At 47.5% G+C, this 115,343-nt stretch carries 106 protein-coding genes and 2 tRNA genes (1 of these 108 running past the window's edge); 44 read left to right on the forward strand and 64 right to left on the reverse strand.

Annotation, left to right across the window (positions count from 1 at the left end; translation table 11 throughout):
- Window positions 1–113 precede the first annotated feature (113 nt).
- The 3 genes from L4D06_RS14005 (at window position 114) to L4D06_RS14015 (ending at window position 2,020) form a co-directional block, all read left to right on the forward strand.
- Window positions 114–198: transfer RNA gene (locus L4D06_RS14005), tRNA-Leu, on the forward strand.
- Window positions 199–234: 36 nt separating this feature from the next.
- Window positions 235–309, forward strand: a tRNA-Gln gene (locus tag L4D06_RS14010).
- Between the two features lie 193 nt (window positions 310–502).
- Window positions 503–2,020, forward strand: coding sequence for a protein adenylyltransferase SelO (locus L4D06_RS14015; RefSeq protein ID WP_429740056.1), 1,518 nt, complete (start codon window positions 503–505; stop codon window positions 2,018–2,020).
- A gap of 85 nt (window positions 2,021–2,105) precedes the next feature.
- Here the strand turns inward: L4D06_RS14015 and L4D06_RS14020 are convergent, their stop codons facing one another.
- Window positions 2,106–3,266, reverse strand: a complete 1,161-nt coding sequence (locus L4D06_RS14020) for a 2-octaprenyl-3-methyl-6-methoxy-1,4-benzoquinol hydroxylase (RefSeq protein ID WP_429740057.1) — start codon at window positions 3,264–3,266, stop codon at window positions 2,106–2,108.
- Between the two features lie 293 nt (window positions 3,267–3,559).
- Here L4D06_RS14020 and miaB point away from each other — a divergent pair, with 293 nt between their 5' ends.
- The 6 genes from miaB (at window position 3,560) to L4D06_RS14050 (ending at window position 9,851) form a co-directional block, all read left to right on the forward strand.
- Window positions 3,560–4,984 (forward strand): tRNA (N6-isopentenyl adenosine(37)-C2)-methylthiotransferase MiaB, encoded by a 1,425-nt coding sequence (gene miaB / locus L4D06_RS14025; protein WP_274163532.1) that lies wholly within the window; start codon window positions 3,560–3,562, stop codon window positions 4,982–4,984.
- Between the two features lie 117 nt (window positions 4,985–5,101).
- The gene (locus L4D06_RS14030) at window positions 5,102–6,178 is read left to right on the forward strand and encodes a PhoH family protein (RefSeq protein WP_274163533.1); all 1,077 of its coding nucleotides are present in this window, start codon (window positions 5,102–5,104) and stop codon (window positions 6,176–6,178) included.
- A gap of 1 nt (window position 6,179) precedes the next feature.
- Complete coding sequence (gene ybeY, locus L4D06_RS14035) at window positions 6,180–6,644, forward strand: rRNA maturation RNase YbeY (RefSeq protein WP_274163534.1); 465 nt, start codon at window positions 6,180–6,182, stop codon at window positions 6,642–6,644.
- 24 nt (window positions 6,645–6,668) lie between these two features.
- Entirely contained in the window at window positions 6,669–7,535 is an 867-nt protein-coding gene (gene corC / locus L4D06_RS14040; protein WP_274163535.1) for a CNNM family magnesium/cobalt transport protein CorC, read from the forward strand.
- 7 nt (window positions 7,536–7,542) lie between these two features.
- Window positions 7,543–9,099, forward strand: coding sequence for an apolipoprotein N-acyltransferase (gene lnt / locus L4D06_RS14045; RefSeq protein ID WP_429740060.1), 1,557 nt, complete (start codon window positions 7,543–7,545; stop codon window positions 9,097–9,099).
- A gap of 164 nt (window positions 9,100–9,263) precedes the next feature.
- Complete coding sequence (locus L4D06_RS14050) at window positions 9,264–9,851, forward strand: lipid-binding SYLF domain-containing protein (protein ID WP_429740061.1); 588 nt, start codon at window positions 9,264–9,266, stop codon at window positions 9,849–9,851.
- Between the two features lie 18 nt (window positions 9,852–9,869).
- Here the strand turns inward: L4D06_RS14050 and L4D06_RS14055 are convergent, their stop codons facing one another.
- A complete protein-coding gene (locus L4D06_RS14055) occupies window positions 9,870–10,355 on the reverse strand; it encodes a zinc ribbon-containing protein (protein WP_274163538.1) in 486 nt (161 codons plus the stop codon).
- A gap of 125 nt (window positions 10,356–10,480) precedes the next feature.
- Between L4D06_RS14055 and leuS the strand changes: the two genes are divergently transcribed.
- The 14 genes from leuS to L4D06_RS14125 all read left to right on the forward strand — a co-directional run bounded on the left by leuS (window position 10,481) and on the right by L4D06_RS14125 (window position 25,708).
- Complete coding sequence (gene leuS / locus L4D06_RS14060) at window positions 10,481–13,054, forward strand: leucine--tRNA ligase (RefSeq protein ID WP_429740228.1); 2,574 nt, start codon at window positions 10,481–10,483, stop codon at window positions 13,052–13,054.
- 43 nt (window positions 13,055–13,097) lie between these two features.
- Window positions 13,098–13,769 (forward strand): LPS-assembly lipoprotein LptE, encoded by a 672-nt coding sequence (locus L4D06_RS14065; protein WP_274163539.1) that lies wholly within the window; start codon window positions 13,098–13,100, stop codon window positions 13,767–13,769.
- Entirely contained in the window at window positions 13,766–14,794 is a 1,029-nt protein-coding gene (gene holA / locus L4D06_RS14070) for a DNA polymerase III subunit delta (protein WP_429740063.1), read from the forward strand. Before L4D06_RS14065 ends, holA begins: the two co-directional genes overlap by 4 nt.
- A gap of 89 nt (window positions 14,795–14,883) precedes the next feature.
- Complete coding sequence (gene rsfS, locus L4D06_RS14075; protein ID WP_274163541.1) at window positions 14,884–15,201, forward strand: ribosome silencing factor; 318 nt, start codon at window positions 14,884–14,886, stop codon at window positions 15,199–15,201.
- Window positions 15,202–15,205: 4 nt separating this feature from the next.
- Complete coding sequence (gene rlmH, locus L4D06_RS14080; protein WP_028023645.1) at window positions 15,206–15,676, forward strand: 23S rRNA (pseudouridine(1915)-N(3))-methyltransferase RlmH; 471 nt, start codon at window positions 15,206–15,208, stop codon at window positions 15,674–15,676.
- Window positions 15,677–15,679: 3 nt separating this feature from the next.
- A complete protein-coding gene (gene mrdA, locus L4D06_RS14085; protein ID WP_429740066.1) occupies window positions 15,680–17,563 on the forward strand; it encodes a penicillin-binding protein 2 in 1,884 nt (627 codons plus the stop codon).
- The gene (gene rodA / locus L4D06_RS14090) at window positions 17,560–18,681 is read left to right on the forward strand and encodes a rod shape-determining protein RodA (protein ID WP_274163543.1); all 1,122 of its coding nucleotides are present in this window, start codon (window positions 17,560–17,562) and stop codon (window positions 18,679–18,681) included. Before mrdA ends, rodA begins: the two co-directional genes overlap by 4 nt.
- Complete coding sequence (locus L4D06_RS14095) at window positions 18,681–19,484, forward strand: septal ring lytic transglycosylase RlpA family protein (RefSeq protein WP_274163544.1); 804 nt, start codon at window positions 18,681–18,683, stop codon at window positions 19,482–19,484. Before rodA ends, L4D06_RS14095 begins: the two co-directional genes overlap by 1 nt.
- A 111-nt stretch (window positions 19,485–19,595) precedes the next feature.
- Window positions 19,596–20,768 (forward strand): serine hydrolase, encoded by a 1,173-nt coding sequence (locus tag L4D06_RS14100; RefSeq protein WP_429740068.1) that lies wholly within the window; start codon window positions 19,596–19,598, stop codon window positions 20,766–20,768.
- A 218-nt stretch (window positions 20,769–20,986) separates the two neighbouring features.
- A complete protein-coding gene (ybeD, locus tag L4D06_RS14105) occupies window positions 20,987–21,256 on the forward strand; it encodes a DUF493 family protein YbeD (protein ID WP_028023650.1) in 270 nt (89 codons plus the stop codon).
- Between the two features lie 131 nt (window positions 21,257–21,387).
- Window positions 21,388–22,041: a lipoyl(octanoyl) transferase LipB gene (gene lipB / locus L4D06_RS14110; RefSeq protein ID WP_274163546.1), complete on the forward strand. Its 654-nt coding sequence runs from the start codon at window positions 21,388–21,390 to the stop codon at window positions 22,039–22,041.
- A complete protein-coding gene (lipA, locus tag L4D06_RS14115; protein ID WP_274163547.1) occupies window positions 22,038–23,003 on the forward strand; it encodes a lipoyl synthase in 966 nt (321 codons plus the stop codon). The genes lipB and lipA overlap by 4 nt, the downstream gene beginning before the upstream one ends.
- A gap of 239 nt (window positions 23,004–23,242) precedes the next feature.
- Window positions 23,243–24,784 carry a YjjI family glycine radical enzyme gene (locus L4D06_RS14120; RefSeq protein ID WP_429740069.1) on the forward strand — a complete coding sequence of 514 codons (1,542 nt, stop codon included), beginning with the start codon at window positions 23,243–23,245 and terminating at the stop codon, window positions 24,782–24,784.
- 30 nt (window positions 24,785–24,814) lie between these two features.
- Window positions 24,815–25,708: a YjjW family glycine radical enzyme activase gene (locus L4D06_RS14125; RefSeq protein WP_429740070.1), complete on the forward strand. Its 894-nt coding sequence runs from the start codon at window positions 24,815–24,817 to the stop codon at window positions 25,706–25,708.
- On the opposite strand, the gene L4D06_RS14130 is transcribed toward L4D06_RS14125, so the two are convergent.
- The 7 genes from L4D06_RS14130 to L4D06_RS14160 form a co-directional block, all read right to left on the reverse strand.
- Window positions 25,705–26,628: a LysR family transcriptional regulator gene (locus L4D06_RS14130; protein WP_429740072.1), complete on the reverse strand. Its 924-nt coding sequence runs from the start codon at window positions 26,626–26,628 to the stop codon at window positions 25,705–25,707. The two genes, L4D06_RS14125 and L4D06_RS14130, sit on opposite strands and share 4 nt — an antisense overlap.
- 154 nt (window positions 26,629–26,782) lie before the next feature.
- Window positions 26,783–28,051 (reverse strand): glutamate-5-semialdehyde dehydrogenase, encoded by a 1,269-nt coding sequence (locus L4D06_RS14135; protein WP_429740074.1) that lies wholly within the window; start codon window positions 28,049–28,051, stop codon window positions 26,783–26,785.
- A 51-nt stretch (window positions 28,052–28,102) separates the two neighbouring features.
- Window positions 28,103–29,260 (reverse strand): glutamate 5-kinase, encoded by a 1,158-nt coding sequence (gene proB, locus L4D06_RS14140; protein ID WP_429740077.1) that lies wholly within the window; start codon window positions 29,258–29,260, stop codon window positions 28,103–28,105.
- A 150-nt stretch (window positions 29,261–29,410) separates the two neighbouring features.
- Window positions 29,411–29,815 carry a sigma factor-binding protein Crl gene (crl, locus tag L4D06_RS14145; protein ID WP_274163553.1) on the reverse strand — a complete coding sequence of 135 codons (405 nt, stop codon included), beginning with the start codon at window positions 29,813–29,815 and terminating at the stop codon, window positions 29,411–29,413.
- 232 nt (window positions 29,816–30,047) lie between these two features.
- A complete protein-coding gene (gene frsA, locus L4D06_RS14150; protein ID WP_429740079.1) occupies window positions 30,048–31,301 on the reverse strand; it encodes an esterase FrsA in 1,254 nt (417 codons plus the stop codon).
- Window positions 31,302–31,457: 156 nt separating this feature from the next.
- Complete coding sequence (gene gpt, locus L4D06_RS14155; protein ID WP_274163555.1) at window positions 31,458–31,916, reverse strand: xanthine phosphoribosyltransferase; 459 nt, start codon at window positions 31,914–31,916, stop codon at window positions 31,458–31,460.
- A 65-nt stretch (window positions 31,917–31,981) separates the two neighbouring features.
- Window positions 31,982–33,268, reverse strand: a complete 1,287-nt coding sequence (locus tag L4D06_RS14160) for an NCS2 family permease (protein ID WP_274163556.1) — start codon at window positions 33,266–33,268, stop codon at window positions 31,982–31,984.
- Between the two features lie 1,032 nt (window positions 33,269–34,300).
- Between L4D06_RS14160 and L4D06_RS14165 the strand changes: the two genes are divergently transcribed.
- Window positions 34,301–35,761, forward strand: coding sequence for an aminoacyl-histidine dipeptidase (locus L4D06_RS14165; protein WP_429740082.1), 1,461 nt, complete (start codon window positions 34,301–34,303; stop codon window positions 35,759–35,761).
- Window positions 35,762–35,834: 73 nt separating this feature from the next.
- Here L4D06_RS14165 and dinB read toward each other — a convergent pair whose 3' ends face one another.
- A complete protein-coding gene (dinB, locus tag L4D06_RS14170; RefSeq protein ID WP_274163696.1) occupies window positions 35,835–36,893 on the reverse strand; it encodes a DNA polymerase IV in 1,059 nt (352 codons plus the stop codon).
- Window positions 36,894–37,050: 157 nt separating this feature from the next.
- Here dinB and L4D06_RS14175 point away from each other — a divergent pair, with 157 nt between their 5' ends.
- On the forward strand, window positions 37,051–38,271 hold the full coding sequence (locus tag L4D06_RS14175; protein WP_429740085.1) for a GGDEF domain-containing response regulator: 1,221 nt from the start codon (window positions 37,051–37,053) through the stop codon (window positions 38,269–38,271).
- A 24-nt stretch (window positions 38,272–38,295) separates the two neighbouring features.
- Here L4D06_RS14175 and nqrM read toward each other — a convergent pair whose 3' ends face one another.
- The 9 genes from nqrM to bolA all read right to left on the reverse strand — a co-directional run bounded on the left by nqrM (window position 38,296) and on the right by bolA (window position 46,424).
- Window positions 38,296–38,517, reverse strand: a complete 222-nt coding sequence (nqrM, locus tag L4D06_RS14180) for a (Na+)-NQR maturation NqrM (protein ID WP_028023664.1) — start codon at window positions 38,515–38,517, stop codon at window positions 38,296–38,298.
- 11 nt (window positions 38,518–38,528) lie between these two features.
- On the reverse strand, window positions 38,529–39,545 hold the full coding sequence (locus tag L4D06_RS14185; protein ID WP_429740087.1) for an FAD:protein FMN transferase: 1,017 nt from the start codon (window positions 39,543–39,545) through the stop codon (window positions 38,529–38,531).
- A gap of 216 nt (window positions 39,546–39,761) precedes the next feature.
- Window positions 39,762–40,985, reverse strand: a complete 1,224-nt coding sequence (nqrF, locus tag L4D06_RS14190) for an NADH:ubiquinone reductase (Na(+)-transporting) subunit F (RefSeq protein WP_429740089.1) — start codon at window positions 40,983–40,985, stop codon at window positions 39,762–39,764.
- A gap of 31 nt (window positions 40,986–41,016) precedes the next feature.
- Window positions 41,017–41,613 carry an NADH:ubiquinone reductase (Na(+)-transporting) subunit E gene (gene nqrE / locus L4D06_RS14195; RefSeq protein WP_016959698.1) on the reverse strand — a complete coding sequence of 199 codons (597 nt, stop codon included), beginning with the start codon at window positions 41,611–41,613 and terminating at the stop codon, window positions 41,017–41,019.
- 7 nt (window positions 41,614–41,620) lie between these two features.
- Window positions 41,621–42,253, reverse strand: a complete 633-nt coding sequence (locus L4D06_RS14200) for an NADH:ubiquinone reductase (Na(+)-transporting) subunit D (RefSeq protein ID WP_274163561.1) — start codon at window positions 42,251–42,253, stop codon at window positions 41,621–41,623.
- A complete protein-coding gene (locus L4D06_RS14205) occupies window positions 42,246–43,028 on the reverse strand; it encodes a Na(+)-translocating NADH-quinone reductase subunit C (RefSeq protein ID WP_274163562.1) in 783 nt (260 codons plus the stop codon). Before L4D06_RS14205 ends, L4D06_RS14200 begins: the two co-directional genes overlap by 8 nt.
- Entirely contained in the window at window positions 43,015–44,259 is a 1,245-nt protein-coding gene (locus tag L4D06_RS14210; RefSeq protein WP_274163563.1) for an NADH:ubiquinone reductase (Na(+)-transporting) subunit B, read from the reverse strand. The genes L4D06_RS14205 and L4D06_RS14210 overlap by 14 nt, the downstream gene beginning before the upstream one ends.
- Before the next feature lie 2 nt (window positions 44,260–44,261).
- A complete protein-coding gene (locus L4D06_RS14215) occupies window positions 44,262–45,602 on the reverse strand; it encodes a Na(+)-translocating NADH-quinone reductase subunit A (RefSeq protein ID WP_274163564.1) in 1,341 nt (446 codons plus the stop codon).
- A 498-nt stretch (window positions 45,603–46,100) separates the two neighbouring features.
- Window positions 46,101–46,424 carry a transcriptional regulator BolA gene (gene bolA / locus L4D06_RS14220; RefSeq protein ID WP_274163565.1) on the reverse strand — a complete coding sequence of 108 codons (324 nt, stop codon included), beginning with the start codon at window positions 46,422–46,424 and terminating at the stop codon, window positions 46,101–46,103.
- Window positions 46,425–46,549: 125 nt separating this feature from the next.
- Between bolA and L4D06_RS14225 the strand changes: the two genes are divergently transcribed.
- The 8 genes from L4D06_RS14225 (at window position 46,550) to L4D06_RS14260 (ending at window position 53,343) form a co-directional block, all read left to right on the forward strand.
- Window positions 46,550–47,677: a methyltransferase gene (locus tag L4D06_RS14225; RefSeq protein WP_429740093.1), complete on the forward strand. Its 1,128-nt coding sequence runs from the start codon at window positions 46,550–46,552 to the stop codon at window positions 47,675–47,677.
- 27 nt (window positions 47,678–47,704) lie between these two features.
- Window positions 47,705–48,277, forward strand: coding sequence for a YajG family lipoprotein (locus L4D06_RS14230; RefSeq protein WP_274163567.1), 573 nt, complete (start codon window positions 47,705–47,707; stop codon window positions 48,275–48,277).
- Window positions 48,277–48,846 carry a peptidylprolyl isomerase gene (locus L4D06_RS14235; protein WP_429740094.1) on the forward strand — a complete coding sequence of 190 codons (570 nt, stop codon included), beginning with the start codon at window positions 48,277–48,279 and terminating at the stop codon, window positions 48,844–48,846. The genes L4D06_RS14230 and L4D06_RS14235 overlap by 1 nt, the downstream gene beginning before the upstream one ends.
- A gap of 11 nt (window positions 48,847–48,857) precedes the next feature.
- The gene (locus L4D06_RS14240; protein WP_274163569.1) at window positions 48,858–49,226 is read left to right on the forward strand and encodes a hypothetical protein; all 369 of its coding nucleotides are present in this window, start codon (window positions 48,858–48,860) and stop codon (window positions 49,224–49,226) included.
- A 48-nt stretch (window positions 49,227–49,274) separates the two neighbouring features.
- A complete protein-coding gene (locus L4D06_RS14245; RefSeq protein WP_429740096.1) occupies window positions 49,275–50,660 on the forward strand; it encodes an AmpG family muropeptide MFS transporter in 1,386 nt (461 codons plus the stop codon).
- A 263-nt stretch (window positions 50,661–50,923) separates the two neighbouring features.
- A complete protein-coding gene (locus tag L4D06_RS14250; protein WP_429740098.1) occupies window positions 50,924–51,706 on the forward strand; it encodes a nucleoside-specific channel-forming Tsx family protein in 783 nt (260 codons plus the stop codon).
- Window positions 51,707–51,866: 160 nt separating this feature from the next.
- Complete coding sequence (gene panE, locus L4D06_RS14255) at window positions 51,867–52,757, forward strand: 2-dehydropantoate 2-reductase (RefSeq protein ID WP_429740099.1); 891 nt, start codon at window positions 51,867–51,869, stop codon at window positions 52,755–52,757.
- Window positions 52,744–53,343: a DJ-1 family glyoxalase III gene (locus L4D06_RS14260; RefSeq protein WP_274163573.1), complete on the forward strand. Its 600-nt coding sequence runs from the start codon at window positions 52,744–52,746 to the stop codon at window positions 53,341–53,343. The genes panE and L4D06_RS14260 overlap by 14 nt, the downstream gene beginning before the upstream one ends.
- Window positions 53,344–53,459: 116 nt before the next feature.
- On the opposite strand, the gene thiI is transcribed toward L4D06_RS14260, so the two are convergent.
- The 3 genes from thiI to pomA all read right to left on the reverse strand — a co-directional run bounded on the left by thiI (window position 53,460) and on the right by pomA (window position 56,741).
- Window positions 53,460–54,908: a tRNA uracil 4-sulfurtransferase ThiI gene (thiI, locus tag L4D06_RS14265; RefSeq protein ID WP_274163574.1), complete on the reverse strand. Its 1,449-nt coding sequence runs from the start codon at window positions 54,906–54,908 to the stop codon at window positions 53,460–53,462.
- A gap of 131 nt (window positions 54,909–55,039) precedes the next feature.
- Window positions 55,040–55,969 carry a flagellar motor protein MotB gene (locus L4D06_RS14270; RefSeq protein ID WP_274163575.1) on the reverse strand — a complete coding sequence of 310 codons (930 nt, stop codon included), beginning with the start codon at window positions 55,967–55,969 and terminating at the stop codon, window positions 55,040–55,042.
- A 10-nt stretch (window positions 55,970–55,979) separates the two neighbouring features.
- On the reverse strand, window positions 55,980–56,741 hold the full coding sequence (gene pomA / locus L4D06_RS14275) for a flagellar motor protein PomA (RefSeq protein ID WP_274163576.1): 762 nt from the start codon (window positions 56,739–56,741) through the stop codon (window positions 55,980–55,982).
- 355 nt (window positions 56,742–57,096) lie between these two features.
- On the opposite strand from pomA, the gene xseB reads away from it, so the two are divergent.
- The 4 genes from xseB to L4D06_RS14295 all read left to right on the forward strand — a co-directional run bounded on the left by xseB (window position 57,097) and on the right by L4D06_RS14295 (window position 63,550).
- Window positions 57,097–57,342: an exodeoxyribonuclease VII small subunit gene (gene xseB, locus L4D06_RS14280; protein ID WP_274163577.1), complete on the forward strand. Its 246-nt coding sequence runs from the start codon at window positions 57,097–57,099 to the stop codon at window positions 57,340–57,342.
- Entirely contained in the window at window positions 57,335–58,234 is a 900-nt protein-coding gene (gene ispA / locus L4D06_RS14285) for a (2E,6E)-farnesyl diphosphate synthase (RefSeq protein WP_429740102.1), read from the forward strand. Before xseB ends, ispA begins: the two co-directional genes overlap by 8 nt.
- A gap of 29 nt (window positions 58,235–58,263) precedes the next feature.
- On the forward strand, window positions 58,264–60,126 hold the full coding sequence (gene dxs / locus L4D06_RS14290; protein ID WP_429740104.1) for a 1-deoxy-D-xylulose-5-phosphate synthase: 1,863 nt from the start codon (window positions 58,264–58,266) through the stop codon (window positions 60,124–60,126).
- Between the two features lie 475 nt (window positions 60,127–60,601).
- Window positions 60,602–63,550, forward strand: a complete 2,949-nt coding sequence (locus tag L4D06_RS14295) for an EAL domain-containing protein (RefSeq protein WP_429740106.1) — start codon at window positions 60,602–60,604, stop codon at window positions 63,548–63,550.
- A gap of 61 nt (window positions 63,551–63,611) precedes the next feature.
- Here L4D06_RS14295 and pgpA read toward each other — a convergent pair whose 3' ends face one another.
- The 9 genes from pgpA to glyA form a co-directional block, all read right to left on the reverse strand.
- A complete protein-coding gene (gene pgpA / locus L4D06_RS14300; RefSeq protein ID WP_429740108.1) occupies window positions 63,612–64,100 on the reverse strand; it encodes a phosphatidylglycerophosphatase A in 489 nt (162 codons plus the stop codon).
- A gap of 14 nt (window positions 64,101–64,114) precedes the next feature.
- On the reverse strand, window positions 64,115–65,086 hold the full coding sequence (gene thiL / locus L4D06_RS14305) for a thiamine-phosphate kinase (RefSeq protein ID WP_429740111.1): 972 nt from the start codon (window positions 65,084–65,086) through the stop codon (window positions 64,115–64,117).
- A gap of 68 nt (window positions 65,087–65,154) precedes the next feature.
- Complete coding sequence (gene nusB / locus L4D06_RS14310; protein ID WP_420791200.1) at window positions 65,155–65,628, reverse strand: transcription antitermination factor NusB; 474 nt, start codon at window positions 65,626–65,628, stop codon at window positions 65,155–65,157.
- Window positions 65,622–66,092 carry a 6,7-dimethyl-8-ribityllumazine synthase gene (ribH, locus tag L4D06_RS14315; RefSeq protein ID WP_016959723.1) on the reverse strand — a complete coding sequence of 157 codons (471 nt, stop codon included), beginning with the start codon at window positions 66,090–66,092 and terminating at the stop codon, window positions 65,622–65,624. The genes nusB and ribH overlap by 7 nt, the downstream gene beginning before the upstream one ends.
- A gap of 187 nt (window positions 66,093–66,279) precedes the next feature.
- The gene (gene ribBA, locus L4D06_RS14320) at window positions 66,280–67,389 is read right to left on the reverse strand and encodes a bifunctional 3,4-dihydroxy-2-butanone-4-phosphate synthase/GTP cyclohydrolase II (protein WP_429740113.1); all 1,110 of its coding nucleotides are present in this window, start codon (window positions 67,387–67,389) and stop codon (window positions 66,280–66,282) included.
- An 82-nt stretch (window positions 67,390–67,471) separates the two neighbouring features.
- Complete coding sequence (locus L4D06_RS14325) at window positions 67,472–68,134, reverse strand: riboflavin synthase (protein WP_274163585.1); 663 nt, start codon at window positions 68,132–68,134, stop codon at window positions 67,472–67,474.
- An 8-nt stretch (window positions 68,135–68,142) separates the two neighbouring features.
- Window positions 68,143–69,255, reverse strand: a complete 1,113-nt coding sequence (gene ribD / locus L4D06_RS14330; RefSeq protein WP_429740115.1) for a bifunctional diaminohydroxyphosphoribosylaminopyrimidine deaminase/5-amino-6-(5-phosphoribosylamino)uracil reductase RibD — start codon at window positions 69,253–69,255, stop codon at window positions 68,143–68,145.
- 8 nt (window positions 69,256–69,263) lie between these two features.
- The gene (nrdR, locus tag L4D06_RS14335) at window positions 69,264–69,713 is read right to left on the reverse strand and encodes a transcriptional regulator NrdR (RefSeq protein ID WP_028023693.1); all 450 of its coding nucleotides are present in this window, start codon (window positions 69,711–69,713) and stop codon (window positions 69,264–69,266) included.
- A 140-nt stretch (window positions 69,714–69,853) separates the two neighbouring features.
- Complete coding sequence (glyA, locus tag L4D06_RS14340) at window positions 69,854–71,104, reverse strand: serine hydroxymethyltransferase (RefSeq protein ID WP_274163587.1); 1,251 nt, start codon at window positions 71,102–71,104, stop codon at window positions 69,854–69,856.
- A 451-nt stretch (window positions 71,105–71,555) separates the two neighbouring features.
- Between glyA and L4D06_RS14345 the strand changes: the two genes are divergently transcribed.
- A complete protein-coding gene (locus L4D06_RS14345) occupies window positions 71,556–72,194 on the forward strand; it encodes a YitT family protein (RefSeq protein WP_274163588.1) in 639 nt (212 codons plus the stop codon).
- An 88-nt stretch (window positions 72,195–72,282) separates the two neighbouring features.
- Here L4D06_RS14345 and glnB read toward each other — a convergent pair whose 3' ends face one another.
- The 3 genes from glnB to purL all read right to left on the reverse strand — a co-directional run bounded on the left by glnB (window position 72,283) and on the right by purL (window position 77,264).
- Window positions 72,283–72,621, reverse strand: a complete 339-nt coding sequence (gene glnB / locus L4D06_RS14350; protein ID WP_028023696.1) for a nitrogen regulatory protein P-II — start codon at window positions 72,619–72,621, stop codon at window positions 72,283–72,285.
- Between the two features lie 124 nt (window positions 72,622–72,745).
- Window positions 72,746–73,183 (reverse strand): GNAT family N-acetyltransferase, encoded by a 438-nt coding sequence (locus tag L4D06_RS14355; protein WP_274163589.1) that lies wholly within the window; start codon window positions 73,181–73,183, stop codon window positions 72,746–72,748.
- Between the two features lie 172 nt (window positions 73,184–73,355).
- Window positions 73,356–77,264 (reverse strand): phosphoribosylformylglycinamidine synthase, encoded by a 3,909-nt coding sequence (gene purL, locus L4D06_RS14360; protein ID WP_429740230.1) that lies wholly within the window; start codon window positions 77,262–77,264, stop codon window positions 73,356–73,358.
- A 311-nt stretch (window positions 77,265–77,575) separates the two neighbouring features.
- Between purL and mltF the strand changes: the two genes are divergently transcribed.
- Both mltF and L4D06_RS14370 read left to right on the forward strand, forming a co-directional pair.
- Window positions 77,576–79,117 carry a membrane-bound lytic murein transglycosylase MltF gene (gene mltF, locus L4D06_RS14365; protein WP_429740119.1) on the forward strand — a complete coding sequence of 514 codons (1,542 nt, stop codon included), beginning with the start codon at window positions 77,576–77,578 and terminating at the stop codon, window positions 79,115–79,117.
- A 258-nt stretch (window positions 79,118–79,375) separates the two neighbouring features.
- Window positions 79,376–79,537, forward strand: coding sequence for a hypothetical protein (locus L4D06_RS14370; RefSeq protein ID WP_274163591.1), 162 nt, complete (start codon window positions 79,376–79,378; stop codon window positions 79,535–79,537).
- On the opposite strand, the gene tadA is transcribed toward L4D06_RS14370, so the two are convergent.
- Both tadA and L4D06_RS14380 read right to left on the reverse strand, forming a co-directional pair.
- Window positions 79,534–80,103, reverse strand: a complete 570-nt coding sequence (tadA, locus tag L4D06_RS14375) for a tRNA adenosine(34) deaminase TadA (RefSeq protein ID WP_429740121.1) — start codon at window positions 80,101–80,103, stop codon at window positions 79,534–79,536. The genes L4D06_RS14370 and tadA overlap by 4 nt on opposite strands.
- Window positions 80,078–81,010 carry a LysR family transcriptional regulator gene (locus L4D06_RS14380; RefSeq protein WP_429740123.1) on the reverse strand — a complete coding sequence of 311 codons (933 nt, stop codon included), beginning with the start codon at window positions 81,008–81,010 and terminating at the stop codon, window positions 80,078–80,080. Before L4D06_RS14380 ends, tadA begins: the two co-directional genes overlap by 26 nt.
- A 171-nt stretch (window positions 81,011–81,181) precedes the next feature.
- Between L4D06_RS14380 and L4D06_RS14385 the strand changes: the two genes are divergently transcribed.
- Together L4D06_RS14385 and fghA are read left to right on the forward strand one after the other, a co-directional pair.
- On the forward strand, window positions 81,182–82,312 hold the full coding sequence (locus L4D06_RS14385) for an S-(hydroxymethyl)glutathione dehydrogenase/class III alcohol dehydrogenase (protein WP_274163595.1): 1,131 nt from the start codon (window positions 81,182–81,184) through the stop codon (window positions 82,310–82,312).
- 58 nt (window positions 82,313–82,370) lie between these two features.
- Window positions 82,371–83,213, forward strand: coding sequence for an S-formylglutathione hydrolase (fghA, locus tag L4D06_RS14390; RefSeq protein WP_429740125.1), 843 nt, complete (start codon window positions 82,371–82,373; stop codon window positions 83,211–83,213).
- A gap of 213 nt (window positions 83,214–83,426) precedes the next feature.
- Here the strand turns inward: fghA and L4D06_RS14395 are convergent, their stop codons facing one another.
- The 3 genes from L4D06_RS14395 to guaB form a co-directional block, all read right to left on the reverse strand.
- Window positions 83,427–84,986 carry an AbgT family transporter gene (locus L4D06_RS14395; protein WP_274163597.1) on the reverse strand — a complete coding sequence of 520 codons (1,560 nt, stop codon included), beginning with the start codon at window positions 84,984–84,986 and terminating at the stop codon, window positions 83,427–83,429.
- A 369-nt stretch (window positions 84,987–85,355) separates the two neighbouring features.
- The gene (gene guaA, locus L4D06_RS14400) at window positions 85,356–86,909 is read right to left on the reverse strand and encodes a glutamine-hydrolyzing GMP synthase (RefSeq protein WP_429740128.1); all 1,554 of its coding nucleotides are present in this window, start codon (window positions 86,907–86,909) and stop codon (window positions 85,356–85,358) included.
- Window positions 86,910–87,088: 179 nt separating this feature from the next.
- Complete coding sequence (guaB, locus tag L4D06_RS14405; protein WP_274163599.1) at window positions 87,089–88,552, reverse strand: IMP dehydrogenase; 1,464 nt, start codon at window positions 88,550–88,552, stop codon at window positions 87,089–87,091.
- Window positions 88,553–88,716: 164 nt separating this feature from the next.
- Here guaB and xseA point away from each other — a divergent pair, with 164 nt between their 5' ends.
- Window positions 88,717–90,045 carry an exodeoxyribonuclease VII large subunit gene (gene xseA / locus L4D06_RS14410; protein ID WP_429740130.1) on the forward strand — a complete coding sequence of 443 codons (1,329 nt, stop codon included), beginning with the start codon at window positions 88,717–88,719 and terminating at the stop codon, window positions 90,043–90,045.
- A 28-nt stretch (window positions 90,046–90,073) separates the two neighbouring features.
- Here the strand turns inward: xseA and L4D06_RS14415 are convergent, their stop codons facing one another.
- From L4D06_RS14415 to trmJ, 20 genes are all read right to left on the reverse strand, one after another.
- Window positions 90,074–90,310: a zinc ribbon domain-containing protein gene (locus tag L4D06_RS14415; protein ID WP_429740132.1), complete on the reverse strand. Its 237-nt coding sequence runs from the start codon at window positions 90,308–90,310 to the stop codon at window positions 90,074–90,076.
- A 609-nt stretch (window positions 90,311–90,919) separates the two neighbouring features.
- Entirely contained in the window at window positions 90,920–92,413 is a 1,494-nt protein-coding gene (gene der, locus L4D06_RS14420; protein WP_274163602.1) for a ribosome biogenesis GTPase Der, read from the reverse strand.
- Window positions 92,414–92,501: 88 nt separating this feature from the next.
- Window positions 92,502–93,662, reverse strand: a complete 1,161-nt coding sequence (gene bamB, locus L4D06_RS14425) for an outer membrane protein assembly factor BamB (protein WP_274163603.1) — start codon at window positions 93,660–93,662, stop codon at window positions 92,502–92,504.
- A gap of 9 nt (window positions 93,663–93,671) precedes the next feature.
- Window positions 93,672–94,277, reverse strand: a complete 606-nt coding sequence (locus tag L4D06_RS14430; protein WP_274163604.1) for a YfgM family protein — start codon at window positions 94,275–94,277, stop codon at window positions 93,672–93,674.
- Window positions 94,278–94,290: 13 nt separating this feature from the next.
- Window positions 94,291–95,559 (reverse strand): histidine--tRNA ligase, encoded by a 1,269-nt coding sequence (gene hisS / locus L4D06_RS14435; protein ID WP_274163605.1) that lies wholly within the window; start codon window positions 95,557–95,559, stop codon window positions 94,291–94,293.
- Between the two features lie 53 nt (window positions 95,560–95,612).
- Window positions 95,613–96,731 carry a flavodoxin-dependent (E)-4-hydroxy-3-methylbut-2-enyl-diphosphate synthase gene (ispG, locus tag L4D06_RS14440; protein ID WP_274163606.1) on the reverse strand — a complete coding sequence of 373 codons (1,119 nt, stop codon included), beginning with the start codon at window positions 96,729–96,731 and terminating at the stop codon, window positions 95,613–95,615.
- A gap of 15 nt (window positions 96,732–96,746) precedes the next feature.
- On the reverse strand, window positions 96,747–97,769 hold the full coding sequence (rodZ, locus tag L4D06_RS14445) for a cytoskeleton protein RodZ (RefSeq protein ID WP_429740135.1): 1,023 nt from the start codon (window positions 97,767–97,769) through the stop codon (window positions 96,747–96,749).
- Complete coding sequence (gene pilW, locus L4D06_RS14450; protein WP_274163608.1) at window positions 97,759–98,514, reverse strand: type IV pilus biogenesis/stability protein PilW; 756 nt, start codon at window positions 98,512–98,514, stop codon at window positions 97,759–97,761. Before pilW ends, rodZ begins: the two co-directional genes overlap by 11 nt.
- Before the next feature lie 25 nt (window positions 98,515–98,539).
- The gene (gene rlmN, locus L4D06_RS14455; RefSeq protein WP_274163609.1) at window positions 98,540–99,661 is read right to left on the reverse strand and encodes a dual-specificity RNA methyltransferase RlmN; all 1,122 of its coding nucleotides are present in this window, start codon (window positions 99,659–99,661) and stop codon (window positions 98,540–98,542) included.
- Window positions 99,662–99,848: 187 nt separating this feature from the next.
- The gene (ndk, locus tag L4D06_RS14460) at window positions 99,849–100,280 is read right to left on the reverse strand and encodes a nucleoside-diphosphate kinase (RefSeq protein WP_429740137.1); all 432 of its coding nucleotides are present in this window, start codon (window positions 100,278–100,280) and stop codon (window positions 99,849–99,851) included.
- Between the two features lie 154 nt (window positions 100,281–100,434).
- Complete coding sequence (gene pepB / locus L4D06_RS14465; RefSeq protein ID WP_429740139.1) at window positions 100,435–101,736, reverse strand: aminopeptidase PepB; 1,302 nt, start codon at window positions 101,734–101,736, stop codon at window positions 100,435–100,437.
- A gap of 398 nt (window positions 101,737–102,134) precedes the next feature.
- A complete protein-coding gene (gene iscX, locus L4D06_RS14470; RefSeq protein ID WP_274163612.1) occupies window positions 102,135–102,335 on the reverse strand; it encodes a Fe-S cluster assembly protein IscX in 201 nt (66 codons plus the stop codon).
- 22 nt (window positions 102,336–102,357) lie between these two features.
- Window positions 102,358–102,696 carry an ISC system 2Fe-2S type ferredoxin gene (gene fdx, locus L4D06_RS14475; protein ID WP_028023721.1) on the reverse strand — a complete coding sequence of 113 codons (339 nt, stop codon included), beginning with the start codon at window positions 102,694–102,696 and terminating at the stop codon, window positions 102,358–102,360.
- Between the two features lie 2 nt (window positions 102,697–102,698).
- The gene (gene hscA, locus L4D06_RS14480) at window positions 102,699–104,546 is read right to left on the reverse strand and encodes a Fe-S protein assembly chaperone HscA (protein ID WP_274163613.1); all 1,848 of its coding nucleotides are present in this window, start codon (window positions 104,544–104,546) and stop codon (window positions 102,699–102,701) included.
- 38 nt (window positions 104,547–104,584) lie between these two features.
- The gene (gene hscB, locus L4D06_RS14485; protein ID WP_274163614.1) at window positions 104,585–105,100 is read right to left on the reverse strand and encodes a co-chaperone HscB; all 516 of its coding nucleotides are present in this window, start codon (window positions 105,098–105,100) and stop codon (window positions 104,585–104,587) included.
- A 16-nt stretch (window positions 105,101–105,116) separates the two neighbouring features.
- Entirely contained in the window at window positions 105,117–105,440 is a 324-nt protein-coding gene (gene iscA, locus L4D06_RS14490; RefSeq protein ID WP_274163615.1) for an iron-sulfur cluster assembly protein IscA, read from the reverse strand.
- 24 nt (window positions 105,441–105,464) lie between these two features.
- Window positions 105,465–105,848, reverse strand: coding sequence for a Fe-S cluster assembly scaffold IscU (gene iscU, locus L4D06_RS14495; RefSeq protein WP_028023725.1), 384 nt, complete (start codon window positions 105,846–105,848; stop codon window positions 105,465–105,467).
- Window positions 105,849–105,876: 28 nt separating this feature from the next.
- Window positions 105,877–107,091 (reverse strand): IscS subfamily cysteine desulfurase, encoded by a 1,215-nt coding sequence (locus L4D06_RS14500; RefSeq protein ID WP_274163616.1) that lies wholly within the window; start codon window positions 107,089–107,091, stop codon window positions 105,877–105,879.
- 30 nt (window positions 107,092–107,121) lie between these two features.
- Window positions 107,122–107,643, reverse strand: coding sequence for a Fe-S cluster assembly transcriptional regulator IscR (gene iscR, locus L4D06_RS14505; protein WP_274163617.1), 522 nt, complete (start codon window positions 107,641–107,643; stop codon window positions 107,122–107,124).
- 110 nt (window positions 107,644–107,753) lie between these two features.
- Window positions 107,754–108,485 carry a tRNA (cytosine(32)/uridine(32)-2'-O)-methyltransferase TrmJ gene (trmJ, locus tag L4D06_RS14510; RefSeq protein ID WP_274163618.1) on the reverse strand — a complete coding sequence of 244 codons (732 nt, stop codon included), beginning with the start codon at window positions 108,483–108,485 and terminating at the stop codon, window positions 107,754–107,756.
- 217 nt (window positions 108,486–108,702) lie between these two features.
- Between trmJ and suhB the strand changes: the two genes are divergently transcribed.
- The gene (gene suhB / locus L4D06_RS14515; RefSeq protein ID WP_028023729.1) at window positions 108,703–109,506 is read left to right on the forward strand and encodes an inositol-1-monophosphatase; all 804 of its coding nucleotides are present in this window, start codon (window positions 108,703–108,705) and stop codon (window positions 109,504–109,506) included.
- A 267-nt stretch (window positions 109,507–109,773) separates the two neighbouring features.
- Here suhB and secF read toward each other — a convergent pair whose 3' ends face one another.
- From secF to queA, 5 genes are all read right to left on the reverse strand, one after another.
- Complete coding sequence (gene secF / locus L4D06_RS14520; protein ID WP_274163619.1) at window positions 109,774–110,724, reverse strand: protein translocase subunit SecF; 951 nt, start codon at window positions 110,722–110,724, stop codon at window positions 109,774–109,776.
- A 12-nt stretch (window positions 110,725–110,736) separates the two neighbouring features.
- Window positions 110,737–112,590, reverse strand: coding sequence for a protein translocase subunit SecD (gene secD, locus L4D06_RS14525; RefSeq protein WP_274163620.1), 1,854 nt, complete (start codon window positions 112,588–112,590; stop codon window positions 110,737–110,739).
- A 26-nt stretch (window positions 112,591–112,616) separates the two neighbouring features.
- A complete protein-coding gene (gene yajC, locus L4D06_RS14530) occupies window positions 112,617–112,946 on the reverse strand; it encodes a preprotein translocase subunit YajC (RefSeq protein WP_028023732.1) in 330 nt (109 codons plus the stop codon).
- An 81-nt stretch (window positions 112,947–113,027) separates the two neighbouring features.
- Window positions 113,028–114,155 carry a tRNA guanosine(34) transglycosylase Tgt gene (gene tgt / locus L4D06_RS14535; RefSeq protein ID WP_028023733.1) on the reverse strand — a complete coding sequence of 376 codons (1,128 nt, stop codon included), beginning with the start codon at window positions 114,153–114,155 and terminating at the stop codon, window positions 113,028–113,030.
- 383 nt (window positions 114,156–114,538) lie between these two features.
- Window positions 114,539–115,343: the 3' portion of a tRNA preQ1(34) S-adenosylmethionine ribosyltransferase-isomerase QueA gene (queA, locus tag L4D06_RS14540; RefSeq protein WP_274163621.1), read on the reverse strand. 251 nt of this gene lie beyond the right edge of the window; only the last 805 of its 1,056 coding nucleotides appear in the window; its start codon lies beyond the right edge, outside the window — the gene reads right to left on this strand; its stop codon occupies window positions 114,539–114,541.

Here is a 115,343-nt window from a genome sequence, read left to right on the forward strand (position 1 = left end):
GGGTCACAGGTTCGAATCCCGTCGTAGCCACCATTTATTCGAAGGCCTTTGGCTTTCAAAACAGACTGACACTGTCACGTGTTCCAAAGCATTAGCTTTAGTCTGAAAAATTTGCGGAAGTGGCGAAATTGGTAGACGCACCAGATTTAGGTTCTGGCGCCGCAAGGTGTGAGAGTTCAAGTCTCTCCTTCCGCACCATATTTAAAGAATCATGCTTCATTGCGTGACTTCTGTTGGGATATCGCCAAGCGGTAAGGCAGCGGCTTTTGATGCCGCCATTCCCTGGTTCGAATCCAGGTATCCCAGCCACAACATTTAAAAGCTCACCTTCGGGTGGGCTTTTTTTGTATCTACGCTCTCCTTTCCTCTTATGTTCATGTTTTCCCTTTACGTCTGTGTGGTTGAATTGGCTTTTAATCCCTGTAGGCTTACTCTGAAATAAGTTGATCGAATTCTATTCGATATCACGTCCAGCCATTTGTACGACAGGGACGCAGTGAAAATGAACACATCTGACAATAACAGTCTCGATAACCCAATCCAGCATCAAACATATCTCGCCTTACCTGACGGTTTGTATAGTGAAGTGCCTCCTGTGCGCGTCGAACAGCCTAGCCTGCTTGTACTCAATCATGACTTGCTCACACGTTACGGCTTATCCACTGACTGGTTTGAAAGCGCAGATGGCATTAACTTCCTTGCTGGTAATCATGACTATGCCGAGCAGCATCCTATGGCTATGGGCTATGCTGGTCATCAGTTCGGACATTACTCTCCGCAGTTAGGTGACGGGCGCGCTCATATGCTAGGCCAACTAAAAACTAACAATGACCAGTTTATTGACGTGCAATTGAAGGGCTCTGGTCGCACACCCTATTCGCGAGGCGGAGACGGACGAGCAACACTTGGCGCAGTAATTAGAGAGTATTTAATCAGCGAAGCGATGGCTGGATTGAAGATCCCCACAACGCGTACCCTCGCCATGATGGCCACGGGCGATAAGGTGATGCGTGACTACCAAATGGTGCCAGGCGCCATTCAAGTACGCACCGCAACCAGCCACATTCGTGTCGGGTCTTTTCAATATGCTTATGCCAAATTAGGTGCGAGCGGCGTTAAAGCGTTAGCAGACTTTCTTATCACTCACCACTACCCCGATGTTAGTGAACACGAAGTGAGTGATAACAAAAACAAATACGTCGCCCTTTTTGAGGCTATTTGTGTTCGTCAGGCCAACTTGATTGCCCAGTGGATGTTGGTGGGCTTCATTCATGGTGTGATGAACACAGACAACATGTCGCTCGTTGGAGAGAGTATCGATTTTGGCCCTTGTGCCTTTATGGATGAATTCAAAGCCAATAAAGTATTCAGTTCGATTGACCGAGAAAGCCGTTACGCGTGGGATCAACAAGCCAATATTGGCTATTGGAATTTACAGCGCCTCGCTGAGACTTTCTTGCCCTTATTTGATGATAAGTTTAATGAAGACTCAGACAAAGCCATAGAAATGGCTCAGGCGCCGCTCTCAGTCTATGTGACGGTGTTCCAACAAGCCTTTCAAGATGGGTTAAAACAAAAACTCGGTGTAACAGCATCAACGCAAGATGCGGATGATTTCATAAACGAAGCGCTGCCAACGGTCGCTGGCGAAAGCATGGACTTCACGCAATTCTTTGATGCACTAACGCGAGTTGCCCAAGGCGATGAATCAGAAACACAGCTGCTCTCGCTGTTTTCAAACCAAGAGAAAGGCGAACAATGGATAGCGCGCTGGCACTCAGTGAGAGATTTATCTTCAGAGAGCGTTAAGGCCATGCGAGCAGCAAACCCCGCATTGATTGCAAGAAACCATCAGGTAGAACAAGCCATTGAAGATGCAATGGAACGTGATGACTTTGCACTGTTCCATCGTTTGAGCCAAGCCTTGAAAAACCCTTATAGCGTCAGCGATGATAACCGCGATTTACAAGCGGCTCCCATGCCTGAACAAAGAGTATTGCGAACCTTCTGCGGGACCTAAGAGTAAATCGGGTCAAACACTGAATACAAAAATGGGGCTTTCAAACCCCATTTTTCATTCGATTTTGGTCGTTTCATCACGACAGCTACAGCCCCATGGCGTACTTCAACACTTGGGTTTTAATCGGCCCACTATTTTCAGCCAACTTTAAACCAACATTGCGAAGGAACTTCAACGGCGCAATCTCATTGCTAAACCCGCCATAAAACACGTCCATACCCGCCTGCATGATCAGGTTGTCAGGTTTACGCTTTCGCTCGTACGCCACTAAAACATCATCACTGATCCATTCAACACCAGCATCCGCGACAACGTCCAGCAAAGCATCAACGTCTTTAAAGCCAAGGTTCACACCTTGCCCTGCCAATGGGTTAATCGTGTGTGCGGCATCACCAAGAATGACTACACCATGGCTTGAATAAGATTGTGCATGGCGGCGAGTCAACGGAAAGGCGCCCGCCTGAATCACGTCAATATCACCCAGCTCTTTCGGGAAGTGTGTCAACACTTCTTGTTTCAGTGCCTCAGGCGACATGGCACACAGCTGCTTGATTCGCGCTGGATTGTCATACCACACAAGCGAGCCTTGGTGCCCAAGTAACGGCAAAAAGGAGCGCGGCCCTTCCGGCGTAAACCACTGCCAAGTAATATCTTGCTGCGGTAATGCTGTCTTCACGTTGATAAGCATGCAGTGCTGGCGATAATCCCACGCCGTCACACCAATCTTGGCGTAATCACGCACACGAGAATTGGCACCGTCAGCGCCAACCAACCAGCGACCATGAAGCACCTCACCACTATCTAGCGTAACCGTATGTCCATTGTCATCCGCTTGCATTGAGACGATATTGGCGGGACAAAGTACATCGAGATTAGCTTGCGCTTCACACGCTTGCCAAAGCGCCAGCTGAAGCACTCGGTTTTCAACAATAAAACCAAGTTCGGATAAGTCCATATCTTGCGCATTGAAACGAATACGGCATTCAGGGTGTTCCCATGTTTCAAGACGACGATATGGCGTCAGACGCATACCAAGCACTGAGTCCCACACTCTGAGCGCTTTCAACAAAGAAACCGATGCTGGCGAAATCGCCGATACACGCAAGTCCATGGGCTGCTCAGGCGAATAAGTCTGCGGCGCAATACGCTCAACCATTGCGACACGTTTTCCTTGTTTCGCAAGGCCAAGTGCGGTCGCTGCGCCTACCATACCGCCACCCACGACGATAATATCGAATTGTTTCATAACAGATTCTCTTTAAGTCCTTGCGACATTTTACCTGTCATGCCACCAATTGCGACAACCTCTTGGCGATAGCGTCATTAAATCCTACAAAAAAATTGGGGAGAACGTGATCTGGTCACAGTTTAGCTAAAGCAGTACAATACGCCCCCAATGCCTAAACCACGTTGAGTCACTCACGGGTTGGCGACAAACTGGACAATGCTTTTCGGCTGAGGTTGCAGTTATAACATAGCGTTACCACGCATCACCTTTCAGCCGAAACACGTAAAACATTACTATGAGCAATAAGTTACATGGCTAAAAAACTTTTGATCAAAACCTGGGGCTGCCAGATGAATGAATACGATTCGTCTAAGATGGCGGATCTGCTCAATGCAGCTGGTGGCTACGAGCTAACCGAAGAGCCTGAAGAAGCAGACGTATTGCTTCTCAACACCTGTTCTATCCGCGAAAAAGCTCAGGAGAAGGTGTTCCACCAACTGGGACGCTGGAAAAACTTGAAAGATCAGAAGCCAGACCTTGTGATTGGCGTTGGCGGCTGTGTTGCAACACAAGAAGGCGACCACATCCGTGAGCGCGCACCTTACGTGGATGTTATTTTCGGCCCACAAACGTTGCACCGTCTGCCTCAGATGATTAATCAATCACGTGAAGACCACGGCCCAGTGATGGACATCTCTTTCCCAGAAATCGAGAAGTTCGACAACTTGCCTGAGCCTCGCGCTGAAGGCCCAACGGCATTTGTCTCCATCATGGAAGGCTGCTCAAAATACTGCACCTTCTGTGTAGTGCCATACACGCGTGGCGAAGAAGTTAGCCGCCCGTTGGATGATGTGCTTTACGAAATCGCACAACTGGCAGAGCAAGGCGTTCGTGAAGTGAACCTACTCGGCCAAAACGTGAATGCATACCGCGGCGAAATGCATGATGGTGACATTTGTACGTTTGCAGAGTTATTGCGTTACGTGGCTGCGATTGACGGTATCGACCGTATTCGTTACACCACCAGCCACCCGATTGAGTTCACTGACGACATCATCGAAGTCTACAGCGATACACCAGAGCTTGTTAGCCACTTGCATTTGCCAGTTCAAAGCGGCTCAGATCGCATTCTGACCATGATGAAACGCCCGCACACGGCGATTGAATACAAGTCAAAAATACGCAAACTGCGTCAGGTGCGTCCTGACATCGCCATGAGTTCTGACTTTATTGTTGGCTTCCCTGGTGAAACCGATGCGGATTTCCAAGCGACAATGAAACTGATCCGTGACATCAATTTCGACATGAGCTTCAGCTTTGTGTATTCACCACGTCCAGGCACGCCAGCGGCAGACATGCCGGATGACACCCCTGAGCAAGTGAAGAAAGATCGTTTGGCAGAACTTCAGCAGCAGATCAACGCGCAAACCATGATCTTTGCGCGTCAAATGCTAGAGACTGAGCAACGTATCCTTGTTGAAGGACCATCACGTAAGAGCTTGATGGAATTACGCGGTCGCACAGAGAACAACCGTGTGGTTAACTTTGCAGGCTCAATGGATTTGATTGGTCAGTTTGTTGACGTCAAAATCACTGACGTTCATGCAAACTCGCTGCGTGGCGAACTGGTTCGTACCGAGAAAGAAATGAATCTTCGCATCGCCGTGTCGCCTGCTGAAATGATCGCAAAAACACGCAAAGAAGATGATCTTGGCGTAGGCGTGTATACTCCGTAATAGCACGGAGGCCATATTGCCTTACCAAGCCCGTTAGCGAACGGGAGCATTCATCAGTTACCGGTGCATAAAATACGCACCGGTAATATTTCCGAGGACAGGTTTGCGAGGACAGTATTGAACAAGATTATTACCTTAGAAGTATCACTGGAACCAGCTGATAACTCACGCCTAGCCAGCCTATGCGGCCCTTTCGATGACAATATCAAACAACTCGAACGCCGTTTGGGAGTGGAAATCAACCACCGCAGCCATCTCTTCTCCGTCGTGGGTAAGCCACACACTGCCACTGCGGCAATAGAGATTCTCAAAACACTCTACGTTGAAACTGCGCCAGTCAAAAATCAGTATCCAGATATTGATCCAGAAGACATTCACTTAGCCATTAAAGAAAGTGGCGTGCTCGAACAAACCGTCGAGTCGTCAATCCCCTATGGCAAAGAGATACACATCAAAACCAAAAAAGGTGTTATCAAACCGCGTACACCAAACCAAGCGCAATATATTGCGAACATGGTGACGCATGACATTACCTTTGGTATTGGCCCTGCGGGTACGGGTAAGACCTACCTTGCGGTTGCAGCTGCCGTAGATGCGTTAGAACGTCAGGAAATTCGTCGAATTCTGCTAACACGCCCCGCTGTTGAAGCGGGCGAAAAGCTGGGTTTCTTGCCGGGCGATTTGAGCCAAAAAGTCGACCCGTATTTGCGCCCCCTATACGATGCCCTGTTTGAAATGCTGGGCTTCGAGCGCGTTGAGAAACTGATCGAGCGTAACGTGATTGAAGTAGCGCCACTTGCGTACATGCGCGGTCGCACACTCAATGATGCTTTCATTATTTTGGATGAAAGCCAAAACACCACAGTCGAACAAATGAAGATGTTCCTGACCCGTATCGGATTTAACAGCCGAGCGGTGATAACCGGTGATGTGACGCAAATCGATTTACCGCGAAATGCAAAATCTGGCCTTCGTCATGCCATTGAAGTGTTAGCGGATGTAAATGAAATTAGCTTCAACTTCTTCCAAGCAGACGATGTTGTTCGCCACCCTGTGGTTGCACGTATTGTCCTTGCTTATGAAGCGTGGGAAGCGGAAGACGCCAAAGCACGGAAACATGCTGAAGAGCGTCGTCGCCTCGAGCGTGAAGCAGCCCTTGCTGCGGTGCAGCCATCAGAAGAGAACCATCAGTAAAATGCAGTATTTCGTCGATCTTCAAGTCGCGACACAAAACACCGACAATCTGCCAAGTGAAGAGCAATTTAGTCACTGGTTTGAGCAAGCGGTTAAATCGTTTTGCGAGCAAGCGGAAGTGACCATTCGCGTCGTAGATGAGTTTGAAAGCCAAAGCCTAAACCGCGATTATCGCGGCAAGGATAAGCCGACAAACGTATTGTCGTTTCCGTTTGAGGCGCCTCCTGGTGTAGAGTTAGATCTGCTAGGTGATTTGATTATTTGTCGACAAGTCGTCGAAAAAGAAGCCGAAGAACAGAATAAAGAACTATTCGCCCACTGGGCACACATGGTTGTACATGGCAGTCTCCATCTGCTAGGTTATGACCATATTGATGATGAAGAAGCAGAAGAAATGGAATCTCTCGAGATTTCAATCATGAATGCATTGGGGTATGACAACCCTTATGCGGCAGACTTCATCTAAATTAACGTTGTAAATATTGAGACAATGAACGAAGACAACTCACAAAGCTCTGAAGGTCCGAGTAGAAAGACCTTCTTCGAACGTTTAGGACAGATCTTTCAGGGTGAACCTAAAGACCGTCAGGAACTGGTAGATGTATTCCGTGATTCGGAACAGAACGATCTGATCGATCACGATACACGGGATATGCTCGAAGGCGTCATGCAGATTTCTGAAATGCGCATTAGAGACATCATGATTCCGCGTTCGCAGATGGTAACCATCGAACGCTCACAACCTCTCGAACAAATCATCACGGTTATCAATGACGCCCAGCACTCGCGCTATCCGGTGATCAGCGATGACAAAGACCATGTTGAAGGTATTCTGTTAGCAAAAGACTTGCTACGTTACCTGATGCCTGACAGCGAACCATTCGACATCGATAAAGTGATCCGCCCTGCTGTAGTAGTGCCGGAAAGCAAGCGTGTTGACCGATTGCTGAAAGAGTTTCAGGAAGAACGCTATCACATGGCGATCGTTGTCGATGAATTCGGCGGCGTATCAGGCGTGGTGACAATCGAAGATATTCTTGAAGAAATCGTCGGCGATATTGAAGATGAATACGACGATGAAGAAGAGCAAGAAATCCGCCAGTTGAGTAAGCACACCTTTGCGGTGAAAGCGCTAACAACACTGGAAGATTTTAACGAGAAATTTGGTTCTCAGTTCAACGATGATGATATCGACACCATCGGTGGATTGGTGATGACCAGCTTTGGTCACCTGCCAACCCGCGGCGAAGAAGTAGACATTGAAAACTTCCATTTCAAAGTCACCGCAGCCGACAGTCGACGTGTTATCCAATTGCAGGTTACTATTCCAGATACTACTGCAGAGGAAACGGCATAATCGTCAAATGCTAAATATTGAAACTTTAAAGCGGCCCCAAGTATTCATGCGGATCTTCGGGGCCGCTTTTTCTGGTGCGCTCGCCACATTGGCTTTTGCCCCTTACTCTTTCTGGCCAGCTATGCTGGTTTCTTTGTCTACCCTTCTTTTACTCATCCATCAGCAATCCCCCAAGCGCGCCGCATTAATCGGCTTTAGCTGGGGTCTGGGCCAATTTGGTACCGGTGTCGGTTGGGTATATGTGGTGATAGAGAAATTCGGTGGCTTACCCACCGCCATTGGCTTGAGCCTGATTGGTCTGCTTGTGATGTACTTGGCGCTCTACCCAGCGCTATTTGCATTCATTCTAAGACGCGTGCAACTTCCCATTGCATTGTCTTACTTGCTGTTTGCCCCCTCGCTTTGGCTGGTCATCGATTGGTTCCGTGGTTGGTTCCTCACGGGGTTTCCTTGGCTCTGGCCGGGTTACAGCCAAATCGAAGGCCCTCTCTCAGGCTTTGCCCCATTAATTGGCGTACAAGGCATTACGCTCGCGCTGCTGATCATTTCCGGTTCCATCGCGTTTGCAGCCATTGCTCGTAAGCTCTCTGCGCTCATCCCTGCGATTGTTGTTTTCATTGTCGCCACGGTATCGGGCTATATTCCTTGGGTCCAAGAAACAGGAGAAAGTGTGGATGTCGCCATGGTGCAAGGCAATGTCCCTCAGGAGCTAAAATGGCTACCTAGCCAACGCTGGCCAACGTTACTGACTTATCAAGACCTGACGCGACAAAACTGGGATGCGGACATTGTGATATGGCCAGAAGCCGCTATTCCAGCCCTAGAACGTGATGTGCCAGATTTCCTTGCTCGTCTCGATGCCGCCGCCATTAACAATAACACCGCCATCATTACCGGTGTTCTGGATCAAAACGATGACGGCCAGTTCTATAACAACGTGATCACCCTCGGTGACAATGGCATGCAGGGATACCACTACCCCGCACAAGAAAGCTACAGCAAGCACCACTTGCTGGTGTTTGGTGAGTTTGTGCCTTTTGCGGACATTCTGCGCCCATTAGCACCATTGTTTAACTTACCGATGTCATCGTTCAGTCGCGGCGATTACACGCAGCCTAACATTGGCGCAAAGGGCCACCAGCTTGCCCCTGCTATTTGTTACGAAATCGCCTTTAGCGATCAAGTACGCCAGAGCTTAACGCCAGACTCAGACTTTATCCTCACCCTGTCTAACGACACGTGGTTTGGTACGTCTATCGGACCACATCAACATCTGGAAATTGCGCGAATGCGAGCACTGGAAAATGGCAAGCCTTTGCTTCGCTCAACCAATACAGGCCTAACGGCGGCGATTGGCTACCAAGGCGACCTGATTGCACAAGTCCCGCAATTTGAAACCGTGGTGCTGCGTGCAGACGTGCCTACAACGCGAGGACAAACGCCGTATACGCAATTTGGGGATTGGCCGCTGTATATCTGGATTCTTTTGTCTGGTGCGGCGCTGCTTGCGCTAACACGTGGTAAAACTAATATGCCTCCTAAAAAACCTGAGTCGCACTTGTAATACAGAACATTCGCACTCTCTCTATGTCATAAATAAGGCTAAGGATTTTCCTTAGCCTTATTTTTTCGATACCTTTTTCGATATATCGATGTATCGATGTATCGATGTATCGATGTATCGATGTATCGATGTATCGATGTATCGATGACCTTAGGGAGATATTCATGCACGCCTTCTTTCGACGACTCTCACTGATCCCATTGCTGCTCTCAGCAGTATTTGTCGCCCCAGCGTCAGCGGAACCCGATGCCGAACTGTTTGCCGACACTCGCGCAGCACTGGCTAACTTCCACCGTTTTGATGAAGTAAAACCGTTTTTCGACAAAGCCTATGGGTACGCGGTCTTCCCCTCCGTGGGTAAAGGCGGATTTTGGATTGGAGGCGCTTACGGAAATGGGTTGGTTTATCAAGGCAACCAAACGCTTGCTCAAGCAGAGCTGATTCAAGTCTCGATAGGTTTTACGTTTGGCGGACAGGCATTTAGTGAGATTCTGTTTTTTGAAGATAAAGCCACTTTCGATAGCTTTATGTCAGGAAGCTTTGAGCTTGGTGCTCAGGCATCAGCCACGGCGTTGACAGAAGGGGCTGCGGCACATGTCGGGACAACAGGCACCTCTGCCAGCGCTGGGAATAGCCAGTCAAAAGCGTATTACATTAACGGCACAGCCATTTTCACACAGGCCAAAGGTGGCTTGATGGTGGAAGCGGCGCTCGCTGGGCAAAAGTTCAATATTACGCCGCTAGGGAATTAGAGACCCTACACCCAAACATCACGCAGGATAAGGCTTGCGGCTATACTCCGTGTTGCCGCACTTAATGCACGGGATCAGCACACCGACATGGCTATGTTCGGTCTGATTGCCACACTTCTCGCAAACCAAAATACCTAGCCCAACGACTTCACCAGCAGAGTAGACACCGTGGTGTTGAATATCTTTCAGCACCTCATGCCACTCCAACTGTGTTTTGTCCGTAATTTCAGCCAGTTGCTCCCACAGCGTATTGGCAATGAGGCTTTTGAACAACTCGCCATCATCAGCACGGTCTTCCGACTCATTATATTGCTCGCTGAACTCCTGAACATCGCGTTTGAAGTACGCCTCAATTAAGGCCAGTTCATCCTTGGTCATGTCAGATGCGGCATCGAAATACCGTTCAGACAAATCCAGCCAACGTTTTAGCTCATCAGGACTGTGCTTTAACGCGTCAGTAATCCGCTGAGTGAGTAATTTATACTCCGTTTTTTGCTCTGTCATAGGTCACCTCTGCATTCAACTGTTGTTGCGCCATCTACCTTTGGTTATTCTATGTCGATTATTTTGGTTCATTTCGTACCTATCTCACAAATTCCCGGATGTCATCGATGCAAGAACAAAACCCGATGCAAGAGCAATACCGTCCTCAGGACATAGAGCCTAAAGTTCAGGCTGATTGGGACAACAACAAAACCTTCGTAGTTCAAGAAGACCCGAACAAGGAAAAGTTCTACTGCCTATCCATGTTCCCGTACCCAAGCGGCAGACTGCACATGGGTCACGTGCGTAACTACACCATCGGTGATGTAATTTCTCGCTACCAACGTCTTCAAGGCAAAAATGTCATGCAGCCAATCGGCTGGGATGCATTTGGCCTGCCAGCAGAAAATGCGGCTGTTAAAAACAAAACAGCGCCTGCACCTTGGACGTACGAGAATATTGAGTATATGAAGAACCAGCTAAAATTGCTGGGCTTCGGTTACGATTGGGATCGCGAATTCGCGACCTGTACCCCTGAATACTACCGCTGGGAACAAGAGTTTTTCACCAAGCTTTACGAAAAAGGCCTGGTATATAAGAAGACCTCTTCTGTTAACTGGTGTCCAAACGACCAAACTGTTCTTGCGAACGAACAGGTTGAAGACGGCTGCTGCTGGCGTTGTGACACGCCTGTAGAGCAAAAAGAAATCCCACAGTGGTTCATTAAAATCACGGCTTACGCACAAGAACTGCTTGACGATCTAGACACCCTAGAAGGTTGGCCTGACATGGTAAAAACCATGCAGCGCAACTGGATCGGTCGCTCAGAAGGTGTTGAGTTGTCATTCCAAGTGGCGGGCAACCCAGACCTAGAAGTGTACACCACGCGCCCTGACACCCTGATGGGTGTAACCTACGTAGGTATTGCTGCGGGCCACCCTCTTGCGGCGCAAGCTGCAGAGACTAACCCAGCGCTTGCTGCGTTTATCGATGAATGCCGTAACACCAAGGTGGCAGAAGCTGAGCTTGCGACCATGGAGAAAAAAGGCATGGATACCGGCCTGAAGGCTATCCATCCGCTGAACGGTCGTGAAGTGCCTATCTTCGTCGCAAACTTCGTACTGATGGATTACGGCACAGGTGCCGTGATGGCGGTTCCTGGTCACGACCAGCGCGACTTTGAATTTGCTACCAAGTACGGTCTAGACATCACGCCTGTGATCTTGGCAGAAGACGGTAACGCACCCGATATTTCTGAAGCAGCGCACACTGAAAAAGGCGTTCTGTTCAACTCTGGCGAATTCGACGGCTTGACGTTCGAAGAAGCGTTTGACGCAATTGCGGCAAAACTAGAGTCAGAAAGCAAAGGCCACAAGACGGTTAACTTCCGTCTGCGTGACTGGGGTGTTTCTCGTCAACGTTACTGGGGTTCTCCAATCCCTATGGTGACCACTGAAGATGGCCAAGTACACCCAGTACCTGCAGACCAACTGCCAGTGATCTTGCCTGAAGACGTTGTCATGGACGGCGTGACCAGCCCAATCAAAGCGGACAAAACGTGGGCAGAAACGACGTTCAACGGTCAACCCGCGCTGCGTGAAACCGATACCTTTGACACCTTCATGGAGTCTTCTTGGTACTACGCGCGTTACTGTTCACCAAAAGCTGACCAAATGCTGGATTCAGATGCAGCGAACTACTGGTTGCCTGTTGACCAATACGTGGGTGGTATCGAGCACGCAGTTATGCACCTGTTGTACTCTCGTTTCTTCCACAAACTACTGCGTGACGCAGGCATGGTTGAAAGTGACGAGCCGTTCAAACAACTGCTGTGCCAAGGCATGGTGTTGGCAGACGCGTATTACTACAACAACGAGAAAGGCGCGAAAGTTTGGGTTTCTCCAACTGAAGTGACCATTGAGCGTGATGAAAAAGGTCGCATCACCAGCGCTGTTGATACCGAAGGTAATAGCCTTGTTCACTCAGGCATGACTAAAATGTCTAAGTCAAAAAACAACGGTATCGACCCACAAGAGATGGTAGACAAGTACGGTGCTGACACCGTTCGCTTGTTCATGATGTTTGCTTCTCCTGCTGACATGACACTTGAATGGCAAGAATCAGGCGTTGAAGGTGCTAACCGCTTCCTGAAACGTATCTGGAAATTGGTGTTCGACCACACGTCAAAAGGCGCTGTTGCTACACTGGACGCTTCTTCACTGAACGCCGATCAGAAAACGCTGCGTCGTGAAGTACACAAGACCATTGCAAAAGTGAGCGATGACATTGGTCGTCGTCAAACCTTCAACACGGCGATTGCCGCTGTGATGGAGCTGATGAACCGTCTGTCAAAAGCACCACAAGAGACCGACACTGACCGCGCTATTCTTGATGAAGCGTTGAAAGCCGTTGTCGTGATGCTTTACCCAATCACGCCGCACATCAGTATCGAATTGTGGACTGCACTGGGTGAAACTGACGCAGACCATGCAGCATGGCCGCAAGCTGACAAAGACGCCATGGTGGAAGATGAGAAGCTGATCATCGTTCAAGTGAATGGCAAGCTTCGCGCCAAAATCACTGTGTCTGCCGATGCCGCGAAAGAAGACGTAGAAGCAATGGCTCAAAACGATGAGCACGTTGTGAAGTTCACTGAAGGGAAAACCGTTCGTAAAGTGATCTACGTGCCGGGCAAACTGGTTAACATCGTTGCGAACTGATCGCATTGTTAACCCCCTTGATAAATAAAACAGGGAGAATTCGGTGACATCGATTTTTCGCTCTCTCCGAACCCTGCTTGTCGTGGTGGCCGCTCTGGCCACCGCGTCTTGCGGATTCCAGCTCCGCGGCAGTTACAATCTGCCCGAGGAGATCCAACAGCTTTCTATCACGAGTTTTGACCAATATGGCAAACTGACCCGTGAAATGAAGTCACAAGTCCGTCTTTACGACATAGACATCGTCCAGCCTGCTGAAAACATTTCAAACCTTCGTTTGAATGGCGAAAGCTACGGTGAAAGCACACTGTCTCTCTACCAAAACAGCCGTGTGGCAGAGAAACAATTCGCTTATACCGTCAGCTATTCGGTCACAGTACCGGGTAAAGGCAACTATGGTTTTTCTACGTCGCTCAGTCGCACATATCTCGATAACCCACTTACCGCATTGGCGAAATCTGTGGAAGAAGAGATGCTGGCACAAGAGATGCGAGTGGAAGCAACCAAGCAAATCATGCGACAGCTTGCTCGATTGAATGCCCACATTGAAGCCTTTGAACGCAAAGAAGCCGAAGAAAAAGCACTGCGTGAGCTTTATCAAGGTGTCGACGACACAACACCGACATTGACCATTGAAACGCGCTTTGACGGCAAAGAAGAAGACCAACGCGGCAAACCGCTTTCCAGTTATAACCTTGATGGCGAAGACGGCGAATGAGGGTCTACCCAGAACAACTGACACAGCGCCTTTCCCAAGGCTTGTGTCAGACTTACTTGCTGTTTGGCAACGAGCCACTTCTTAAACAAGAAGCGCAGCAGAGCATCATTACTGAAGCTGCGAAACAAGGCTTTGATGAAAAGCATCGCTTTACCGTTGATAACCAGCTTAACTGGCAAGACATTTACGACACCTGCCAAGCACTGAGCCTATTCGCAAGTCGTCAGGTCATCGTACTCACGCTACCTGAGAGTGCTCTAACGACAGCACAAGCGAATGCGCTCAAAGAGCTGGCGCCCATGCTGCATCAAGATCTTGTTCTTATTCTCGAAGGCCCCCGCCTTAACAAAAAACAAGAATCCGCAAAATGGTTCACGCTATTTCAAGGCAATGGCCTTTATGTGCCGAGCAACACACCTGATGCGAGGCAGCTTCCTCGTTTTGTTGAAAACCGTTGTCACGCACTCGGCCTAAAGCCCGACCATGAGTCCGTGTTGCTGCTTGCACAATGGCATGAAGGTAACCTTCTCGCGCTGTCACAAAGCTTGATGAAGTTGCAATTGCTCTATCCCGATGGCGAACTCACCTTGCCACGGTTGCAGGATGCGCTCTCTAGAAGCAATCACTACACGCCTTTTCAACTCACCGATGCCTTGATTGAAGGCAAAGCAAAACGTGCTGTGCGCATTGTGCGCCAACTCGAAGCAGAAGGCGTAGAAATCACGATATTACTGCGCGTGATTCAAAAAGAACTGATACAACTTTGCAAGATGCAGGAATATGGCGCGTCAGGTATGACGCTAAACAAGATCTTTGATCACTACCGTGTATGGCAAGCCCGTCGCGCACCGCTAACCTCTGCGTTGCACCGTTTGACGCTGCCTAAATTGATGGGTCTTGTACAAAGCCTTGCTGAGATTGAAATCATGGTCAAAACCGATTTTGACAGCCAGCCATGGCCTGCCTTATCTGCTTTTTGTCTCGATATGTGTGGTCACCCAGTTGAACTTCAGCCCCTGAGCTGACTATCTCACCATGCCACCGTATTCTAATCCCAACAGCCAGTGTTATAATTTTATGTCACTGACAACTTGTCACCAATAAGGGGAAAACATTGCTTCCTGAACAACTCCAGCATTTCGTTGTAGATAAAGCCGATGATATGAAAGCTGCAGACATCGTGACTCTCGATGTTCGAGACAAAAGCAGCATCACCGATTTCATGGTGCTGTGTACCGGTAACTCCAAACGTCATGTTTCATCCATTGCCGAACATGTCGCAGACGAAGCACTTGCTGCCAACGTGCGTTCATTAGGTATGGAAGGACAAATTGAAGGTGAATGGGTCGTTCTCGATCTTGGCGATGTCATGCTGCATATCATGCAAGATGAGCAACGTGAGTTATACCAGCTAGAAAAGCTGTGGAACTGATTCGATGAAACTACAGCTGATCGCAGTTGGCACAAAGATGCCGAAATGGGTCGAAGAAGGCTACAAAGAATATAGTCGTCGCTTCCCAAAAGATATGCCACTGGAACTGGTTGAAATCACCGCAGGTAAACGCGGAAAAAATGCAGATATTGCACGCATCCTTCAAAAAGAAGGTGAAGCAATGCTGGCTGCCGTTCCGAAAGGAAACCGCATCGTTACTTTGGACATTCCGGGTAAACGCTGGGATACAGAGCAACTGGCAGAACAACTAGAAAGTTGGAAGCTAGACGCACGCGATGTGTCCATCTTAATTGGTGGTCCTGAAGGTCTTTCACCTGCATGTAAAGCCGCGGCGGATCAAAGTTGGTCACTCTCTCCTTTGACGCTTCCTCACCCGCTGGTTAGGGTTGTAATGGCAGAAAGTTTATATCGCGCCTGGAGCATTACGGCGAACCACCCTTACCACCGAGAATAATTCATGAGATACAAGCGTAGCCCCATACGCGATCATCAGGCCGAGTCATCTTTATTCTTCAGCCGAGCCGTCGTGGCTTTCGGCGGTATTGTCGTTTTAGTCGGCCTTCTTCTGGTTAACCTGTATACCATTCAGGTGAAAGACCATGATGATTACATTACTCGCTCTAACGACAATCGCATCAAAGTGGTGCCAGTTGCGCCCAATCGCGGCCTAATTTACGACAGAACAGGAAAAATCCTAGCGGAAAACCGTCCGGTTTACGCACTGGAAATCACGCCAGAGCAAGTTAAAGACATTCCCGGTACCATTGCGAGCTTACAATCGCTGATTGAAATTTCTGACAGAAACATCGCCAACTTTGAGCGCGATAAAAAACGCTCGCGACGTTTCAACTCTGTGGCGCTGAAAAACCAGCTTACCGAAGAAGAAGTCGCGGTATTCTCTGCTAATCAGCACAAATTCCCCGGCGTTGAAATCAAAGGCTACCTCAAACGTTACTATCCTTATGGTGATGCACTGACTCACGTCATGGGCTATGTCGCCAAAATCAATGACAAAGATCTCGCGCGTCTTGAACGTGAAGAGCGTAGCTCCAATTACAAAGCGACACGCGATATCGGCAAGCTGGGTATTGAACGTTACTACGAAGAAACACTTCATGGCACCGCTGGCTATCAAGAAGTCGAAGTAAACAGCCGTGGTCGTATCATTCGAACGCTAAAATACGTGCCACCAGAGCCGGGGAAAGATCTCGTGCTGAATCTGGATGTCGACTTGCAGCTATATATTCGCGGGATAATGGGCGAACGCCGCGGTGCAGTGGTTGTGCTAGATCCGAAAGATTCTTCCGTGTTAGCCATGGTGTCATCACCGAGCTACGACCCGAACTTATTCGTACACGGTATTTCAGGCCCAGCCTATCGTGGGCTACTGAATGATAAAAACCGCCCCTTGGTGAACCGAGCAACCCTCGGCATTTATCCTCCTGCATCCACGATCAAACCGTTTATCGCTGTCGCTGCACTCGAAGAGAAAGTCGTAACAACGAAAACCACGCGTAACGACCCGGGTTACTGGCACTTACCTAACTCAACCTCTCGCCCTTTTCGTGATTGGTTAGCATGGGGACACGGTAGAGTGAATATCGTGCAATCAATCGAGGAGTCTGTTGATACTTTCTTCTACCAAGTTGCCTACGATTTGGGGATAGACAAGCTATCCACATGGATGAGTAAGTTTGGTTTCGGTGACTATACCGGCATTGATATTCACGAAGAAAGCAAAGCCAATATGCCAACACGTGAGTGGAAAATGTCCCGCTACCGCCAACCTTGGTACAAGGGTGACACAATTCCTGTCGGTATCGGTCAAGGCTACTGGACTGCCACACCAATGCAGATTGCAAAGGCCACGACGGTATTGGTCAACCGAGGTGAGGTACATCCTCCTCACCTACTGATGCGAACAGAATCAGAAGGCGTTGAAGAGCTAGCACAGATTGAACCCTACCCACCTATCGAAAATGTTGACGATAAGTACTGGGATGCAGCGCTTGAAGGCATGCGCTTGGTTAACCATGGTAAAAAAGGTACCGCGCGACGTGCATTCGCTAAAGCACCTTATATGACAGGCGGAAAGTCAGGTACCGCACAGGTATTTGGACTAGCAGAAGACGAAGAGTACAACGCAGATGAGCTTGCTGAGCACCTTCGCGATCACGCCTTATATACCGGGTTTGCACCGTTTGATGATCCCAAAGTCGTGGTATCCATGGTGTTAGAAAATGCTGGCGGTGGCTCGACCAATGGTGCGCCAATTGCCCGTCGTATATTTGATCATATGTTGCTCGAAAAAGAGAAAGACGGCGAGGAACGCGTTCAATGAGTATGTTTGCATCTACCGGTCAAAAGAAGACCATTTTTGAACGATTTCACCTCGACGCGCCTTTGCTATTTGGCATCATCGCTTTAATGGGGTTTGGCCTTCTGGTCATTTGGAGTGCCAGCGGCCAAAGCGTTGCCATGATGGAGCGCCAAGTTTTCCGTATGTTGCTGGCCCTCGGTGTGATGTTTGTACTGGCGCAGTTCTCGCCGCGCCACTATGAGTTCTGGGCTCCTTACATGTATATCACTGGCATCATTATGTTGATTGCGGTGTTATTGGTGGGGGAAACCGCTAAAGGGGCGCAACGTTGGTTGGATTTAGGGTTCGTGACCTTCCAACCGTCGGAATTGATCAAACTCGCCGTACCGCTGATGGTCGCGCGATTTATTGGTAAAGAGCCCTTACCACCACGTTTCATCAACCTGGTCATTGGTTTAGTAATGGTGTTCGTTCCGACCATTCTCATTGCAAAACAGCCTGATTTGGGGACATCAATACTGATCGCAGCATCCGGGATTTTCGTGCTCTTCTTGTCCGGTATTCGTTGGCGTATTATTTTCGCCGCAGCCGGACTCGTGGCCGCTTTCATTCCTATCCTCTGGTTCTTCTTGATGCGTGAATACCAGCGTATTCGCGTTCGTACGCTATTTGACCCAGAATCTGACCCGCTCGGCGCGGGCTATCACATCATTCAATCCAAAATAGCCATTGGTTCCGGTGGGATGACAGGAAAAGGTTGGTTGCTCGGCACGCAATCTCAACTCGAATTCTTACCGGAAAGACACACCGACTTTATCTTTGCTGTGATTGCTGAAGAATGGGGATTGATTGGCGTGGCATGTTTGCTCTCGCTCTACCTCTTCATCATCGGTCGAGGCCTGATGTTGGCGAGCCGCGCACAAACAGCATTCGGACGCATGATGGCAGGCAGTATTGTGCTAAGTTTCTTTGTCTATGTGTTCGTTAACATTGGCATGGTGAGCGGCATATTGCCGGTTGTTGGTGTACCTCTGCCTTTAGTCAGTTATGGCGGAACATCCATGGTGACTCTCATGGCAGGTTTCGGGATCCTGATGTCTATTCACACTCACAGAAAAATGCTTTCAAAGGCTTTGTAATGAAAAAACTTTTCGTACTTCTTGCGATCATGCTGTCAGGTTGTGCCACAAAAAATGATGAACGCTACAGCATCGCGCAAGACAAGGCACCAGATGCGACACCAACGCTGGAGCATATCGAAGACGCGCAGCCACGCTACGAGCCTTATAGCCGTGCGGGGAACAAAGACTACACCGTTTTGGGACAGAGCTACGAAGTCATCCAAGACCCAGAGACTTTTGGCACCCAAGAAGGCATTGCCTCTTGGTATGGCAAAAAGTTTCATGGCCACAAGACGTCAAATGGCGAAATCTATGACATGTACTCTATGTCTGCGGCACACAAAACCCTGCCACTGCCAAGTTACGTAGAAGTGGAAAACACCGCCAACGGTAAAAAAGCGATTGTTCGCGTCAATGACCGTGGTCCCTTTCACGAAGGCCGAATCATTGATTTGAGTTACGCTGCCGCATCAAAGCTTGATGTATTGGCGACGGGAACAGCCCCAGTCAAAGTCACTCTGCTTAAGGTCGATAAACCCAAAGATGGCGACGAATGGCAAGGTGCGCGACTAAACCACTATTTTGTTCAGCTGGTCGCTACCTCTGATCAAGCGAAAGCGCAGCAAGCGGCGGCAAGTTTCAGTAAACAGTTCGAACTTCCAGCTGACATACTTCAGGCTGGAGAGGTGTATCGTGTCCGACTGGGGCCGTTTTATGACTACGACCAAACACAAAATGCTGCAATGCTTGCAAGAGAACATCAAATTAATGAGGCGTTTATCGTTGTTGAACCAATTTCTACTGAACCGACTTTGAAATAGAGTGTCATTAATTAGTAAGTTGTTGTAACCCCATCTGACACTTATCAGGGCTATCTGATATAGTGTCGGCTGCTTTTGACTAGAGAAATATTCAAGTAAGTACTTATATCTATGAAAAAATCACCTTCTTTGTTGCGCTCTTTAGTCTTGTTGACTGCCGTATCCACCTCTGCTGCAACCGTTGCAGCTCCATCTGTCGTTCCTGATGCGCCTCAAATCGCAGCTAAAGGCTATGTATTGATCGACTATAACTCGGGCAAAATTTTGGCCGAGAACAATGCCTACGAACGCCTAAATCCAGCCAGCCTAACCAAAATGATGACCAGCTACGTCATTGGTCAGGAAGTCGAACGCGGCAACATCAGCCTTGAAGATGAAGTCGTGATCAGCAAAAACGCTTGGGCGAAGAACTTCCCAGGCAGCTCGAAAATGTTTATCGAAGTAGGCACAACCGTTTCTGTCGCTGATTTGAACCGCGGTATTATTATTCAATCAGGTAACGATGCGTGTGTGGCAATGGCTGAACACGTGGCGGGTTCCGAGGATTCGTTCGTAGACCTAATGAACGGTTGGGCGAAATCTCTAGGTATGAAAGATACCCATTACGCCAACTCACACGGTCTAGACCATGATGAGTTGTACTCAACACCTTACGACCTAGCGCTTCTGAGCCAAGCACTGATCCGCGATGTGCCAGAAGAGTACCGTATCTACGAAGAAAAATCGTTCACCTACAATGGCATCACCCAATACAACCGTAATGGTTTGCTTTGGGACAAGAGCATGAACGTTGATGGTATTAAAACGGGTCATACCGACAAAGCGGGCTATAACCTAGTCAGCTCTGCCACCGAAGGTAAAATGCGCCTAATCGCGGTTGTGATGGGTACAAACAGTGCCAACGCACGTAAGGCTGAAAGTAAAAAACTGCTTAACTACGGCTTCCGTTTCTTTGAAACCGTTGCTCCACACAAGGCTGACGAAACCTTCGTGACTGAAAAAGTCTGGATGGGTGACACAGACCAAGTGGCGCTAGGCGTAAGTGAAGACACTTATGTAACTTTGCCTCGCGGTAAAGCGAAATCGCTAGAAGCTAGCTTTGTACTTGAGAAAACATTGGAAGCGCCAATCGCCAAAGGTGATGTTGTCGGCAAACTGTTCTATCAAGTTGATGGTGAAGACATCGCTGAATACCCGCTGGTTGCGTTGAACGACGTACAAGAAGGTGGTTTGTTCAGTCGCTTGGTTGACTACATTATCATGTTCTTCAAGAGCTTGTTCTAAGCGCATTCAGCAAGAACGCTAACAATTTTAGAAGGCAGCCATTGGCTGCCTTTTTATTTTGGTTATTCGTCCCCATATAAAAAGAAATCATGGGGTTTTGCATCATCTTGTTTTCTGTTAACAGGACGATTACTATGCTCCACATTCACAAATCGTGATCATAAGCACAAAAGATAGACGCACAGACAGAGCATTTGGCGTCAAGCCTGGAGTAAATAATGCAAGAGCAACCAAAACTAAAAGACCTGCTGGAGTTCCCGTGTAAGTTCACTTACAAAGTCATGGGCTACGCCAAACCAGAACTTACAGATCTGGTTTTGGAAGTTATCCAGCGCCACGCGCCGGGTGATTACACCCCTAGCGTAAAACCAAGTGGCAAAGGCACATACAACGCGGTATCTGTCTCAATCACTGCCACTTCTATTGAACAAGTTGAAATCCTGTACAAAGAACTGGGTGATATCGATATCGTTCGTATGGTTCTGTAATCAAAGCAGCTTCACACAGAATACCCTTACTTTCAGACGGCTGTTAATTCAGCCGTCTGTCATTATAATGGCGTAACTGATACGTTGGTTGTGACATTATCTCAGCCTATTTCTAGCCAAGCAGGTGTACTTTGCAGCAAAACCGCCTCATTATCAGACAACTTGGGTTGCAGCCATACGAACCTATCTTGCATGCTATGCATACGTTTACTGACGAACGCGACAGTGACACATGCGATGAAATTTGGTTGGTTGAGCATGAGCCTGTGTTTACACAAGGCCAAGCGGGCAAAGCAGAACACTTATTGGCAACGGGTGATATTCCTGTTGTACAAAGCGACCGTGGTGGGCAAGTGACATACCATGGTCCCGGTCAGCAAGTGGCATACATACTGATTGACCTAAAACGAAACAAAATGGGCGTGCGCGAGCTTGTAACCCATATCGAGAACATTGTGATCGATTCACTGGCTCACTTTGACATCGAATCAAACGCACGTCCTGATGCGCCAGGCGTCTATGTGAAAGACACAAAAATATGCTCGCTGGGTCTTCGTATCCGTCGAGGGTGTTCTTTCCACGGCCTCGCGCTCAACGTAAACATGGATCTTTCTCCATTCCTGCGTATCAACCCATGTGGTTATGCGGGGATGGCGATGACGCAAACTGTCGATCTTGGTGGCCCAGCCTCGTTGGCTGAGTTAAACCCAGTGTTAGTAGATAAACTGACTTCGCACCTCGGTTACGATCAGGTCGAGTCCCTAACAGAAAGCAATCAATTATGAGCAAACCGATCCAGATGGAACGCGGCGTGAAATACCGCGATGCAGACAAAATGGCGCTCATCCCGGTCAAGAACATGCCGACCGAGAAAAAAGAGATGCTGCGCAAGCCCGAGTGGATGAAGATAAAACTTCCTTCTGACAGCAAACGTATTCAGGAAATTAAGTCTGCATTGCGTAAAAACAATCTGCATTCTGTCTGTGAAGAAGCGTCTTGCCCAAACTTGGCAGAGTGTTTCAACCACGGCACAGCCACGTTCATGATTTTGGGTGCGATTTGTACTCGCCGCTGCCCATTCTGTGACGTTGCCCATGGTCGTCCAAACGCAGCTGATGAAAATGAGCCAGCGAAACTGGCAAAAACCATCAGCGACATGAAGCTGAAATACGTGGTGGTCACCTCCGTTGACCGTGACGATTTACGTGACGGCGGTGCAAAACACTTTGCTGACTGTACCCGTGAAATTCGTGCTTTGAACCCAGAAATCCGTATCGAAACCTTGGTACCTGATTTCCGAGGTCGTATGGATACAGCGCTTGAGTTGCTTAAAGACAACCCGCCTGACGTATTCAACCACAACCTTGAAACTGCGCCGCGTCTTTACCGTAAAGCGCGTCCAGGTGCGAACTACAAATGGTCGCTTGAGCTACTGAAGAAGTTTGGTGAAATGCACCCGAACGTGCCTACCAAATCTGGCGTCATGATGGGCTTAGGTGAAACCAAGGAAGAGATCGTCCAAGTCTTGAAAGATTTGCGCGAGCACGGCGTGACCATGCTGACATTGGGCCAATACCTTGCCCCAAGCCGTCACCACCTTCCGGTAGAACGCTACGTGCCGCCTGAAGAGTTCGACGAGCTACGTGATATCGCGTTGGAGCTAGGCTTCACACACGCAGCATGTGGTCCGTTTGTTCGTTCTTCTTACCATGCAGATCTGCAAGCGCAGGGCGTGGAAATCAAATAAGACGCACACCAATAGACACCCAAAAACGCCGAGGACTGCCTCGGCGTTTTCGTCTCTGCCGCTACCGATTTTTTATACGGATTACGGATTACGGATTACGGATTACGGATTACGGATTACGGATTACGGATTACGGATTACGGATTTCCAATATGGAAACACCACCTTCCCATCATATCAATAGTGGAAAAACCCTTATCCACCGTAAAATAAACCCAAATTAAAGTAGGGTCTTTTCCATGAACAACAACCTATCTGAACTGCAGCAACGTTTTTACGACATCATCAACAACCCAAGTCTTTCACCAAAGCAAAAGAACCAGTTTCTTGCGCTAGAAGCAGAAGCAAGCCTGCCGTACCTGTCAATCACAGACAGCATCGAGCAAGCGATGAAGGACGGTGTGATTTGTGACATGTTCGAAGGCCATGCGCCTTTCAAGCCACGTTACGTGCTGCCAGATTACGCGAAGTTCTTGTTGCAAGGTTCTGAGTACCTGGAACTTGCGCCAGCGGAAAACCTTGATGATGCGCTGAACATGCTAAACATCATCTACCATCACGTTCCATCAGTGACCAACATCCCTGTGTATGTTGGTCAACTTGATGACGTGTTGATGCCGTATGTAGGCACACTGACAGAAGAAGAGATCTACGAGAAGATCAAACGCTTCTGGATCATGCTGGACCGCACCCTGCCTGATGCTTTCATGCACGCGAACATTGGCCCTGCTGACAACATCATCTGTCGTACCATCCTGCGCGTTGATGCTGAACTAAAACAAATCGCGCCAAACCTGACGTTCATGTATGACCCTGCTGTCACGCCTGATGATCTTCTTCGTCACGCCACCAGCAACATCTGTGAATGCAGCAAACCGCACATTGCAAACTACCCAATGCATGCTGGCGCTTACGGTGACAAGCGATTCGGCATTGTGAGCTGCTACAACTCACTGCCATTGGCTGGCGGTTCAAACACCCTAGTGCGTATGAACCTAAAAGAAGCGGCAAGCAAAGCAACCAACAGCGACGACTTCATCAACCATGTTCTGCCAACCTACAGCAAACTGATGGTTGAACTGATGGATGTACGCAGCACGTACCTGCATGAATCATCAAACTTCTTCACCAACTTCCTTGCGACTGAAGGACTGATTGAAGAAAGCCGATTTGCGCCAATGTTCGGTATCTACGGCATGGCTGAGGCTGTAAATACCTTGTTCGAAAAAGACGGCAAGCAAGGCAAGTACGGTCACGACATCAGCGCTAACGAATTGGGCCACGCAATTTCCGCGAAACTGGCGGCTTTGGTTGACGAAAACCCAGTCAAACATGGTTACAACGGTAAAGCACTTTTGCACGCACAAGGCGGTATCAGCCTCGATTTGGACGCAACCCCTGGCGTGCGTATTCCTTATGGTACTGAACCAGACCCTGTGACTTACGTGCATGCAACAGCAGGTCACCATAAGCACTACACCTCAGGTATCAGCGACATTCTGACGATTGATGAGACGGTAAAATCAAACCCAGAAGCGATGTTCAACCTGTGTAAAGGCGCAATCAATCTGGGTTACCGTGAGTTCACCGCGAACGTTGCATCAAACGATTTGGTTCGTGTCACGGGTTATATGATCAAGCTGTCTGATATCGCGAAGTTTGATGACGAAGGTTCACGCAAAAACACCACGTGGCTGGGTGCAGAAGCATCGAAAAACACGGGGATTTTGAACCGTGCGCCACGCGTCGTGAGCTTTGAATCAACGCCAGTTTACAAATAACCACGGTTAATCCGGAAAGAGACCAAGAGAATGTCAGTGAAGCCAACGCAAAACGAAGCACTGGTCAGTCGTATTCTGACATTCTCTTGTGTTGATGGGCCGGGTAACCGTTTGGTGGTGTTTTTGCAAGGATGCAATTTCGATTGCATCACGTGCCATAACCCTCACACCATCAATCACTGCACCCATTGCGGTGATTGTGTGAAAAGCTGTCCAAGCGATGCCCTGTCCATTGCCTCACAACAAAACGGCACACAACGCGTTGTTTGGCACGCTGATAAGTGTACCCACTGCGATCTTTGCATCGATGTTTGCCCTGATAAATCCAACCCGAAAATCGTAAGCTACAGCGTTGATGACATGCTCGCGTTGATCCGCCAACACCACTTTTTCCTCAATGGCATCACCATTTCAGGTGGTGAAGCAACACTGCAACTGCCTTTCATTATCGCGCTATTCAAAGCGGTGAAATCCGATCCTGATCTTGCACACCTTACCTGCTATATCGACAGTAACGGTTCGCTATCACGAACGGGCTGGGAGCGCGTTTCCCCCTACCTTGATGGTGCCATGATCGATCTCAAAGCATGGCAATCAGACACGCATTTGTGGCTCGTCGGTCGAGATAAGCATCGCGTTATCGACACCATCGATTACTTGGCTACGCAGAATAAACTGCATGAAGTGCGTTTGCTGCATATACCGGGGAAAAGCGATTTGGATACCGAAGTCGATGCGGTAGGCGATTACCTCAACACCCTGCCTAAAGAGGTAAAGATCCGCCTCAACGCGTTTCAACATCACGGTGTGATTGGTGAAGCGTTAACGTGGGAAAAATGCAGTGAAACCGAGATGAACCGCTTTCATGATTTACTGTTTTCGAAGATCAATCGCCCCATGCAATTACCGACGATTTACACCTAACTCTTTGCCGTGTCGCCAACCAGTTGATCATGCAGCCAGCGGCACGCTGGGTTGTTCAAACTCACGGTATTCCACACCAAGCTATACGCCACTTGTCCGTAATCAAACGGTAAGGGTTTTGCCACCAGCCCTTTTCCTTGTAGCGCCGTTTCAGCCCAACGCTTCGAGCACGTAAACAAATACGGCGAGTGCTGACACATTAATGCCGCCGAACCGAAATCCGCCACCATGGTCGCAATGTTTCTTGCACCATGGCGCTGCGTGAGTGTCTGCTCAAAGTAAGGTTCCGCCAAGTCTTTGTCGATCACACGAATATGCCGATAACTCAAGTATTTCTCTATCGTCAGCTCACCCTTGGCAAGAGGATGATGGTGATTCATCAAGCAGACCATTTCATCATTCAGAATCGCTTTCCACACCAAGTTCTTACTGTGTGTCGGTGGCTGGCTGATATCATGAGGCAGCAGCAGAAAATCGATCTTCCCGCTCAGTAATGCCTCAAAACTGAATTGTTCTTTGGTGGAGATCACTAACTGAGCATGGTCACTCAACTGCTGAGAAATGTTCCCAAGCTGAGGGGCGAAAAGCTCGAACGTACTTTCACGCATCGACAAGGAAAGCGTACCCGTAAACGTCTCTGGCGCAAACTCGCCTTGTTGAAATATACCGTTAATGTTCGACAGCACATTGTGGATAGCTGGGCCAATGCTCAAGGCATATTGCGTAGGGGCGAGTTGATTACCTGTGCGGAAGAAAAGCTCATCGTTCAGCTGTGTTTTAAGCTGCGCCAATGCCTTGCTCACGCTTGATGGCGTGACACACAATATATTGGCTGTCGCCGTCACGCTATGCGTCATCAAGAGCACATGCATCACGGTTAAGTGTTTAACGCTAATACGGGAAAGAGTCGCGTAATCCATCGAAGGTCATCATCATTTAAACAATCACGGCATAGCGTAGCGCTAAACCTTCCCTAGAGGTAGAGATATGCCTAAGTAACGTGGGGATATACAAGCGCCAGACACAAAAAAGGCGCTGAATCAGCGCCTTTTACTTCGATAATCCACTTCCCGGTTATGGGCGAGACAGGTAATCCGCTTTACCCACCCATTTGTAGGTTGTCAGCTCCTCTAAGCCCATAGGGCCACGAGCATGAAGCTTCTGAGTAGACACAGCAACTTCTGCGCCTAAACCGAACTGAGCGCCGTCTGTGAAGCGTGTAGAGGCATTCACATAAACAGCAGCAGAGCCTGCGCCATTGATGAAAGCTTCGGTTGCCATCAAATCGTTGGTCAAGATCGCATCTGAGTGACTCGCATTGTGCTCACGCATGTGGGCAAGTGCACCATGAACATCAGCAACCAATGCCACACCTAGCGTGTAGCTCAGCCATTCCGTGTCGAAATCACCCTCGCCCGCTTCTTGCAGATCCGCCACACCATTCAGTAATGGCAGCGCCGCTTTCTCAGCAACAACCTTCAATTTGTTGTCGTTAAGCAGTGGCGTCAGTTTTTCAAACAATGCAGCCGCAATGTCTTTGTTCACTAGCAAAGTATCCAGCGCATTACACGCTGAAGGGCGCTGTGCTTTCGCGTTGATGATCAAATCCAAAGCGCGATCGAGATCCGCGGTTTTATCCACGTACATGTGACTAATGCCAAAGCCACCGATGATCACTGGGATGGTGCTGTTCTCTTTACACATCTTGTGCAAGCCCGCACCACCACGAGGAATAATCATGTCCACGTAATCGTCAAGACGAAGCAGTTCGCCTACCAGTTCACGATCCGGTTTTTCAATGTACTGAACAGACGAAGCAGGCAAGTTGGCTTTTTCAAGCGCGGTTTGAATGACCTTCACCAACTCAACATTTGAGTGGAAGGTTTCACGGCCACCACGAAGAATGCTCGCATTGCCGGTTTTCAGGCACAGAGACGCGATATCAATCGTCACGTTAGGTCGTGCTTCATAAATCACACCAATAACGCCGATGGGTTCACGACGGCGACTCAACGTCATGCCGTTTTCCAGCACTTTACAATCCATTTCACTGCCGACGGGGTCAGACAGAGAAATGACATTACGCACGTCAGCGGCAATGCCTGCCAAACGTGATTCGTTGAGTAATAAACGATCAAGCATGGCGTCGGGCAAACCTGCCTCTCTGCCCGCATCAATGTCTTTTGCGTTAGCCGCTAGAATCGCAGCCGCGTTCGCCTCGAGTTCATCAGCGATCACTGCCAGCGCGTGGTTCTTTTGCGCTGTTGGTGCCGTTGCCAATGCATATGCAGCATCTTTTGCCGCACGTCCCATGCTCTGTAAACTGGTGGTTTGCAGACTCATTTTCGCCTCTATTGCTTCGTCCTTTTCGACTGCGGAACACCCGCAATCGGATTAATCGGTTACGACCAAATCATCGCAATGAATCGCGACAGGTCCATGTGCGTAACCCAGAATATCTTGAATGTCTTGGCTGTGTCGACCCGCGATCGCACTCAGGTCTTTGCTTGAATAACGACAAATACCGCGAGCGAGCTGCTTACCGTGCTGATCGCATATGCGCGCAACGGCACCGCGATCAAACGATCCTTTCACTGACACGATGCCTTTTGATAGCAAGCTGCTATGACGTTTCACAACAGCAGACGCTGCACCTGCATCAATAATGATGTCGCCTGCCGGCGGAGGACCTGCCAGAATCCAGCGCTTACGGCTTTCTAGTGGTGACTCAAGCGGCAGGAAGCGAGTACCCGCAGGTTGTCCGCTCACAACATGTTGAATCACTTCAGGGCGGCTACCCGCAGCAATGGTGACTTCAATGCCAGCACGACGCGCCACGTCAGCGGCTTGCAACTTGGTCGCCATGCCACCTGTGCCTAATCCACTCACACTGCCACCAGCAAGCTGGTGCAGGGTTTCATCAATGGTGTGCACTTCACGAATAAGCTCTGCATCTGGGTTTGAGCGCGGATCAGCGGTAAACAATCCCGGCTGATCGGTCAAAAGAAGCAGTTTGTCTGCTTCGGCTAAAATAGCCACCAACGCAGAAAGGTTGTCATTGTCACCCACTTTAATTTCAGCGGTCGCAACAGCATCGTTTTCGTTCACAACGGGCACTATGTTGTTGTCGAGCAAAGCTTGCAGCATATCTCGCGCATTCAAGTAACGCTCACGATCATCAAGGTCAGCGCGGGTTAACAGCATCTGACCGATGTTGATGCCATAAATACCAAAGAGGCTTTCCCACTCTTGGATCAAACGGCTTTGACCAACGGCAGCCAGCATTTGCTTGTTAGCGATAGTATTGGGCAGGTTGGGATGGTTGAGATGCTGTCTTCCAGCGGCAATAGCACCAGAAGTTACAACGATGACTTGGTGACCCTGTCGAATAAGCATGGCGCACTGACGCACCAGCTCAACAAGGTGAGCGCGATCGATTTTGTTTGAGCCACCAGTGAGCACACTGGTTCCCAATTTTACTACGACAGTCTGGCGATCTTGTTTATCGCCAGATTCAGAAATGAAAGATGAAACGTTTTCTTGGCCTGACATGACATTGACAACATAAAAGCGAATATGCCCTTCTTTTATCAATCCCAGACCAAGATAACAAGTAAATATACCCAAGCAACTTGAAAATACTGGAATTCAGGTTGGTTGGGTACAAATCAATGGTGGTGCGGCAAACGGTAAACCGAGTGACTAGGCAGCAGTACCTAACTTCGGTTTTTTTAGCGACGGCAACGCAGTGATTTCTAACGCCAAATCGCCTTCAACAAACCCTGCAATCTTTTGATAAAAGGTATCAAGAGAGGCTTTCACTTCCTTTACACACTTATTCGGGACATTCTCTTCTAGCCATTCACCCTCAGTGTTGAATTTACCGAACGTATAAGCGTACTCAAAGCCCCCTTCTTTTGGTGTTAGCTTCATCCACCATCCCCAAAACTCACGACTTTCAGGTGGTTTCTTTGCGTTCACACACGCAGAAAGGCAATCAAAGAAGTACCCTTCTTCTGAGGATTTTTTTTGTCTCAGATAAGGACCCAGTTGAGCAAACTTCGTCAACAACCTCCCGTGAGATATATTTTTCGTTTCTTCAGTCATAGCAAGCTCCCTTAAGACGAACGTCGATCTCATTATTATCAGTAGAGTGTTTGCGAGAACACAGAGGTTAGCGACTAAGCCATTCCTTGCTCTGCATAAGGCTCGTTCACGCATGGGAAATGCGTTAACAGCAAACACCCATTTATATAACACGCATCTGGTTAAAATTCGTCCTCACAGGGAGCGCTTTCCTTAATATGTCTTCATCCCAAGACAGTTAAAAAGATCTCGATCACAGTGTTTTGTTGAACCAGTCAATAGCTTCAAGCATTATTCTGTGATATCCGTCATGAATAGGTTTACTTGGCAAGGTTTTCGCTTTGCCTCCATAGCTGTATAGCGCAGCTAGTTGATTATCAGAATCTGGACATACGGGATCACCGTCAAGGCCAATAGCTAGGATCGGAACCTTCGTCTTCCTACCGTTGAGTAGCCCTTGATGTCTAAGCGACAGCGCTTGCAACTGAGTCAAAAGCGTCGACGATGCTTGGCTCTTACCCATTCGAGACGCGATGGTGTCTAAGTGCATTGGTGGGATATTGTTACGACGATTTACGTCCGTCAGCATGGCATGAAGAATGCCTCCAACAGACACACAAGACTTAATACGATTTTGTTCAACAAACGCCATTCTTACCGCAGCATTCGCACCAAAACGGACACCAAAACAACCAACGCGATGATGATCAACCCAAGGTACGGATTCGAGTTCATGCAACATAGCTTGGTGTAAACGACTGCTATCTTCTGTGAGGTTCCAGTGACTGCTTCTGCCAACTGAAGGCATATCCAGAGTCAACATGGCAATGTTGGCTGGTGCAAAATAGGTTTCAAAGAGATGCAACAGATCCGTTTGCAAACCGTCCATGCCACCACTAACAATCACAGTAGGTAGCGGCTCATTGGTATGTGGCAGATACAGAAAACCTTCTAGGGGTTTACCATCTACCTTGGTGACTATGTTTTTGATTTTGAGGCTCGATGTTTCCATCGCTGCGTGAAATGCTTTGTTAGCCAGAATTTCAGTTTGTTGAGAAAGCGGATCCCCTTTCAAGTGAGGGTAACCTGCAATACTGAAGCAAGCCGAGGCACGTCCCCACTCTGCAGTTGCTCCTGCTTTATCGCCTTGCTCATCTTTTTCCTGCGCCCATTTTTGGTGTTTCATACCACACTGGGCCCATTCGTAAGACCAATTGCCCTGACGATAACCGACGACAGTATCAAGTAACTTTTCGTTGCTTCTGTCATTGTCTGAAGCAGCAATGCGTGCCAGCGTTTCTTCCATTTCTATCGGATCAACGCCTTGCCATATCCACTGAGGGCGGCGCAAAACACGGTACCAACTGTTGTCACTTTGGCCGTCTAAGACACTTTCAACATCTTTAGGTGGCTTGTTGGCTGTGCCTACAATGGTGGATGTTTCTTTGGCATGTTTGGTGGGTTTAAAGAGTTTGACTGATAAGTTCTCTGACTCTGTCTCTCTCACGGCATCTCTCCGGCGCATTCATTTCAACGACCTCTAGTGTAAACGATGGCTTAGAGAAAACCATGCTCTCTCAAAGCCAAGCAGCATCTGTGAGCTCATTCACTGACATAAGGCAAAAAAAAAGCCCCTTTCGGGGCTTTCTATCGATAATTTTTCTTAGCGCTTTGCTACAGGCTCAACGAACGTCACAGCCATATCCCAAGGCTGTTCAATCCAACAGTCTTGCGCAATATCAACAACGTAGTCATCAACAAGGTGTTTGCCCGCAGGTTTCGCACATACGGTGACAAATTTCGCTTTCGGATACATTTCACGGATCACTTCTGCAGTGCCGCCAGTATCAACCAAATCGTCAACCACGATGAAACCTTCACCGTCACCTTCAGCTTTTTTGATAACACGCATATCACGCTGATGATCATGGTCATAGCTAGAAATGCACACTGTATCAACGTGACGGATGCCTAGCTCACGAGCAAGAATCGCAGCAGGTACAAGACCTCCACGGCTTACTGCAATAATCCCAGTCCATTGTTCTACAGGTAACAATTTTTCAGCCAGTTGGCGGGTATACATTTGCATGTTGTCCCACGTGATAACAAACTTGTTGCTCATTTTAAAAAACCTCAGTGGCGACGGTCGCCATTTAACTCACAGATTCAATTGCGGCGTATTGTGTCTTACATAACAAATTTCAGCAAGAACAGCGCAGCCAGAACCCAAATACTAATAGGTACGTCACGTCCTTTACCGCTAAACGCTTTGATTGCGCAGTAAGAGATAAAGCCCAAACCAATGCCATGTGCAATAGAGTAGGTCAATGGCATCAGCAAACATACGACAACAACTGGTGCAGCTTCAGTCAGATCACGCCAGTTTACGCTCACCAGACCTGACATCATCAAAATCGCAACGTAGAACAGTGCGCCTGCGGTAGCGTAAGCCGGAACCATGCCAGCCAGTGGGGCGAAGAACAATGCCAGCAAGAACATACCACCAACCACAACCGCGGTCAGACCGGTACGACCGCCCGCAGCAACACCTGATACACTTTCAATGTAAGAGGTTGTGTTTGATGTACCCAGAACGGCACCCACAGTCGTTGCTGTACTGTCCGCCAATAGTGCACGGTTCAAACGTGGCAGCTTTCCATCTTTGTCCATCAGATCTGCTTTTTGCGCCACACCCACCAAGGTGCCCGCAGTATCAAACAAATCAACAAACAAGAAGGCGAAAACAACAGAAATCATTGCAACATCAAATGCGCCAGATAAATCCATTTGCATAAAGGTTGGAGCAAGACTTGGCGGCGCCGACATAATGCCGCCGTATTGCACGTTACCTGTTCCGACCGCAATCGCAGTAACAATAAGGATGGCAATCATCACCGCGCCTTTAATACCGCGATTAACCAAACCGATGGTTAGGAAGAAGCCTAGTGCAGCCATCGCAGGGGCAAAAGAAGATAAATCCCCCATTGAAACCAATGTCGCTGGATGCGCAACCACGATGCCGGAGTTTTGCAGCGCAATCAGCGCCAAAAACATACCGATACCTGCAGAGATGCCTGTTCGAAGAGAAAGTGGGATAGAGTGAATGATCAACTCTCGAACTTTAAATAGACTCAGTGCGATAAAGCACAAACCCGACAGGAACACCGCACCCAAAGCAACTTGCCACGAGTAACCCATCTGGAATACGACAGTGTAGGTAAAGAAGGCATTAAGGCCCATACCAGGTGCTTGTGCAACAGGGTAATTGGCAACTAATCCCATCACAAAACAACCGATAGCCGCTGCCAAACATGTGGCAACAAACACAGCACCACGATCCATGCCTGTTTCAGACAAAATCGCAGGGTTAACAAAGATGATGTAAGCCATTGTCAGGAAGGTGGTAACCCCAGCAATAACTTCGGTGCGTATATCAGTACCTTGCTCTTTTAATTTAAAAAGACGCTCAAGCATGGCTTTCGTTCCTTGGAAAGTATGTGTCTGAAAATATTACGCAAACGTTTGGCTAAACGTTTGCGTCTGAATTTGACGCGAATATTACTCGCCACTTCACGAAATTTCCAGTGTGAATTACATCACTTACTGGTCAATCGGTGGCAGATTAAACGACTTATCGCCATCCTGACGACATTGCCTGTTTAAGACACAAATTCTAGAGTGATTTATTGATTAATAAACGAACAACAGCCAAAGCTGTGATCAACGTTGTCTGCTTCATCAATAGACTGAGAGGCACTGCAAGAGACGAAAATTGAGATAAAAAAAACGCCACTAAAAGTGGCGCCAGATCAAAAATCAAATTCCAAATCGGAACGAAAATATCTGTTAGAGCGGGGTAATGTATGTATCAAGCAAGGAAATTGGTTACTTGCTTTTGTATCCGAACGTCGCCGGATAACGAAAATTGGCGGTGTATACGGAACCACGGTTCCAGTATTGGCTAGCAGAACTGCCTTTCATAGGTCGTACCTCAAAATAATTCGATAGGAATAAATGCAGCTTTAATAAAGCTCGGTTCCGTGGAGACGAATGATTTCGGGTTTATCCATAAACAAATGAAGCGCACAGCTATGTCTTTGGGCTCACTGCCCATCCAGAAGACGGCGAGATAATAACCTATGCGTTATTTTATTACAAACAAAAAGAGACCTAAATCACAATAATACTTAAATAATCCCTATTATGTAATAAAGTTACACATTCACGCCAAGTTATTGCACTGAGATAAAGGCATACGCATGGCAAAGTAAGCACCATTGCATGCATTGCCTCTTGAGCGACGCATTCACTGACTCCGCTATATTTGCATCGCATTAACAGTCATGAATAGCGCCATATGCGGAGTGACAGCTCAAGATGTAGGCTCTTAGGCCTATCAGCAGCGATATGCTTTTAACAAGGCATACTTTTCCGTTACAAATTCTGTTAGGTTAATTGCTTGCAGCACTGCTGCCTTTTTCATTCCATGTTTTCTGGAGATAGCCTGTGTCAGAAATTAGTCAATTGTCGCCACAACATGTGTGGCAGTTTTTCGACAAAATTTGCTCTATTCCTCACCCTTCAAAGCACGAAGATCAACTCGCTCAGTTCATTGTTGATTGGGCAACAGCTGAGGGGCTGTCGGTTAAACGCGACGACATAGGCAATGTCATCATCAAAAAGCCAGCCACATCAGGCATGGAAAACCGTAAAGGTGTCGTTCTACAAGCACATATAGATATGGTGCCGCAAAAGAACGAAAACACGGATCACGATTTCACTGTCGATCCTATCCGCCCTTATATCGATGGTGAATGGGTTACTGCGGATGGTACTACGCTAGGCGCTGACAATGGCATGGGAATGGCAACCTGTCTTGCTGTCCTTGCCGCGACAGACATCGAGCACGGTCCGCTTGAAGTCCTGTTAACCATTGATGAAGAAGCAGGTATGACGGGTGCTTTTGGGCTAAAAGAGGGTTGGTTAGACGGAGAAATCTTGCTAAACACAGATTCTGAGCAAGAAGGCGAAATCTACATGGGTTGTGCGGGCGGTGTGGACACTGCCATCGACTTCACGCTCGAGCGAGAAACACTAGGCGAAGGCTATGTCGGTAAGACTCTTCAAATCAAAGGCTTAAAAGGCGGACACTCAGGTGTTGATATTCATACCGGTCGCGCCAATGCCAACAAACTTCTCGGTCGCTTTCTTGCTGGGCACGCCGAAGAATTAGGTCTGCGTCTCCTATCTATTCGCGGTGGTACGCTTCGCAACGCAATTCCACGCGAAGCATTTGCTAACTTGGCCGTACCTACTGAGAACACGGATAAACTGGCTGCATTGTTTTCGCATTTTGAAGCCTTGCTCCAACAAGAATTGGGCGCCGTGGAAACGTCGATTGCTCTTGCAGTACTGGATCTCAACATTGAAGAACAAGCACTAACCTCTGACGTGCAAAATCGCATCATTGCTACCATCAACGCTTGTCCCAATGGCGTGATCCGCATGAGTGATGATATAAAAGGGGTGGTAGAAACGTCATTGAACCTCGGTGTCATCACCACCGAAGAAAACACCATGACGCTCTTGTGCCTGATCCGTTCGTTAGATGACAGTGGGCGAAGCTATGTAGAGAGCATGCTGCGCTCATTGAGCGCACTAGCTGGTTCAGAGGTGACATTCTCAGGTGCTTACCCTGGCTGGAAGCCAAACCCAGATTCAGAAATTATGCATGTATTCCGTGATACCTATAAAGATATCTACGGTCGCGTACCCGATATTATGGTGATTCATGCAGGGTTAGAGTGTGGTTTGTTTAAAGAGCCCTACCCTAACATGGACATGATCTCTTTCGGTCCAACCATCAAATTCCCTCACTCCCCTGATGAGAAAGTGAATATCGCGACAGTTGGTCTGTTCTGGGAGCAGATGATTGCGATGCTAAAAGCCATCCCTGTTAAGGCATAAAGGCCAAAGCGAAACCAACAAGAAAATAAATGGGCGCGAATATCGCGCCCATATACCTGCCAAACAAGTCTCGCTACCAATCAAAACTTAGTTGCGTTGCCTTGCTACTATCAACGGTTAACAGCCCGACGGTAAGGCCAATCAGTCGAACACCTCGTCCATTTTTTCGTGACAATGCTTCAATCATTAGCTCCGAAAATGCGCTTTCATCGTAGCGCCACTGCTTATGTTCGACCGTGGTTTGTTGAAAGTCAGAGAACTTCAGCTTAACGCCCTGACGAGCGATCAATAAATCAGGACACACACGTTTCAAACGCGTTTCCATTTCCTCATAAAGCGATTTCATGACGGCTAAGCATTCTTCTTCAGTCTGAATATCTTCTGGTAAGGTACGCTCAACCCCAACCGATTTACGCACGCGGTCTGTTTCAACGTCACGATCATCAATACCTTGGCAGCGGTTCCACAAAGCATGTCCGAACTTACCAAACCGCTGAAGCAGCATATTGCGATCGCACTGCTGTACGTCCTCACCCTTGAATAGACCAAGCTCATGCAGTTTCGACAAGGTCACTTTACCCACGCCCGGGATCTTCTCTAACGGAAGCACTTTTACAAAAGCATCTACTTCACTAGGTGTCACAACATACAAGCCATCGGGTTTATTCAGATCGGACGCCACCTTAGCGACAAACTTAACCGGGGCAACGCCCGCAGAAGCGGTTAATCCCAATTCATTTTTGATCGACTGGCGGATATCTTCAGCAATTAAGGTGGCTGAACCTTTAAAAAGTAAGCATTCACTAACATCAAGATAGGCCTCATCAAGAGATAGCGGTTCTATCTTGTCAGTGTATCGGGAAAAAATGGCGCGTATCTGTACCGAGACGGCCTTATATTTGTTCATATCACCACGAACAACCGTCAAGTTTGGGCAGAGTTTAAGAGCATGGGCGGTTGCCATCGCCGAGCGCACGCCATATTGGCGAGCCATGTAATTACAGGTGGAAATAACGCCGCGGCGTTTTTCTGAGCCGCCAATCGCTAGCGCAATATTTCGCAGTTCCGGGTTGTCCCGCATCTCTACTGCCGCATAAAAACAATCCATGTCTACGTGGATAATTTTTCTCATTTCATACTTAAATGTGCCCGCACCACTGTTTATAAAAACAGTATTTCCATATCAAGTCAATCACTCTACGTATTCTTGTATCTCGGCTATTATTAACACTTGAACAACAAACTACTCAATAGACACATTAACGAGACATGAGAAGGGGAATATACTCATGAAAAATAACCTCAAAGTGCTTGTTGTCGATGATAGTCCCACGTTCCAAAGTTATGTTTCAGCGCTACTCATCGATGCGGGCTTCGAAGCTATTGTTTTCGGTACACTCGCAGAAACTATGGCGTACTTAGAATCAGAGCCTTCTCTGATTTGCTCTGTTCTTGACTACTGTCTGCCCGATGCCCCTAAAGGAGAAGTGATAGACAGTGTGCTCCAATCTGGATATCGAGCCATTGTTTTGACCGGCAATGCAGATAAGAATCTCAGAGAAGAGTTGCTGAAAAAAGGTATCGTCGATTACATCCTTAAAGACAGCGCAGTGTCTTTAGCATTTTTGGTGCCTTTGCTGAATCGTTTGGTTCAAAACACCAATAAAACTGCGTTAGTCGTCGATGATTCCCCCGTCATTACGCAATATCTTACTGAACTGTTGGAACGTCAGTATTTGAACGTAGTCACAGCGTCTAACGGACTTGAAGCACTTGAAGTACTGGAAAACACATGGGAAGTGAATCTCGTTATTACAGACAACGATATGCCTCTGATGAATGGTTTGGAACTCACTCAACATTTGAGATTGAATAAAACCCGAGACGAACTCGCCATTATTGGACTCTCTGCATCAAACAATCCCGATCTGATTCCCCAATTTCTAAAAGCGGGTGCCAATGATTACCTTAACAAACCCTTCAACCAAGAAGAGCTATATTGCCGTATACACGCAGTACTCGACATGCAAGACGCCAGCGAACAATTGTATTTCTTAGCCAACCGAGATGATCTCACTGGATTGTGGAATCGGAGATATTTTTTTAATTTTACAGACCAAAACCCGGCGCCTTTTAAAAGCATTGCCATGATCGATATTGATCATTTCAAAATGATCAACGAACAGTTTGGGCATAATGGTGGTGATCATGCGTTAAAGTCGATTGGGCAAATGCTTAACACCGCCTTCTCTTCTGCATTGCCTGCTAGGTTTGGAGGTGAGGAGTTTGTTGTGCTTTGTACTGGCAACTCTGATGTATTCAATGCCGAACTAGAGGCGTTTCGTAACGAGTTGGAAAACACCACCATTCATTACGAAGGCCAGCCTATGCGCCTTACAACCAGCATCGGAGTGGCAAGTGGAGAGCAGTCACTGCCTCAATTACTCAAGAGCGCAGACGACAAGCTATATGCAGCCAAAAACAATGGAAGAAATAACATCATCTATTAAAAAACCGCCTTTCGGCGGTTTCTTTTAAATGATTTGGTTCTTTTTCCACTCTTCAGCACGAGCAGCACGAGCTTCTCGCTTTTGCCTCGCATCACAAGGTTCAGGACAGTCGCATTCTTTCTCAATGCCAACCGAACCAAGTCCACCACAGCTACCGCTTATGGTTTTACGTTGAACAATGTAGCCGATCGCCATGCCAGCAATCACTAGCAAGAAAACCGAAAACGTTATCAGATACTCAGACATCTTTATGACCCTTAACGTGTTAGATATTTTGTAAACGCATCCGATGCGACTTCTGTAAAACCATTATCGGTCTTTACAATAAAAAATGCTGGGATATTTTCGCGGTTCGCCAGTGCTAAACCACGATCAGGCCCCATCACCATAAATGCAGTGGAAAGGCCATCAGCCGTCATGGATGATTTATCCAAAACGGTTACCGAAACCAAACGGTGGTTAATCGGTTTCGCAGTCTTCGGGTCGATAGTGTGTGAATAACGCACACCGTCTTCTTCGAAGTAGTTTCGATAATCGCCAGATGTTGCTACCGCCATATCGCCGGGTGCGATAATTTCTTGAATGGACTGCTGCTCTTCTCCTGGCTTTTCAATGGCGATTCGCCAAGGATGACCTTCACCATTCACGCCCTTTAGCTGAAGTTCACCACCGATTTCAACCAAATAGTTTTGCGCACCGAGTTGCGCTAGATAGTTTGCGACCACATCAACGCCAAATCCTTTAGCGATCGACGACAGATCGACATAAAGATCAGGGTTCGTCTTGGTGAGTGAATGAGCCGTAGCACTCAAAAACTCGATACCTGTCATTTGTCTGCGTTCAGCGATCAATTCATCACTAGGAACACGATCAGGGCGCCCTTCAGGACCAAAGCCCCATAAGTTAACTAAAGGCCCTACCGTCACATCTAGTGCGCCGTCAGACAGCAGATTTAAGCGAATGGCTTCGTTTACAACTTTGGCTGTGTCAGCTGATACAGTGAACGCATCGCTGTTCTTTTGCTGATTGAAACGGCTTAGTTCAGAGTCCTTGCGGTACGTCGACATTTGGTCGTTAACGAGCTCTAGGCGCTTATCTATTTCAGCTTGAACATCAACGGTACTTGGCATATCGCCTTTAGGTAAATACTTCACAGAATAGTAAGTACCCATGGTCGACCCCGTAAGGTGAACCTGCTTAGGCGCTTGGTCACATCCGGCCAAGAGAAAAATGCTGCTAACAATAAGACCGAGAGACAACAGGAATTTTTTCATTACTTCATCCGGTTGGTTGAAAATAGAGATTCAGGAACAACATCAACAAGAGACGCGAACCTATTTTAATACGAATCGCAGTATGCATTTGCTGTGTGATGACAATGCAATAGCGGAGAAATACCCACTGTGATTAGTATCGATGAATTGATGACGATGTAGATGCAAAATGGCTGACCCAAAGGCCAGCCATTTGTCTTTTCGACGCAAAGGTAATTAGCCGCCGAAGTCATCCAGAAGGATGTTCTCGTCTTCTACACCAAGGTCTTTCAGCATGCCAATAACTGCCGCATTCATCATCGGAGGACCACACATGTAGAACTCACAATCTTCTGGGGCATCGTGGTCTTTAAGATAGTTCTCAAACAACACGTTATGGATAAAGCCAGTGTAACCTTCCCAGTTATCTTCTGGTAGAGGATCTGACAATGCGCAATGCCACTGGAAGTTCGGGTTCTCTGCTTGAAGACCGTCGAAGTCTTCCACATAGAACATCTCACGCTTAGAACGTGCACCATACCAGAAAGACATCTTGCGGCTAGACTTCAAACGCTTAAGCTGATCGAAGATATGCGAACGCATTGGAGCCATACCAGCACCACCACCTACGAATACCATTTCAGCATCAGTGTCTTTTGCGAAGAACTCACCAAACGGACCAGAAATCGTACACTTATCGCCTTCTTTCAAAGACCAAATATATGAAGACATAATGCCTGGCGCAACATTTGGATTATTTGGTGGCGGCGTAGCAATACGCACGTTCAACATAATAATGCCAAATTCTTCTGGATAGTTCGCCATTGAGTACGCGCGAATGGTATCTTCGTTAACCTTAGACTCGTAACGGAATAGGTTAAACTTGTCCCAATCTTCGCGGTACTCTTCTGGTACGTCATAATCCGCATATTTAACATGGTGAGCAGGTGCTTCGATTTGGATGTAACCACCCGCACGGAAAGGCACTGATTCGCCATCAGGAATTTGCAGTTTAAGCTCTTTGATGAAAGTGGCTTTGTTATCGTTAGAGATAACTTCACATTCCCACTTTTTAACACCAAAGATTTCTTCCGGCAGCTCAATATCCATGTCAGTTTTCATTGCAACCTGACACGCTAGACGCTCGCCTTCACGCGCTTCACCCTTGCTAATGTGATCAAGCTCGGTTGGCAGAATATCACCGCCACCATCTTTGATCTTCACGCGACACTGACCACAAGAGCCACCGCCACCACAAGCAGAAGAAACGAATACACCAGCGCCAGCAAGTGCACTTAGCAGCTTGCCACCTGGTTGAGTGGTGATCGCCAAATTGGGATCGCCATTTACAGAGATGATGATGTCACCTGAAGGTACCAGTTTGGATTTGGCGAACAAAATCACCAATACCAAAGCCAGTACGATAAGAGTAAACATCACTACACCAAGAATAATGTCCATTGACTAATCCTTATATCGCGGTTTACCCGACTTACAGTTGAACACCAGAGAAAGACATAAAGCCCAACGCCATCAAACCTACAGTGATGAAGGTAATACCCAAACCACGTAAAGCTGGAGGAACGTCAGAATACTTCATCTTTTCACGAATACCTGCCAGCGCAACAATCGCTAGCATCCAGCCGATTCCCGACCCTGCGCCGTATACCACTGATTCTGCGAAATTGTAATCACGCTGAACCATGAAAGATACACCACCAAAGATCGCACAGTTAACTGTGATAAGCGGAAGGAAGATACCCAGTGCGTTGTAAAGTGGCGGGAAAAAGCGGTCTAGGACCATTTCCAAAATCTGAACCAACGCTGCGATAACACCGATGAAGGTGATAAAGTTCAGGAAGCTCAGATCAATGCCTGGTGCCAACGCGCCGTCTTTCAAAATCAGGTTATAAACCAGATTATTGACAGGAACAGCGATGGTCAGTACGACGATAACTGCGACACCTAGGCCAAATGATGTTTTTACTTTCTTAGATACAGCCAAGAAAGTACACATGCCTAGGAAGAATGACAGCGCCATGTTCTCGATGAAAATCGAACGAACCATAAGGCTAATGTAATGTTCCATTACGTCCTTACTCCTTCGCTTCTACTTGTTCAGGTTTGAACTCACGTATAACCCAGATCATAAAGCCGATCAGGAAGAACGCTGATGGAGCCAGCAACATCATACCGTTTGGCTGATACCAACCGCCTTCTGACGTCAGAGGCAGGATAGACACACCAAACAGTTTGCCAGAGCCCAACAGTTCACGGAAGAAGCCAACTGTGATCAATACAAAGCCGTAGCCAAGACCGTTACCAATGCCGTCAATGAATGATGGCAGTGGCGCAGACTTCATTGCATACGCTTCTGCACGTCCCATAACGATACAGTTGGTGATGATCAGGCCAACGAATACAGATAGCTGCTTAGAGATATCGTAAACGTACGCTTTCAAGATCTGGTCAACCACGATTACCAACGATGCAATGATCGCCATCTGAACGATAATACGCACAGAGTTAGGAATGTGATGACGAATAGCCGAAACAAACAGGTTTGAAAACGCTGTAACGAAAGTTACTGCTAGCGTCATTACAAATGCTGTTTCTAGCTTGGTGGTGACTGCTAGTGCAGAACAAACACCTAGAACCTGAAGGGCGATCGGGTTATTACTTAGGATCGGAGCCCATAGATTCTCTTTCAGTTCTTTAGTATCAGCCATTGTTCAGCTCTCCCTCTTGAACCTTCTTAAGGAACGCGCCAAAGCCATTGTCACCCAGCCAGAAGTCGAATGTGTGCTGAACACCGTTTGAAGTCAGTGTTGCACCAGACAAACCATCAATACCGTGGATGTCACCCGGTTGTGCGCCACCCTTCACCATGCGAATTGCAGGCTGACCTTTGTCGTCAAACAGCAATTTGCCTTCGAATTGTGAACGCCAGCGTGGGTTTTCAACTTCACCGCCAAGCCCAGGAGTTTCGCCTTGTTGGTAGTAAGCAATACCACCTACAGTGTTACCGTCAGTTTCAACAGCAACAAACGCGTACATCATGGACCACAGGCCGTTACCATGCATTGGCAGTATAACTTCGTCTGTCTGACCTTGCTCGTTCTTAACTAGGTAAACCTTAGCCAAGTTCGCACGGCGACCGATCTTGCCGAAATCTTCCTCAGCTGACAGTTTTACCGATTGAGCTGGATCAGACGCAGCGGCGCGTTGGTCATAGGCAGCAGCTTCTTCAACAGTTCCTGTAAAATCACCTGTCGACAAGTCAACAAGACGAGGTTCAATGAACTTATCAAAAGCGCCTTGAACGTCACCATTTGCATCAATGCCTGCAACAGACAAGATGTTGCGCTGAACGTCAAGAACTGCGTTTTTCTGCTGTAGAGGACGCAGAGACACCGCCGCAAAAGAAACCACGACTGAACAAACAAGGCTCAGTGCGATAACTACGGTCAGCGTTTTTTTAATGCTATCGTTATTGCTTGACACGAGCCAGTCTCCGTTTGATGTTGCCCTGGATTACCAGGTTGTCGAACAGCGGTGCAAACAGGTTCGCAAACAGGATAGCCAGCATCATACCCTCAGGGTAAGCTGGGTTAACCACACGAATCATCACTGCCATCGCACCAATCAGGATGCCATACCACCATTTTGCTTTATTGGTGAATGACGCTGAAACTGGGTCAGTTGCCATGAACATCATACCGAAGGCAAAGCCACCCAGTACCAAGTGCCAGTGCCAAGGCATGCTGAACATTGGGTTAGTGTCTGAACCAATGATGTTAAATAGCGTTGCCGTTGCAACCAAACCAATAAAGGTACCTAAAATGATACGCCATGATGCAATACGCATCGCGACAATCATTGCGCCACCGATAAAGATAGCCAGCGTTGACACTTCACCAATAGAACCAGGAATGTGACCAATGAAGGCGTCCATCCAAGTGATCGCGTTACCAGAAACGGTGTTTACTAGTGCGCCTTCACCACCTGCTGCCCACTGGCTCAATGCTGTCGCACCAGAGAAACCGTCCGCCGCAGTCCAAACCAAATCACCAGAGATTTGAGCTGGGTAAGCGAAGAAAAGGAATGCACGGCCAGCAAGAGCTGGGTTGAGGAAGTTACGACCAGTACCACCAAAGATTTCTTTCGCCACAACAACACCGAAGGTAATACCTAGTGCTGCCTGCCAAAGAGGAAGAGTGGGTGGAACGATCAACGCAAACAGGATTGAAGTAACAAAGAAACCTTCGTTGACTTCATGCTTACGCACCATACAGAAAAGGACTTCCCAGAAACCACCAACAATAAACACTGTTGCATAAATTGGTAGGAAGTAAGTTGCGCCAAGCAGCATCTTGCTTGCCCAACCCGCCTCTGGTGCCAACGAACCACCCAACATTTCTGTTAGCCAGTAGTGCCAGTTACCGCCCACAATCGACGCAAGCTGTTCAGCACCGTACATCGAGTTCAGCGCCATAATGGCCTGGTCACCCGCGTTGTACATACCGAAGAACATTGCTGGGAATACCGCCAGCCACACCATGATCATGATGCGCTTAAGATCGATACTGTCACGAACGTGAGCGCCACGCTTAGTGACAAGACCCGGCGTGTAAAGAACAGTGGCTACCGCTTCGTAAAGCGCAAACCATTTCTCGTGCTTGCCGCCCGGTTCAAAATGCGGTTCGATGTCTTCAAGAAATTTTTTCAAGCCCATGATTACCCTTCCTTCTCAATTTGATCAAGGCACTCGCGTAGCATTGGGCCAAAATCGTATTTGCCAGGGCAAACAAATGTACACAAAGCAAGATCTTCAGGATCCAGCTCTAGTGCACCTAGCTGAGCCATACTGTCCAGATCACCTGCACAGATATCGCGAAGCAAAAGCGTTGGCTCAATGTCCAGTGGCATAACACGCTCGTAGTTACCGATTGGCACCATTGAACGCTCACTACCGTTAGTGGTAGTGGTCATGTTGAACAGCTGGCCTTTAAAGAACTGACTCAGATACGCACGCGTTACTGAGAATTTGTTCTTGCCTGGAGTGATCCAGCCAAGCAGTTCTTTTTCACGACCTTCGCGTAACGCACTTACTTGTAAGTGGAAACGACCAAGGTAACCGTGAACACCGCCAGCTTGCGTACCACTCAGTACGGAACCAGAAATGAGACGGATTTCTCCAGGCATCAATTCGCTGTTAGTCAGCTCGTTGATTGAAGCACCAATTTGAGTTCGGATCAGGCGCGGGTTATTTACCACAGGACCAGCAAGAGCAATCACGCGGTCTGTGAAAAGTTCGCCTTCAAGGAAAAGCTTACCGAACGCAATAACGTCTTGGTAATTCAAATGCCAAACCTGTGCTTCAGCACCAACAGGACGAAGGAAGTGAATATGGGTACCAACCAGACCAGCTGGGTGAGGACCATTAAACACCTGCTCTTCCACATTGGACTGCGAGCTACGTGGTAGGCTTGACTCACCTTTACACACGTATACTTTGCCATCAGTTAAACGCGAAACAACGTCCAAACCAGCTACAAACGCCTCTTGCTGTTCATTAATGATCAGCTCAGGGTTTGCCGCTAGAGGATTGGTATCCATCGCGGTAACGAAAACAGCCTTAGGTTTTGCATCAACCTGTGGGTTTTTGCTAAATGGGCGGGTACGAAGCGCAGTCCACAACCCTGAATCCACCAACTGGTCTACAACCAATTGACGATCTAGGCCTGCGATTTCAGAGGCTTCATATTTGTTGAAAGTGACTTGCTCGTTGCCTTCAATTTCGATGACAACTGACTGAAGAACACGTTTCGCACCGCGGTTGATTTCAACCACAGTACCCGCTGCAGGTGCAGTAAATTTAACGCCTGAATTCTTTTTGTCTTCAAAAAGAACCTGACCTTTTTTCACTACATCCCCAACACGAACATGCATCGTTGGACGCATACCAACGTACTCTTCGCCTAGCAAGGCGACTTTTGTGATGGCTGGGCCATCATTTATCACCTGAGCAGGAACCCCTGAAACTGGGATATCCAAGCCCTTTTTTATTGTAATCATACGCACTTGCACTACATTAACGGGAAAAAAAAATCTGTTATTGCGCAGTTAATACACGACTTTCCACTGTCTGGCTGAACGATATTCAATCATAGCCTTCGCAACTTCCTCATCACCAACTCGCAACAATTTGACGTGCGGAGTCAGTTTTCAAGCGGTGGATTCTATCATCAACCAAAGATGCTATTCCACGGCAATCACCGTGATGCACCCTGTATTTTCGGCAACTGAGCAAAGTATCGCCAATTCAGGTCAATAAGTATGAGCGGGTGCACAAAATAGCGTGCAAAGCTCATGTGTGAAAATTGTTACAAAATCAACATAAGCGTCAAGAGCCCGCCTTGATTTTGATTTTCTCAATACACCAAAATCTTTAACAATCCACTAAAAATCACTTTTTATCAGACCCACTGCAAAAAACATTTTTGAGTTGTTGTGTATCTATTAAATAACTATTCGCGCAATAAAAGGGCCATTAATTTCAACAGCCCATCTCAATTATTTTGTATCTAGCAACGACCCGCCACGACAGGCTGGCGAAGCTGGTGAATGACCATTCAAATCATTCCACTCACTCTCAGTATATGTATGAATTGCCAAAGCATGGATATCATTTTGCAATTCATCGGCCAGTGTCTTATTTACCGCACGGTGCCTAGTGATCAATCGCTGCTCTTCAAAGTCTTTACTCACGACCGTCACTTTAAAATGACTTTCTGATCCAGGAGGCACGTTGTGCATATGGCTCTCGTTGAGTACTTCCAAAAAGATAGGTGAAAACGTGGTGTTCAGTTTCTGTTCGATTTTTTGTTGAACAATCATGTGTTCCTCTTTATTTATGACCTTTTTCCGGCAATGTCATCTTCGATTGCCGCAAGACAATTGCAGTATTCCTGTCTTCTGCGACAATATACATCATTATCACTAGCGCTTCGCTGATACCTCCCATGAAAACCACATTACAAATTGCAGACATAGCATTGGAATTGCTCCGTTATCCCTTGCAAAAGAACGAAACATTGCAAGCTTGGGACGCCGCGGATGAATATCTCATTGAGTACACCGAAGAGAAAAAGCTGGAACCGGGTGCACATATTCTGATTATGAATGACGGATTTGGTGCACTGAGTTGCTGGGCCTCATCGAAGGGATTTCGTGTCACTTCGGTCAATGATTCTTGGTTGTCGCAACAAAGTATTGAACAAAATCTAAAAGCTAATAACTTGGGCGATATTGAGAGGCTATCTTCGCTTGATACCCTGCCATCAGATATCGACATCGTTTTGATGAAGCTGCCAAAGAACAATCGCCTTCTAGTATGGCAACTTCAGCAAGTTTCTCAGCTCACCAGCAAAGAGATCTCCCTCGTTGCAGGTGCAAAAGTTAAAGATGTCCATACCTCAACACTCAAACTGTTTGAAAAGCATTTAGGAACAACGCAGACCTCGTTAGCCAAAAAGAAATCACGACTCATTTTCTGTCAAAAAGAAAAGCAGTTAGATGGCTTACCTGCTGCGACAACATCATTTGATGTGCCCGACTATCAACTCACGCTCGCTAACCACGCAAACGTCTTCTCATCAGAGAGTCTTGATATCGCCGCCTACTTGATGCTTCAACACATGCCCAAGAATGAAAACATTAAACACATCATTGATTTAGGTTGTGGTAATGGTGTGCTGGCAATTCAGGCGGCGAAACTTAACCCGCAAGCTAAAATCACTGCCGTTGACGAAAGTCATATGGCTGTGGCATCAGCCACTATGAACTTGGAAAATCACGATATAGCGCCATCAAGAACACATTGTATGGTGAATAATTGCCTAGATGGCTTTACACCAAATAGCGCCGATGTTGTGATGTGTAACCCTCCGTTCCATCAATTACAGACAGTGACAGATCACATTGCATGGCAAATGTTTTGTGACGCTCGACGGGTTCTTGAACCGAAGGGGAGAATTGTGGTTATTGGTAATCGACACCTCGGCTATCATACTAAATTGAAACGTCTTTTTGGCAATGCTCAAGTCATTGCTTCCAACCGTAAGTTTGTTATTGTCGAAGCTTATAAATAGCCAGACTTTAAAGGGATACGCTAACTCATGAAAAAACTTCTGCTCGTTTCCGGACTCGTGCTTGGCTTGAGTGCTTGTTCTACGCCTCAAGAACCCCAGTTAACCGTTGCACCTCAGCCGGTAATTTCCTCGGTGCCTGTTGCTCAAAATAAAGCACTGGTTATTGAAAGCCGTGATTTGCGTACCGCTCAATTTGTTGCTGTGGTTGATAATGGTCGTAAAAACGTTCAACCCATCCAATCAACCTCGAATGTGCGTATCGTCCTCGAAGATGCACTCACGCGCCAACTAAACTCTCAAGGTTTTCGTGTCGTAGCAGATAGCAAAGGTAAACTGCGTATCGATGTACTTGATGCTCTAGTCAAAGTTGAACATTCAGTGTTTTCACATGACATGACAACCAACGTCCAAATTCAGTTGGTTGCCGAAACAAGCGAAAACAAGTTCGTCAAACGCTACACGGGAAAATCAACGTCTGAAGGCGCATCCAGTGCTTCTGTAGAAGACATGGAAATCGCGTTGAACAGCTTACTAGAAGCCGTTCTGCAAGACATCGCACGTGATGCGCAATTAACGACCTTCATGAGCGAGAACTTCTAATGCGTTCCCTGATTAAGACCGCTGTGATCGCAGCGACATTCATCGTGTCAGCGCCAGCCATGGCCGCTAACCCTGTTGTAGAAGTGGAAACCAGTGTCGGTGACTTCAAGCTGGAGCTATATCCTGACAAAGCACCGAAGTCAGTCGAGAACTTTCTTCGTTATGTAGAAGATGGTAGCTACGTGGACACCCAGTTCCACCGAGTGATCAAAGGGTTTGTGGTCCAAGGTGGTGGTTACGACGCTACTTTTAACGCCCGTCCAAGCACTTACGGTGACGTCGTCAACGAATCCAAGAATGGACTTGGTAACGAACGCGGTACAATTGCCATGGCGCGTAAGTCGTCGCCTGATTCAGCAACACGTCAGTTCTACATTAACTTGCAGAACAACAGCAACTTAAATGGTTCGTCTTACAAATTTGGCTATACCGTTTTTGGTAAAGTGATCGAAGGCTTTAACGTCATCGAAAAGATGGCCAACACGAAGACAGTCACAATTCCACAAAGCGGCATGCGTGATGTCCCACAGCAACCTATAGTTATTGAGAATATCATCATCAATAACTAGCAGGTATAGGGATGCTAAAACTCATTGCGGACAATCCCGATCCCGACGTTAATGAAGCTATCGCTGGTCAGCATATTAAGACATATGCGCCAGCGTTCGCTTCTGAGGTGATCCGCTTTGTTCTGAGGCAGGCACCTTACGAGGAACTCAAACAATGTTGCCAACAACAATTTGTTGATTGGTGGAAGTTGTCGATGCCAAGTGGCTCTCCCAGCGATCCCTATGAATCTGTTTACTGGTATCTACTCTATTTGATCGAATCACGGCGTGAAGATGAATTGCGAGGAAATCGCTTTGCTAATCTACGGGTCAAAGAGTGCGCTTGTTATTTGATGAATAAGGAAAAAATTCCTGAATACGCACGTGGCATTCGCCCTTGAAGCACGGTAGCATGGCATTACGTATGTTACTTACAAGGACGTCAACACATGTCCCATGCACCTTCCTACTCATGGCGAGAAACGCTTCACAGTTATCTTGACCGCCGACTACTTTGGGTTTTTCTGCTTGGCTGCGCCAGTGGCTTTCCATTTGTACTTGTCGGTTCAAATTTAACTGGTTGGCTAAACGATTCCGGTCTAACCAAAGCAACAATTGGATTTGTTGGTGCAGTCAGCATTGTGTATGCACTAAATTTCTTCTGGGCTCCGTTTGTCGATAGAGTCAAGTTGCCTTACCTTCATCAGCGATTTGGACAACGAAGAAGCTGGATCCTGCTTATGCAGATTTTCATGCTTGTTTTTACGCTCTTAATTGCGAATACAGACCCTTCATTTAATTTATGGCTTACTACAATATTGGCGTTTGGTATCGCCGTATCTTCTGCAACTCAAGATATTGCGATTGATGCCTTTCGAATAGACAGCTTTGGAGAAAGTGAAAGCCGTAAACTTCCACAAGCCGCAGCAATGGCTGTTATTGGCTGGTGGACAGGTTACAGCCTTCCTGGTTATTTTGCCTTTATCAATGCCGATACAATAGGTTGGAATGGTGTGTATTACGGCATGGCAGCCTTTGTTGGCCTGCTAATCATCTTTACACTCTTTGTTAACGAGCCCAAAACAAACCGAGATACGCTGCAAGCAGAAGCTGAAACCCGATATGCAAAGCACTTAAGTCAAGGTAAAAGCAATCTATTGGTGTGGTTTTCAGTCACTATTATCGAACCTTTTGCCGACTTTTTTAGACGAAATGGTGTTCAAGTAGCGCTAACGCTACTGCTTTTCGTTTTTCTCTTCAAAATCGGCGAAGCCTTCTTGGGCAGGATGTCAGTCGTATTCTATAGAGACATTGGTTTTAGCAATGAAGACATTGGTTATTACTCCAAGCTCATCGGTTGGGGGGCAACAGTCATATTCACCTTAATCGGAAGTGCCGTCAATGTTCGCTTTGGCGTCGTCAAAGGTCTGCTGATTGGTGGCATCGCCATGGCAAGCAGTAACTTGATGTTTGCTCTTATAGCTCAAGTAGGTCCAAGCGAGGATCTCTTCCTTGCCACGGTGATCGTCGATAACTTTACCAGTGCTTTTGCCACCATAGCATTTGTGTCTTTCCTGACACATTTAACGGGTCGTGCATTCTCAGCAACTCAATATGCTTTGTTAGCTTCTCTTGGTAATTTAAGCAGGACTACATTGTCCTCGTTTAGTGGTGTGATGATAGAAAAGATAGAAAAATTCGAATGGTTGAATCATATCGACTGGCTGAATCCGTGGTCATTGTTCTTTATTCTCACAACCCTCATGGTTATACCAAGCCTCGCCATGATTGTAGGGCTACGCCATCACTTCAAAGCGCTTACTGACAAACAATAAACTGCTTAAACCTGTTTAACCCGCGACGCATGTCGCGGTTTTTTTCTTTATATCTGTTGAATACCTTTACGTCGTCATCTTTTGAAACACTTATCTCGAATGTAATCCGTTTCAACGAGATCCAGATCACAACTAGCAAACGTTTGCTATTTCATTGCATTTTCTTTTTTGAACTTTCCCCTAGAATGGCGCTCGCAACGGCAGAGGTCTAACCACAACGGTGTCTTTGCCACTCCTTTCTCATGATGTAAAGAGAACAAAAAATGCGCAAATCACTTTTAGCTCTTAGTCTAATCGCAGCCACTTCTGCACCTGCATTCGCGGCTGATTACTCAACTGGTGTTCGCAACAACGATTACTCGTGGATGCAATTCAACGCGATGCACACTATCGACGAGAAGCCTGGTGATGCAAACCACACTTACTTAGAAATGGAGTTTGGCGGTCGCTCAGGTATCTTCGATCTATACGGTTACGTTGATCTGTTCAACCCTAGTAACAGCTCAAGCAGCGAAAAAGATGGCGCCGATCGTCTGTTCATGAAATTCAACCCACGTATGTCTCTAGATGCCGCAACTGGCCTTGACCTATCTTTCGGCCCAGTGCAAGAACTGTACATTGCAAGCGAAAACATCATTGATGGTGGCGATGCTGGTTACAAAACTAAATGGGGTCTTGGCTCAGATGTAATGGTTCCTTGGTTCGGTAAAATGCAGTTCAATTTGTATGCGCGCCATGACCTTCAAAACCATGAGTGGAACGGTTACCAAATCTCCACTAACTGGTTTAAACCATTCATTAACTTTGAAAATGGTTCATTTATCTCTTACCAAGGTTACCTAGATTACGAGTTTGGCTTAGACGACAACAATGGTGCAAACTCTAGCCATGGTGGCGCAATGTTTAACGGCATCTACTGGCATGTTGATAACTTCGCTCTTGGCTACGGTTTGAAACTTTACCAAGATGTGTATGGCATCGAAGATAGTTCAGCATTCGCATCTTCTGGTGTTGGTCACTACTTCGCTGCTACCTATAAGTTCTAATATCTGAACTTATATTTAGAGATGGCATAAATTGCTCGTCTATTAAGCAAGTAATTTGAAATAAAGAAAAGCAGCCAATCGGCTGCTTTTCTTTATTCAAGATTCGGTGAGTTCAATTTCAATGGTATCCTTTGGATTACTTTATCGAAAAGGAAAAAGTATGCGTTTCACGCTTGTCGGCGCCGGAGCCGTTGGCACTCTTTGGGGGCTTAAGCTTCACGAAGCTGGGCACCAGCTTCACTTTTGGACGCGAGCTGAACAGTATTCGTTAGCGCGAGGTTTTGATTCTCAAACCGAACAGTATTTCCATGCCAATAATGCCAGAGCGCTCAAAGAGAGTGACTGCATTATGGTTTGCGTGAAAGCCTTCCAAGTCGATACCGCTCTGAACAGCGTGTTACCCCATATTCATCCCGACACACCCATTATTCTCATGCACAACGGCATGGGAACCGCCAGCCAAGCGCTTACCAAACTCGGCGACACACCTTTATTGTTGGCGACAACGTCTCAGGCTAGCTTGCGAATCTCCGAAAAAACCATTCAGCACACTGGCGTTGGCGAAACACGGTTAGGTGGTGTTAACCAAAATGGGAAACAATGCGATTTCATGGCGGAGGTTCTCAACCATGCGCTTGCCCCTTGCTCGTGGGAAAGCAACATTGAAAGCGCTTTGTGGCAAAAGCTCGCGATAAACTGCATGATCAATCCATTGACAGCAATCCATCAAATTCCTAATGGCGATCTCACTCAGCCAGCGTTTAGGGATAAACTCAGTAAGATTGCCCGCGAAGTTGCCAACGTGATGCAAGCGGAGGGCATGGATACAAACAGCGATATCTTATTGAAAAGCGCCCTATCCGTTGCCGAGGCGACGGCATCAAATTATTCTTCAATGAACCGTGACATATACTTTAAACGCCCTTCTGAGATAGACGCGATTACGGGATATTTGATTCATTGTGCAACGCGTCATGGAATTGCAGCGCCGCAAAATCAGGCGCTATACAACGCAATAAGAAATTTGGAGTCATCCTATGACAACCCCTAGTGTATTAGTGTGCCTTGCCCACGGCACAGAAGAAATTGAAGCGGTGGCAGTCATTGACGTCATGGTGCGAGCTGGCTTTAACGTAACCACAGCCAGCGCAGCAGAAAATGGAGAGTTGACCCTGACCTGCTCTCGCGGTGTCAAACTGGTTGCCGACGCGCCTCTGGTTAAAGTGGCTGACGAAGAATACGATTGCATAGTCATACCCGGTGGTGTTGATGGAGCAACAAGTTTAGGAGAGAGCGCTTTAGTATTGGAGATGCTTCGTCAGCAGCAATGTGATCAGAAATGGGTCGCCGCCATTTGCGCCGCCCCTGCGCTGGTACTGGAGAAAAATGGTCTATTCCCTGACGCACACAAAGCCTGCCATCCCGCATTTATCCATCAGATCAACGAGGAAAAGCGCAACGCCAAGCGCGTATTCACCGACCATGACCACCACTTGATCACCAGCCAAGGTCCAGGTACCGCGCTAGAATTTGCCGTTGAGATCGTGTTAGTACTGGCAGGAAAAGAAAAAGCGAAGGAAGTAACAGATCCTATGGTGATGATCCCGAGCCTTCACTACGACAAAAAGTTTGCGTAACGACGTTTCACCAAAGAGTGAGGCGCGTAAAAAAACCGACCTTGGGTCGGTTTTTTTGTTCTGTTGCTTACGTCGCGAAACCTTATAAGGTCGCAGAGAGCTATCGTCGTTTGAATTTACGGACGATATACCTTCACATTCGCGTAGCCATTTTCTTGCAGGTATAGCGCCTGTAAACGGCTCATTACGCCACGGTCGCAATACAGCAAATAAGTTTTGCTTTGGTCTAGATCGCCAAATTTCGTCGCTAATTTGAAGAATGGAACATGAATGACTTCCACGCCGTCGATTTCAAGCGGGCTGTTGTCTTCTTCTTCTGGGCTGCGAATATCCAGCACAACTGCGCCTTGGGCTATTTCATCCACCAACTCAACATCTGGTGCTTTTTCTTTGCTTTGCTTTTCGATCTCGCGAATATCAATGGTGCGAGCTTCACGGACCACTTGCTCAAGGATCTCAAAGTTAAACTTAGCTTCTTCAATCTCTAACTTTTCTTTCTCAGCCTTAATAGTTGGCTTGCGAGAAATTACGCCACAGTACTCGGGCATTGTTTTTGCGAAATCTTCAGTGCCAATTTGGCGCGCCAAGCCAATGATATCTTCTTTGTCCCAGTTAATAAGAGGACGAAGGATCAACGTATCTGTCGCGTTATCAATATGACGAAGGTTGGTTAACGTTTGGCTAGAGACTTGGCCTAACGCCTCGCCAGTTACCAACGCCTGAATACCATTTCGCTCAGCCATCATTGAAGCAGCACGCATGAACATACGCTTCAAGATAACGCCCATTTGGCCATCTTCAACCTTTTCCAAGATCTCAGCCACTACCGGTTCAAAGTCGATAGAAACAAATTTTACTTTCGCAGAAGAACCAAACTTCTCCCACAAGTAATAAGCCGTTTGCTGAACACCAATCTCGTGAGATGCGCCACCAAGATTAAAGAAACAGTAATGCACCTTACTACCACGTTTGATATGCAAGTAGCTTGAAACGCCTGAGTCAAAACCACCAGAAATCAAACTCAACACATCTTCCTGTGTGCCTAGAGGGAAGCCACCCAAGCCCTTAAAGCGCTCGCGCACCACGTTAACGTTTTCTTTGTCCACTTCAAGGTGAACCGTGATGTCAGGATTCTTCAGTTTAACGCTGGCTGATTCCACGTCTTGATTCAAGCCGCCACCAACATAACGCTCAACTTCGATCGACGTAAAAGGATGATTACCACGGCGCTTAGCTCGTACACAGAAAGACTTACCTTCCAGCTGATGGCTTACCGTTGCAGCAACGATCTCATAAATATTATGTAGATCAGTAAACTCTGTTTGTTCCACTTCAAGCACATGGTGAATACCTGGAGTGCTCGTCAGCATTGTCAGCGTCAGTTCACGTTGAGAAGCATCTTTTAGCGAAACCTCGATATGGTCACGACGATTAAACACCGCCATAGCGACTGACTTTCGCTTAAGAACATTTCGGATATTACCTTCCAGAATCTTCGTGAAGCGTTTCCGTACAGATTCACTTTTGACCATCACCTCAGGGTGAATTTTTACGATAAATTTCATAACAGGTTTCGCTACAGCTTCAGTAAAGGCGCGGATTATACATCAAGCACAACGTATGCGAAATAACCCACTCAAAACGACAAAGGCAGTGCTTTCACACTGCCCTTCTTTTATTAGTAGAACGCCAAGGTCTAATTTTCCTGTATTGGCTCAACCGGTGAGTCTGCTGAAATGGCGTCTGACTCACGAGGCTTACCCTGCATTACCGCAATTTCAACACGGCGGTTTTTCGAGCGATTCTCAGGCGTATCATTAGGTAAACGTGGTGTCGTGCCCGCCATGCCTTCAACCCGCATTCGCATGGGATCAAAGCCACTCACTTTTTCCATCTCTTGAGCAACAGAGACTGCTCGCTGTGCAGACAAGTCCCAATTTGAACGATAGAGCTCAGAATCTAGTGGTGTGTCATCAGTATGGCCTGATACGCGAATAATCCCTGGAACGTCTTTAACCAACTCTGCAATTTGACGAACAAGTGGCCGAAACTTAGGTTGTAAGAACGCTGAACCTGCTGGAAACGCGCCATTTTCTCGGATACGAATAATCAGTTGCTGTCCGAGGTTTTCAACTTCGACCGCACCTTCTTCAACTTCACGTTCCAGTGCTTGAACCATCATTTGAGCGGTACTCGACATTTGCTCAACGTCTTGCTCTTGTTCCTGCATAGAAGCTTCAGACGCCGTCGACCCGCCTTCAAGTTGTGCTGACTCACGTTGTGAACCACCAGCACGGTCAGACTCACCATCTTGAAAATCCAACGTACGCTGGGTCATATCAATGGTTTGCTGCATGATAACTTCAATCGGGGTGGGTTCTGGGCGACCTGGGCGAAACTCCTGAGCAATCACACTCGTGCCTTTAGGAATATCTTTCACCTCAAGTAGGTTCTGCACACCAAATGCAAACTTCATTGAGCCCGCAATCTGCTTGAACTTAAGTACGTCCATTTCCGAAAACGAAAGTAGAAGTACGAAAAAGCACATCAAAAGAGACATCAAGTCGGCGAACGTACCCATCCAAACCGGCAGGCCTGGGGGGGGACATTTGCATTCTTCTTCCATACCAGACTCCTTATGCGTCTACATCAACGGCGCGTTTTTTCTCGTTGAGGTAGTTTTTCAGGTAGCCATCGATAACACGTGGGTTTTGCCCATCTTGTATCGCCAAGAGACCGTCCATTATCAGACGTCGGTTCATCTTTTCTTGGTCTTTACGAAGGCGAAGTTTCGCGGCAATGGGTATCGCAATCATGTTTGCGAGCATCGCACCGTATAGCGTCGTCAAAAGTGCTACCGCCATCGCGGGACCGATCGCCTTTGGATCATCCATGTTTGAAAGCATGGCAACCAAGCCGATCAGCGTACCGATCATGCCCATCGCTGGGGCAACATCGGCGAGTGCACTATAAAACTGCGCACCATTGTCATGGCGCTCATCGGTCATCACAATGTCTTTTTGAAGCGTCATTTTCACCACTTCTGCATCATGACCATCCACCAGCATATCTACGCCTTTTTTCATAAAGGTGTTGGTCACTTCCATTTCTTCAAGTGCCAAGAATCCACCTTTACGTGCCGCGTCTGCCATCTCTACGATTTTAGCAATCAGATCTTCAGGGTCATCGGCTTTAAACATAAAAGCTTTGCCCGCGATCTTAAACGCGCCAAAGAATTGCCCCATGGTGTAGTTCATCAATACAACAAAAAGACTACCGCCAAATACGATGAGCGTAGAGGGAACATCTACGAACATACTGATGGTACCACCGAGCAACATCGCCATAACGATGAATGCAAAGGCGCCCAAAATTCCTATGAGTGTCGCCAGATCCACGGAACGCTCCCCTTAATTGTCGTAATCAGTAAATGTATATGTCGATGTATGAGTGACGCTATTCACTGACCAAGTTATCGGCAGCAACAGAAATTGATTTAGCGTGTATTTGTGATTTTATACCCAAGTGGTCTCAAGGTGCAGATTTCGTTCGCAACTTTAAGCTCATTGTTCAACATTGAGCAAAAACTGGCGAGAATTGAATGAAAATTGCCCTGCTTTGACCGCCTTAATTGCTGGCGGGGTAAAAACGACCTTGAAATCCTTCCCAAATACACAGAATTTCGCTCCAGCGTTTGACCCCTTTCTGGCACTGAGTTAACTTCTCCGCCATTCCCTTCTATCTAGGATTATCATGGCTGCTAAGAAACCCGAAAACATGACCTTTGAGGAAACCCTCAAAGAACTAGATACCATCGTGAACGGCCTTGAAAATGGTGAATTGCCATTGGATGTCGCACTCAAACAATTTGAACGTGGCATTTCACTCGCTCGCCAAGGGCAAAAAACACTGTCCGACGCGGAGCAACGTGTAGAAATTCTTTTGGCTCAGGACGATAACGCGCCCTTAGAGACTTTTGAAGACACTCGTGATGAATAACAGCAGTTTGAAAACCACGCTCGCCCATTACCAACAACGTAATAACGAGCAGTTAGGACAGTGGATTGATCGATTGGGTAACGCGGACCAATCACTTATCCAAGCAATGAAATACGGCACCTTGATGGGTGGAAAGCGTGTTCGTCCTTATTTGACCTATGTGACTGGCCAATTATTTGGCGTCCCCGATGATGCATTGGACACGCCTGCAGCGGCGGTTGAATGTATTCATGCATATTCTCTTATCCATGATGATCTCCCCGCCATGGATGACGATAGTCTGCGCCGTGGGCAACCCACTTGTCACATCGCATTTGATGAAGCAAACGCCATTCTTGCAGGAGATGCATTGCAAACTTTGGCATTTAGCATTTTGGCCGATGGTCAGCTCTCTCAAGAGGGCGATACCTATCGTATTCATATGGTGAGAGAGTTGGCGACAGCATCTGGCGCGATGGGGATGTGCCTTGGTCAAGCGCTAGATTTAGCTGCTGAGGGCAAACACGTAGATTTAGCCACATTAGAAACTATTCATCGCAACAAAACCGGTGCTCTGATACGCTGTGCGGTCAGATTAGGCGCTTACGCCGCTGGCGAGAAAGGCATTGCCTATCTTACACAACTCGACACATTTTCAAATGCCATTGGCCTTGCCTTTCAAGTGCAAGATGACATTCTAGACATCATCAGCGACACTGAAACACTCGGTAAACCACAAGGGTCCGATTTAGCTGCAGATAAAAGTACTTACCCTGCATTACTAGGGTTAGAAGGCGCACAAGAAAAAGCGTCACTTCTGTATCAAGAAGCACTACTCGCTTTGCAAGCTATCCCCTACAATACTGAGCAATTGGAGCTGTTCGCCCGATACATTGTCGAGCGAAATAACTAAAAGCAATGACGTTGCGCCAAAACGAATTTATGACTCTCGATATAGCAAAATACCCAACGCTCGCGCTGGCAGATACACCGGATGAACTGCGGTCACTACCGCGCGACATTCTGCCCACGTTATGTGACGAGCTACGAACTTATCTCTTGAATTCTGTTAGCCATTCGAGCGGACACTTTGCGTCTGGCTTAGGCACAGTAGAACTCACCGTGGCACTGCATTTTGTCTACAACACCCCCTTTGATCACTTGATTTGGGATGTGGGTCATCAGGCCTATCCGCATAAAATCCTTACTGGTCGCCGAGAAAAAATGCCAACCATTCGCCAAAAAGGCGGACTGCACCCGTTCCCTTGGCGAGAAGAGAGTGAATATGACGTTCTCTCTGTTGGGCACAGTTCAACATCCATTAGCGCTGCCTTAGGCCTCGCCATCGCAGCGGCGAAGGAAGGCCAAGAGCGTAAAGTGGTGAGCGTTATTGGAGATGGAGCTATCACTGCAGGCATGGCCTTTGAAGCCATGAACCATGCAGGCGATGTTCACCCTGACATGTTGGTTGTACTCAATGACAACGAAATGTCGATTTCCGAAAACGTCGGGGCGCTGAACAATCACTTGGCACAATTGCTGTCAGGTAACTTTTACACGTCAATTCGAGAAGGTGGCAAAAAAGTACTGTCTGGTGCGCCACCGATCAAAGAGTTAGTGCGTCGCGCTGAAGAGCACCTAAAAGGCATGGTTGTGCCGGGTACCCTGTTCGAAGAGCTTGGCTTTAACTACATCGGCCCGGTTGATGGTCATGATGTTGAAGAGCTCGTCAAAACATTGAAGAACATGCGTAACCTAAAAGGCCCGCAGTTCCTTCACGTGATGACGAAGAAAGGAAAAGGCTACGAGCCCGCAGAGAAGGATCCGATCGGCTACCACGCTGTGCCGAAATTCAACCCTGCTGACAACAAGCTGCCAAAAGCCGCTGCGTCTGGCCCTACATTTTCCAAAATCTTTGGCGATTGGCTCTGCGATATGGCAGCCGAAGATGAAAAGCTCCTCGCCATCACCCCAGCGATGCGCGAAGGGTCTGGTATGGTACGTTTCTCGAAAGAGTACCCCGATCGTTACTTCGACGTTGCAATCGCAGAACAACATGCAGTGACACTAGGCACAGGCATGGCCATCGGTGGTTATCACCCCGTTGTCGCGATTTACTCGACATTTTTGCAGCGCGGTTACGATCAGTTGATACACGATGTAGCCACTATGAACTTGCCGGTCATGTTTGCTATAGACCGAGGCGGATTGGTTGGCGCTGACGGTCAAACTCACCAAGGTGCGTTTGATCTGAGCTTTATGCGCTGTATCCCCAACATGGTGATCATGGCACCAAGCGACGAAAATGAATGTCGTCAGATGCTTTACACTGGCCATAAACATCAAGGTCCTTCTGCTGTGCGTTACCCTCGTGGTACGGGCACTGGAGCGGAAGTCGCGCAGGAAATGGCGGCATTGACAATCGGTAAAGGTATCGTGCGTCGTCAAGGCGAAAAAGTGGCAGTACTAAGCTTCGGTACCATGCTGTCTTATGCACTTGAGGCAGCAGAGAATCTCAATGCGACCGTCGCCGATATGCGCTTTGTGAAGCCCTTAGATGAAGCATTGATTGATGAGCTCGTTGCCACACACGATGTGATTGTCACGGTCGAAGAGAATGCGATTGCGGGTGGAGCAGGCTCAGGCGTGCTCGAGTACATGATGAAATCTCGACAAATTAAGCCTGTGCTTCAAATTGGTCTACCAGACGAATTTGTTCACCAAGGTACACAGCAAGAGTTGCACGAAGAACTCGAGATTGATGGCAAAGGTATTGAAGCTCAAATTCGACGCTACCTTAGCTAGAATTTTCAACGCCTCCTTCTCCTAACAACGTTTTTCACAAAAATGGCGCTCAAGCGCCATTTTCATTTCTGCTATATTTTTTGGCCGCGTTAAAGAAACAAGTAAACACCCAGTCAATTCTCACATTTGAAACTACACTTAGTGAAAGGAATTAAACGTTCCTCATCAATCATTTAAGACTAGGTGTAATAGTAAGCTATGAAGACGACGAAAAGGATTGGTCGACATTTGACCTTTATAGCTCTCGGTGTGTTGCCTATCCACGGCGTCTTTTCTGCTTTGTATGACCAAAGCAGAAATTCTAACCCACAAAACTCGATCGCTTTTATCAGCTTCCATAACAAAGCATTTTTCAGCTACGTTTCTTCCGATAATTTCATAGGTGCGTTTGACTTCGAACAAATGGAGGGGCTACTAAGGAAAACACTTTACTCCCTGACATCAAGCAAAAAGTGCTTTGTCTAAGCGATTAGATATGACACATAGTACAGTGCGAAAACCGACAATCTTCACGCACTTTGTGCTTGCAGTAACGCTTGTTGTAATCAGCGTATTTTCCCTTTCAGCCTATCTCACGTATTACAATCAACGCGAAGAACTCATTGCAGATATTGACGGGAGTGCTCAAGAAAGTCTGTTACGCCTAACCAGCACTGTAGCGCCCTATATATCTTCGTATTCCGTTAACGAATACGAGAAACTCATTTATGCCGAAGCCAAACTAAAACAGTTTCATGCCATTATCATTTTTGACCTCAAGATGGGTGATATAATTGGCAAACCTTCCTATATCACCGGCTATGTAAGGACAAAAAACGGTCAACTCCAACCTTATCGCCAAGGAAAAGACGTCGACGATAGCAGACTTGAATCGAGCTTTTTCAGTGTTTCTTCGCCCATCATCTCCAAAGGGGGTGAAACACTAGGACAGGTTACGCTTTATGTGAGTGATGACGTCATTAAAGATGAATTGAATCAGCAATTGATTCATACCATATTGACCAGTATTGCTGCCGCCATATTACTTCTTACCGTACTGTTCTATTTCGCAAAACGTTTATTTATCAAGCCCATTAGACAAATTACCGATGCGATTGCAACCCAAGATGCTAGTGGTATTCCACTCTCTCACATTCCTGAATTTAGTCACCAAGAACTATCAGCGCTAAGCCAAACGATGAACAATATGCTGAATGTTATTCGTTGTTCTCACGACTCATTGCAGCTAGAGCATTCTCGCTTACTGAACGTCCTTGATGGAACACGTACAGGTACATGGGAATGGAACGTCCAAACAGGACATATTGAATACAGCGGCGCATGGCACGACATATTGGGATGGGATATCGCTGAGCTCAATGGTCCTCCCAATAAAAATTGGAATATCTTTATCCACCCTGACGACAGAATCAACTCTGATACGCTGATAGACAGGTTGTTTGATAAAGAGATTGAATATTATGACTGTGAGGTCAGGCTACAAAATCGCTCGGGCGACTGGATTAATGCGTTAGGCCGCGCAAACGTTGTTGATTGGGATAAAAATGGACACCCACTAAAAGTACTTGGCACCCATCAGGACATTACCGCACACAAAAAAGCCGAGGAGAAATTACGGTTAGCCGCAACAGTGTTCTCCCACTCTCGGGAAGGGATCATCATTGCAGATAGTAAATCACGCATCATTGAAGTGAATGACGCCTTCACCCGTATCACAGGCTATTCCATTGATGACGTCAGAGGACAGAAGCCGAGCATTCTTCACTCCGGAAAGCAAAATGCTGATTTTTATAAAAAAATGTGGCAATCACTAACAGAGAAAGGCCATTGGAGCGGAGAGCTTTGGAATCGCCGAAAAAATGGTGAAATTTACCCTGAATTGCTGACCATCAGTTGCGTACTTGGCGAAGATAATAAACCTGTTAATTTCGTTGCAGTATTTTCAGATATCACTGCATACAAAGAGCACGAGCGAGAGCTTGAACTCATTGCCCACTTTGATGTGCTTACCGAACTCCCCAATCGATTTTTGCTAGGCGACCGCCTAAAAAGTGCCATGAAACATGCAAAACGAAGTGGGCAATATGTAGCGATCATCTTTTTCGATCTTGATGGTTTCAAATCAGTGAATGATGCCTACGGTCACGAAGTTGGGGACGTGCTGCTGCAAGAAATCGCCAAGAGAATGCAAAACTCAATGCGAGATAGCGACACAATTGCTCGTATTGGTGGCGATGAATTTGTGGCGATTTTAACGGGACTTCACTCGCCAGAGGGCTGCCCTCCTTTGCTTCCAAGGCTCATTGCCGCAACCTCTGATCCTGTCGATGCTAATGGGAATTTAGTTCAAGTATCCGCCAGCTTTGGCATCACCTTCTTTCCACAATCAGATGAGGTTGATGCGGACACACTTTTACGCCAAGCCGACTACGCCATGTATCAGGCCAAGTTAAATGGAAAGCACCGATACAACTTCTTCGATGCTGAGCTGGAACGTACCCTCAAAAGCCAAAACGAGTATTTGCGTTCGATTGGCTATGGGCTGACAAAAAAAGAATTTTTCTTATGCTACCAACCTAAAGTCAACTTTCGAACGGGTGAGATCATTGGGTTAGAAGCGCTGATTCGCTGGCAGCACCCCACTCAAGGCATACTCATGCCCAAAGATTTCATTCCATCCATCGAAAATCGTAGCCTAATTGTCGACGTGGGTGAATGGGTATTGGAAACCACACTTCATCAATTAACCGAGTGGCAAAGAAAAGGGTTTGTCACACAAGTTAGTGTCAACATTGCACCACACCAGCTGTCACAGACTGATTTTATGGATAAGTTAATCGTATTGATGGCGCGTTTTCCTCACATCAGTCCCAGTCAACTGCAATTAGAGATCCTAGAAACCAGCGCAGTGGAAGATATTGCCGCCGTATCGCAGATCATCACTCAGTGCCAGTCGATGGGGATTTCATTTGCGATTGATGATTTTGGTACAGGCTATGCTTCACTCACCTATCTCAAACAATTGCCGGCAGAAACACTCAAAATTGATCATAGCTTTGTGGGTGACATGCTGGATGACACTGACAATCTACTAATTTTAGAGGGAATAATCACACTGGCTAATACCTTTGGCAAAAAGGTACTGGCTGAAGGTGTAGAGAAAAAAGAGCAAATACAACTATTACTATGGCTAGGTTGTGAACTCGGACAAGGCTTTGGTATTTCTCGCCCTATGCGCGCAGATAAAGTGCTCTCTTGGGCCAAGGAATGGAGGCTCGACCCCACGTGGCATCAAAGTCCTGAGCTCAAAGATGAACTGCGCCCATTCATTGACTCTTCCGTCAATAATCGCGAACACATCGATCGCAAGCCATCATATTTGACAAAAACAGCCATCGGTAACAAGAAAGAACGAAAGATATAAAAAACGGCACTATCGTGCCGTTTTTTGAGTGAGGTATTGAAGTCAAGCCATCGCTTTATTCTTACCACCACCCCAAATAAGCATGCCCACACCAGACCACCAACATCGACATCAAACCAGCCACAATATCGTCGAGCATGATGCCCAGCCCACCATGTACTTGTTTGTCTAACCAGCTAATAGGCCAAGGCTTAACCATGTCAAAAAATCGGAAAATAACAAAGCCTGCTAACACTGTTTGCCAATCCGTCACGGGGACCAACAACATGGTGATCCAAAAACCGACAAACTCATCCCATACAATGCTGCCGTGATCGTGAACCCCCATGTCTTTTGACGTACGATCACAGAGATAGATACCTACCGCACTACCAACAACGATCGCTACTGGAAGTAGCGTTGTTGATAAGGAAACAATCAAAAGATAAAACGGGATAGCCGCTAACGTACCCATAGTGCCAGGGATAAGCGGAGAAAGCCCAGAGCCAAACCCTGTGGCTAAAAGATGTACTGGATTCGATAGACGAATTTTACTGATAGGATTATTCATTTACTTCAACAACCTTACGACGAAAAATGATCCCAACCTGAAAGTGACCAATCGACTTCTTTTTCTTCCCACATGACATTTATGCCTTCACCATGTCGTATTTGCCCAATACAAGTGACTGGCGTATTTGTGTGTGCTAACGCTGCATCTAATGCACCACGGTGGCTTTCAGGTACCGTAAAGCAAAGCTCGTACTCTTCACCACTGCGCAAGGCCAGTTTTGCCGCGGCTTCTCGACTACCCGCATACTGTAGCAGTTCATCAGACAGCGGTAACTCATTCGCATTCAAGACCGCAGAGACACCGCTAGCTTTGAGTATGTGGCCAAGATCAGCAATCAAACCATCGGAAATATCTAATGCAGCAGACGCGACGCTGCGCAAAGCTTGCCCTGCTAATACACGAGGTGTCGAGTAATAGTGACGGTTTAGTAACGTATTTTCGATGTCATTCGATGGGGAGTTGCCACGGAGAATCACATCCAGACCCGCAGCGCTGTCACCGAGGTTTCCCGTGACGTACAGCCAATCTCCTGCATTAGCGCCATGACGACAAATTGCCTTGCCTGCCGGAATAAAGCCTTGCAGCGTGATGGTAATGCTAAGAGGGCCTTTGGTTGTGTCACCACCAATCAACTGAACATGGTAGTACTCAGAAAGCTTGTAGAAGCCTTCACAAAAACCTTTCAACCACACCTCATCAACAGTCGGTATCGTCAAAGCCAAAGAACACCATGCTGGAATTGCCCCCATCGCAGCCAGATCACTGAGATTTGAAGCCAATGCTTTATGCGCGACTTTGACGGGATCCGCATCAGGAAGAAAATGATTGCCCGCGACCATGGTGTCTGTTGTCACCACCAACTGGCTATTTTCCGGTATGGTTATCACTGCGGCATCATCGCCAATACCTAGCACCACATCCTTTCTACCGACTGGTTGTGCTTTAAAGTAACGGTTAATTAAATCGAATTCGTTACCAGCCATCTTATCATTCCATGCAAATGAGAATAAGAAAAAGGCCAGCGAGGCTGGCCTTTGGAATTACTGTATTTTTATTTCTTTCGCAGGGTTGGTACTGCTTTATCCAGCACCCCGTTCACGAATTTGTGGCTGTCTTCAGCGCCAAAACGCTTCGCCAACTCGATAGCTTCGTTGATAACCACTTTGTAAGGAACATCTTGACGCTTGCACAGTTCATACATAGCAAGACGTAGCAATGCGTGTTCCATCTCATCCAAATCTTGGATTGGACGAGACAAGTATGGACGCATTTTGCTGTCCATTTCTTGATGATTCAACACCACACCTGAAAACAGATCACGGAAGTATTCAACATCCGTATCTGGTTGACGAAGACGTGGCTCTTCAGCTTGGTGTTCTTCTTCTTCGTAGTTATCTGCCGCTAGAAACTGTGCTTCGATATCAGCAACGTTGCCTTTGGTCAATTGCCATGAATAGATGGCTTGTAGTGCAAAATGACGCGCATTGCGTCGTGCGGCTGGTTTCACGATAACCCCCGTTAGGATTCGATTTGGGACAGGACATTTACCATTTCAAGCGCGCTTAGTGCAGCCTCTGCCCCTTTATTACCAGCCTTGGTACCCGCGCGTTCGATGGCTTGTTCAATGGTATCTACGGTCAGCACGCCGAAAGCAACTGGAGTATCAAACTCTAGCGCCACTTGTGCCAAACCTTTGTTACATTCTCCGGCCACATAGTCAAAATGTGGCGTACCGCCGCGGATCACTGATCCTAGAGCGATAATTGCGTCGTAACGACCGCTTTTTGCAACACGTTGAGCAACCAATGGCAGCTCATAAGCGCCTGGGCAACGTACTACAGTGATATTTTCTTCGCTAACTTGGCCCTGACGCTTCAGCGCATCAATAGCACCGTCCAGCAGACTTTCGTTAATGAAGCTGTTGAAACGAGATATAACGATAGCGACTTGAGCATTTGGTGCTGCGAATGCACCTTCGATTACCTTCATGGGCCTTCCTGTGACTTTTTATCCGGATTTAGAAACCGCGGGATTCTATCATACTTTTCTGCAAAGCATCCAGCGCTTATCCCTATTGCCTCTTGTGCTGCAACGGGAGGAAACCCTTTTCGTATAACGAAAAAACGCAGCCATTGCTGCGCCTCTCAAACACCTTTTTGACAAATTGCCCTTCAATTTAGTCGCAAACGTATTCCACAACCTTCAAGCCAAAGCCCGATAACGCATGATAACGCTTATTCGGCGATGACAATAAACGCATTTCTGTCACCCCTAAGTCAGCCAAAATCTGCGAGCCAACCCCTACGCGGCGGCTCGTACCTTGCCACTTAGCAGAGGCTGGCTGGTCGCCGTTATCTTGTGCTTCAAAGGTTTTGACGCGATGAACAATACTGTCTGATGATTCTTCTTTACCCAGAATGACCAACACGCCGCCATCAGCATTAATACGCTTCATAGCATCTGTCAGCGACCAACTGCGCTCTGCTGAGCGATCAGAATGGAGAAGATCCGTAAAGGTATCTTGAAGATGCACACGCACTAGCGTCGGCTGGTTAGACACTTCGCCTTTTTGTAGCGCGTAGTGAACTTGGTTATCAATCGTGTCACGGTAGGTGATTAAATCAAATTCACCGTGTTCAGTCGGCAACGTACACTTCGCCACACGCTCAATGGTGGTTTCATGATTGTTTCTGTACTCGATGAGATCAGCAATCGTACCCAACTTGATGCCATGCTTTTCACCAAACACTTCAAGATCAGGACGACGCGCCATGGTACCGTCTTCATTCAGTATTTCCACAATCACCGCAGACGGAGAACATCCACCTAAACGTGCCAAATCACACCCAGCTTCGGTGTGCCCAGCACGTGTCAATACGCCACCATCTTGCGCCATCAATGGGAAAATGTGTCCGGGTTGCACTAAGTCGGCAGCGACAGCATTTGACGCTACCGCCGCTTCTACCGTGCGAGCACGATCTGCGGCAGAAATACCTGTTGTTACGCCCGTTGCCGCTTCAATCGATACCGTAAATGCCGTCGAGAACTGTGCATTGTTATCGCTAACCATCAATGGCAAGCCAAGGCGTTGGCAATGGTCTTTGGTCATGGTTAAGCAAATCAAACCACGTCCATACATCGCCATGAAATTGATCGCTTCGGGAGAAATTTTTTCAGCGGCGATGATCAGATCGCCTTCATTCTCTCGGTCCTCATCATCCATCAAGATGACCATTTTTCCCTGACGAATATCGTCAATGATTTCTGCAGCGCTACTGATCGGCATTGTTCTATCCCTGTCACTGTCAGTGCTCATCGGCACGGTATATTTTATTTACTGATAGCGTCACGAGGCTTTGTCGTGATGGCTATCTAAGAAAACCTGATTCTGCTAATTTCGCCATGGTTAAACCACCGGCACCGGATTGCTGTGCGGCGCGATCGCCCATCATTAAACGCTCTAAATAGCGAGCAATCACGTCCACTTCCAGATTGACTTGTTGCCCGACATTTAAGGTTTCAATGGTTGTTTCCAGTGCAGTATGAGGCACGATGGTCAACTTAAAGCGGTTACCGTCAATGTCATTAATGGTCAAACTAATGCCATCAACGGTCACTGAGCCTTTTTCAGCCAAGTACTTTGCAAGACTGACTGGTGCTTCCAGCCAAAACTCAATCGCCCGCCCTGATTCATGACGTGACACGACGGTCGCCAAGCCATCGACATGACCAGATACCATGTGTCCACCGAAACGTGTGGTCGGTAACATGGCTTTTTCTAGATTGACGGCCTGCCCAGCTTGATAGTTCGTAAATGCCGTGCGCTGAAGCGTCTCTAGCGACAAGTCAGCGACATAACCGTGACCAGTCAACGACACCACGGTTAAGCACACACCATTCGTGGCGATACTGTCACCCAGCTTCACATCGGATAAATCAAGATTCCCACTTTCGATTGTCAGTGAGATATCTTTGCCTTTTGGCGTGATCTTCCCAATGCGACCAACCGCTTCAATAATTCCTGTAAACATATAATTCTTTACTGCTTTTTCATACGAAGACGTACGTCATTGCCAATTTGGCACACGTCCGTCAAATCAAAAGAAGGCACTTGTTCCATCGCGGTTAAACCGCCAAAATTAGCGAGTGCACGTGCGTCTTGTCCCATCAGTTTAGGGGCTTGATACACAATAAGCTCATCAACAAGATCAGCGTTCAGCAAACTGCCCGCTAGCGTCGCGCCTGCCTCAACCCAAATATGATTAATGCCTTTGGATGCCAGTGCTCGTAATGTCGCAGACAAGTTTAGTCCATTGCCTTGGCGGTTCACCTGAATCACTTCAACGTCATCACCCAAAGATACGGCTTGGGGGGTTGCTGTAACAAGGAGCACTTCACCGTCTAGCGAAAACAACTGCGCGTCTATTTTCACTTTGGCATCGGCATCTAAGATCACACGTATAGGTTGGCGAAGTGTTTTAATGTCGTAGTCAGCTTGAACATCAAGGGGGAGTTGCTCCCAGCGCACGTTGAGCGACGGGTTATCATCGAACACTGTCTGACTGGTCGAGAGAACAGCCCCAGCCTTTGCACGGAAAACTTGCACATCAGCACGCGCTTCAGGGCCAGTGATCCATTGGCTTTTTCCATTCGCTAATGCTGTACGTCCATCAAGACTGGCCGCAAGCTTGAGTTGCACGTAAGGCATACCCGTTTTCATCAGCTTAATGAAACCCGGGTTTAAGGCCTCTGCTTGCGGTTGCAAAAGGCCAACATCCACCTGAATACCCGCATCACGTAAACGCTGAATTCCGCGACCCGCGACATTAGGGTTAGGGTCGACCATGGCACACACCACGCGGCTAACATTAGCTGCAATCAACGCGTCAGCACACGGCGGCGTTCGGCCAAAATGGGAGCAAGGTTCAAGCGTTACATAAGCTGTCGCACCATTGGCTTTTTCGCCTGCGGCACGTAACGCAAAGACTTCGGCGTGAGGTTCACCCGCGCGAAAATGAAAGCCCTCACCCACAATGTCATCACCTTGAGTGATAACACAGCCAACATTGGGGTTAGGTGCTGTGGTATAGATGCCGCGCTTTGCCAAATCAATGGCACGCGACATCATGTCTGTATCGAATTGAGAAAACATGTCACCGCTTACTTTTCTAAACGCGCAATTTCTTCGCCAAAATCTCTGATGTCTTCAAAGCTGTGATACACAGATGCAAAGCGAATGTACGCCACTTTATCGAGTTCTTTCAGCGCGTCCATGACCAAGTTACCCACCATGGTAGACGAGACTTCTCGCTCACCGGTGGCTCGTATGGTGGATTTGATGGTATTAATGGATTTTTCGATATCGTCCGTGCTTACAGGACGCTTCTCCAGAGCACGCTGTATACCACCGCGCAGTTTATCTTCGTCAAATGGTTCTCTGTTCCCATTTGTTTTGATGATGCGTGGCATCACCAACTCTGCAGTTTCAAACGTGGTATATCGCTCGCTACACGCCAAACACTGGCGACGACGACGCACTTGATGGCCGTCTGCAACCAAACGTGAATCAATGACTTTGGTGTCATTCGCACCACAAAATGGACAGTGCATGTCGCCTCCTTAAACAATTGGAAGACAGTGTAACCGATTTAGGCGCAAGGGTAAGAGGTGTTGCGAGTATTTCGAATACAAAAAAAGCACCCAAAGGTGCTTTTTTTCATCAATCCATCTAGAAATGGATGAATACTGCGTTACGCGTAAACAGGAAGACGCTTACAGATATCAAGCACTTTCGCTTTGGTTGCATTGATAACATCTTGGTTTTCAATGTTGTCTAACACGTCACACATCCAGTTTGCGAGTTCTTTTGCATCGTCTTGAGTAAAGCCACGACGAGTGATTGCAGGAGAACCAACGCGAATGCCAGACGTCACAAACGGGCTACGAGGGTCGTTTGGCACACTGTTTTTGTTCACAGTGATGTTTGCCGCACCCAGTGCTGCATCTGCTTCTTTACCTGTGATGTCTTTGTCGATCAGATCAACCAAGAACAGGTGGTTTTCAGTACTGTTAGAGACGATTTTGTAACCGCGCTCTTGGAACTGAGCAACCATGGCTTTTGCGTTATCAACAACACGCTGCTGGTACGCTTTGAATTCCGGCTCCATCGCTTCTTTGAATGCGACCGCTTTTGCAGCGATAACGTGCATCAAAGGACCGCCTTGACCACCAGGGAATACTGCTGAATTCAGCTTCTTGTACATGTCTTCGCCAGCGTTCGAAAGGATCAAACCACCACGTGGACCTGCCAATGTTTTATGCGTCGTTGTGGTAACAATGTGCGCATGTGGGATTGGTGTTGGGTAAACACCAGCAGCAATTAGGCCTGCAACGTGCGCCATATCAACAAACAGGTAAGCGCCTGCTTTGTCAGCGATTTCACGCATACGAGCCCAATCAACGATTTGAGAGTAAGCAGAAAAACCACCGATAATCATCTTAGGTTTGTGCTCTAGCGCTAGCGCTTCCATTTCGTCATAGTTGATTTGGCCAGCTTCATCGATACCGTAAGGAATCACGTTGTAGTGCTTACCAGAGAAGTTAACTGGTGAGCCGTGAGTCAAGTGACCACCGTGCGCCAAGCTCATACCTAAAACAGTGTCGCCTGGGTTAAGCAACGCCATGTACACTGCACTGTTCGCCTGTGAACCTGAGTGTGGTTGCACGTTCGCGTACTCTGCGCCAAACAATTCACATGCACGGTCAATCGCCAGTGCTTCGGCTTTGTCTACAAACTCACAACCGCCATAATAACGCTTTCCCGGGTAACCTTCGGCGTATTTGTTGGTTAGCTGGGAACCTTGCGCTTCCATAACACGAGGACTGGTGTAGTTTTCTGACGCGATGAGCTCAATGTGCTCTTCCTGACGTGCTGTTTCTTCTTGAATCGCGGTAAATAGTTCCGGATCGTAATCAGCAATATTCATGTCACGCTTTAGCATCTGTATCTCCTGACTCAGACAATTCCCAATGTAACCAAGTTGACCAAATGACTCGTCAAATTCAAACCATTAGGACAACCTGGTTGTAACCCCAGAATGGGTTAATGTTGTCAATTCAATCATGTCTGTATCCATGCGGACGCAAACGTTTTCGTCATGACCATCCTATCGCTGCGATTCTACAAAATTTGTTGCGCAACAGGTAGTAGCAATCACATTTTTTTTATCCGCGTAAACATGGTCATTTTTCATTCTCGCCATGAATTGAATTCATTTTAACCAAAATGCTCTAGTGTAAACCCTTGATGTTTACACTGCGTAACCAAGCGCTGACACCCTCGTAAAGCTAAGTTTCCCCTCACTCTTTTCTACTTTTTGCATAATCATTAAGATGCCCTGAATTTTGATCTTCCTTGCATGCCGCTGCGCCACTTTTGCCTTGATTCACGACATGCAGTTTTTCGTTTTCTTGGGAGTAGACACCTTGATCCATGCACCAAAACATAACACTACTGAAGATTTGATTGCCATTCTGTCCGGCACATTTCTTGTTGCTCAGGGGGTGTATTTCCTTCAACAAGCAGGGCTACTTACTGGAGGGACGACGGGTCTCGCTTTGCTCGTCACGCAATTTGTCGACCTGTCATTTGGTACGCTCTACTTTCTGTTCAATATCCCTTTTTACCTGATGGGTTGGAAGCGCTTCGGAAAAGAGTTCGCGCTGCGCAGCGTCTTTGCAGGAGGCATGGTGTCACTTATCGTTGACCATATCGCTCGCGTATTCACTATTGAGTGGCTGTCGCCGATGTATTGCGGGCTCATTGGTGGGTTACTAATGGGTGTGGGCATGCTGATGATTTTCCGCCACAATGCCAGCTTAGGTGGCTTCAATGTGCTTGCACTGATCTGTCAGGATAGATTTGGCGTGAGAGCCGGTAATGTTCAAATGGCGATTGATATTACGATTTTACTCGCGTCTTTCTTCTTCGTATCACCATGGTTGCTGGTATGTTCGGTGCTGGGAGCGTTTGTGTTGAATCTAGTGCTCACCATGAATCACAGACCTGATCGCTATGTGGTGTGTTACTGAGCATTCGTAGTAAAATTGATAGCAAAAATCTGATTGATAAAACAACAAAGCCTCCCAAAGGGAGGCATTTGTATACCAAGAAAGTCGATTAAATCGCTTCTTCGTCTTCTTCGCCTGTACGGATACGCACTACGCGTTCGATTTCCGTCACGAAGATTTTACCATCACCGATTTTGCCAGTTTGTGCTGTTTCAACAATGGTTTCTACACATCGGTCAGCGGCATCATCGGAAACGACAATTTCCAACTTCACTTTTGGTAAGAAGTCGACCATGTACTCAGCACCACGGTACAGCTCAGTGTGGCCTTTCTGACGACCAAAACCTTTCACTTCTGAGACCGTCATGCCTGTGATGCCAACTTCCGCTAGCGCTTCACGCACATCATCAAGTTTGAACGGCTTAATAATCGCTTCAATTTTTTTCATTTAGCATTCCCTTTAAATTCCCGCTTTAAGTTTTACCAAAGCGTTAGCGTCAATGTTTTCATTGTAACTCGACCCTACCTGCTTCGCGTAATTTTCGCGTCGCTTTTCGCTAAAAATGAGCAGGTTAAATCAGTGATTTTTTCCATTGCGTCGTTTTGGCACTCTCACACGCAAACGGCGATTGGTAACCAGAATGCGCTAATAGCGCTTGCATAGGTTTACGTCCGATCACCGCACCACAATCCACTTTCAGTTCATGGGTGACTGTCGCGGCATAGGCTTCTAGTGCGTTGAGCAGCGTCTTACCTATACCTTGAAGGCGAGAATCTTGGTCGACTTCGAGCAATGTAATGGTCGCATCATTGACCATAATGCCGTTGTGGCGCTTTTCATGCTTCAAAACAGCCACGGCAACAGGTTTACCGTCTTTCTCGGCCACCAGCACGGGTAATTCATGATCGCTTGAGGCATCTGCCAAAACAGATAAAGAAGGAAAACGGGCTTGAAGGGTTTCTGGAACCTGCCCTGTTGGAATAAGCGTTAAGCTAATTGCACTGTCCATTTGCATATCTCCATACGTTATATGCCCAAACCGGCGGCCTTAACCAGTCGATCGAGCACAACCGCGTTACTTTACCCTCTCGTCATTACCGCATGCAATGAGATAAAAAAACCGCTACCCGAAGGTAGCGGCTTGTGTCACAAGTTTGGCAATTAGCGCGATATGGTGACCATTAACCTAGCGTGACACGTGCATTGCGGAACATGCGCATCCATGGGCTATCTTCGCCCCAGCTCTCTGGGTGCCATGAGTTTGCCACGGTACGGAATACACGCTCAGGGTGAGGCATCATGATAGTCACACGACCGTCTGTGGTCGTTAGACCTGTGATGCCGTTTGGCGAACCGTTCGGGTTAGATGGGTAAGATTCCGTCACTTTGCCGAAGTTATCTAAGTAACGCAGTGCCACTGCGCCTGACTGTTCAATCGCAGCAAGGTGCTCAGCATTGCGCACTTCCACACGGCCTTCACCATGAGAAACCGCGATAGGCATACGAGAACCTGCCATGCCACCAAGGAACAATGATGGGTTTTCTTGCACTTCTACCAAGCTGAAACGCGCTTCAAAACGCTCAGATTCGTTGCGTACAAAGCGTGGCCACAAATCTGCACCCGGGATCAGGTCATGAAGGTTCGACAGCATCTGACAACCATTACATACACCTAAAGCAAAAGAATCGCCACGGTGGAAGAAACGCTCAAATTGGTCACGCGCCATGTCGTTAAACAGGATGGATTTCGCCCAACCTTCACCCGCGCCCAATACGTCACCGTAAGAGAAGCCGCCACATGCCACAAGGCCGTTGAAACCTTCCAACGTCACGTTGCCGCTCAGTACGTCGCTCATGTGAACGTCTTTCGCGTCAAAGCCAGCGCGGTCAAATGCCGCTGCCATTTCAACGTGTGAGTTAACGCCTTGCTCGCGCAAGATCGCCATTTGAGGACGTGCGCCCGTTGCGATGAACGGTGCAGCCACGTCTTCTTGCACATCAAACGACAATGCTGCGCTCAAGCCTGGGTCAGTGACATCTTTCTTCGCCGCAAACTCTTGGTCTGCACAGCTTGGGTTGTCACGCATTGCTTGCATTTTGTGGGTCGTTTCCGCCCAGATAGTGCGAAGCTCAGTGCGGTTTTGCTCCAGCACCAAATCATCACCATTCCAAATGCGAACCGTATCTTCATCGCTCAGCGTACCAATAACATGGGTACACGCTTCTAAGCCGTGCGCAGCCAAAGTCGATTGAACTGCATCCAAATCTTCAGTGCGAACTTGAACAACCGCGCCCAACTCTTCATTGAACAGAGCTGCAATCTCGTCATCACACTCGCCAGTGGCAGACAGGGTATTGATGTCCACCTCAAGGCCAACGTGACCCGCAAACGCCATTTCTGCCAAAGTGACATAAAGGCCACCGTCGCCACGGTCGTGGTAAGCCAGAAGCTTTTCATCACGCACGAGTGTTTGCATCGCGTTGAAGAAGCCTTTCAGTAGTTCAGGGCTATCAACATCTGCAGGCTTGTCACCCAACTGTTTGTAAACCTGTGCCAGTGCGGTTGCGCCGAGACGGTTTTGGCCTTGACCAAGGTCGACCAACACCAATGCGCTCTCGCCTTTGTCGGTACGAAGTTGTGGCGTGACCGTTTTACGTACATCTTCAACACGGCCGAATGCCGTGATCACCAAAGAAAGTGGTGAGGTATTTTCTTTCTGCTCGCCATCTTGCTCCCAACGGGTTTTCATCGACATCGAGTCTTTACCCACTGGAATCGTCAAATCAAGCGCAGGACACAACTCTTCACCGATCGCTTTCACGGCTTCGTAAAGGCCGGCATCTTCGCCCGGGTGACCCGCCGCTGCCATCCAGTTAGCTGAAAGGTTAATACGTTTCAGGTCACCAATGTCAGAACATGCGATGTTAGTCAGTGACTCTGCCACTGCCAAACGTGCCGATGCAGCGAAATCAAGCAGAGCAACTGGCGTACGCTCACCCATAGACATCGCTTCGCCGTGGTACGTGTCATAACTCGCTGCCGTAACCGCACAGTTAGCGACAGGAACCTGCCAAGGGCCCACCATTTGGTCACGCGCAACTAAGCCCGTTACCGTGCGGTCACCGATAGTGATAAGGAAGGTTTTCTCTGCCACAGAAGGCAGACGCAATACGCGAAGTGACGCGTCTTCAACGGAAATAGCAGTGCGATCAAGCGGCTTGCCTTCAACTTTCTGCGTTTGTACGTCGCGGTGCATTTTCGGTGGTTTACCCAACAACACGTCTAGCGGCATGTCGATAGGCGTGTTCTCAAAATGCTCATCTTCAAGGGTTAAGTGACGCTCTTCTGTCGCTTCACCTACAACGGCATACGGCGCGCGCTCACGCTTACAAATCGCATCGAACACCGCCATGTTTTCTGGCGCAACCGCCATCACATAGCGTTCTTGGGATTCGTTACACCAAATTTCTAGCGGGCTCATGCCTGGCTCGTCATTCGGTACATCACGTAGCTGGAATTTACCGCCACGCTCGCCGTCATCAACCAATTCTGGCAATGCGTTAGAAATACCGCCCGCGCCCACATCGTGAATAAAGGCGATAGGGTTGTTTTCACCCAACTGCCAACAACGGTCGATCACTTCCTGACAACGGCGTTCCATTTCTGGGTTTTCACGCTGTACTGATGCAAAATCGAGATCTTCTGCTGACTGACCCGACGCCATTGACGAGGCTGCGCCGCCGCCAAGACCGATGTTCATTGCAGGGCCGCCAAGCACGATAAGCTTTGCGCCAACCGGAATTTCTTTCTTCTGTACGTGTTGCTCGCGAATGTTACCCATGCCGCCAGCAATCATAATTGGCTTATGGTAGCCACGTACTTCCTCACCGTTATGCGAAGTGACTTTTTCTTCGTAAGTACGGAAGTAGCCCAACAGGTTCGGACGACCAAATTCGTTGTTAAATGCCGCGCCACCCAGAGGGCCTTCAAGCATGATGTCCAACGCATTCACGATACGGTCAGGTTTGCCGAAATCTGTTTCCCAAGGCTGTTCAAAACCCGGAATGCGAAGGTTCGATACCGTAAAGCCAACCAAACCTGCTTTGGGTTTGCCACCAATACCGGTTGCGCCTTCATCGCGGATTTCACCGCCAGAGCCTGTAGAAGCGCCTGGCCACGGAGAAATCGCCGTTGGGTGGTTGTGTGTTTCGACTTTCATCAGGATGTGTGCCGCTTCCTGATGGTAGTTATATTGGCGAGATTCAGGGTTCGGGAAGAAACGACCTACCTCAGAGCCCTTCATAACAGCGGCGTTGTCTTTGTATGCCGACAACACGTTTTCACTGTTGTGCTCAAACGTATTTTTGATCATCTTGAACAGGCTCTTGTCCTGGTCAACACCATCGATCGTCCAATCCGCGTTGAAGATCTTATGACGGCAGTGCTCAGAGTTCGCTTGAGCAAACATCATCAATTCGATGTCATTCGGGTTACGACCCAGTTTGATGAAGCTTTCCACCAAGTAATCAATTTCATCGTCTGCAAGCGCAAGGCCCAGTTCCACGTTTGCGGTAACCAAAGCTTCGCGACCACCATCAAGTACATCAACGGCTTTCACGGGTGCAGGCGTCGCTTCAATGAACAGCGCAGAGGCGTCTGCCATATCAGCAAAAACCACTTCCATCATGCGGTCGTGAAGTAACCCAACCAGTGTATTTGTTTGCACGTCGGTCAGTGCAGCAGATAGCTCAACGTAGTATGCCGTGCCGCGCTCAAGACGCTTGATTTGGTTTAATCCGCAGTTATGCGCAATATCGGTCGCTTTAGAGGACCAAGGAGAAATGGTGCCGGGACGTGGCGTAACAAGAATCAATGTTCCTGTTGGTGCATGTTCAGCGATGGTTGGTCCATAAGTTAGAAGGCGAGCCAACTTTTGTTGCTCATCTTCACTCAATGGCGCGCTGATATCAGCGAAATGGGTATACTCTGCATAGAGGCCAGTAACAGGCAAATCATTCGCCTGACAGCTTTCTAAAAGTTTATTGACTCGAAAATCGGACAGAGCGGGGGAACCACGCAAAATTTCCATGTGCGTACGTCTCTCGGTTAGCGGTGGATTAAAGTGACATTGACCTAACCCCATGATTAGTCCTGCTAACATTCATGGAAAAGCTACGTCGATACCACTTTTGAGCCTCTAACAAGGTCTTCGGGGCGGTATTATAGGGTAAAAAGGTGAGCGACGTAACACCTGACGCAACCGTTTGCGTAACTTTTTTTCATCGGCGATGTCTGGCACTATTACCCGTCGAAATCTAGGTAACCCATCCAGCATAACTTTATGCGGGATGACTCCTTTGATATAACAGTTGGTAATCAACTAAGAATGAGCATAACTTTTTGAACGCAAACGCTGTAAAACGATCCTATCAACTCCTTATCAGCACCCTGCTCGTGCTCTTTCTGTCCGGTTGTGAATGGACATATGACGACAGGACGGAACTAGAGAAAATTCGTGATAGCGGCGTATTGCGAGTCGGCACTCTGAACAACCAACTTTCTTACTATATCGGCCCTGATGGCCCGACAGGTCTAGATTTCGAGCTTGCTTCACAATTTGCCCAAAGCCTCGGTGTAAAACTTGAAATGCAACCAGCCTATACACTGTCTGGGTTATTTCCAGCCTTGGAGCGCGGTGATGTTGATATCATTGCAGCAGGCCTTACTATCACCAAATCGCGCCTCGAACGCTTTCGCCCAGGTCCTTCTTATTACTATGTCAGTCAACAGTTGGTGTACAAAAAAGGCCATTGGCGTCCACGAAATTTATCTGAGCTCAACAAAGATGGCGCTCGCGTCGCGGTGGTGGAAGATTCAAGCCATTCTCTGACTCTTCAATCTATTCAACGTGAATACCCAGACATGATCTGGGAAAGCGAGAAAGATACAGATGACGACGAACTGCTAAAGCAAGTCGCGGATGGCCAACTTGATTTCACGATTGCAGATTCTGTCGATATTGCGTTGATCCAGCGTATTCATCCTGAAATCACCGTGGCCCTGGAGTTGACTGAAGACGAACCTGTCGCGTGGTTTATGAAGAAATCACAAGATGACAGCGTTTACGCACTGATGATTGAATTCTTTGGCAAAAAGACACAAAGCGGTGAATTGGCAGCATTAGAAGAAAAGTATTTCGGTCACATAGACAGCTTCGATTATGTCGATACCCGCGCATTTTTGCGTGCCATCGACAACAAACTGCCGCAGTGGGAGCCACTGTTCAAGAAATACGCTGATCAGTTTGATTGGCGCTTGTTGGCTGCACTCTCTTACCAAGAGTCGCATTGGAACCCGAAAGCGGTTTCACCGACAGGTGTTCGCGGCATGATGATGTTAACCCTACCGACAGCAAAGTCAGTCGGCGTTAAAAATCGTCTTGATCCCGAGCAGAGCATTCGCGGGGGCGCAGAGTATCTTCACAAAATGCTGCTTCGTGTGCCAGACAGTGTGAATGAGAACGAGAAAATTTGGTATGCGCTAGCATCATACAACATCGGTTTTGGCCATATGATGGACGCACGTCGATTAACCAAAGCACAAGGCGGTAACCCCGATTCTTGGGCTGATGTGAAACAGCGCTTACCGCTGCTTGCCAAGCGCCAATACCATACTCAAACACGCTATGGATATGCACGAGGCTATGAAGCCTTGAGCTATGTAGAAAATATCCGTCGCTACTATCAAAGCATCGTTGGCTACGAGCAAGATCAAGCCCAAGCCATTGCCGCTGAGCAAGCCGATGATCTCGAAGGCCTGCAAACCATTAATGTTGAAATGGTTGAAGAGGAAGAAGGCGAAGGTCAATCAGATGCTGAGGAGGCAGAAAACCAAACTGACGAATCTGTATCCGCAGATGAAGCATCAACGGCTAAGTCATAATATTACATTCAATTCACCTGACGATATATATACCCAATCAACCTGAAGATGCTCGATTTCAGTAAACCTCGCTGAATCCTGCATCTTCAGATTTTTGGGGTATAAAAAGCATGTTGGCAAAGGTTGTTTGGTATAAACCTTGATACAACGTCGACAACGAATTTGTCATAGATTGTTCATAATGGCAGGTTATAACATCAGTGTGAGAGACAAAAAACGCAGCAATGGCTGCGTTTTTCTTAACAAGGAATTGAATATATGTTTGCTAGTAAGCGTAAAACCCAGTCCAACTTTTCACGCAATTCCAGCTCAGCATCAAACCGTCGCAAGCGCATGCGTAACGTTAACCTGAAAAAAGTGCTTTGGCGTCAACGTACCTTTGCGATTCGTGAATTTGCAATGATGGACGAGAGTTTTTAATTTTTCGCTGATGATTCAGGCTTATTTGAATCAGTATTTAATAACCCTTTGCGCATATCTCGTTCCGTTTTTTTCTCGGCCCGACGTCGACGAAAGAAAGCCTGAAGTTGCGCTCGACATTCCTCCTCCATCACCCCACCTTGATACGCGACGTGATGGTTCACCCCTTCATAGCTCAACAGGTTCATCACACTGCCCGCCGCACCCGTTTTATAGTCAGGTGCGCCATAAATCACTTTACCAATACGACTATGCACCATCGCACTTGCGCACATTGGGCAAGGCTCCAAGGTGACATACAAAACCGCATCTAATAGTCGATAGTTTTGCAGCACTAGGCCAGCCTGACGCAAAGCCATCATTTCTGCATGCGCGGTGGCATCGTGTTGGCCAATAAGACGGTTCCAGCCTTCGCCAATCACTTCTCCATTGAGAACCACTACAGCCCCCACGGGTACTTCTCCATTGGCTTCAGCCCGAGCGGCTAATACCATTGCATGCTGCATAAATTGCTGATCGATTTCGTCTTGAGTCACTGTGTTATCTGCCTGAAGATGTTGCGACATGCAGTATATCACTCAGTACTGGTGTTGACGTCGCTCCATTTGATAATCCATCCGCCAAATAATCCACCAGCATTTTCACCCGCATGGGTTGCAAACGACGATGGGGAAACAACGCCCATATCCCCTCTTCCAATTCCTGATAGGCAGTTAATACGCGCACTAACTCACCCGAATCTAGCGCTTCATGAAGATAGTAATCTGGCAATTGCACCAGACCCAATCCACGCGTAGCAGCATCCACCAGCCCGACCCCGCTGTTACAACGCAAGTTTCCTTTTACGCGCACTGTGCGCTCTTTTCCGTTTTCGCGAAAACGCCAGTAATCATGCTGACCGCGTAAGCAATTAAACTGGGGAAGTTCTGACAACGTATGGGGCGTACCAAATTTAGACAAGTATTGTGGGGCGCCACATACAATCAACTTACGTGTCGCAAGGCGCTTACACACCATCGAAGAATCGGTCAATCGCCCTAATCGCAACGCAAAATCGCACCCTGAATCAATCAAATCCAATGGCGTGTTAGTCAAATCGACGTCCACTTGGATCTCAGGATGCAACGCCATAAAGTCGAGAATCAGTGGCATCACCACTTTCTCGCCGTACGTCACGGGTGCTGTAAGTTTAATATGTCCATTGGGTGTTTTTTGAAGCTGTGTAACCGCACTTTCAGCCTCTTTCAGCGCGTCAGCCAACATGCGACAGTGCTGATAATAAACATCCCCTTCCTCGGTGGTTGATACACGGCGTGTGGTTCTAAAAAACAACCGAGTATTAAGGCGATCTTCAAGCATGGCAACCTGTCGGCTAACATGCGCCGTTGATATCCCAAGCCGCTTTGCCGCTTTCGTGAAACTGGCTGTTTCCACCACAGCCACAAACTCAGAGACACCCTGCCAATCTGCCATTGTTACACACCAGTAAAAGTTAATTGCTAATATTATGGATTATCAACCCATAAGAAACAATTAAACTAGGTCATGAAAATCGGGTTGTCACAGAAGTGGACACATACTCGCATCAAAAATCATCTAGGGTTAGTCGATAGAAACTAATTCACATGTACAGAGGAAAGAGTCATGGCGGAACAATTTATTAAATCTCGCGCAGCAATTGCTTGGGAAGCTGGCAAACCACTGAGTATCGAAGAAGTGGATGTCATGTTACCAAAAGCCGGTGAGGTACTGGTACGCATTGTTGCGACAGGTGTTTGTCACACTGACGCATTTACTCTGTCGGGTGACGATCCAGAAGGCATTTTCCCAGCCATTCTTGGTCATGAGGGTGGCGGTATCGTTGAGCAAATCGGCGAAGGCGTCACCAGCGTCCAAGTTGGCGACCACGTCATTCCACTTTACACGCCAGAGTGTGGTGAGTGTAAATTCTGTAAATCAGGCAAAACTAACCTGTGTCAGAAAATTCGTGAAACCCAAGGTAAAGGCCTAATGCCGGACGGCACAACGCGCTTCTACAAAGATGGCCAGCCGATTTACCACTACATGGGCTGTTCAACGTTTTCTGAGTACACCGTATTGCCAGAAATTTCACTGGCAAAAGTCAACAAAGACGCACCGCTTGAAGAAGTGTGCTTGTTAGGCTGTGGTGTTACTACGGGTATGGGCGCAGTACTGAACACAGCAAAAGTGCAAAAAGGCGATACCGTTGCCGTCTTCGGTCTTGGTGGTATTGGCTTGTCAGCCATTATCGGTGCTGCAATGGCAGGTGCCAGCCGCATCATTGGTATCGACTTGAACGAAAGTAAATTCGAACTAGCCACCAAGTTGGGCGCGACTGATTGCATCAATCCAAGCAAGTTCGACAAGCCAATTCAAGACGTGATCGTCGAAATGACTGACGGCGGCGTGGATTACTCGTTTGAGTGTATTGGCAACGTTAACGTCATGCGTTCAGCGCTTGAGTGCTGCCACAAAGGTTGGGGCGAGTCAGTGATCATTGGTGTTGCAGGCGCAGGCCAAGAAATTTCAACCCGTCCATTCCAATTAGTAACAGGTCGCGTTTGGCGTGGTTCGGCGTTCGGTGGTGTAAAAGGCCGCTCAGAGCTACCAGAGATTGTTGAGCGCTACCTGGCGGGTGAGTTCAAACTCGATGATTTCATCACTCATACCATGGGCCTAGATGGCGTTAACGAAGCGTTTGACCTAATGCACGAAGGTAAGAGCATTCGTTCTGTCATTCACTTCGACAAGTAATTCAGTCAACAACCGCGTTTTACCCTTGGTGTAAAACGCGGTTTGAATGGAGCCAATCATGAGTCTTGAAAATACCAGCAGCAATCGCAGTTTTGGAGGGTGGCACAAGCAATACACTCACACTTCAAGAACTTTGCATTGCGACATGCGCTTCGCTATCTATCTGCCGCCACAAGCTTCCGAGTCCAACAAAGTTCCTGTTCTCTATTGGCTATCAGGTTTAACCTGTACGGACGAAAACTTCATGCAAAAAGCGGGGGCGCTGCAGTTAGCTGCAGAGCTTGGTATTGCGATTGTTGCGCCAGATACTAGCCCTCGCGGTGACAACATTCCTGATGACCCTGACGGTGCCTATGACTTTGGTGTTGGAGCAGGCTTTTACTTGAATGCCACCGAAGCGCCGTGGAACCGTTACTACTATATGTATGACTATGTCGTCAAAGAGTTGCCTGCGGTGATAGAGGGCCATTTCCCTGTCAGTGACGTGAAAGCTATTTCGGGCCACAGTATGGGTGGGCATGGCGCACTCACTATTGCGCTTAAAAACAGTGACGCTTACCGCTCTGTCTCGGCATTCAGCCCCATCGTTAACCCAACTGCCGTGCCTTGGGGGCAAAAAGCCTTCTCAAATTACTTGGGAGAGGATACCTCAACATGGCTGGAGTACGATGCGTGCGCATTGATCAAAAAGGCGGAAACACATCTTCCGATGCTTATTGATCAAGGAGATGGTGATCAGTTTTTACACGAGCAACTTAAACCCGAAAATTTACTGCTAGCCGCAGAAAAAGCCGGTTACCCACTCGAGTTGCGCATGCAAGAGGGCTATGACCATAGCTATTACTTCATCTCAAGTTTCATTGATGATCACCTTCGCTTTCACGCGCAGCATCTGAAGTAATATTTCAGCAAAAAAGACATATAAAAAACCGGCGCTTGCCGGTTTTTTATTAAATAGACCGCGCAACCTAAAGCTTCAGGTTGCTTGGGTATAGATCGTTTGGCGAAACCAACTTGTTCATCCGATTGATAGTAAAAAGCCCCGCACATTGGCGAGGCTTTTGATTGATTCAAGGCAACACGCCTAGGAATGACGCGTCCAATTGAATAGTGCTTACATTGAGTAAGTGTATGGTGCTTGGATACCTAGCGGGATGCCCAGCGCCCAGTAAGCAAGTAGGAATAGGCTCCAACCCACCAACATAGCGATTGAGTAAGGCATCATCATAGATGCCAAGGTACCAATACCTGTGGTCTTCACGTAGCGCTGACAGTAAACAACAACCAGTGGGAAGAAGACCATCAACGGCGAAATAATGTTAGAGACAGAGTCACCAACACGATAGCCCGCCTGAGACAACTCAGGGGAAATACCCAACGCCATCAACATAGGAACAAGAATTGGACCAATCAACGCCCACTTCGCTGAAGCCGAACCAATCAATAGGTTCACACACGCCGTCAGCAAAATCATACCCACGATGGTCAACTGACCAGGCATGTTCAAGGCTTTAAGAAGTTCAGCGCCTTCCAATGCCAGCAAAGTACCAATGTTTGATAGGCTAAATGCTGCAAGGAACTGTGCACAGAAGAAAGACATCACCAAGTAGCTACCCATGGTAGACATGGTCTGGCTCATTGCCACAATGATGTCACCCTGCTTCTTGAAGGTTCCCGCAACGCGTCCATATACCACGCCCGGAATCACGAACAGGATAAAGATCAGCGGCACGATAGATTTCATCAAAGGTGCAGAGAACGCCGTTAATTCACCTTCAGGAGAACGCAGCGCAGACGTTTCAGGAATCAACGCAAAGATAAGCAACGCGATACCAGCAAGCATTGAAAGGCTTGCACGGTTAAATGCCTTGCTTTCAATTGCAGAGAAACTACCAAGATCAGGTGCTTTTTCTGCATCTTCATCGATTGGTAATTTGCTTAGGCGTGGCTCAATGATTTTTTCAGTCACATACCAACCGATTGCCACGATAAGAATCGAAGACAAACCAGTGAAGTAGATGTTTGCCAGCGGGTTAACCACGTAGTCTTTGTCTAGCACTTGTGCCGCAGACTGTGTGAAACCAGCAAGCAATGGATCGATACCCGCCGGCACGAAGTTCGCCGAGAAGCCACCAGATACACCAGCAAACGCAGCCGCAATACCGACAAGAGGGTGACGACCTGCAGCGTGGAAGATGATGCCACCCAGAGGGATAACAAGCACGTAGCCTGCATCCGCCGCAGTGTGAGAAACGATTGCCACCAAAATAAGTGCTGGTGTCAGCAATTTCTTAGGCGTCACGTTTAGCATTTTCTTCAGGCCAGTGGTAATAAACCCTGACGCATCAGCCACGCCCACGCCTAGCATCGCTACAAGCACGATACCCATAGGAGCAAAGCTGGTAAAGGTGGTCACCATGTTGGCAAGGAAGTTTGCCAATGCAGTACCCGTTAGAAGGTTGTTAATTTCGACGGCCTGGCCAGAGATTGGGTGTATCAGGCCAAAATCAACCTGAGAAAGAACGGCAGACAGCCCCCATACGATTAACAATCCGTAGAAGAACAGTAATGCAGGATCAGGGATTTTGTTCCCTGCTTTCTCAATCCCATTGAGAAACTTGTCCATTGCGCTCTTTGGCGCGTCTGGAATTTTGTCCATAGCATGGTTACTCATGTAAAGCTCCATGGTTAATTGTGTGTGTTTGCTTCGCCTTTTCTGAATCCTTAGATCCGAAAGACGTCATAATTATTCAACAGCATAAAATACATACTTATTTATTATTTGGTAGCCATAAATATCAATTAAAATCACAAAAAAAGCATATTGATTCAATATACACACAACAAATAAACACAATGGAAACAGCGTTAATCCCGCGCGATAACAATTCCAAATAAAATGTTACTTCGGGAAGAAAGCATGAGTATTAGGCAAGGAAAAAAAAGCGAACGTCACGGTATTGAGAGGGATTGGAAACTAAGACAGGACTGCATAATAAAAAAGGCACGCTAAGCGTGCCTAATCTTGATTCGATTTAGGAGATTATTCCCACTCAATCGTCGCAGGTGGCTTACCTGAAATGTCGTAAACCACGCGGCTAATGCCATCAACTTCATTGATGATGCGGTTAGACACCTTACCCAAGAAATCATATGGCAGGTGTGCCCAATGTGCAGTCATGAAATCGATCGTTTCAACAGCACGCAGTGACACAACCCAATCGTATTTACGACCGTCACCCATCACGCCTACAGAGCGCACAGGAAGGAATACGGTGAACGCTTGAGATACTTTGTTGTATAGGTCAGCTTTATGCAGCTCTTCAATGAAGATAGCATCAGCACGACGTAGCAAATCACAGTATTCTTTCTTCACTTCGCCAAGCACACGAACACCTAGGCCTGGACCTGGGAACGGGTGGCGATAAAGCATGTTGTACGGTAGACCCAACTCTAGGCCAATCTTACGCACTTCGTCTTTGAACAGCTCTTTCAGCGGTTCAACCAATCCCATTTCCATATCATCAGGCAGGCCGCCAACGTTATGGTGAGATTTAATCACGTGCGCTTTACCCGTCTTAGACGCTGCAGATTCGATCACGTCAGGGTAGATAGTACCTTGTGCCAGCCATTTAGCATTTTTCAGCTTCTTCGATTCTTCATCGAACACATCAACGAACACGTGACCAATTTTCTTACGTTTCGCTTCTGGATCAGCAATGCCTTCCAGCGCAGACAGGAAGCGATCTTCCGCTTTAACGTGAACAATGTTCAGGCCGAAGTGATCACCAAACATGTCCATCACTTGCTGGCCTTCATTCAAGCGAAGCAGACCGTTATCAACGAATACACACGTTAGTTTGTTACCAATTGCACGGTGCGCAAGCATCGCAACAACAGAAGAGTCCACGCCACCCGACAGGCCAAGGATAACTTCATCATCACCGACTTGTTCTTTAATACGAGCAACCGCATCTTCGATAATTGACTCAGCAGTCCACAAACGCTCACAACCACATACGTTCAGTACGAAGTTTTCGAGCATCTTAAGGCCATTTTTGGTGTGCGTTACTTCTGGGTGGAACTGCACGCCATAGTATTTTTTCTCTTCGTTTGCCATCGCAGCATAAGGACAGGTGTCTGTTTGCGCGATTTTCACGAAGTCAGATGGGATTTCGACCACTTTGTCACCGTGGCTCATCCATACATCTTGAGTAGTTTCTAGGCCAGCAAACAGTGCTGAATCACCCGTCACCTGTACTGCTGCATAACCAAATTCGCGTTCGTCAGAGCCCGCGACTTTACCGCCAAGTTGCTCTGCCATGGTTTGCATGCCGTAACATACACCAAACACTGGCACGCCAGAATCGAATACATATTGAGGAGCACGCGGAGAGTTTTCTTCTGTCACGCTCTCAGGGCCACCAGACAGGATAATGCCATCTGGATTGAACTCACGAATATCCGCTTCATCTACATCCCAGCTCCACAGTTCACAGTACACACCGATTTCGCGTACACGGCGTGCTACTAGTTGAGTGTATTGAGAACCGAAATCCAAAATTAGAATGCGTTGGTCATGGATGTCTTTAGTCATTTTGAGCAGTCTTATCGTTACCGCCAGCTAAGCTTTATCGCTTGGGAAGACCCATACCATATGGGTTTTCTTTCCTACGCTGTGGTTGTGGGTTATGAAAACGAGGCGAGTTTACTCGCCTCCTATCAGTGCTTCAAGAAAAAAAGCAAACGTTTACGTCAGGGGTTCTTTATGAACATTTAGCCGCGACGGTAGTTCGGTGCTTCTTTGGTGATCTGTACGTCATGCACATGAGATTCCGCCATGCCCGCGCCGGAAATAACAACAAACTCAGCCTTGGTACGCATTGCTTCGATCGTCGCAGAACCCGTCAGACCCATGCTTGAACGCAGGCCACCCATTTGCTGGTGAACGATCTCTTTCAAGTGACCTTTGTATGCAATACGACCTTCGATACCTTCAGGAACAAGCTTGTCTGCCGCATTGTCAGATTGGAAGTAGCGATCAGAAGAACCTTGAGACATTGCGCCCAGTGAGCCCATGCCACGGTAAGACTTGTATGAACGACCGTTGTATAGGATCACTTCACCTGGTGCTTCTTCTGTACCCGCAAACATTGAGCCAACCATGACACACGATGCGCCAGCCGCGATGGCTTTACAGATGTCACCAGAGAAACGGATACCGCCATCAGCAATAACAGGAATACCGTAGCCATTTGCGACTTCAACAGCATCAGCAATCGCAGTGATTTGAGGAACACCGACACCAGTAACGATACGTGTAGTACAGATAGAGCCAGGGCCAATACCCACTTTAACAGCGCTCACACCAGCTTCAATAAGGGCTTTCGCTCCCGCACCCGTTGCGACGTTGCCGCCGATGATGTCGAGATCAGGGTATGCTTCGCGTGTTTCGCGAATGCGGTTTAGTACACCTTCAGAGTGGCCATGTGAAGAGTCAATAAGTAGAACGTCCACGCCTGCTTCAACCAGTGCTTTTACGCGCTCTTCGTTACCTGCGCCTGCACCCACCGCCGCGCCAACACGCAGACGACCTTGCTCATCTTTACAAGCGTGTGGTTTGGTTTCAGCTTTGTGGAAATCTTTTGCGGTAATCATACCTGTCAGTTGGAAATCATCATTCACAACCAGTACTTTCTCAACGCGAGCTTGGTGCATTTTTTCTTGCACTTCTTCGCGACATGCGCCTTCTTTTACACACGCCAGACGCTCTTTAGACGTCATAACAGCAGAGACTTTCTTGGATAGGTCAATCACAAAGCGAACATCACGACCAGTAATGATACCAACAAGCTCGTTACTCTCGGTGACGACAGGGAAACCTGCAAAACCATGCTTTTTGGTGAGTTCAACAACATCTGCGATTGTCGCGTCTGGGTGAACAGTGACTGGATGGGTGACAACGCCAGCTTCAAAGATCTTCACTTGGTGAACCATCTCAGCTTGCTGTTCAATTGACATATTTTTATGGATGAAGCCAATGCCGCCTTCCTGCGCCAGTGCGATAGCCAAACGCGCTTCAGTCACTGTGTCCATAGACGCAGAGATCATTGGGATGTTCAACGAAATGGTTTTCGTCAGTTGAGTGCGTAAGTCGGCAGTGTTTGGAAGAACTGTGGAATGTGCTGGAACCAGCAATACATCATCGAAAGTTAGGGCTTCTTTAGCTATTCGTAACATTGCAATATCTCACGCCAAAATTAAATACGGGGGGACTAAATATTGCCGCCGCATTATACTGATGACGCAAACGTTTGGCTATAGATTTTGACGAAAACGTTTGGCATTCATTTTTTGCCCCAGTAACATTGCGAAAACTCGCTGATATTTAAGGCTAAGTGGTCATGACAAGCCCCAACGAAAACATTTTCACTGTCTCTCGTTTAAATGCGGAAGTTCGCCTTCTGCTTGAGAACGAAATGGGTATCGTTTGGTTGGTTGGTGAGATTTCAAACCTCACTGTTCCTGTATCTGGCCACTGGTATTTCACGCTGAAAGACAGTCGCGCTCAAGTCAAATGCGCCATGTTCAAAGGCAACAACCGCCGTGTCACCTTTAAGCCTACCAATGGCAATCAAGTGTTAGTTCGGGCCCGATTGTCCTTGTATGAACCGCGTGGCGACTATCAGATTATTGTTGAAAGCATGCAGCCAGAGGGTGATGGCATGCTGCAACAACAATTTGAAAAACTGAAAATGCAATTAGCAGCAGAAGGCCTTTTTGCAACTCACGCCAAAAAGACACTCCCTGAACAACCAAGACGGGTTGGTATTATCACATCAAAAACGGGGGCGGCCCTTCATGATATTTTGCACGTATTAAAGCGCAGAGATCCCAGCCTACCCGTGGTTATCTACCCTACTCAAGTTCAGGGAAAAGACGCTGCTATTCAGATTGCACAGGCGATTGGTCGAGCTAACAGCCGTGATGAATGTGATGTGCTGATTGTAGGGCGTGGTGGCGGCTCATTAGAAGATCTGTGGTGTTTTAACGAAGAAATTGTCGCCCGCACCATTGCCGCCAGTTCGATTCCCATTGTGAGCGCCGTAGGTCATGAAGTGGATGTCACCATCGCCGATTTTGTGGCGGATGTTCGTGCCCCCACTCCTTCAGCAGCCGCTGAACTGGTTAGCAGAGATACGTCTGTTCGATCTCAGCAGTTTTCACAGCGTGTAGATAGGCTGTCTCATGTATTGAGTCGTCATCTCTCTCGCACTCAGGAGCGTCTCACGCGCTTACAGCACCGCTTGGCAATGCATCACCCTCAAGCGAGACTACAACAGCAAGCACAGCAGTTTGACGAGCTTGAGCGACGTCTTTACCAATCCATGCGAACGCAACTTCAAACGGATGCTCAGCGGCTAGACAGAGCGAGCCAGCGTTTAGATCGCTTTTCTCCTGCAAATCAATTGCCAGGGCTGAATGCGCAACTTGGTTACAGCGAGCAACGCTTGATTGAATCAATGCGTCAGCAATTGCGCCAACAGCAGCACAAATTAGCGCTACAAATGGAAACCTTGGATGCGGTGAGCCCACTGGCAACCCTCGCACGCGGCTATTCGATCACGCGCGCAAGCAACAATAAAGTTATCCGTTCTCAGGACGATGTAAAGTCAGGCGATCGGATCACGACGGTGTTATCGAGCGGTGAGATCCAATCAACCGTGATCTAAGATCACGCAACTATCTTTTAAAGCGGTGTCATGACGACACCGTTTTTTTTGCCTCAAATACGATGTTCGCACTTGAACGCGACTTCAGTTCATTACACTGGTTACAAAAATAATTGGTTGCGCCACATGCTTGGAGTTTTTCTAACTGCGCATCGCACACCTGACAATACCCCTGTTTTATAAAGATTTTATCGCAAGACTCACAATGATAACTCCCCTTATCCCATCCCATTAACTCATTACAATCAGGGCAGTTGTTTTCCATTTTGTTTCCTCTCAATGGTCCATGTCGCACTTTAACTGTCCAACATGTTGTCTATCATAGATAAGCGCTATTCTAACTAAAATCGAAGATCAAACAGAACAGCCTCGCGCTGGATCCTATCAAGATCGTCAGATCTAGGCATTTATGGGATCCGATCAGCGATCTACCCTCAAAAGAATATTTATCAATACAACTCCCGAAAGCATAAGTTACATGTTCTGCATTTGGATTTAGGGAAGAATAAAATACTGTAAATCAATATTAAACCATAACCAAACAGCATATAGTAAAAGCAAGGTGGTTTAGTAACCGAGCAAAAATACATCGAATACGGGTAGAACGATATTTCCCGCTTTTCACCACGTTATTATGTGACAAAGATCTATTTTTTAATGTAATTGTCGCAACAGATCTGTCACGAATACGATTGAAAAACGACCAATTGCGTTATTTTTAGCCAATGAATCCCGCCATATGAATGGCTTAGCTGCGGAAAAATGTTCTGGATGTATAAAATACATAGGCTGTCATTCAATCTTCATCTTTCCGCTAAATTACGGACATAAAAAAACCGACCACTAGGGTCGGTTCTTAGCTCTCACAGTAGAATTACTTCTTACCGCGGTGTTTTACCATATCCATCAATCGCTTACGTTGACGAGACTGAGAGATAGTTAGGTTTTCTTTCTTACCTTCAAATGGGTTTTCGCTGCTTTGGAACTGAATGCGAATAGGTGTACCCATGATTTTTAGCGATTTACGGTAGTAGTTCATCAAGTAGCGCTTATACGAATCAGGCAAATCTTTGACTTGGTTACCGTGAATAACGAATATCGGTGGATTATATCCCCCAGCATGCGCATATTTCAGCTTCACTCGGCGACCACGAATCATTGGTGGCTGATGATCGTCTTGTGCCATATTCATGATGCGTGTCAGCATAGCGGTACTGATACGCTTAGTCGCAGACTCGTAAGCTTCTTGAATAGACTCAAACAAGTGACCAACACCCGTACCATGCAATGCCGAGATAAAGTGAATACGCGCGAAGTCTACGAAACCTAAGCGACGGTCCAGTTCAGACTTAACGCGGTCTTTCACGTCCTTATCCAAACCATCCCACTTGTTTACTGCAATCACGATTGAACGACCCGCATTCAATGCAAAACCTAACAAGCTTAGATCTTGGTCTGAGATGTTTTCACGTGCATCAATCACTAGCAGAACAACGTTCGAATCTTCGATCGCTTTCAGTGTTTGGATAACAGAGAATTTTTCTACTTTCTCGTTAACACGCTTGCGGCGACGAACACCTGCAGTATCGATAATGACGTATTCGCGACCATCACGTTCCATAGGAATGTAGATAGAATCACGGGTTGTTCCCGGCATATCGTAAACCACCACGCGATCTTCACCGAGAATACGGTTAGTCAGTGTTGATTTACCCACATTTGGACGGCCAATAATACCGAATTTGATCGGAAGGTTTTGCAAACGCTCAAGTGCGCTTTCTGCATCTTCTTCTGTTAGATCTTTTTCTTCATCTTCGAAATCATGCTCGCCCGTCAGGTCAACTAAACCTTCTTGTGCTTCTTGTTCTGCCAAGGCCTCTGCGTATGGCTTCAACGCGCGATCCATCAACCCTAATACACCACGGCCATGTGCAGCGGCGATTTGGAACATGTGCTCCATACCCAGTTGCCAAAATTCAGCACTGGCAGCATCGGCATCAATGCCATCAACTTTGTTAACGACAAGGAAAGTCGTTTTTTCACGTGAACGAAGGTGTTGTGCGATGGCTTCGTCAGCTACCGTCAGGCCAGCACGACCATCCACCATGAACAGGACAACGTCAGCTTCTTCAATCGCCGCCAGTGATTGCTCAGCCATTTTGGTTTCTACACCTTCCTCGGTACCGTCGATACCACCAGTGTCTACCACAATGAACTCATGCTCACCCAGCACGGCTTTTCCGTATTTACGATCCCTGGTCAAACCCGGAAAATCGGCTACCAGCGCATCGCGCGTCCTTGTCAGCCGGTTAAAGAGTGTCGACTTCCCCACATTTGGACGCCCAACAAGGGCTACTACAGGAATCATACTGACCTCTTAAAATCTCTTACTTATTAATAACAGCGGCTCCTGAACCTTTGGGTTCAGGAGCCGAATAATTCATAAACGCTTGATATTATTGCGTTTGCTTTTTACTAATTTTTCCGTCGCGGGTCATCACGATATACGCATCATCCGCTTTCACTGGCGCAACGGCAAAACCGCTATCATCCAGTTGCTGCTGCGCGACAAATTCACCTGTTGTCGGATCAAGCCAATGCAAATAACCTTCTGCATCACCCATCACAACATAGCCAGAAATGGCTACAGGCGCTGTCAGCTGACGGTATTCAAGATCGCGATTCTGCCATAGCTCAGTGCCACTTCGGGCATCAACAGCGACCACATGATCTTTGTCGGTTACCAAGAACAAATAGCTACCTACAACCAAGAAGTCCGTCGTTGAACTATACGTGCGCTTCCAAGCAGGGCGTCCTGAACGCAAATCGATTGCGACAAGCTGACCATTGTAACCCACTGCGTAAAGCAAAGATCCAGAAATCACCGGTGTGGCATCAACATCCACTAAACGATCTATCTCTGTGGCTCCTTTAGGGCTTGCAACAGTTTGTTGCCAAATGATGTTGCCGTTCTCAATGAAAGCAGCACCAAGACGGCCATTTGCCATTCCCCAGAATACGCCGCCGGAAATCGCAACCGGTGAACTATCACCACGTAACGTCAGGTTTGGCACATCACTCGAAATACGCCAGCGCTCTTCACCACTTTCCGCATCGAAGGCCGCTAATTCACCACGACTGGTATTTACCACAATCAGGCTTACATCTGCCAGCGGTTTCGATAAGATTTCACCACCCGCATTAGTACGCCAAACCACTTCACCTGTCTCTTCATCTAATGCGATGAGATCGCCAGTTTCTGTGCCGATGTACAATTTGCTATATGACGCAGTAATACCGCCAGAGAGCAACGCAGGTTTTTCTTCGCCTAAGTTAACCGTCCAGAGTGTTTTGCCTGATTCGCTATCAATCGCTTTGACTTCACCAGAGCGATCTGCGGCAAACACTTTTCCATATTCATACGCAGGCGTAAGGTCGCTGTAATAGCGTCCTACACCATCACCGACTTGCGATGTCCAAAGTGATTGAGGAGTGAACTCACTGTTTACGACTGGCACAGGTGCCATGACGATGGAGTCTTCTTCACTCGCACAACCAATAAGCAGCGAGCCTAGCAAGGCCACTGCACTTACGCGTTTCCATCCAGTGCGCATCATACTCAACCCTTATTGCGGCAAGTTGTCCAATTTCATTTGAACAACAGGGTTAGACGCGGCTGCAATTGATGCTGCATAAGATAGACGTGCAGCGGCGGTATCGCCTTTGCGCAGTTGGATGTCACCGCGTAGCTCTTCAACCTGCGGCTTCCAGCTTTCTGCTGTCACGCTATCTAGCTCTTTTAGCGCAGCGTCAACGTTGCCTTGTTGCGCTTCAACACGTGCAAGACGCAGTGTTGCCGTCGCTTTCAACGAATCGTCTTTAGACGCTTGTACTGAGCGCAAATGCTCAGCGGCTTTAACAAGATCACCCGCTTCTACAAACGTCTTCGCCAGCTGCAACTCGACCAATGCCGAATAAGAGCTGTCATTAGACTGAATAAATGCAGCAGCTTTTTCTTGTGCGTCAGCATCGCCAGCAGCCAAGGCGCCCACGACTTGCATGTACGCTTCAGATGCCTGCTCGCGGCTAGTTTCTTGCTCTGACTGGTAGTAGCGCCATCCATATAGGCCGCCCAAACCAATCACTGCGCCGAGGATGATGGCTTTGCCATTATCCCGCCACCACGTTTTAATCGCTTCGACTTGTTGTTCTTCTGTGGTGTAGACGTCCACGTTTAGTCCTCTCTTAAACTCGTTGAGCCAATTTTTCGGCTACATCATCCTGAGAAATGGTCAGTTGCTCGCCACCTTTAAGATCTTTATAGGTCACAACCTTGTTCGCCACTTCGTCTTCACCCAATACCAATGCAACGGATGCGCCTACTTTATCAGCACGTTTAAATTGCTTCTTAAAGTTGCCACCACCGAAGTGAGTCATCACACGAAGACCCGGTACACGTTCACGCAAGGTTTCTGCCAATTGCATGCCTGCTGCCAATGTTCCTTCACCAGCGGTGACCATGTAAACATCAACAACAGGGCGAGTTTCATTTAATTCCAGCGTTTCCATCAGAAGCACAAGACGTTCAACACCCATGGCAAAACCCACTGCAGGCGTCGCTTTTCCGCCCAGTTGTTCAACCAGACCATCATAACGACCGCCGCCGCAGACGGTGCCTTGCGATCCCAAACTCTCAGTGATCCATTCGAAAACGGTACGGTTGTAGTAGTCAAGACCACGAACCAATTTCTCGTTTACTGAGTATTGGATACCTGCAGCGTCCAACAGTTCACACAAACCTGCAAAATGTTGTTTTGATTCGTCATCTAAATACTCAGATAGCTTAGGTGCATCCACCAGCACGGCTTGAATGTCTGGGTTTTTCGAGTCCAGAACACGCAGCGGATTGGTATGCATGCGTCGCTTGCTGTCTTCGTCCAAAATAGCTTCGTGTTGCATCAAAAACGCAACCAGCGCTTCACGATAACCCGCGCGTGCTTCCAATGAACCAATTGAGTTCAACTCTAGGCGAACGTGCTCATGAATACCCAGCTCACGCCAAAGACGTGCTGTCATCATGATAAGTTCAGCATCTACGTCTGGACCATTCAGGCCGAATACTTCCACACCAAACTGGTGGAATTGACGGTAGCGACCTTTCTGAGGACGCTCATGACGGAACATAGGGCCCATGTACCATAGGCGTTGTTCTTGGTTGTACAGTAGACCGTTTTCAATACCCGCACGCACACAACTCGCCGTCCCTTCTGGACGCAGCGTTAGGCTATCGCCATTGCGATCTTCAAAGGTATACATCTCTTTCTCGACCACATCAGTCACTTCACCGATTGCACGACAAAACAGATTGGTCATTTCGACGATAGGCATACGAACTTCGCTGTAGCCATAACCGCTGATCACGTCTTTAACCGTACCCTCTACTTTTTGCCAAAGAGGAGTTTGTGTTGGAAGGCAGTCGTTCATGCCTCGAATTGCTTGAATTGTTTTTGCCACGTTTACTCTCGAAACCGATCTTTATCTATTCTGTTAGAAATAAGCCTCAAGGCTTACTTCTGCGTGTTTACGTCAATGCGGTTGTTCTCATCCAGCATTGAGGCTTTAGCCCGGATCTTCGCTTCCAGCTGGTCGATCAGGTTATCATTGTCAAAACGTTCTTTCTGGCGAATGCCATCATCATAATATGCGCTGCGCTTATTGCTGCCCGCAACACCAAGGTGCGATACCTCAGCTTCACCTGGGCCGTTAACTACGCAACCAATAATGGACACATCCATTGGTACGACAACGTCTTCCAGACGCTGTTCTAGCGCATTAACCGTGCCAATCACATCAAACTCCTGACGGGAGCAGGTTGGGCACGCAATAAAGTTAACACCACGTGAGCGAATACGCAGTGATTTCAATATATCAAAACCGACTTTAATTTCTTCAATCGGGTCAGCCGCCAGCGAGATACGCAGTGTATCGCCGATACCTTCACTCAGCAGCATACCCAAACCTACCGCAGATTTCACTGCGCCAGCACGAGCACCACCCGCTTCGGTGATCCCCAAGTGCAGAGGCTGGTCGATGCGTTTCGCTAATTGGCGGTAGGATTCAACCGCAAGAAACACATCAGACGCTTTTACACTCACTTTGAATTGGTCAAAATTCAAACGATCCAAAATATCAACATGGCGCATTGCCGATTCTACCAATGCTTCAGGAGTAGGCTCTCCATATTTTTCTTGAATTTCGCGCTCTAATGATCCGCCATTCACACCGATGCGGATAGGAATATTTTTGTCACGTGCAGCATCAACGACTGATCGAATACGCTGTTCGTTACCGATATTACCCGGGTTAATGCGTAAGCAATCCACACCGAATTCTGCAACACGCAACGCAATGCGATAGTCGAAATGAATATCAGCGACTAAAGGCAAGTTGGTTTGTTCACGGATCAGCTTAAAGGCATCCGCAGCTTCCATGGTTGGAACAGAAACACGCACAATGTCTGCACCGACTTTTTCTAGCGCATTGATCTGCGCCACGGTTGCAGCAACATCAGTTGTACGCGTGTTGGTCATAGACTGAACGGCAATAGGAGCGCCGTCACCAATTGGCACATTGCCCACGTAAATACGCGTTGATTGGCGACGCTTAATAGGAGATTCGGTATGCATTTGGTGTTCTCTGAATTACTTCGGTAGGCTCAAACGGGCAACGCGCCCAGAAGGGTAACCACTTAAATCGACATTGTCGCCATTGTAAACAAGACGTACAGCTGATGGTGCGCCAAGAACAATTTTAAATGGTGCTTCACCTGATAGGTCAACGGTTTCACCAGCAGACTTAATACCAGTTAGAAGGCGTTTACCACTCGCATCGCGTATGTCTACCCAACAGTCGCCATCAAACGACAACACCAACGAAGGTTGTTGGTCTAACGTTTCGCCACTGGTGGTTACATCACTCGTTGCCACAGTTGCTGGCTCTGAAACACTAGGGGTTGGTGATGTGTTGCTGCTTGGCTTTGGTTGCTCAGGGACAGACGTCTCAACGCTGCTTTCAACAAGCGCTGTATTTTCACTGATATTATCGCTGGTGCTTTTACTATCGCCTGTGCTTTCAACGACAGGCGTATCACCCGTCATGTCACTCGGCAAAGGATCATCAATTTGCACGACATCCGGTTGTACCAGCTCTTCAGCTTGCACGCCAGTAACCACATCATCGTTGCTGTCAGCAGCACCTATTTGAGCCAAAACAGCGGTGGTTTCCGATAGCGACATCAAAGGATCATTTTGTTGATTCTGCCACCACCAAAACGTGGTGATGCCAACGACCACAGCCAAGATCACCCACGTCAGGTTCATCACACGGCTATCATGTTTATCTATGCGTGTTTTACGCGAGAAACTCTGCATTTTCTGCGCCGACTCTTCAGTCTGAGGCGGTGCTTGATAGTCGCAGATAAGCGCGTCGGCGTTCAAACCAACTAGCTTAGCGTAAGAACGAATATAACCACGTGTAAACGTGGCTATTTGTTTGTTTTCACAACAGTTTTCTTCAAGATCTAAAATAACGGATACACGAAGCCTTAGACGGTCAGCCACGTCTTGAGCAGAAAGCCCGATCGCTTCACGGGCTTGCTTTAACACCTGTCCTGGGTGTGCGGACTCAACGTCTAACACTTGTTCTTCGTTTTGTTCAGTATTCATTCTCTAAGTACTGTCTATATTCGTTAGATTTGGGAAATTGTCTGGCCAATACATTGGCATAACGTGTCACTTCATTGGGACGTTCAGCTTTGCTTTCCAACTCAATGAGTGTCAGTAGCGAATTCGGGCGATAACCATATCGCTTATGAAATTTAAACAAGCGTATTCGTGCATCATTCAATTCGCTGTCTTCAACTTCTAAACGCGCAAGTTGCACAGAAGACAGTGGGCGGTTGGGTTCATGATCAATCGCCTTTTCAAACCATATTTTCGCTTGTTGCCTTTCACCCGCTTTCAATGCACAGAGTGCTGCATTCTCAAAGCTACCAGACATTTTGTAATAGTACGGCTGGTCTATTGCCTTCGCAAATGCCTTCTGCGCTTCACTATAACGTTCTTGGCGACACAAAAAGACACCATAATTATTCTGAACGTCCCCGTTCTTAGGGGAGTAACGCAGTGCAGTAATATATTGCTGCTCGGCTTGATCAAACTCTTCTACTTTTTCTAAGTAGTGAGCAAATGAAATCAAAGAACGGTAGTATTTGGGGGCAAATTGCACCGCCATCTCAAGGTTTTGTCTCGCCCGTTCCCACTGACCCGCGTTTAAATACGCAATACCGAGTGAAATTCTGGATTCAGCAGCCTGAATACTATCAAACTTCACGTTGCTTTGCTTATCCGTTACTGTGACACAGCCTGCTAATAATCCCATCAATAACAGTGTACTAAGCGTCCTTGCCATCATCCCATCCTATCAGTCAAAGCGATCAGACTGATTTTACAGGGATTTGCTCCTCTACATTCAGTCTGTTTTGCGTGCGCTTGGTACGATCAATGACATCGCCAACAAGCTGTCCGCATGCTGCATCAATGTCATCACCACGAGTTTTACGCACGGTTACCGTGTAGTCATACTGCATCAGCGTTTTCATGAAACGATCGATGCGCGAATTACTCGGCTTCTTGTATGGTGACCCAGGATAAGGGTTAAAAGGAATCAGGTTTATCTTCGCAGGGGTATCTTTTAACAGCTCTGCGAGTTGGCGCGCATGGTCCATCTCGTCATTGACATGATCCAATAGAACATACTCTACGGTCACACGCCCACGGTTAGCATTTGATGATGCAATGTAACGACGAACTGATGCCAAAAACGTATCAATGTTGTAGCGATCATTGATTGGCATGATTTGGCTGCGAAGCTCGTCATTGGGAGCATGAAGAGAAATCGCTAGCGCGACATCGATTTTGTCTGTCATCTGATCCAAGCCTGACACAACACCAGAAGTAGAAACAGTGACACGACGCTTAGACAGACCAAAACCCAAGTCATCGAGCATGATGTTCAGTGATGGGATCAGGTTTTTCATGTTAAGCAAAGGCTCACCCATTCCCATCATCACGATATTGGTGATAGGACGACGACCCGTTTCTTTCTCAATGCCGATTTCTTTCGCCGCACGCCAAACCTGTCCGATGATTTCAGACACTTTCAAGTTACGGTTAAAGCCTTGCTGCGCAGTTGAACAGAATTTGCAGTCCAGCGCACAGCCAACCTGTGAAGAAACACACAAGGTCGCACGATCTTCGTCAGGAATATAAACGGTCTCTACGTCTTGGTTACCCACACGCATAACCCATTTGATGGTGCCATCGCTTGAATGCTTAGCCAGAGTGACTTCTGGCGCACGAATTTCACATTTCGCGTTCAGTTTTTCACGAAGCTTTTTGTTGATGTTGTTCATCTGATCGAAGTCATCAACACCAAAGTGGTACATCCACTTCATGATCTGATCAGCACGAAACGCTTTCTCGCCTAACTCATCAGCGAAAAATGCTCGCAGTGCTTGCCGATCAAAATCCAGCAGGTTGATTTTTTCCGTTGTCATCAGATTGCCTCGTGAAACAGGTTAAATACAGGTTGATTGGGAGTTTCAGCCTTAAATCAAGGCGCGAAATTGTACAGCCTTTGTGATCCGGATTCCACCTGTTACTTATGTGGCTTTTATTAGTCCAGAATAGAACAAAATAAAAAAAGGGAGCATCCGCTCCCTTTTTATGTTCGATCACAATGCATTAGCCTTTGCGAGGGCAAATCTCATCACTGGCGAAAAAGTAAGCAATTTCGCGTTCAGCAGATGTCGGGCTATCAGAACCATGTACCGAGTTAAAACGCATACTAAGTGCATGATCTGCACGCAAAGTGCCACATGCGGCTTCTTCCGGGTTAGTTTTCCCCATCAGTTCGCGATAATTAGCAATCGCATTCTCGCCTTCCAGCACTTGCACCATGACAGGGCCAGACGTCATAAACTCAACCAAATCATCGAAAAAAGGCTTACCTTCATGCTCCGCATAAAAGCCTTGCGCTTTTTCTCTGTTCAGGTGAAGCATTTTTGCTGCGACAATTCGCAGCCCAGCAGCTTCAATACGCTGATAGATAGCGCCAATCAGATTGCGTTCAATGGCGTCGGGCTTCACGATTGAAAAGGTGCGCTCAATAGTCATTCTATCTTCCTTATTATATTTTCAGACAGCAGGTAGAAAACGAGTTATCTGCTTGTAATGTCAAAGGTAGCCTACCAGAGCGCAATGTTAGGCCCTACCCCAACATTGCGGAATCGTTAACTGTGTTGATAATTATCAGGCACTTTTGTTTGAATTATCGTGAAGATTCATCCATCAAAATGCGCGATAGGGTTTTCACACCCATGCCCGTCGCGCCCACAGCCCATTTATCACTGGCTCCTTTGCGATAAGTACCAGAGCAATCCAAGTGGATCCAACCGTTTTTGTAGTCATCAACAAAGTAAGAAAGGAAGGCTGCCGCCGTGCTCGCGCCTGGTGAATACTGGCCTGCACCCACGTTTGCCAGATCTGCAAAGCTAGATGGCAACATGTTGCGATGGAATTCCGCCAACGGCAACTGCCACATACCTTCGTTTTCCGCGTTCGCCGCCACAAGACAACGATCTGCCAGAGACTGATCAAAGCTAAACAGCGCGTGATAATCGTTACCTAACGCCATTTTTGCTGAGCCCGTCAAAGTGGCACAATCGACCGTCAATGTAGGGTTAAATTTATTGGCATACAAAAGGCCATCAGCCAAAACGAGACGCCCTTCTGCATCAGAGTTGAGCACTTCTACGGTCACGCCGTTCTTGTAGGTGATGATGTCGCCCAGCTTATAAGCGTTGCTGGAAATCATATTTTCAGCACAACACAGGATCAGTTTTACACGCTTATTCAAGCCTTGAGCAATGGCAAGACCAAGGCCACCAGTTGCCATAGCTGCACCGCCCATATCTGCCTTCATGGCATCCATGAAGCTTGATTGCTTGATGCTGTAACCACCCGAGTCGAACGTAATCCCTTTACCGATAATACACGCAAACACTTCTGCATCGGCATTGCCAGTTGGGTTGTAGTCCAATTGAAGCATGGCTGGTTTGCGCGCAGAGCCACGGCCAACGGTATGCACACCCACCCAACCATGTTCAAGCAAATCTGCACCAGAAACGATTTTATACTTCACGTGCTCAGGGCTAGGCGCTTGTGACTTAATGAACTCACCCGCACGAACGGCTAATTGCTGAGGGCCAACTTCTTCTGCGGTTTCATTGATGATCTGGCACACCCAATCAATCGCAGTGATACGATTATTGAGGTCTTTCAGCGAAGAAGACTCCAACGTCGGGGCTTCAAACTCGACTCCCGCTTTAGGCCCACGTAACCCTTGATAGAAAGCCCACGCGCTTTCAAGATCCCAGTTGTCGCCCACCAAACTGACTTTGCGGATACCCTGCGACTCAAGCTTACGCGCAGCTTGTTGGACAGGAGAAAGGATATCTTCCCCTACAGCGTGAACGATCGCACCATCTTGACCAAAAGAAACAACCGCATTGTTTCCCCACACCTCTGCCGCAGACTCGGTAGATAACGCGATACGCATTTTTTCTGTCATGCTGAACTCCTTTTTCAACTCGCCTTGCCAATCTCGGGCAACACGTATTTTTATTCTCGACTGATTTTAGTTATATACCCAAACGACCTGAGAATGCTCGCATTCAGAGGTCGTCAATGCGTTCAATTTGAGGCGAATTTTACGAGGAATAGTCGTTCTATTCCCGTGGAATTTAACGAAGAAGTGGGCGCATTGATGGCCTCCCTTCGGGCGAGTTGACTAACGCCGCGTTCACAACGCCAGTCAAATTCGCTGAATCCTGCATCTTCAGGTTGTTTGGGTATAGAGTACGCCATATTTATGACGTTTTATCAGTTAAAACAAAGCGGGCATACGCCCGCTTCAATATGATCAATGTGCCTTCAATAAACCACTAACACAAGCGGAATAACCAAAGATTAATCCATTTCATCCATCCAGCACAGAATGATCGCCTCTAGGATTTTCTCATTAGAGTGATTAGGGTCATCGGAGAAATCTTCCAGTTCCATTACCCAACGATGTAGATCCGTAAATCGTACCGTTTTAGGATCAGTTTCTGGGAATTTATCAACAAGCTCGATCGCGATGTCGCGAGTATCAATCCATTTTAAGCTCATAGTTCCAACTTCCTATTTTGAATTAATGATTCTCTGACGCGTGATTCAAGGTGTATCGTGGCACTTCCACAACCAAGTCTTGTTGCGCGACTTTGGCTTGGCAACCCAAACGAGACTCAGGTTCTAATCCCCACGCTTTATCCAACATGTCGTCTTCTAGCTCATCGCTTTCGTTCAATGAATCAAAGCCTTCACGAATAATCACGTGGCAAGTTGTGCACGCACAAGATTTTTCACACGCATGTTCAATTGCAATGCCGTTGCGAAGTGCAACGTCTAATACTGTTTCTCCGGCTTCTGCTTCCAGAACTGCACCTTCAGGGCAAAGGTCTTGGTGTGGCAGAACAACAATCTTTGGCATGTTTAAACCTCGTCAATGGAATGGCCAGCCAGCGCTTCGCGGATGGATTTATCCATTCGACGCGATGCAAACTCCTGACTCGCTTTATCTGTATCTTTAATGCCTTGTTCAATCGCTGCTGCGTTATCACCATTGCGCAGCGCAATTAACGCTTCAATGGCAACGACCAAGGCTTTTTGTTCTTCATCATTCAACAATGTATCGGCATCGGACTGCATAGCAACCAACAACCCTTCAATCACACGATCCGCTTCGACACGCTGCTCCGCCAGATAACGGGCATCTTTGTCTTCCTGCGCGTGAGTGAACGATGATTTGATCATGTCCATCACTTCATCATCGCTTAGGCCATAAGAAGGCTTCACTTGAATTGATGACTGCACCTCAGTGCTTTTCTCCATCGCCGTGACGGACAACAAACCATCAGCATCCACTTGGTACGTGACGCGTACATGCGCAGCACCAGCCGTCATCGGGGGAATACCTTTCAAGGTGAAGTTTGCTAGCGATCGGCAATCATCAACCATCTCACGCTCGCCTTGCACCACATGAACCTTCATGCCGGTTTGGCCATCTTTGAACGTAGTAAACTCTTGAGCACGAGCCACAGGAATCGTGGTGTTACGTGGAATGATTTTTTCCACTAAACCACCCATGGTTTCAATGCCCAGCGACAATGGGATCACATCAAGCAGTAGCATTTCGCCATCTGGCTTGTTGCCGACCAGAATGTCAGCTTGCGTTGCTGCACCCATCGCAACCACTTTGTCTGGGTCTATGCTGGTTAACGGTGTGCGGTTGAAAAACTCACCCACTTTCTCGCGAACCAAAGGTACACGCGTTGAACCACCAACCATCACCACTTCCAACACTTCTTCAGTGGTAACACCAGCATCTTTCAGTGCGCGACGGCAAGACAGCAACGTTTTCTTTACCAGAGCACCGATCATATCGTCGAACTGTGCACGAGCGATCGAACCACTCCAACCCAGCACATCGATGTCAACACTCGCATTATCGCTTAAGGAAACTTTTGCAGCGGTTGCAGCATTTAGCAAACGACGACGATCATCACCAGAGAGAGCCTCGAAGCCAGCTTGTTCAGCAATCCAATCTGCCACTAAGTGGTCAAAATCATCACCACCAAGCGCAGAGTCACCGCCCGTCGCCAGCACTTCGAACACACCTTTTGACAGTCGAAGAATGGAGATATCAAACGTACCACCACCCAAGTCATAAACCGCAATGACGCCTTCTTGACCTGAGTCCAAACCATAAGCAATGGCTGCAGCAGTCGGCTCATTCAACAAACGAAGCACGTTAAGGCCAGCTAATTTGGCTGCGTCCTTGGTGCCAGCTCGTTGCGCATCATCAAAGTAGGCTGGCACGGTGATCACAACACCTTCTAGCTCACCACCTAATGCGGCTTCTGCTCGCACATTCACCGTACGCAAAATATCAGCAGACACTTCAATTGGGTTTTTCGTGCCTAGGCGCGTTGCAATCAAAGGCAAACCATTTTCAGACGCTGACAATTGGTAAGGAAGATGCGGATAACGTGATTGAACGTCAGACAATGAACGCCCCATCATACGCTTGATAGAAATAACGGTATTGGCACTGTCCGTTTCAGACATTGCCTGCGCTTCGTAGCCGACGCTAACTGCGTCGCCATAGTGAACGACAGAGGGGATCAGTGAGCGACCATCAAGGTCGTCTAGCGTCGCTGCTGTGCCACTGCGAACAGAGGCTACGAGCGTATTGGTTGTACCAAGATCAATGCCGACCGCAAGTTTATGCTCGTGCGGTGCAGCGCTTTGACCCGGTTCTGCAATTTGTAACAGTGCCATGTAGATTCCTGTAGCCTGATCGCCTGCTGCGTGTTGGATTAACCCAGCAAACGATCTTCGATTCGTTCGATTTCTAGCTTGAGTTTGACTAAGAATTTGAGCTTACGCACGGTAACAGCAGCATCGGCCCACTGTTGATCGTTCAGTTGCGCTATCAGTTCATTTAACAGGGATTGATGAAGTGTCGATACCTGCTGCTCAAAGTCAAACAACAATACATCCGGCTCATCGCTATCTGCAATATCTTCGAGCTCTTCACGCAGTTCCATTTGCTGCATGAGAAACTCAGGATCTTGCATTGTCTGCTGTTCATCGCGCAGCTCTAGCCCATTCAAAGAAAGAAGGTACTCGGCACGGCGAACGGGGTCGCTCAGCGTCTGATAGGCATCATTGATTTGCGCCGCTTTCTGAACAGCTAGCAGGCGTTCTTGTGAAGAAGCCGTAGCGAATTTGTCCGGGTGAAAACGTCGTTGAAGTTCGCGATACTGCGATGAAAGAGAGCTACCATCCAGCTCAAACTGAGATGATAGCCCGAATAGTTCGAAATGATTCATGTCATCTCACGTCGTGTTAAACGTTAAAGCTCTCGCCGCAACCACATTCACTGCTTACGTTGGGGTTGTTGAACTGGAAGCCTTCGTTCAAGCCTTCTTTGGTGAAGTCGAGCTCTGTTCCCTCAAGATACAGCATGCTCTTGCTATCAACGATCACTTTTACGCCTTTATGTTCGAACACTTGGTCTTCGTCATTGAGTTCGTCAACGAACTCCAGCACATAGGCCATGCCTGAACAACCGGAGGTTCTCACACCGAGACGTAACCCGATGCCTTTACCTCGGCTTTCAAGGAAAGTGCGAACACGTGATGCCGCAGCATCTGTCATAGTAACGGCCATAAATACAACAACCCTTCTTACGTATTAAGCTTCGTGCTTTTTCTTGTAATCGCTAACAGCTGCTTTGATTGCATCTTCCGCAAGGATTGAGCAGTGAACTTTAACCGGTGGTAGTTCTAACTCTTCTGCAATTTCAGCATTTCGAATCGCCGCAGCTTCGTCTAGTGATTTGCCTTTTACCCACTCAGTAACCAGTGAGCTTGACGCAATCGCTGAACCACAGCCGTAAGTTTTGAACTTCGCATCTTCGATGATGCCTTGCTCATTCACTTTAATTTGAAGTTTCATCACGTCGCCACACGCTGGTGCGCCAACCATGCCGCTACCAATGCTTGGGTCGTTTTTATCAAATGCACCCACGTTACGTGGATTTTCATAGTGATCGATTACTTTTTCGCTGTAAGCCATGATCTATTCCTCGACATCCTTTAACCGATTAGTGGTGTGCCCACTCAACGGTGTTTAAATCAATACCTTCTTTGTACATATCCCAAAGAGGTGACATTTCACGAAGCTTGGTAACTGCTTTAAGTACCTGCCCAATCGCGTGGTCCACTTCTTCTTCCGTGGTAAAACGGCCGAATGAGAAACGAATTGAGCTGTGCGCCAACTCATCGTTCAAGCCGAGTGCGCGAAGAACATATGATGGTTCAAGGCTGGCAGACGTACATGCAGAACCAGAAGAAACAGCCAGATCTTTCAGTGCCATCAGCAGTGACTCACCTTCAACGAAGGCAAAGCTCACATTCAAGTTACCTGCTACACGCTGATCCAAATCGCCATTCACATAAACGGCTTCTAGATCTTTCACACCATCGAGGAAACGGTTACGCAAAGCTAAAGAGTGCGCTTGGTCTTTCGCCAGCTCTTCTTTTGCAATACGGAAAGCTTCACCCATACCCACGATTTGGTGAGTTGGAAGCGTACCAGAACGCATACCACGCTCATGACCGCCACCGTGCATTTGTGCTTCAAGACGAATACGTGGTTTACGGCGAACATACAATGCACCGATACCTTTAGGGCCGTATGCTTTGTGTGCACTCATTGATACGAGGTCAACTTTAATTTCTTGTGTATCCAGTGGCATCTTGCCAATAGATTGCGCCGCATCAACGTGGAAAATCACTTTACGCTCACGGCAAAGCTCACCGATCGCTGCGATATCTTGAATAACGCCAATTTCGTTATTCACATGCATGATAGAAACCAAAATAGTGTCTTCACGCATTGCATCAGCGAGCTTGTTCAAGTCAACAATACCGTTTGACTCTGGCTCAAGGTAAGTTACCTCAAAGCCTTCACGCTCTAGCTGACGACAAGGGTCCAATACTGCTTTGTGTTCGGTTTTACAGGTAATGATGTGCTTACCTTTTTTACCGTAAAAATGAGCAATACCTTTAATCGCTAGGTTATCTGATTCCGTGGCTCCAGACGTGAAAACAATCTCACGAGAGTCCGCATTCAGATAATTAGCAATATGCTCACGAGCAGTATCAACAGCTTCTTCCGCTTGCCAACCAAAACGGTGTGAACGCGATGCTGGGTTACCAAACACGCCATCTAGCGTGAGGTGTTGCATCATTAATTCGGCAACACGTGGATCTACCGGGCATGTTGCTGAATAGTCAAAATAAATTGGCAATTTCATTTGTGTCTCCAAGTACTCCGGCACGACTCATTACGAGCGAAAGTTCACACCCATGGTCACTGAGTTTTCACTGCCATTGGAATTTAAACCGTGTCTAACAATAGTGGATGACTCATGAGTTGAGTCTTGACGCCCCGCGACTTGCTTAACTTCATTGTCTTGCATAAGTTCGCCGAGCGTAATGTCATTTAAAAAGCCGCTAATACGCGAGCTTAAGTCACGCCATAGCGTGTGTGTCAGGCAGCGTGTTCCGCCTTGGCAATCGCCTTTACCTTGACACTTAGTGGCATCTACTGATTCATCCACAGCAGCGATCACCATGCCGACTGCAATTTCGTTTGCATCAACACCAAGGCGATAACCACCACCAGGACCACGTACACTAGATACTAATCCAGCTTTGCGTAGACGTGAGAATAGCTGCTCAAGATACGACAAAGAGATCCCTTGACGTTCTGAAATATCAGCAAGAGGCACTGGCCCCATTTCGGAGTGCAGCGCGACGTCAAGCATCGCTGTTACGGCATATCTGCCTTTAGAAGTCAGTCTCATAACATCCTACCTGTGAGCGAGTAATGAAACGAGTCTGACATACCCGACTAAAACGGTCAAGTATTTAACCTAGTAAAACAGTCAGGCTTTTAGCCCTTTATATTGAATGGTTATTCTTGCGTCTTTTTGGTGCTTTTATCAACAGCAGAAAGCACACCGCGCAAAATATTGAGCTCCTGACTTTCAGGGCGAGCGCGGTTAAATAGGCGACGCAATTTGGTCATCACCATTCCAGGGTGTGATTTATTGATGAATCCAGTTTTATCCAGCACATTTTCCAGATGCACATAAAAACGCTCTAGATCCTCAGCCAATGGGTATGGCTGTTCTTTCACTTCCCCCTGATAGGCTTGGCTATCTAGCCACGCCATTCGCGCTTCATAACATAGCGTTTGCACAGCCATCGCCAAGTTTAACGAACTGTATTCAGGGTTAGCAGGGATAGCCACATGGAAATGACAAGCTTGGAGCTCTTCATTGGTAAGCCCTGTTCTTTCACGGCCAAAAACCAATGCGACAGGATGATGTTGAGCTTCCTCTATCGCCTTCTTACCACATTCTCTTGAATCCAGCATTGGCCACTCGAGAGTGCGACTTCTTGCACTTGTACCAACAACCAAACCACAATCTGCCACCGCTTCTTCCACCGTATTAACGATGCGAGCATTGTTGGCAATATCGCTTGCACCTGCAGCGAGTGCGATAGCTTGACCATCTACTGTGCAATCAGGAGAAACCAGCACCAAGTTTTTTAGGCCCATCACTTTCATTGCTCGGGCAGCCGAGCCGATGTTGCCAGAATGGGTGGTACCAACTAGTACAATTCGAATATTATCTAACATTTAGCGATCACTGAATTACGTCGAGGAAATCGGCTCAGCCCCCGCCGTACGGGGTTTGAGCATTAAGCCGCGAGATTCTACCACAGTGGTATTTGATTTACCCTTTTTACGCCCACCAACGAAAGCAGATGAGCAAAAAATAACCACTTCCCTTTTGCCGCAGCTCTGATATACTCGCCGCCGCTTTCCGTTCTTTAACATCCGTTGGGAAAATTGTATGCATCCTATGCTAAACATTGCCATTCGCGCTGCGCGAAAGGCTGGCGACTTTATCGCTAAATCTGCTGAAAACCCTGATAACGTAGAGGCCACTCAAAAAGGCACTAACGACTTCGTTACCAATATCGATACTTCTGCTGAGCACATTATTATCGATGTAATCAAGAAATCTTACCCTGACCACAGCATCGTTTCTGAAGAAGCGGGCGCTATCAAAGGTAAAGATGCTGATTACCAATGGATCATCGACCCACTGGATGGCACCACCAACTTCGTAAAAGGCATTCCACACTTCTCTGTGTCTATCGCTTTGCGCATCAAAGGCCGCACTGAAGTTGCGTGTGTTTACGATCCAATTCGCAACGAACTTTTCTCTGCACAACGCGGTTCTGGCGCACAGCTTAACAGCAAGCGTATCCGTGTAAGCAGCCCGAAAGACCTAACTGGCACCGTGCTAGCGACTGGTTTCCCGTACAAAGCAAAACAACACTCTGAAGGCTTTATCAAAGTTATCAGCGCACTGTTTATTGATTGTGCAGATTTCCGTCGTACTGGCTCTGCAGCACTAGATCTTTGTTACGTTGCAGCTGGCCGTGTAGATGGTTTCTTCGAGCTAGGCTTGAAACCTTGGGACATGGCTGCAGGCGAATTGATCGCTCGTGAAGCTGGCGCACTTTGCACCGACTTCTCTGGCGCGACTGATTACATGCAAACAGGCAACATTGTTTCTGCTAGCCCGAAAGTACTGAAAGGTATTTTGGCGAAAATTCGCGACAACGCGAATGAAGCAATGAAGAAATAAGATTCGTTAAGAATCAAAAAAACGGCGTCCTTCGGGGCGCCGTTTTTGTTTGTAGGGTAGGAAGAGCAAAATCAAAATACTGAATACTGAATACTGAGTCCTAGGTCCTAGAATCGTTAAGCCAAAATACTCGGCGCTCCAGTGACTTGAAGATACAAGATTAGGGTCTCTGGGAGCTTTCATTCATGACTCAACGTGCTTCGTTCTTTTCCTCTTCCATAAAAAAATGGAGCCTTTCGGCTCCATTTTTTGTTACGACTGGCGGCTCTAAGGCATCGCGTCGAATTCTTCGCCTTCTTTTTCTACTGGCGGCGGCGGTAGCAAGTGTTCACGGGTTAGACCCAATGACAATGCCAATGCCGATGCCACGTAAATAGAAGAGTAAGTACCCACAGTGATACCAATCAGCAACGCGGCAGCAAATCCATGAATCATTGCCCCGCCTTGCAAGAACAGTGCAACAACCACAAACAAGGTCGTGCCCGACGTAATAATAGTACGGCTCAAGGTCTGCGAAATGGATTCGTTCATGATATCCGCAGCATCACCCTTACGCATCTTGCGGAAGTTTTCACGTACGCGGTCAAACACAACAATCGTATCGTTGAGTGAGTAACCGACAACGGTCAACAACGCAGCAACAATGGTCAAATCTAGCTCAATCTGTAAGAAAGAGAAGATACCCAATGTAATGATGACGTCGTGCGCCAACGAGGCGACAGCACCTGTTGCCAAGCGCCATTCAAAGCGAACAGAAACATAAAGCAAGATACAGATTAACGATGCAATGATCGCCAAACCGCCCGCTTCGGTCAGTTCCTCACCCACGTTTGGACCAACAAACTCAATACGGCGCATTTCCACCGCTTGGCCTGTACCGGTTTTGATTGCGTTCAGGATCTGGTTGCCCAGCATCTCGCCTTTCATGTCATCACGAGGGCGAAGACGAACCATCACGTCGCGTGACGTACCAAAGTTTTGCACGATGGCATCGCCAAAACCTTTTTCAGCCAAAGAAGCACGAATGAGTGGCAGATCAGCAGGTTGTTCAAAACCGACTTCAATCAGCGTACCGCCCGTGAAATCTAGACCCCAGTTCAACCATTTGGTCGACAAGGTAAAGATTGACGCAGCAATCATCAGCGCTGACAGAATGTACGCAGGCTTGGTTAGGCGCATAAAGTCGAAATAGAAGTTTGGCTTTATCAGTTGAAACATTTTAATGCCTCCCTAAATCGACAATTTATCAACGCGTTTACCACCGTATACCAGGTTAACCAAGCAACGGGTCCCGATAATGGCAGTGAACATTGACGTTAGAATACCGATAGACAGAGTCACAGCGAAACCTTTCACTGGGCCTGTACCTACCGCAAACAAAATAATCGCCGTGATCAACGTGGTAATGTTCGCATCGGCAATGGTACTGAATGCGTTAGCATAACCTTGGTGAATCGCTTGTTGTGGGTTTCGCCCATCCAAGATTTCATCACGTATACGCTCAAATATCAGTACGTTGGCATCAATCGCCATACCGACGGTCAATACAATACCGGCTATACCTGGAAGCGTCATGGTTGCACCAGGGATCAGCGACATCACACCAATAATCAACACAACGTTAGCCAACAGTGCAATGTTTGCAAATAAGCCAAAACGACGATAGTAAACGGCAGTAAATAGCATGACTGCAATCAAACCATACAGACAGGCTTTCACACCCATATCGATGTTTTGCTGACCCATTGATGGACCAATAGTACGCTCTTCAACGATAGAGATAGGTGCAATCAACGCACCTGCACGCAATAGCAAAGCAAGGTTATGCGCTTCAGGCTGAGAGTCGATGCCCGTGATACGGAAGTTACGTCCCAACGCCGTTTGAATGGTCGCTTGGTTGATCACTTCTTCATGCTTGGTGAGGATAATCTTACCATTTGCATCACGTTTACCACTGTCTTTGTACTCAGCAAATACCGTTGCCATTAGCTTGCCAACGTTATTTTTACTGAACGCAGACATTTTGCTGCCGCCTTCGCTATCAAGCGAAATGTTTACCTGCGGACGGCTGTATTCATCAAAGCTTGAGCTAGCATCAGTGATGTGCGAACCACCGAGAATCACACGCTTCTTAACCACCACAGGGCGACCATCACGTGTTTGCTTAATTTCGCTGCCTGGAGGAACACGGCCTGCTGCCGCTGCTGCCAAATCTGCGCTGTCATCCACTTCACGGAATTCTAGCGTTGCAGTCGCACCCAAAATTTCCTTGGCACGCGCAGTGTCTTGTACACCTGGAAGCTCAACCACAATGCGGCTAGCGCCTTGGCGTTGAACAATCGGCTCGGCAACGCCTAGCTCGTTAACACGGTTACGCAAAATAGTGATGTTTTGCTCAACGGCGTAGTTGCGGATCTCTTGAAGACGCTGCTCAGTGAACTTAGCAGAAACAGCAAAACGAGCACTATCGGTGGTAAACACCATATCTGGGTGCAGTTTCGCTAGCTCAGATTCAGCTTGATCCATATCGGCTTCGTTGCGGAAGCTAACATCGATGTTGTCATCACTACCAACACGGAGCCCGCGATAGCGAATCTTCGCTTCACGTAATTCAGTGCGGAAAGTATCTTCTTGCTGGCTAAGTAGCTTTTCCATTGCTGCGTCCATGTCCACTTCCATCAAGAAGTGCACACCACCGCGCAAGTCTAGGCCAAGTTTCATCGGGTTCGCACCGATAACTTCTAGCCAAGTTGGCGTTGCAGGGGCAAGGTTAAGCGCAACAACAAGTCCTTCATCCTTATAAGCGCCGTTTAATACGTCACGGGCTTCAATCTGCTGATCAGTGTTTTTGAAACGAACCAGAACGGTACCGTTTTCTAGAGCAAGAGATTGGTAAGAAATGTCGTCTTTTTCGAGGGTATTTTTGACGGAGTCCAGAGTCGAAAGATCAACCGAGGCGCCACGCGCCCCGGAGATTTGAACCGCTGGATCTTCACCGTAGATATTGGGAAGTGCATAGACAGCGCCGATGAGTAACACCAACACCACCATAATGTACTTCCACAAAGGATAACGGTTTAGCACTGCTATGATCCTTTATGGTTAACAGATTACAGCGACTGAATGGTGCCTTTTGGCATAACTGCAGTCACAAAATCCTTTTTGATGGTCACTTCGTTGTTGTCGCTAAGTGCGATAACGATGAAGTCATTGTCTTCAGAAATCTTAGTGATTTTGCCAACAAGGCCACCACCAGTTAGCACTTCATCCCCTTTACCCATAGATGCCATCAGGTTCTTGTGCTCTTTAACACGTTTTGCCTGCGGACGGTAAATCATGAAGTAGAAAATAACGGCAAACAGGCCAAGCATAATAAATAGCTGCATACCGCCACCCTGTGGTGCGCCTTCTGCTGCTGCATGAGCTTGTGAAATAAACATTCAGTCACGTCCTCGTATTAAATTGAACATTTTTAGCGATTTTGCCTCTCCGGCAACAAGTCATCGAAGAGGCAGAACTTCTTAGTCTTCTTTCAGCGGTGGCACTTCACGGCCACGGCGTTCGTAGAATTCTTTCACGAAGGTTTCTAATCTACCTTCGTCGATAGCGTTACGCAAACTCTCCATCAGACGCTGGTAGTAGCGTAGGTTGTGGATGGTGTTAAGACGAGCGCCAAGAATTTCATTACAACGATCAAGGTGATACAAATACGCCTTGCTGTAGTTGCGGCAAGTGTAACAGTCACACTCTGGATCCAGTGCAGTTGTGTCACTTTTATGCTTCGCATTACGGATCTTGATCACACCACCAGTCACAAACAAGTGGCCATTACGTGCATTTCGGGTTGGCATCACGCAGTCAAACATATCAATACCGCGGCGCACGCCTTCTACCAAGTCTTCCGGTTTGCCCACGCCCATCAAGTAACGTGGCTTGTCTTCCGGTAGTTTTGGACAGGTATGTTCCAACACGCGATGCATGTCTTCTTTTGGCTCACCAACAGCCAAACCACCCACGGCGTAACCATCAAAGCCGATATTCGTTAGGCCTTCAACCGATACATCACGCAAGTCCTCATAAACAGAACCTTGAATAATGCCGAATAACGCGTTCTTGTTGCCCATTTTGTCAAAATGATTACGGCTACGTTGTGCCCAACGTAAGCTCATTTCCATCGACTTTTTCGCTTCGTCGTGTGTCGCTGGGTATGGCGTACACTCGTCGAAAATCATCACGATATCTGAACCCAGATCGTACTGGATTTCCATCGACTTCTCGGCATCCATGAACACGCGATCGCCGTTTACTGGGTTACGGAAGTGAACACCTTCTTCCGTAATTTTACGGGTTTTACCCAAGCTAAATACTTGGAAGCCGCCTGAGTCTGTCAAGATAGGACCTTGCCAGTTCATGAAATCGTGCAAGTCGCCATGGGCGCGCATCACTTCTTGGCCCGGACGTAGCCACAAATGGAAGGTGTTACCCAGCAGAATTTGAGCACCAGTATCAGCCACTTCTTCTGGCGTCATACCTTTTACTGTGCCGTAAGTACCCACTGGCATGAATGCAGGGGTTTCTACCGTACCACGTTCGAAAACCAAACGACCACGACGTGCGCGGCCTTCTTTTTTAATCAGTTCGTATTTCACGATACCTCCGAAATGCCAGATAAACAGTCTGGCGAATATGTGTCTAATACCAATCGGATTAAGTAGGTGGTCATAAATTTGCGAAGGAACAATCGTCAAGAGCCAAGAGCCAAGAGCCAAGAGCCAAGAGCCAAGAGCCAAGAGCCAAGAGCCAAGAGCCAAGAAGAGATTGCAGTAAGTAGTTACTCTACTTGCAAAATATCTGACGCAGCTATTGTCGATTTTAACCAGCAAGAATGACTGAATATTTAATCTGATTGGTATAATGACACAGAGACAAAACTGGCTGCCAACTTAAAGAGCTGACAGCCAGTCAAAAAATTCTGTTCAATGACGTGGCACTCAAAAGACCATTGTCATTGCTCTTCAGCGTCAGCCTGAGATTATACCTCAGTCTGACGTGTCACAAACATCGCATCACCGTAACTAAAGAAGCGATAATCGTTATTAACGGCTTCATGGTATGCATTCATGACATGATCGTAACCCGCAAAAGACGATACCAGCATGATCAAGGTTGATTCTGGCAAGTGGAAATTCGTCACCAATGCATCAACAAGCTGCCACTCATAACCCGGGTAAATGAAGATTTTCGTATCATTAAAGAACGGCTTCAGTTCTGAGCCTTCTTGTTTCGCACTTTGCGCCGCGCTTTCCAGCGAACGTACAGAAGTTGTGCCCACTGCAATCACGCGATTCCCGCGCGCTTTAGCCGCCAACACAGCATCAACCACGTCTTGCGGTACTTCGGCATATTCTGCATGCATGATGTGATCGTTAATATCATCCACACGCACAGGTTGAAAGGTGCCAGCGCCAACGTGCAGAGTCACAAACGCCGTTTCAACGCCTTTTGCTTTTAACGCTGCCAGCATGTCTTCATCAAAATGCAGACCCGCAGTTGGCGCCGCGACGGCACCCGGCTTGGCGTTGTATACCGTCTGATAACGCTCTTTATCAGAATCTTCATCTGGACGGTCGATATATGGCGGCAATGGCATATGCCCGACTTGCTCAAGAATATCCAACACGGCTTGCTCGCCGCTGAACCGAATCTCAAACAGGGCATCATGGCGTGCAACCATTTCCGCTTCAAACTCATCATTTTCGCCTAGCAGTAATAGGTTGCCAGGTTTTGGGGACTTCGATGAACGTACGTGAGCCAAAATGGACTTATCATCCAGCACA

Source organism: Enterovibrio makurazakiensis (assembly GCF_050336585.1).
Classification (GTDB): domain Bacteria; phylum Pseudomonadota; class Gammaproteobacteria; order Enterobacterales; family Vibrionaceae; genus Enterovibrio; species Enterovibrio gelatinilyticus.

What these genes read in the sequence shown, in the direction of transcription:
- glyA (WP_274163587.1), bottom strand. Translation starts at nt 71,104, where the DNA reads ATGCTAAAGCGTGACATGAATATTGCTGATTACGATCCGGAACTATTT.
- L4D06_RS14055 (WP_274163538.1), bottom strand. Translation starts at nt 10,355, where the DNA reads ATGACAGAGCAAAAAACGGAGTATAAATTACTCACTCAGCGGATTACT.
- dxs (WP_429740104.1), top strand. Translation starts at nt 58,264, where the DNA reads ATGACTCTCGATATAGCAAAATACCCAACGCTCGCGCTGGCAGATACA.
- ybeD (WP_028023650.1), top strand. Translation starts at nt 20,987, where the DNA reads ATGCAAGAGCAACCAAAACTAAAAGACCTGCTGGAGTTCCCGTGTAAG.
- L4D06_RS14020 (WP_429740057.1), bottom strand. Translation starts at nt 3,266, where the DNA reads ATGAAACAATTCGATATTATCGTCGTGGGTGGCGGTATGGTAGGCGCA.
- L4D06_RS14245 (WP_429740096.1), top strand. Translation starts at nt 49,275, where the DNA reads ATGTCCCATGCACCTTCCTACTCATGGCGAGAAACGCTTCACAGTTAT.
- nrdR (WP_028023693.1), bottom strand. Translation starts at nt 69,713, where the DNA reads ATGCACTGTCCATTTTGTGGTGCGAATGACACCAAAGTCATTGATTCA.
- ribBA (WP_429740113.1), bottom strand. Translation starts at nt 67,389, where the DNA reads ATGCCGATCAGTAGCGCTGCAGAAATCATTGACGATATTCGTCAGGGA.
- L4D06_RS14355 (WP_274163589.1), bottom strand. Translation starts at nt 73,183, where the DNA reads ATGGACAGTGCAATTAGCTTAACGCTTATTCCAACAGGGCAGGTTCCA.
- nqrF (WP_429740089.1), bottom strand. Translation starts at nt 40,985, where the DNA reads ATGGACATTATTCTTGGTGTAGTGATGTTTACTCTTATCGTACTGGCT.
- iscR (WP_274163617.1), bottom strand. Translation starts at nt 107,643, where the DNA reads ATGAGACTGACTTCTAAAGGCAGATATGCCGTAACAGCGATGCTTGAC.
- iscU (WP_028023725.1), bottom strand. Translation starts at nt 105,848, where the DNA reads ATGGCTTACAGCGAAAAAGTAATCGATCACTATGAAAATCCACGTAAC.
- L4D06_RS14240 (WP_274163569.1), top strand. Translation starts at nt 48,858, where the DNA reads ATGCTAAAACTCATTGCGGACAATCCCGATCCCGACGTTAATGAAGCT.
- corC (WP_274163535.1), top strand. Translation starts at nt 6,669, where the DNA reads ATGAACGAAGACAACTCACAAAGCTCTGAAGGTCCGAGTAGAAAGACC.
- L4D06_RS14325 (WP_274163585.1), bottom strand. Translation starts at nt 68,134, where the DNA reads ATGTTTACAGGAATTATTGAAGCGGTTGGTCGCATTGGGAAGATCACG.
- L4D06_RS14200 (WP_274163561.1), bottom strand. Translation starts at nt 42,253, where the DNA reads ATGGCTGATACTAAAGAACTGAAAGAGAATCTATGGGCTCCGATCCTA.
- L4D06_RS14380 (WP_429740123.1), bottom strand. Translation starts at nt 81,010, where the DNA reads ATGGCAGATTGGCAGGGTGTCTCTGAGTTTGTGGCTGTGGTGGAAACA.
- guaA (WP_429740128.1), bottom strand. Translation starts at nt 86,909, where the DNA reads ATGACTAAAGACATCCATGACCAACGCATTCTAATTTTGGATTTCGGT.
- rodA (WP_274163543.1), top strand. Translation starts at nt 17,560, where the DNA reads ATGAGTATGTTTGCATCTACCGGTCAAAAGAAGACCATTTTTGAACGA.
- bolA (WP_274163565.1), bottom strand. Translation starts at nt 46,424, where the DNA reads ATGATTGTTCAACAAAAAATCGAACAGAAACTGAACACCACGTTTTCA.
- L4D06_RS14235 (WP_429740094.1), top strand. Translation starts at nt 48,277, where the DNA reads ATGCGTTCCCTGATTAAGACCGCTGTGATCGCAGCGACATTCATCGTG.
- pilW (WP_274163608.1), bottom strand. Translation starts at nt 98,514, where the DNA reads ATGGCAAGGACGCTTAGTACACTGTTATTGATGGGATTATTAGCAGGC.
- lnt (WP_429740060.1), top strand. Translation starts at nt 7,543, where the DNA reads ATGCTAAATATTGAAACTTTAAAGCGGCCCCAAGTATTCATGCGGATC.
- suhB (WP_028023729.1), top strand. Translation starts at nt 108,703, where the DNA reads ATGCATCCTATGCTAAACATTGCCATTCGCGCTGCGCGAAAGGCTGGC.
- iscX (WP_274163612.1), bottom strand. Translation starts at nt 102,335, where the DNA reads ATGAGCTTAAAATGGATTGATACTCGCGACATCGCGATCGAGCTTGTT.
- L4D06_RS14225 (WP_429740093.1), top strand. Translation starts at nt 46,550, where the DNA reads ATGAAAACCACATTACAAATTGCAGACATAGCATTGGAATTGCTCCGT.
- L4D06_RS14345 (WP_274163588.1), top strand. Translation starts at nt 71,556, where the DNA reads ATGCAGTTTTTCGTTTTCTTGGGAGTAGACACCTTGATCCATGCACCA.
- thiI (WP_274163574.1), bottom strand. Translation starts at nt 54,908, where the DNA reads ATGAAATTTATCGTAAAAATTCACCCTGAGGTGATGGTCAAAAGTGAA.
- L4D06_RS14295 (WP_429740106.1), top strand. Translation starts at nt 60,602, where the DNA reads ATGACACATAGTACAGTGCGAAAACCGACAATCTTCACGCACTTTGTG.
- guaB (WP_274163599.1), bottom strand. Translation starts at nt 88,552, where the DNA reads ATGTTACGAATAGCTAAAGAAGCCCTAACTTTCGATGATGTATTGCTG.
- ispA (WP_429740102.1), top strand. Translation starts at nt 57,335, where the DNA reads ATGAATAACAGCAGTTTGAAAACCACGCTCGCCCATTACCAACAACGT.
- proB (WP_429740077.1), bottom strand. Translation starts at nt 29,260, where the DNA reads ATGTCAGGCCAAGAAAACGTTTCATCTTTCATTTCTGAATCTGGCGAT.
- L4D06_RS14135 (WP_429740074.1), bottom strand. Translation starts at nt 28,051, where the DNA reads ATGAGTCTGCAAACCACCAGTTTACAGAGCATGGGACGTGCGGCAAAA.
- holA (WP_429740063.1), top strand. Translation starts at nt 13,766, where the DNA reads ATGAGGGTCTACCCAGAACAACTGACACAGCGCCTTTCCCAAGGCTTG.
- L4D06_RS14095 (WP_274163544.1), top strand. Translation starts at nt 18,681, where the DNA reads ATGAAAAAACTTTTCGTACTTCTTGCGATCATGCTGTCAGGTTGTGCC.
- glnB (WP_028023696.1), bottom strand. Translation starts at nt 72,621, where the DNA reads ATGAAAAAAATTGAAGCGATTATTAAGCCGTTCAAACTTGATGATGTG.
- crl (WP_274163553.1), bottom strand. Translation starts at nt 29,815, where the DNA reads ATGACTGAAGAAACGAAAAATATATCTCACGGGAGGTTGTTGACGAAG.
- leuS (WP_429740228.1), top strand. Translation starts at nt 10,481, where the DNA reads ATGCAAGAGCAATACCGTCCTCAGGACATAGAGCCTAAAGTTCAGGCT.
- rlmH (WP_028023645.1), top strand. Translation starts at nt 15,206, where the DNA reads ATGAAACTACAGCTGATCGCAGTTGGCACAAAGATGCCGAAATGGGTC.
- gpt (WP_274163555.1), bottom strand. Translation starts at nt 31,916, where the DNA reads ATGAGCAACAAGTTTGTTATCACGTGGGACAACATGCAAATGTATACC.
- L4D06_RS14160 (WP_274163556.1), bottom strand. Translation starts at nt 33,268, where the DNA reads ATGCTTGAGCGTCTTTTTAAATTAAAAGAGCAAGGTACTGATATACGC.
- rodZ (WP_429740135.1), bottom strand. Translation starts at nt 97,769, where the DNA reads ATGAATACTGAACAAAACGAAGAACAAGTGTTAGACGTTGAGTCCGCA.
- nqrE (WP_016959698.1), bottom strand. Translation starts at nt 41,613, where the DNA reads ATGGAACATTACATTAGCCTTATGGTTCGTTCGATTTTCATCGAGAAC.
- pepB (WP_429740139.1), bottom strand. Translation starts at nt 101,736, where the DNA reads ATGACAGAAAAAATGCGTATCGCGTTATCTACCGAGTCTGCGGCAGAG.
- yajC (WP_028023732.1), bottom strand. Translation starts at nt 112,946, where the DNA reads ATGTTTATTTCACAAGCTCATGCAGCAGCAGAAGGCGCACCACAGGGT.
- der (WP_274163602.1), bottom strand. Translation starts at nt 92,413, where the DNA reads ATGATTCCTGTAGTAGCCCTTGTTGGGCGTCCAAATGTGGGGAAGTCG.
- L4D06_RS14015 (WP_429740056.1), top strand. Translation starts at nt 503, where the DNA reads ATGAACACATCTGACAATAACAGTCTCGATAACCCAATCCAGCATCAA.
- L4D06_RS14370 (WP_274163591.1), top strand. Translation starts at nt 79,376, where the DNA reads ATGTTTGCTAGTAAGCGTAAAACCCAGTCCAACTTTTCACGCAATTCC.
- xseB (WP_274163577.1), top strand. Translation starts at nt 57,097, where the DNA reads ATGGCTGCTAAGAAACCCGAAAACATGACCTTTGAGGAAACCCTCAAA.
- ybeY (WP_274163534.1), top strand. Translation starts at nt 6,180, where the DNA reads ATGCAGTATTTCGTCGATCTTCAAGTCGCGACACAAAACACCGACAAT.
- L4D06_RS14100 (WP_429740068.1), top strand. Translation starts at nt 19,596, where the DNA reads ATGAAAAAATCACCTTCTTTGTTGCGCTCTTTAGTCTTGTTGACTGCC.
- dinB (WP_274163696.1), bottom strand. Translation starts at nt 36,893, where the DNA reads ATGAGAAAAATTATCCACGTAGACATGGATTGTTTTTATGCGGCAGTA.
- L4D06_RS14175 (WP_429740085.1), top strand. Translation starts at nt 37,051, where the DNA reads ATGAAAAATAACCTCAAAGTGCTTGTTGTCGATGATAGTCCCACGTTC.
- trmJ (WP_274163618.1), bottom strand. Translation starts at nt 108,485, where the DNA reads ATGTTAGATAATATTCGAATTGTACTAGTTGGTACCACCCATTCTGGC.
- lipA (WP_274163547.1), top strand. Translation starts at nt 22,038, where the DNA reads ATGAGCAAACCGATCCAGATGGAACGCGGCGTGAAATACCGCGATGCA.
- purL (WP_429740230.1), bottom strand. Translation starts at nt 77,264, where the DNA reads ATGGAAATTTTGCGTGGTTCCCCCGCTCTGTCCGATTTTCGAGTCAAT.
- mrdA (WP_429740066.1), top strand. Translation starts at nt 15,680, where the DNA reads ATGAGATACAAGCGTAGCCCCATACGCGATCATCAGGCCGAGTCATCT.
- nqrM (WP_028023664.1), bottom strand. Translation starts at nt 38,517, where the DNA reads ATGTCTGAGTATCTGATAACGTTTTCGGTTTTCTTGCTAGTGATTGCT.
- tadA (WP_429740121.1), bottom strand. Translation starts at nt 80,103, where the DNA reads ATGTCGCAACATCTTCAGGCAGATAACACAGTGACTCAAGACGAAATC.
- fdx (WP_028023721.1), bottom strand. Translation starts at nt 102,696, where the DNA reads ATGCCAAAGATTGTTGTTCTGCCACACCAAGACCTTTGCCCTGAAGGT.
- panE (WP_429740099.1), top strand. Translation starts at nt 51,867, where the DNA reads ATGCGTTTCACGCTTGTCGGCGCCGGAGCCGTTGGCACTCTTTGGGGG.
- L4D06_RS14120 (WP_429740069.1), top strand. Translation starts at nt 23,243, where the DNA reads ATGAACAACAACCTATCTGAACTGCAGCAACGTTTTTACGACATCATC.
- ribH (WP_016959723.1), bottom strand. Translation starts at nt 66,092, where the DNA reads ATGAAGGTAATCGAAGGTGCATTCGCAGCACCAAATGCTCAAGTCGCT.
- L4D06_RS14130 (WP_429740072.1), bottom strand. Translation starts at nt 26,628, where the DNA reads ATGGATTACGCGACTCTTTCCCGTATTAGCGTTAAACACTTAACCGTG.
- L4D06_RS14415 (WP_429740132.1), bottom strand. Translation starts at nt 90,310, where the DNA reads ATGGAAAACAACTGCCCTGATTGTAATGAGTTAATGGGATGGGATAAG.
- L4D06_RS14385 (WP_274163595.1), top strand. Translation starts at nt 81,182, where the DNA reads ATGGCGGAACAATTTATTAAATCTCGCGCAGCAATTGCTTGGGAAGCT.
- ribD (WP_429740115.1), bottom strand. Translation starts at nt 69,255, where the DNA reads ATGTTTTCTCAATTCGATACAGACATGATGTCGCGTGCCATTGATTTG.
- iscA (WP_274163615.1), bottom strand. Translation starts at nt 105,440, where the DNA reads ATGGCCGTTACTATGACAGATGCTGCGGCATCACGTGTTCGCACTTTC.
- thiL (WP_429740111.1), bottom strand. Translation starts at nt 65,086, where the DNA reads ATGGCTGGTAACGAATTCGATTTAATTAACCGTTACTTTAAAGCACAA.
- L4D06_RS14270 (WP_274163575.1), bottom strand. Translation starts at nt 55,969, where the DNA reads ATGGAAGAAGAATGCAAATGTCCCCCCCCAGGCCTGCCGGTTTGGATG.
- L4D06_RS14260 (WP_274163573.1), top strand. Translation starts at nt 52,744, where the DNA reads ATGACAACCCCTAGTGTATTAGTGTGCCTTGCCCACGGCACAGAAGAA.
- bamB (WP_274163603.1), bottom strand. Translation starts at nt 93,662, where the DNA reads ATGATGCGCACTGGATGGAAACGCGTAAGTGCAGTGGCCTTGCTAGGC.
- L4D06_RS14250 (WP_429740098.1), top strand. Translation starts at nt 50,924, where the DNA reads ATGCGCAAATCACTTTTAGCTCTTAGTCTAATCGCAGCCACTTCTGCA.
- L4D06_RS14210 (WP_274163563.1), bottom strand. Translation starts at nt 44,259, where the DNA reads ATGGGCTTGAAAAAATTTCTTGAAGACATCGAACCGCATTTTGAACCG.
- secF (WP_274163619.1), bottom strand. Translation starts at nt 110,724, where the DNA reads ATGTTTCAACTGATAAAGCCAAACTTCTATTTCGACTTTATGCGCCTA.
- ndk (WP_429740137.1), bottom strand. Translation starts at nt 100,280, where the DNA reads ATGACTATTGAGCGCACCTTTTCAATCGTGAAGCCCGACGCCATTGAA.
- L4D06_RS14230 (WP_274163567.1), top strand. Translation starts at nt 47,705, where the DNA reads ATGAAAAAACTTCTGCTCGTTTCCGGACTCGTGCTTGGCTTGAGTGCT.
- L4D06_RS14215 (WP_274163564.1), bottom strand. Translation starts at nt 45,602, where the DNA reads ATGATTACAATAAAAAAGGGCTTGGATATCCCAGTTTCAGGGGTTCCT.
- L4D06_RS14500 (WP_274163616.1), bottom strand. Translation starts at nt 107,091, where the DNA reads ATGAAATTGCCAATTTATTTTGACTATTCAGCAACATGCCCGGTAGAT.
- rlmN (WP_274163609.1), bottom strand. Translation starts at nt 99,661, where the DNA reads ATGACAACGGAAAAAATCAACCTGCTGGATTTTGATCGGCAAGCACTG.
- L4D06_RS14125 (WP_429740070.1), top strand. Translation starts at nt 24,815, where the DNA reads ATGTCAGTGAAGCCAACGCAAAACGAAGCACTGGTCAGTCGTATTCTG.
- L4D06_RS14185 (WP_429740087.1), bottom strand. Translation starts at nt 39,545, where the DNA reads ATGAAAAAATTCCTGTTGTCTCTCGGTCTTATTGTTAGCAGCATTTTT.
- L4D06_RS14050 (WP_429740061.1), top strand. Translation starts at nt 9,264, where the DNA reads ATGCACGCCTTCTTTCGACGACTCTCACTGATCCCATTGCTGCTCTCA.
- hscA (WP_274163613.1), bottom strand. Translation starts at nt 104,546, where the DNA reads ATGGCACTGTTACAAATTGCAGAACCGGGTCAAAGCGCTGCACCGCAC.
- ispG (WP_274163606.1), bottom strand. Translation starts at nt 96,731, where the DNA reads ATGCATACCGAATCTCCTATTAAGCGTCGCCAATCAACGCGTATTTAC.
- pgpA (WP_429740108.1), bottom strand. Translation starts at nt 64,100, where the DNA reads ATGAATAATCCTATCAGTAAAATTCGTCTATCGAATCCAGTACATCTT.
- hscB (WP_274163614.1), bottom strand. Translation starts at nt 105,100, where the DNA reads ATGAATCATTTCGAACTATTCGGGCTATCATCTCAGTTTGAGCTGGAT.
- xseA (WP_429740130.1), top strand. Translation starts at nt 88,717, where the DNA reads ATGACAAGCCCCAACGAAAACATTTTCACTGTCTCTCGTTTAAATGCG.
- miaB (WP_274163532.1), top strand. Translation starts at nt 3,560, where the DNA reads ATGGCTAAAAAACTTTTGATCAAAACCTGGGGCTGCCAGATGAATGAA.
- fghA (WP_429740125.1), top strand. Translation starts at nt 82,371, where the DNA reads ATGAGTCTTGAAAATACCAGCAGCAATCGCAGTTTTGGAGGGTGGCAC.
- L4D06_RS14395 (WP_274163597.1), bottom strand. Translation starts at nt 84,986, where the DNA reads ATGAGTAACCATGCTATGGACAAAATTCCAGACGCGCCAAAGAGCGCA.